Raw genomic sequence first — 85,629 nt, 5'->3', positions numbered from 1 at the left:
TCAGACTCCAACGTTACACGAAAACTTAAGATCAGGCACTTAGTACTTATGACTAGTGCTGCTAAATGGTAAAAGGAAACACTGTGTACGACGCGTGGCGTAACTATGCAAATGCCCCCCAAGAGGGGGCGATTGTTTGCCCTTCTAAACTTATAGAAGAAGGCAATGCACACTGCATGGAAGTTATTAGTAACGATGGTTCTTTCCCCGTCATTGTAACGCGCATAGAGGGTGCAATTTATTGCTACGTCAATGCCTGCCCCCACCAATACTTACCTTTAAATTACCGGTCGGACAGTGTTATTTCGTCAGATAGAAGCCGTTTGCTATGCAGTGCCCATGGCGCAGCGTTTGATATTAAAACAGGCAACTGCTTAGCAGGTGCTTTTGATAACCTTGACGCAATACCGGTGTTTGAAGACCCGCAAGGCAATGTTTGCATTGGCTGATGCTAGATTAAGCCCTGCGATAATGGCCTCAGGCGGCCTATCGCAGGGCTTATCGCTTACAGCGTGAGGCCGAGCAACAGGTAAGCAGCCAAGGAGAGTATGGCAACGGCAAGCGCAAAGGGAATTTGCGTCTTGATATGGTCGATATGGTCAGAAGCAGCCCCTGTGGATGCAAGCACAGAGGTATCCGACAACGGCGAGCAGTGATCCCCGAACACACCGCCACCCGCTACGGCTGCCACCGTGGCATATACCAGCGGTGTCAGCATATCGCTGCTGAAGTTGAATGCGAGCGGCACAGCCAGCGGCATCATGATAGCGAAGGTGCCCCAAGAGGTACCGGTTGAAAAGGCGATAACGGCAGCGATAAGGAATGTCATCGCTGGCAGTAATGCCGGTGTCAGCCAGCCACCGGTGGCTTCAACGATATAGCTGGCCGTGCCCATGTCTTTGGAAAGCTGATTCAACGAGTAGGCTAACGCCAGAATAATAATGGCTGGCATTACTCCCTTCATCCCGGCCATCGAGGTTTTCATAATGTCGTTGAAGGGAATGCCCTGAAGGCGCATAACGATACCGAGAAACACAGAAGCCGCCAGAAACGCTTCCATGGTCTTGGCCGAGTCCATCACGATAAAGGTGCCGACAGCAACGCCGATCACCACCAGTACCGGGGCGAAAAAATTCCAGAATAGGTTGGTACGCGCGCCGTCATAGGGCGGAATTTCGGTCAGCTCCTCGCCCACCAGTGGTTCTGCCCCATCACGCAGCACTTTGCCCTCTTCCTGAGCGCGACGCTCGGCTTCGCGCATCGGTCCAAACAGTGGAATAACACCGACAATGACCAGCCCCACGACCAGCACCGAGAGCCATGCATAGAGGTTAAAGGGAACCGCATGTAGAAACACGCCCATCGCCTGTGCAGCATTTTCGATGGGCCCCATGCCAATCAGTAAGCCAGAAATAAACACTGCCCAGCCAGTGATCGGAACCATCACACTCACCGGGGCGGAAGTGGAGTCCGCGATATACGCCAGCTTTTCCCGCGATACCCGATAGCGATCCGTCAGGCCGCGCATGGTGCTACCGACAAACAAGGGGCTGAAATAGTCGCTGAAGAAAACGAACATGCCCATCACCCAGGCAATCAACTGAACCCGCACTCGCGATAAAGCACGGCGTTCCACCCAGGCGGTAAAGTTCTGAATCGCCCCTGTGCGTTGGAAGAACGCGATCACTGTGCCAATGAAAAGCTCCAACAGCAGTATCCAGGAGAAACTGGTGGTGCCCAGGGTTTCCTTTAACAGCGTGGGAAAGCCCATCAAGCCATTGCCCAGGGTAATCACCCCAACGAAACAGGCGACTGCCAGCGAGAAAACGGTGTTGCGGGTAATAAATGCCAGCACAATGGCTAATGCCGCCGGCATGATGGACAGCAGCCCAATATGATCTTGAGGATCCATTGTCATCTCTCTTTTTTATAATGGTGAGTGGGGATCAAGTTTCTTGTTTTGCCTTACGGCGCTCCATTTCACTGGTCAGGTAGAAACCCAACCGACGCACGGGATCGGGCGGCATCCAACTCGCCTTGCCGAATAACGACGCAATATTTTCGACCGGCTGACCCATGGCATGGCGCGCCAGGGCATCGCCAAGGAAGGTACCCTTGACGATACCGCCGCCATTGCACCCCGCTGATACATACAAACCGGGCTGGATCTCCCCCCACAGTGGCGCACCGTTATAGGTCAGCCCGGTGGTCCCTCCCCAGACCTTATCGAAGCGCACTGGGGTGAGTTCGGGATAGCGCGCCTCAAGGCTCGCTTTCAGTTCAGCCTCAATACGGGCGTTATCGGCTTCGCGTTCATAGCTGTAACGCGAACGAATCATCAAGCGCCCATCGGCGGTGGTGCGCAGCGTACAACCCAAGCGATGTGCGGGTAGCAGTCCCCAGGTCGTCGCAGCAATGCGTTGTCGTTCAAGCCCAGGCAAAGGCTCGGTAATAGCGGCATAGGTATAAATAGCGGTTAGCCGCGAAGGGTCTGCGCCCAAGGCCCTAGAAAACGCGTTATTGGCCAGGATTACCTGTCCAGCCGTTACTTCACCCTCGGGTGTAGTGACACGCCACTTTTTGCCATCAGGCTTGATTTGAGTCGCGGGAGAGTGCTCATGCAGTTCGATTCCGGTTTCCAATGAATCCGCTAAACCAACAATCAATGCTGCAGGCTGAACGAGATAACAGTCCGGTGAATAAATACCCTGTGTGTAGTAGCGCGTGCCAATTCGCTCAGCCAGTTGGCTAGCGCTCAAGGTCTGGTAAGAAAGGCCTGCAGCGTTAAGAAAAGCTTCATACTGGGCCAAGGCGCGCTGGCCTATCGCACTGCGGGCAGCTCGATAAGTGCCGCTACGTTCGAGTTGGCAGTCAATTCCCAGCCGTTCGACCCGCTCGCGCAGTAGCGCCATGGTTTGTCGGCTTAATGCGTTCAGTGTCTCCATGCGCTCAAGTTCTTCGGGGCGAGCATCATTGGCTAAAGCGATTTCCAGCATGAAACCAGAGTTACGCCCAGGGCTACCTTCACCCACTTGGTCGGCTTCAAGAATTTTGATGCGGTCTTCAGGCCGCGCCTGCTGCCAGGCCGTAGCTGCCGCGAAGCCGGTGTAACCGGCCCCGATGATGACGACATCCGCCTCAGTTTGGCCACGCAAGGCGGGGGTCGGCTGGCGCTCTGGAAGCCAGGCGTTCCAGCCGCACAGGCGCTGATGGGATGGATGCGTGGGTTGTGACATGACGATTTAATCCAGATACAGCAGGCCGTGGGCCTGATTAACCATAGCGGCGACTTCCTCTTGCATGCCTTGGAGTACCTCCAACTTATGGGCCGTCGTCATGCGAGATTTGAGCATTGAGCAACTCATGGCTCCCAAGGGGTGGCCACTATGGTCGAGGATGGGAATGGCTAAGCCGCAGTATTCCGGGAGTAGAGAACCTTCAACGCCACGGGCGTAGCCATGTGTTAGTAGATGGTTAATTTCGGCTTCGACATCGGCGGTGGCAATCGCGTAATCATCCCGCAATCGTGTCGCGTTGTGGTCGAGAATCTCGCCTCGCTCATCCGCACCGAGATACGCGAGCAAGGCAATCGACGCTTGGCCGACACCCAGCGGCAAGCGCCCTCCCGTCGCCCTAACGAAACTGCCCACCGGATAAGCACCGTTCTGTACTTCCAGGCAAACCGCGTAGATACCATCGCGGGCGAACAGATAGAAACTGTCTCCCCAGCGTTGTGCCAACGCCAGCAGCCTCGGTCGAGCCAAATCTCGCAATCCAGCGCCATTGCCCGCCTGAGCACCAAGCACTAGCAACTCATAGCCCAGCAGGTAACGCCCACGAATGGGGGAAGAGCGTAAAAACCCTTGCTGCTTGAGACCTTTTAACAACCGATAGAGCGTAGGACGGCTGAAACTCAGCTCATTCAGATAATCGTCGACACTCGCACCGCGGTGGCCACCACGTGCGGTAATTTGCAGTATCTGCATGGCGTGAACGAGCGTGCTGGGGCCTGATGAGGTGATGTTTTCATTTACCGGCATTATGTTTATCGTTATTTGTCTAGGTGAGCTAGAACATAGCAAGACAAATTCGCGAGTTCATCTCACTAAATGAGACACAACCATTTTCACGCGATAAATCAGATGTCGGGCAATTGACTCTGTCGAACAACGCCGATCATTGCCTATCATTTTGCCGGTCTGTGCGTCAGTCTATCCACTGGCGCTTGTTGTCACTGAACAATCACACCGCCAAGGCATAGCATTGGCGCACAAGGAGAATGGCAAACGATGGGGCGCAACCAAACGGCACTCAATGCCTTACTTCTGCTGCTGCCACGGCTGGCTCATTTTGCCTGGCGTGTCGTGTGTCATTTCCTGAAAAATCGCGGCATCCTGCTTGCCGGTGGGGTGGGTTACAACATTTTGCTCTCCATCGTGCCGCTATTTGCAGTATTGGTTGTGCTGTTAACAAAAGTGGTGGATCAACAGCATTTACTCAGCGTTCTTGCTGTACAAGCGCGCCACCTAGCACCGGCCCATGCCGAAGTGTTGATGGATGCTGTCCGCAGCCTGCTGGAGTCTCGCGACGTCATCGGCATTCTTAGCTTACCCATTCTACTGCTCTTCAGCTCCTTCGCCTTTCGCATGCTCGAAGATGCCTTGGCGATTATCTTCCATGCGCCAGAAAGCCCCCATATCAAGCGCAGTGTGTGGGTATCGGTGATGCTGCCGTACGCTTTCATGTTAGTGCTAGGGGCGGGGCTGCTGGCCTTAACGCTGGTAGTCACCCTGGCCAGCTCGCTCAATACGCTGATGATGGCGCTCTTTGAGCGGCAACTGCCGTTTGCAGGGTTTTCCGAACCAGTCCTTAACTTATTCAGTTTTGCTGGGGTTTTCTTATTGTTTAGCGCTATCTATAAGGTGCTACCGGTGGTGCGTATCGCGTTGCGCCGAGCGATCATCGGCGGCTTTATCGCGGCGCTGCTGTGGGAAGGCGTGCGGCTGCTACTGGTTTACTATTTCACTCACCTCTCGTTCGTCAACGCCGTTTACGGATCCCTAGCAACGCTGATCATTGTGCTGATCAGCCTGGAAGTCGGTGCCATCATTTTATTGCTGGGCGCACAAGTCATTGCTGAGCTAGAGCGCAATACACGCCTCGGCCTGCCTTGGCATATTGACCCAGACCGACAACCCATCACCCACCTTGATTAAGACATTACATTGAAATGCCGCCATCTTTTGATGGCGGCATTTATTTGAGCGCTATTTATAAGAGGGCGGCCCCCTTTATACTCGCCTAGTATCAGGCCATTGTATGCGCCACATGGCGGTCACGTCTGGCGCTCCACACCAGCGTCATCAGAAACAGTGCCAAGCCCAAGAAATCCAGCAGTAAGTTTCCATGGGGCCACAGCATTAAAGCACCAATGGGGAACATGGCTAGGCGCAGCCACCAGGGCAACTCGCTTTCCAGATAGCCTTCCAGCCCTGCGATAATGGCGTAAATACCGAACAACGCGAAGGCGAACACCACCAGCATTTCGGTCGGCGTCCCGGTGATCATTGGCGACCACACAAACAGCAAGGGAATGATGTAGAGGCCCTTGGCAATTTTCCAGGCGGTAAAACCAGTACGCATAGGCGGCGTTTTGGCGATAGCCGCCGCAGCGAAGGCGGTAAGGCATACTGGCGGAGTCACATTGGAGTCCTGAGATAGCCAGAAAATCACCATGTGCGCCGCCACCAGCATCATCGATATCGTGTGCGACGAAAGCGCCTGCTCGTAGAGTTGTGAACGGAAATCGTCCGGCACCACGGCCAGTAGTTGTTGGGCACTGGCAGCGTCCATCGGGGCATTCAGCGCTTCCAAGGCATCTGGCGCGGCAAGCATAAAGATCGCCCGTGCCTGCTCGGGCAAATCACCGGCCATAATCAGCTCTAACAGCTGGCTTTCCGCCATCAAACCATACAACGCAGGTGCCGATAGCGTGCCCAATACGATGTAAGCGGCCGTCACCGGCAACCCCATTCCCAGTATAAGAGAGGCCAGCGCGATCAACACAATGGTGATTAACAGGCTGCCGCCCGCCCAGTCTGAGATCATCAACGAAAAGATGTTACCAATGCCGGTCGTCGACACCACATTGACGATCAAACCAACCGTCAGCAGTAGAATGGCGGTGGAAACCATATTGCGGGTGCCCAGCACCAGGGCGTCGATGATTGCCTGAAGCTTCATGGGTGAACGTGATAGCCAGGAAGCAACGACCACCGATACGATAGCGATACCGGCAGCGTAGGTGGGGGTGAAGCCATTGACAAGGGCGACTACCAGTATCACAAGTGGCAGCAGGTAGTGCCAACCGCCCTTCAGTACGTCAATCAGCCTAGGAGCCTGTTCCATCTCTACCTTCTGGGCACCGCTACGCTTGGCTTCAATGCGCACGAACATGGCCACCGAGAGGAAGTACAGCAGAGCAGGAAGCGCAGCGACACCAATGATGGTGAGATACGAGACCTGGGTGTAAGAGGCCATGATAAAGGCACCCGCTCCCATGACGGGGGGCATAAGCTGGCCCCCAGTTGAAGCTGCGGCTTCAACGCCAGCCGCAAAACGCGGTGGAAAACCGGCCTTACGCATTAGGGGAATAGTGATCACACCGGTGGAGACTGTATTGGCCACGCTGGAGCCAGAGACCGACCCCATAAGCCCTGAAGCGAATACCGCTACAAACCCCGGGCCACCAACAAAGCGACCCGCGGCACAACGTGCCAGCTCGATGATGAACTCTCCAGCACCCGAACGTACCAGGAAGGCGCCAAAGAGAATGAACATGAAAACGTAAGACCAGGAAATCCGGGCAATCGAGCCCAGCATGCCGTCACCGCCGAGGAAGCTGCGAAACAGCACGGTTTCCCAGTTCAGCCCGGGGAAATTGAACACCCCGCCGACATAGCGCCCCCACCAGGCAACGTACGTCAGCGCAATGATACATAGCAGCGGGATAAACCAGCCGGTAGTCCGGCGGGCGAACTCAAGTACCAACCCTAAGGCAGTAATCGACACGATCCAGTCAGCCAGGGAAAAGCGTACCCCACGGGCATAAAGCGCATCCTCGAAACCGATTAAATAGAACGCACAGCCTAGGGCGGCTAGACCAAGACACACATCAACGGCGAGTAATAGGCGCTGACCACTAGCCGAGCGCGCTTTGAACATAGGCACGGAAAGCGCACACAACAGGCCGAACATACCGAAGTGTAATGCACTAACCCAAATCTCTGAGACAGTGCCCAGGGTATTGAAATAGATATGTGAGAAAGCAACGACGATGGCGAGCAAGCTCAGAATCCGCCCAAGCCAGGGGTGCTCAAGGCGCTCTGCAGCGCTGCTTGCGGATTCATCGCGCACCGTATCAGGTGTCGAATGACTCATGGTGTACCTCATAAAACTAAGTAAGGCATAGGGAGGCCATCCGCCCGGCTTATGCCAGGCAGATGCAGGACGATAGGCCTTCAGCCTTCGAGAAGATGTTCCGGAATTTCAATGCCTTGTTCTTGGAAATAGCGCGCGGCACCGGCATGCAGTGGCATCGGCAGACCGTCGAGCGCTTTCTCCAGAGCCATGTCACGCGTTGCAGGGTGAATGTTATTCAGAAACGGCAGGTTCTCGAACATGGCTTTGGTTATTTGATACACATGCTCTTCAGGAACATCGGCGTTAACCACCAGAATGTTGGGCTGGGAAATGGTATTGATCGGGGAGTCCTGACCAGGGTAAGTGTCGGCGGGAATTTCGAAAGCACTCCACACTGGGTACTGGCTGTTAATGCGTTCAAGTTGCTCAGCGGTCACGTCCAGGGTAGTAATGTCATCGCCCATATTGGCATAGGCACTGGTCACGGCGGAGGCCGGAACGCCTGCCGGTATGTTCATACCGTCTATATTGCCGTTCTGCATGGAATCAGCGCTGGCACTGTAGCCCAGGTAGGCAATATCCATCTGCTCCGGATCAATATCCAGACCGGCAAGAATTTGCCGACCAGAGCCTTCGGTACCGGAATTACGCGCACCAATGGAGAAACCGCGCCCGTATAGCTGGGCCAAGTCATCGATGGTGCCAGTATCGACAAGAGCGTCGCGCATCACAAAGTGCTCCACGTTCTGCCACAACATGGAAACTGAGCGTACGTTGTCATAGGCTTTGGGCACCGGCCCCTCACCGGACCATGCCCAGGCGCCGTAGAGCGCTTGCAGAATGCCGAATTGAGCCTGATCATCATCCATCAGGCGCAAGTTTTCCGCTGAACCCGCCGAGCTGATGGCGGAAACGGAGATGCCGTGAGTAGGCTCGAGCTTGACACGTATCAGTGTAGAAAGTGCGACGCCTACCGGATAGAACGTGCCACCGGTGGTGGCGGTGCCCATGATGTATTGTCCGTCCTGGGGAGAGTCCTGGGCGGTAACAGCGGAGACACTGACGCCGAATGCAGCGGCGGTAGCGAGACAAAGAGCGGTTTTAAGAAATTGGCGTTTCAGCATGGTGTTGCTCCCAGCTTATTGGAATTGTTGGAGTAATCACTACTCCTTCCCCAATAGAGCGAGAAGCTAGCCAACTTTAAACAAAGCCATAAAAATCAATAAATTATGATTTCACCTCTACGACAAAAGGCGAAGGCGCCTGAACGACCATCGGCCATTTTTCGCCGATGGTTTTTGCCCTCATCGGCAAAAAATGGCCGATGAATCAGCCCTAGCGCATTAACTCTTGAATCAATCGTTTAGGTCGCGAGAAAGTCTTCGCGGCGTAACTGGTGACGCTGCATTTTCTGATTGAGTGTACGGCGAGGCAGGTCGAGTTCATCGAGTACCGCTTGAATATTGCCATTATGGCGCTGTAGCGCTTCTTTCAAGACGGTAGCCTCAAATACTTCCATACGCACAGAGAGTGCAGACGCTTGATTTGGCGGCATAGGCGAGCTTTGCCAGGGCAGATCCAGCCCAAGAATAAAGCGCGTGGCAATATTGCGCAGCTCGCGGAGGTTTCCAGGCCACCGATGATTGCCGAGGGCAGTCAGCAGTTCTGTGGTGGGTTCGCGTAGCGGCCTTTCGTGAACATCAGCGGCTTGATGGCAGAAGTGACGAAACAGTAAGGGAATATCTTCGCGGCGCTCACGCAAGGGAGGAATCGCCAGCTCAGCAATCGCCAGACGATAATAAAGATCCTCGCGAAAATCTCCTTGCGAGACCATTTCCAGCAAGTTCTCTTTACTGGCCGCCACGACCCGAAGATGGAGGTGAATAACCTGGTTGCTGCCTAGCCGGGTAATTTCACCTTCCTGCAGTGCGCGCAATAGCTTAACCTGGGCAGACAGTGGCAGTGACTCTATTTCATCCAAAAAGAGGGTGCCGTGGCTAGCGGTTTCCAGCAGGCCTATACGTCGCTCTCCCGCCCCGGTAAAGGCACCTTTTTCATGCCCGAACAGCTCTGATTCAATTAATTCACTGTTCATGGCGCCACAGTTCAACGCCACAAAAGCGCCTTGGCTACCGCTGCCAAAGTCATGCAAGGCGCGAGCCACGACTTCCTTGCCGCTGCCCGTTTCACCATTGATAACCACGTTGGCGCGGCTAGCAGCTAAGTTTTCCACTTGGCGCCGCAGTAGTTGCATCAGTGCAGAATCGCCAAGCAGGCGCGTGCTTAAATAGTTATTCCGTAATGCCTGCTGTAACTGCAAGTTTTCCAGCGCCAGGGCCCGATGCTCTAGTGCTCGTCGTACACACTCCTCAAGGCGTTCAGGATCGAAGGGCTTTTGCACAAAGTCCCAGGCCCCCTGCTGAATCGCAGCAACCGCCATGGGGACATCACCGTGGCCCGTGATCAGAATCACCGGGGGCGGCGTATCGAGTGCTTGCACGGCGGCAAACAAGGCCAAGCCATCCATCTCGGGCATCTTGATATCACTGACGACGACACCGCACGGCTGGCCGTTTTGAAGTGCATTCAGCGCCTTACCGGCGCGTGAAAACGTGTGAACCTCTAATCCCGACACCTCCAACCATTGGCTAAGAGAGTCACGGACATCGGCTTCATCGTCCACTAGCCAGACGGGCAGAGAAGCAGCCGGTAGCCGAGCTAAGGTGCTAGAAGGTGCGTGCGTCATGAAGGTGTCTCCTCACCATGCGGTAATGTCAGACAAAACCAAGCGCCCCCAGCAGGGTGATTACCAGCGCTGAGTTTACCGCCAAGATCCTGAGCAATGCCGTAGCTAATAAACAGCCCCAGCCCTAAGCCTTCCCCAACCGGTTTAGTCGTAAAGAATGGGTCGAACATCTGCTCGATCACCTCTTGAGGCAAGCCAGGGCCATTGTCATGGACCGTCAACCGCACTTGCTCCGTCGTTACCTCAACATGAAGACGAATGACGCCATTGGGTATCTCATTCAAAGCATCCAGCGCATTACGCAGCAGGTTGGTGAGCAACTGCTCCAGGCGAACGTCATCGCCGCGCACCCAGAGCGACTGCTGCCAATCACCGTCACGCTCCAAACGCACTTTTTGCTGCTGGAAACGCTCCTCCAGTAGTTCTAGTACGAAGTTCAGGCTGGCCGGAAGATCCACACCCTCCTGGCTCTCGCCCTTGCGAGCAAACAGCTTTAGCTGCTCGATTAACCGAGCGAGACGTTTGCTCAATACCTGAATACGCTGGAAGTTGTCGCCTGCCATTTCCTGACGGCCGAGCGCCAACAACCGCTCACCGTTGGCAGCATAAGTGCGTATGCCTGAAAGAGGTTGATTAAGCTCATGGGCAATGCCTGCTGCCATGGTCCCCAAGGCGGCCAACTTACCCGCTTGGACCAGTTCAGCTTGCGCATCCTCTAAAGCCTGGGTGCGTTCCTGGACACGTTCTTCCAAGCGAATATTGGTTTGTTGGATGATTTTCGCCTGAGCATCACGCATGTGTTGGCGTTTTTGGCGTTCACGCAACCACAAGCCAAACAACAAAAGAGCGGAAAGCGTGACTAAGCCCGCCAGGAGTACGTTGCGAGCACTGATATAAAGTGGGCGCACTGGGCTAAGATAATGCATCGACCAACCCAGGGTAGAAAGCGGCAGGGAAGCGACCAGAAAACGCTCGCCTCCTCCTTGTGCTTGGTTGCCTATTACCAGTGTATCGTCATGCAGGCGCTGGCCGAGAGGGGAAAGCGGTTTATCGAGAAATTGACGTTGGGCACTAATCTGCGCCAATGCATCATCAGGAAGCCCATCAATGTGCTGAAACCGCCACTGCTCGCGGCTAGAAAGTATCACAACGCCATTGGCATCCGACAAAATGACGTTTTCTTGTGCTCGACGCCAATCCTCTTGAAGCGCTTCCAGTGAGACCTTAACCACCAGGACACCCGCAGAGACAGTATCGTCGCCAAAAGTAACGACATAAGAGGTGAAATAACCCGGCTGTCCGGTTGTATCACCGATCGCAAAGAATTCACCGCTACCACTCTGCATGGCATCGTAAAAATAGGGGCGGAAGTGATAATCGTGGCCAATGAAACTTTGCTCGAGTTCATAGTTGCTGCTGGCCAGGGTGACGCCTTGCTCATTCATCAGAAAAATGGCGTCAGCGCCCGAACGCTCAGCGACCTCAGCCAAGTGCTGATTAACAGGAGATAGCAATAGCTCACTGGGTTCGCGCAGGGCAGCCTGGACTAAAGGCTGCTGGGCCAGTAAGTCAGGCAGATAGGTAAAGCGCTCAAGCGCGCCTTGCAGACTACTGGTGTAGAGCGCTAGACGAGTATTCGCGTGACGTTGGGCATCCGCTTCGGCGTGGCTGTATTGCCAATGCCATAACCACCATAACCCCAAAAGGCTCAGCACGATTAAAGAGGCCAGAACCAGCGCATACAGCCAAATCTTTCTGCTCACTGTGAGTTTGCCTCAACGGTCGAATTGATCAGGCCCAAGAGCTTATCATCCAGGTGTAAGCACGCCCATTGTCGGAGGTATCTCTAACGCCCTCCAGCACAGCGGCAAACTTATCACTATGCGGTTGCCACTGGTGTCACCGGCGAGCCAATGGCACCTGGCAGCCGAAGTGGTGGCGCCGTTAGCAAGAACCGGTTGCGCTGACGGCTATGCAACCATTCTGCTAAATCTTTCAGATACCATAACTCCGCCAGCGGCAATCCGAGTTTGAACAGGCAATGATGGTGCAATGGAAGTTTAGAGCAACAGCTCGGCGCCAACTCACGATCCAAGTTTTCTACCGCATAATTATCCGCACAGATCGCCGCAATGCCGCTGTCAGTGATCCACTCCAGCAAGGCCGAATCACTGCCATCAAGCACTGCCCCGGTATTTTTCAATACCTCGGGCTGCGGCGTCCCTTGCATATCCAACAACGCCTCGGCGAACCCTGTGCGCAATACCAGCATATCGCCGCGCTCCACCACCACGTTTAGCTGTTTTAGCGCATCCATCAACTCCAGGTGCCCTACTAACGTTCTTCCTGCACCGAAAACTCTCACCAGATCGACTAATACGGCTCGGCCCTGCATGCCATGTGCCGCCAGTGTCTCGATTCCCAGTCGTCTAGCATAGGAGTCGTGCCATTGGGCCGACTCTCCGCTCAGATCGAGCACATCCTGCTCGGCCAGGTAGCCGTTGTAGTAGCGGCGTTCCGGCGTGCCATCACCATCGCCATCGAACAAAGCGCCCACATGAGCCAGGGAGTCCCACTGCGTAGAGTACTGCAACGATAGCTGAACTTGATCATCACTGATAACGTCATGCAGCGCGGGGCTATGAGTCGCCAGAGGGAAGTTGATGTACTGGTCATCACCCAAGGCTGTCGGAGTTAGCTTCGGAGGCGAGCGACGGGGGTTCAATACCTTTCCACCGGGGATATCCAGAGGTAACGACAAGCAGAATGTCACCCCTTCGTGAACTTCCTTAACACCTTTGAGCACCTGCTCGGTATCGATCAGATTGACTCGCCCCAGTTGATCGTCAGGGCCAAACTCGCCCCAATTGCTACCTTCAGGACGTTTCTTCCAGCGAGGCTGATTCATAACTTGTCTCCACCGGCATGTTGGGTAGCGATTTCAATGATACGTTGCAGGTTTTCCCGCTCCCGGGCCTGGTGCTGGGTCCGCGTCTCATCACTCCACTGGTAGAAACCTTGCCCAGCCTTGGCACCTAGACGACCTTGGGCAACGTACTCTTCAAGCAGAGCGGCAGGTTGCTGACGTGCTTCGAGATCCGCATAGAGGTAATGGGCGATATTCAGATGGGTGTCCAACCCGTTAAGGTCGCGCTGACATAATGGGCCGTTCAACGCCATACGCACACCGATAGAGTACTGCACGATATCATCCAGCGCTTCGGCCTCCACTACCCCTTTTTCCAACAGGGAGAGGCATTCACGCATCACCGCATGCTGGATCCGGTTAGCGACGAAGCCAGGTACACAGGTATTCAGTACCGCGGGGCGTTTCCCCCAACGCTTTAGCCAACCGCATACCTTTTTCACTACTGCCGCCTCGGTATGGCTGCCTGGCACCACTTCCACGGCAGGTATGATATCCGCCGGATTAAAGAAGTGCGTCCCCAGGAACCGTTGCGGCACCCGCATGGCACTTCCGATGTCATCAATCGGAATACCCGATGTATTGGTCACGATGATACAAGTATCGGCTACTTCAGACTCGATTTGCGCCACGACCTTTCGCTTAATCGCGACGTCTTCTGTCACGCTCTCGATGACAAAATCGGCACTCTTCGCCACCTCCAAATTCGTGGTAAAGCAAATAACTGCAGCACTCTCCCCCACACTCAAGCGACTGGCTTCCAATACTTGCGGGTTGGTATCAACCACAGTGACCTTGACACCATGCGTCGCCATTAACTTGGCCAGCGTAGTGCCCATGGTTCCCGCACCTACCACAGCAGCTTGCAATGAACCGTCCTGCATCAGTATTTCCTCCTTCGCCTAGCTTGAGACCATACAAGTGCTAGACAAATGTCGCATTGAATAAAGTTGGTCTTAGGTCAAAGATCACTCACGAAAAACGAACTTATGTACGCTATGCGTACACAATAGCCAATGACAGACACGCCGACAATAAGAGGGCTTCCTATGAATGCGCTGGCAAATTTCTTCACCCGGCTCGTTAACCGCTATATGCCCGATCCTCTCGTCATCGCTATCCTTCTAACCATGCTCACAATGCTCCTGGCAGTGCTAATGCAGGGCACCAGTCCCTTGAATGCAGTGCGATATTGGGGCGATGGTTTCTGGGACTTGCTGGCCTTCAGCATGCAAATGACGGTCATCCTCCTAGCGGGCTACATCCTGGCCAAAACGCCCTTAGTTGACGGCGCACTCAACCGCGTCGCAGCACGCGTTACAACGCCCTTCGTCGCGATTGTTGTTGCCACTCTGGTGGGAGGTATCGGTAGCTGGCTCAACTGGGGCTTCGGCTTGGTCATCGGCGGTATAGTCGCCCAGAAATTGGCGCTTAACGTAAAGGGCTTACATTACCCATTAGTGATCGCTGCGGCGTATTCTGGCTTTGCTCTTTATGGTATCGGCCTGTCTGGCAGCGTGCCGCTACTGATCGCCACCGAAGGACACTTTCTTCAGGATACGATTGGATTAATCCCACTGAGCGAAACAATTTTCTCGCCCATTCTTTTGATCACCAGCGCCCTTATTCTTCTCACTCTTCCGTTCTTCAATGCCTGGCTGCATCCCAAGCAAGCCAAAGATATCGTCGAAATCGACCCAACCACGGTAGCCAAGCCCTCCGTCGCTCCGCTTCCCAACGACACAAAAACCACCATCGCCGAACGCTTGAATCGCAGCAAATTAGTGGGCATTGGCATTGGCGCGCTAGGCATGCTGTATATTGCACTGTATGCATTAGATGGCGGTTCGCTGAACCTCAATACCGTCAATTTCGCCTTCTTGTTTTTGGGGATATTGCTATTTGCCTCGCCTGCCAACTACCTAGCCGCTTTGACGGATGGGATTCGTATCGTCTCTGGCATCATCGTGCAATACCCTTTCTACGCGGGGATCATGGGAATTCTCGTGGGGTCGGGGCTGGTGGTTTCGTTCGCCAATACCTTTGTTGATATCTCCAGTGCGCAAACCTTGCCTATCTGGTCATTCATCAGCGGCGCCATCATCAACCTGCTGGCACCATCCGGTGGCGGCCAATGGGCTGTCCAAGGTCCTGTTATGGTTCAAGCCGCCACAGAACTTGGTGCTTCCCAGGCAGCCACGGCGCTGGCCGTCCAAATTGGTGACCAATGGAGCAACATGGTTCAGCCGTTCTGGATCCTGCCGGTGTTAGCCATCTCCGGCTTGAAGTTACGTGATGTGATGGGCTACATGGTGCTGATCCTAATCTACCTCGGGGTCATCTACGCCAGCGCGATGCTGATTTGGGGCTACCTCGGCGCCTAACGGCTCTTATCTACGCTTAACGACTCTTGACTTACGGGACTGCCCCATGCCTTTTTTGATCGAAACCTTCGACAAGCCCAGCCGTCAGGCCCTACGCCTGGAGGTACGCCAAGCCCACCTGGAGTATCTGGATGCCAACGTAGTGACCTTATTGGCCTGTGGCGCCAAGCTTTCCGATGATGGCGAAACGGCGTCTGGCGGTATCTACCTAGTCGACTTGGATAGCCGCGAGGAGGCCGAGCACTTCATCGAGTCCGACCCATTCCACCAGACGGGGCTATTTGCCGAGGTTAAAATCGTGCGCTGGCGACAAGCCTATTTAAATCGAAAAAACACTCTGTAGCGCGAATACCTGTAGCACAACTACCCATGGAGAAGTGCAATGCTGTTTCATGTAGAAATGGTCGTAAAACTGCCGTCGGATATGCCCGCCGAGCAAGTGGCTGACATCAAAGCAAAGGAGAAAGCCTACTCTCAGGAGCTACAACGGCAAGGCAAATGGCGCCACCTATGGCGGATCGCTGGCAGTTACGCCAACGTCAGCATCTTCGACGTCAGTGACAATGCTGAACTCCACGATCTGATTAGCGGTTTGCCGCTGTTTCCTTATATGGATATCCATGTAAAGCCATTATGCCGTCATCCCTCTTCTGTACACCAAGGTGACGCGTAATAGCTAACGAGCGCGGCAGATCGTCGAATCTACAGAAGCGCTAACGCCATGCCCACCAACCGCTAGAGCATCGTAGTGTGTCTCTAGCGGTTGGTGGGCATGAGGGGTATGTGGTTATAGGAGTGCTTCTCTCTGCCTATACCTACTTGCGAGCCTCCAGTCCGAAGGCTTACGCCACACTGTGGTTCGAGGCGGTTAAAAGCACAGCCATAAGTTTTTGCGCAAACAGCACCGGAGCCTCTACCGACGGCACATGACCCACACCGTCAAATATCTCCAACGGTGCGCCGTCGAGTTCCGCAGCCAGAGCTTCCAGCGTCGCGGGCGGCGTGGCCATATCTTCGCTGCCGCCAAACAGCTGTATCCTGACCTTATGAGAGGCGCTCTTACCAGAAAGCTTTCCAGAAAACGTATCACGACCAAGCATTTCGCACAGTTGGGCGTAAGATTCATCGTCGCCACGGCCCATCTGTGTGCACCAGCCCGCTTTCAACGCAGGGCTTGCTTCAAACGCCTGAGGTGCAAACCAGCGCGGCACGATCTCTTCAGACATCGCTGCCAAGCCTTCTTGGCGCACCCGCCCTGCGCGGGTGTTCCAGAGATTAGGATTACCGATCACTGCGCCGGTATTGGTCAACGTGGCAGAGAGCAGCCGATCGCTATGCTCAGCAATCAACTGCTGGCCAACCACACCCCCAATGGACGTACCGGCAAAGTGAAAGCGCTGCGCGCCCGCAAGCTCTACCAGCGCCAATGCCTCCGCCGCTAGGTCAGCAGGGGTGATTTGTGCACCGCTGACCGCTTGGCTGGCACCGTGGCCGGGGAGATCCCAGGTCAGCACCCGATAGCGAGCCAGCAGTGCGGGAATCACGTCATCCCATACTGCCTGGCTCATGCCCAAAGGATGCGCCAGTACGACCAGCGGGTTCACTTCTGCGCCAAGCAGGCGATAAGCCACACTGCGGCCATTGATAGTATGAAAGGCCATGCTACCTCCGTTAAACGCGTTCAATCAGCGTGGCGATACCCTGGCCCACGCCTACACACATGGTGCACAATGCATAGCGCTTGCCGCTGTTTTGCAGCTCGTGAGCAGCGGTCATTAACAAGCGCGCACCGGACATACCCAGCGGGTGACCCAGGGCAATCGCGCCGCCGTTGGGGTTGACGCGAGGGTCGTCGTCTTTAAGGCCCAAGTCGCGCATACAGGCCAGCGCCTGGGCGGCAAACGCTTCGTTGAACTCAAACACATCAATATCGTTCATGGTGATACCGGTACGTTTGAGCAGTTTTTGCACAGCGGGTACCGGGCCATAGCCCATGATGCGCGGCTCAACGCCAGCGGTGGCCATGCCGATGATTTTCGCCATCGGCTTAAGACCGTGTTGCTTAACCGCGGCCTCGCTGGCTACCAGCATGGCGGCAGCGCCATCGTTAACTCCCGAGGCGTTGCCAGCGGTGACGCTACCACCTTCACGGAACGGCGTAGGCAACCCTGCCAGTTTTTCCAGGGAGGTTTCCCGCAGGTGCTCATCCTGATCAAAGATTAGCGGCGCCTGCTTGCGGCGGGGAATCTCGATGGCGGTGATCTCTTGGGCAAAGCGCCCCGCTTTTTGGGCGGCAGCGGCTTTCTGCTGAGAGCGTAGGGCAAAGGCATCCTGATCTTCCCGAGAGATAGTGAACTGCTCGGCGACGTTTTCCGCCGTTTCTGGCATCGAATCAACACCGTAGGCTTTCTTCATCAGCGGGTTGATAAAGCGCCAGCCGATGGTGGTATCTTCGATCTTTTGCCCGCGCGCAAAAGCGCCTTCAGCCTTTCCCATCACGTAGGGCGCTCGCGACATGGACTCCACGCCGCCTGCCAGTGCCAGCTCCATTTCGCCCGCTTTAATCGCGCGAAACGCGGTACCGACCGCGTCCATGCCCGAGCCGCACAGGCGGTTCATGGTCGTGCCGGGCACCGAAGTCGGGATGCCCGCCAGCAGCGACGACATACGCGCCACATTGCGGTTATCTTCACCGGCCTGGTTGGCGCAGCCCATAAACACTTCGTCAATGGCAGCAGGGTCGAGATCCGGCGCTTCCGCCAGTACGGCTTTAAAGATCGTCGCGGCGAAATCATCGGGGCGCACGCTGGCCAAGGTACCAGCGAAGCGGCCAATGGCAGTGCGGCGCGGGTGGCATAAATAGACATCACTCATACAAAGCTCCTTATTCGCCCGCGTGGGCCCGCTCGGTGCGTGCTTTCAGTTCGCGCAATATTTTAAGCTCGTTGGAATTCGGTTCCGGCGTGCTCTCTAACTGTTCGGCAAAGCGTATATCCCAGCCGGTCGCATCAGTCACTTGTTCACGGGTGACGCCAGGATGCAGCGATACCACTACCAGCTCTTTGGTATCCGGATCGGGCTTCATCACGCACAGGTCAGTAATGACACGGGTAGGGCCTTTGCCAATATTAGGCACGTTATCGCGCCCCTTGCCGTCACGTCCAAAGCCTAGCGTGGTGACGAAATCGACATCTTTCACAAACGCGCGCTTTGAGTGCTTCAAGGTAATAAACACTTCACCTGCATTGGTGGCGATTTCCGGTGCACCGCCGCCGCCTGGCAAACGAACCTTGGGCGCTTTGTAATCACCGATCAGCGTGGTGTTAAGGTTGGCAAAGCGGTCGATTTGCGCAGTGCCTAAAAAGCCCACATTGACTTTGCCACCCTGTAACCAGTAACGGAACATTTCTGGCACGGCCACCGTGGTCAACGCTGATTCGCACAGCTCACCGTCACCAATAGAGAGCGGCAGAATCTCAGGCTTGGTTTGCAGGGTGCCGGACTCATAAATCAGCACTACCTCAGGCGCATGGGTTAGGCGTGCCAGGTTGGCGGCTTCAGAAGGTAGACCAATACCCACAAAGCAGGTCATGCCATTTTCTAACGCACGGGCAGCGGTCACAGTCATCATTTCAGAAGAGGTGTATTCCTGACTCATTTGGCTTGCTCCTCTGCACCGTAGATATTCTTGTCGATCCATTGCGTAAAGGTATCGCGGTCACGAGCAATGGCATCCCACTCTTTATAGAAGCGGTTGCTGCGACCGTAGTAGCCATGGGTATACGAAGGCAGTGCGCCCTTTTCTGCCACGGCAACAGCACTAATCGCCCAGCCAGGAATCACGCAAGCATTGGGATGAGCGTTCAGGTCATCGACAATCTCTTCCACGGTGACAATGCTGTGCTTAGCAGCCAACACCGCCTCTTTCTGTACGCCAACAATACCTTCCACCAGCACATTACCTTGTCGATCTGCCCGTTGAGCGTGAATGATCGACACATCCGGCCGCACAGCAGGAACCGCTGCTAGGCGTTCACCGGTAAATGGGCACTCAATAAATTTGATTTGGTCATTCACGCTCGGCAGCTCGCTACCGACATAGCCACGCAGCACAGCCATCGGCAGGCCAGCAGCCCCGGCCTCAAAGGCGCAGGCCATCGCGGCATGACTGTGCTCAAGAATCTCAATTTTGCGCGGCCAGCCTTTCTCAACCGCATCGCGCAGTCGATGCAGCGAGCCCACGCCGGGGTTACCGCCCCAGGAGAAGATCACCTTTTTAGCACAGCCCGCGCCAATCAACTGGTCGTAGATGATATCGGGGGTCATGCGGATCAGCGTCAGGTCGCGCTTTTTCTGACGGATCACTTCGTGGCCCGCGGCAAACGGAATCAGGTGGGTAAAGCCCTCCATGGCAACGGTGGCGCCATCTTCGACGTAGCGCGCTACCGCGTCATGCAAGCTCAAGAACTCAGCCATAGGTCTCCTCCTGGCAGTGACTCTCGACAAGTTCGAATAACGAACTTTGATTTGTAGTGCGAGCAATTTACTCCCGTCATATTCACTCGTCAAACCCCACCAAGCACGCATACAAAAGGGGAGGCTAAGCCTCCCCTTTCGTCAACATAGGTAAAAACCCTGTCATTTCAGATAATTATTCATTCTTCAGACAAGCAGCCGCACGCGCTACTTGGCGTAAGCTACTACCAAGGTATAGCGTCGGGTCACAGGCGTTACGCAGCTCTTCATGAAGGAGGTATCTTTATGGTCTTTCTACTGCTTTTTGCCCTCGTACTGCTTCGCGTACCGTTTAAACGCAGGATTTTATGATGGCGTTTAAAGCGGCCTGGTAACCCTCCGTCCCAAGCCCCGCAATGACCCCATCTGCCCGCTGCGAGACATAGGAGTGATGACGAAAGCTTTCGCGTTTATGAACATTTGAGATATGCACCTCAATGACCCTACCTTCAAAGGCATTGAGCGCATCCAGGATAGCGACAGACGTATGGGTATAGGCGGCTGGGTTTATGATGATAGCTAGCGTGCCATCGAGACGCGCCGCATGGATGGCGTCAATTAATTCGCCCTCGTGATTGCTTTGAAAACAGCTGATATCCCAGCCCTGTCTCTCAGCTGTTTCAGCCAAAGCATTATTAACATCGTCCAGCGTCTCATAACCGTAAACGTCTGGTTGGCGAACACCTAAAAGATTTAAGTTAGGTCCGTGAAGAACCGTTACTTTTGGTTGTCCCACTGCTCATCTCCTTTCGTCGCATTACGTCACCCCACCTATTGCTGCCCGGTGGTGGAGCAAAGGATACTCCGCAGCATATCAAGGAAAGGGAATTGTTTGGACAATGCCGCTATGTAGAGTTTTTTTCGGCACCCTGAAGACCGAATACTTCGAACTGAACCGATTCTTCACCATTGAGCAGTTGAAACGAGGCATTGCCGAAACCATCCATCAAACCTAAAAGGTCAGTGTGCAGTAACTTTTCCCACACCTTCTAGTTAACGTTCCAGTGCTAAGCGGGCACAGGGAACGTCGACTGTAATAGCTCGATTGAAGGCGGGGAGATTTACTGTAGTATCGTCGAACGCAGCGGACCTACGGCGTCTCAGTCAGTGCGGGTCTGGGGCAACAAGTTCGCAATGCATTAACCCCGAAGGACACGGCTTTCCTTTCAAGAAGGGAAAAGCATGTTTGATAAGCCTAAAAGCTCAGGAAAGCGTCTCAAGCCTTTAGGCTACTTGAGTTACTTCAGCTCAACTTCAACAAAAGAAAAAGCGTTCTCGCCAATATTGATGACATTATGTTCGGTGCCTTCTAATTTAAAGAGAAATTTTATTGAGTAGTGAACCGCTATTATGGGGTTAGTTTTTATTGTCCCGTGAGAAAGCGCTGATGCACCTAAACAATAGCTTCTACAACCGATAAGTGTTTGGCCTGCGGTGTACTGTCAATTAACCTGACGTGCACCACAGGCTTCTCTGGGAACAAATCGCCGTCGTTAAGGCATCTGCCTCAATTGATCCAAAGCTTTTTTATAGTGGGCTCGCGCTGCTAACGCCTCTTCAAGCGTGACTTTTAAGAAGCGTACTTTCTGATGAGCTTCTGATGTGACCGAATTGATGCCATTTACTGGCAGCCTGAGCGTGAAAAGCAGTGTCACCGATAGGCTCTGTGCACAACACATATTAGCTGTACATTTCGAACCCAGTTATTGTGGCCTGCCTGGCTTCGGAGGATTGCCATGATTATCGATCAAAAAAACCTTAAACGCTTGCCACAACGGGCTCCGATAACGCTCTGGATGCCACACCAATGAAAAAATCCTGGTTAGCTTTAACCCACTGTTCAGCGAAACCAATTCTCCTCTTTCAAGCTCCCCTTCCACACTGCGATGAGAGAGGCAGCCCAAACCGAGGCCAGCTTTCACTGCTTGCTTGATGGCTTCATGCTGGCTGAGCTCCATACGCACCTGCAATCGTTCGACATGATGTAACACAGCGGCTTCAAATACTTCGCGCGTGCCTGATCCAGGTTCGCGCAGTATCCAGGCGGCAGCTCTGATATCAGCGTCATCAAGCCACTCCTTCCTGGCAAGGGGATGCTGTGGGAAACAGACAATCACAAGCTGGTCTTCGCACCATGTTTCACTCTTCAGGCGCGATTCGTGGCACTGCCCTTCGATCAGCCCCAAATCAGCATCAAAACGCAGCAGATCTGTAATCACCTCTCCCGTGTTACGCAATCGTAGCCGAAGATCCACCCTCGGGTTCTGATTGCTGAAGTATCCAGCCAGAGGGGGGAGCAGATAGGTACCTGTGGTAGCGCTGGCCGATATATTAAGCGTGCCCTGCAATTGGCTTTCAGGATCCTCAGCGACAGCAACAAAATCGGCCATACCTTCCAGAAGGCGCTCAGCACGGGGTAACAGGTAGCTTCCCATACTATTGAGCTGTAAGCGTCGGCCAAGCCGCTCGAAGAGCTCGACACCCAGATGACGCTCAAGATCTGAGAGCGATTGGCTAATAGTCGATTGAGACAGCTTCAAGTGATCAGCAGCAGCAATAACAGTGCCGTCACGAGCAACAGCGACAAAAACCTGTAACTGGCGAAAAGTCACATGAGGGGTCATATATCGTTTTTACCGAACAGCCATATGGTTATATGCTGATAACCATAAAGTATTTTTGTCCCTATGCTAGCCACGTATGCACCAACAAGAGAAAGCATCATGTGGCAAGGTCTGATTCTGTGTAGCACATTAACATTGGCAGGTTTTGGCTTGGCTAACCTCCCCGGACTCGCTTCCAAAGGTATTAGTCCATTGGTATTCGCCTTACTGTTAGGCTTGGTTGTGGGTAACCTACCTCTTGCACACCGCCTTCCAAGTACTCAACCTGGGCTAACATTCGCCACTCGCTGGCTGCTGCGGGGTGGCATTGTACTGTTTGGCCTGTCATTAACCCTGCAACAAGTCTTCGCCCTTGGCTTTAAGGTGTTGCTGTTGGATCTGGTGGTGATCTGCAGTGTTCTCATCATCGGCTATCAAATCGGCACCCGCATACTGGGTATGGATCGTGAAACAACACTATTAACAAGTGCAGGCAGTGCCATCTGCGGTGCCGCGGCGGTGCTCGCCACCGAAACGGTCATTCGTTCACGGCCCGCGGCCTCCTCCATAGCAGTCGCCACTGTCGTGCTGTTCGGCACAATGGGAATGCTTGTCTACCCTCTTTTATACCCGCTTGCAGGAATGAACGAAGGTCTCTTTGGTGTCTATATCGGTGCGACTGTCCACGAAGTCGCCCAGGTCGTGGCCGCTGCTGATGCGGTGGGCCCCGAGGCATTGGCCAGTGCGGTCATTGTCAAAATGGTTCGCGTGATACTGCTGCTGCCCTTCCTATTGATCGTCGGGCAATGGTGGCTTCGTCAGCAGGCCAGTGAATCAGGGTCAGCAGCGGGCAAGCCGGTGATCCCCTGGTTTGCCTTCGGCTTCATCGCCATGATTGTGTTCAACAGTATTATCCACTTGCCTAGCGGCCTCCATCAGATACTCGTTCTGGCGGGTCAGATTGCGTTGACCATGGCCATGGCCGCACTGGGGTTTGAAACCCGAATCGAAAAGCTCAAGGAGTTGGGTATCCGCCCTTTTATACTGGGGTTCATCCTGTTTGGCTTACTTCTGGTAGGGGGTGGCCTAGCCAGTCAGCTTCTGATGGGCTGAACAACCTGCGCGATATCACGCTCTTATCCGACTATGCCGATAAACACCGCGCGACCGGCAAGCCAATTCACTTAGTAGGCGTGGAGTTTTCAAGCGCTCGACGGCAGATAGCAGCGTTTGCGGTAGAGATGCTATAACACATTTCTGCTTAGCGCCCGAATAACACAAACTGCCAGCACCTGATCGGAGAACATCATGTCATCCCCCCTCGTGACGACCCAATGGCTGCAAGACAACCTAGATAATGAACGGTTAGTGCTGATCGATGCGAGCATGGCGACGGTGATTGGTAAAGAGCCTATCGTCTATGATCGCCCGGTGTGGATACCGGGTAGCCGCCAGATCGATCTTGAAGGCGTGCTTTGTGACACCGGCTCTTCTATGACCCACGCCTTTCCAACAGAGGAACAAGTCACTAGGGAAGCTCAACGGCTAGGCATTACGACCGAAAGCCTAGTCGTATTATACGATAATCAAGGCATCTATTCGGCGCCTCGGGCCTGGTGGATTTTCCGGTCAATGGGCGTTAAACACGTTTTTGTTCTGGATGGAGGATTGCCACAGTGGCTAGCCGAACAGCGGGACGTTGTTTCTACCATCACGGAAACGACAACCAAGCCAGGCAACTTCGTCGCCAACCTTGATCACAGTCGAGTGCGAAACTCAGCGTACGTTTTGCACCATCTGGACGATAGCCGAGTAACCGTTGTTGATGCCCGATCACGTTCACGTTTCCTGGCACAGGTGCCTGAACCCCGCCCTGGGGTGCGCAGTGGCCATATCCCCAATTCTCATAATCTGCCGTTTACAGAGGTGCTAGAGGGAAATTGTTTTAAACCTGTTAGCGAGCTGAAGGCAATCTTCATAACGCTTGCTCCGTCTCTCCAATCTAACAATGAACCCCAACTGGTGTTTTCCTGTGGCTCGGGCATCACCGCCTGTATCCTTCTGCTGGCTGCCGAACTAGCGGGATACCATCAGCTATCGTTGTACGACGGTTCTTGGGCAGACTGGGGGAGCGATGAATCACTCCCAGTGGCTTAGGCTTTGTATGAATGGCTCTGACCAATAGCAATGGACGCTTCACAAACCTCTACGCAAGCAGCAAGCGTCGGGCTTGAATTCGCTACACTCCAAGCACACAGAGGCTATGGGTCTCAACACGATGGCGAACGCTACGAAGTGCATAAAGGAACCAAAGGTGGGAAAACAGGGTGCCAACAAAAAAGCCCACGATTTCTCGTGGGCTTTTTCATTAATTTGGCGCGCCCGGTAGGAATTGAACCTACGACCTTCGGCTTCGGAGGCCGACACTCTATCCAACTGAGCTACGGGCGCTTTGGGTGCGTATCGTACCCGTGTGGGCGCGCTGTGTCCAGCTAGTCAGCGGTTTTACAGGCGCTTTGATTGACCGTTTTCCGCAGTGTGGTGCATGCTTTGGGAGCACTTCCTATCTTTAGTGAAACTGGGAACACACTATAATGAAAACTTTTGCACGTAACACGCTGGCACTGGGCATTTCACTGACGCTAGTAAGCGCCGCGAATGCCGCTGATTTTGCTGATATGGACCCCGTTACCCTGCGTTTGGCCCACGTGGTCAACGAGCAAGATGGTTTCCATATCGCCGCGACCAAGTTTGAAGAACTGGTGGAAGAACGCACCGATGGCAAGGTCAACATCGAGATCTACCCTAATGCTTCCCTAGGCGACGAGCGCACGCTACTGGAAGGCATGCAGATCGGCACCGTGGATATGGGGCTGATTACCAACGGTCCGGTGGCCAACTTTGTGGAAGAGATGGCGGTGTTTGAACTGCCGTTCCTATTTCCTTCACCAGAAGCCGCTTATGGCGTGCTAGATGGCCCGATCGGCCAGGAGCTGCTAGATAAGCTGTCTGATGTAAACCTGAAAGGCTTGGCCTACGCAGAGCGCGGCTTCCGCAACCTGACCAACAGCGAACGCGCGGTGAATTCACCGGAAGATTTGGATGGGCTACGCATTCGTGTGATGGAAAACCCGGTGTACACCGACACCTTCCGCGAGCTGGGTGCCAACGCTATTCCCATGGCATGGACAGAAGCGCTGACCGCCATGCAGCAGGGCACTATCGACGGCCAGGAAAACCCGGTGAACGTTATCCATTCGTTCAAGCTGGATGAAACCCAGAACTACATGACCCTTTCCCGCCATACGTATGCCCCGGCCATTTTTGTAATGGGCATGCCCGTTTGGAACCAACTGCCTGAACAGGCACAAGCCGTACTGAAAGAAACCGCCCAAGAAGCCGCCGAACACGAGCGCCAAGTGAATGCAGATATGGAAGCCGAGCAACTGGCGGCGCTGCGCGAAGCCGGTATGGAAATCAACGAAACGCCGGATATGGAAGCCTTCCAAGCTGCCGTGGCGCCTGTATATGAGAAGTACGGCGAGCAGTTTGGTGACTACCTGCCGCGCATTCAGGAGGCACTTAAGTAAACGGTCTTTGCTACCTGCCCGACTTCCCGTAGCGTGAGGTTGGTTTTATTGAAGTGACCGATAGCTGTTTGCGCAGTGTCAACGTACTGCGTGAACAGCCTTTGCCAATTAGAGACGCCTGATGACTGAACTAACCAATATAAAGTTGGCAACGAGACTACATAAGATAAATCTCAATTTATTATTGGTTTTTCATACGCTTTATTGGAAAAGGAGCTTAACCCTTACCGCAGAAGCGCTCTGCCTAAGCCAGCCAGCCGTCAGCCATTCGCTAAAGAAGTTACGCCTGCTGATGGATGACCCGCTATTTATTAAAACGCTGGATGGCATGCAGCCAACTCCGCTTGCCCGGCAGATGGATGCCGCTGTGGCCAAAGGGGTGTTTTACTTCGATCAGGCGGTGTATAGCAACAGCGAGTTCTCACCGGCCACATCGAAACGCGAGTTTCGTGTCAGCCTGGTGGACTATGTAAGCCAGCAGTTACAACCTAAGCTTATTCAGCACTGTTTAACCCATGCGCCCGACTTATGCTTCAATATGTTGTCTACCCGCATAGCCAGTGCCGAAGATGCTCAGCACGCCATACAAGCCCACGATATCGACCTCGCCATGGTGCAGTTGGAAAGCTTGCCACTCACCTCTTATCACGAATACCTGTTTGATGATGTGATTGGCTGTGTTGGTGATGCTTCCCTATACGGAGACAACAACACGATCACGCTTGACGCTTTTTTAAACGCCCCACAAATCGCATTATCTCACCGCGAAGACAGCCCATTGTTAATCAATGAGAAGCTGAGAATACTGGGGTTAGAACGCAAAATCGTCGCCAAAACACCCTATATCACTCCTCTCCAAGAGATACTGGTCTCGACGAATTTACTCTGTGTGGTGACTGAGAGTGCCGCCAAGGTGATTTGTCGCAACAATAGCCTGAAGTTCTACGCCCTGCCCCTAGATGTAGCGCCCTTTAAAGTATGCCTATGCTGGGATGAAAGGAAGGATCACGACTCAGGCATACACTGGTTAAGATCGCTAATTAGGGAGCTGATAACACCCGCTCCCTAAGGCTGGCGATACTTACTGACCATTCAGGCAAACGCTAGTCCAGCGCTATCACTTTGCCGGGGTTCAATAGACCTTTGGGATCCAGCGCGGTTTTCAGGCGTTTCATTAAGGCAATCTCCTCACTGGTACGAGAAACTGACAGATAGTCCTTTTTCTCAAGACCAATGCCGTGTTCTGCAGAAATGGAACCGCCAAACGCTTTCAGAGACGAATAGACAAGCTGTTCAACCTGGCGTCGGCTGTCCGGGCTATCGTCACGTACCGTGATCATAATGTGTAAGTTGCCATCACCAAGGTGACCAAATACCACCATTTTGCCTGATTGAGGCCACTGGGCTTCAAGGTTCTCTTCTAAAATATCGACATACGCTTGCATACTGGGAATCGGCAGGCTGACATCGTAGGAGAACATCGGTTTCAGCTCGTTCACCAGCACTTCGATATCTTCTCTTATGGCCCAGATCGCCTGACGCTGGGCTTGGGAGCTCGCCAAGGCCGCATCGGTGATCAAATCGACCTCTAGTGCCTTTTGCAGCACTTGGGAAAAACGCTCGGCGTCCTCGGCCTCATCCAGCCCCAACGTTTCAATAATGGCGTAGAAAGGTGAGTTATCCGCTAGTACAGGCGCATTCTTACCGCTTTCGGTGGTCATCAGTTTATAGTGATTATTCCACAGCGCTTCAAAGGCACTGAGGCTATTGGCTAGCTCACGAGAGACAAGATTCAGCAGTTGAGTCAACGCATCGAAAGAGGGCACCGCCACTAATGCCGTTTGCTCGCTGGGCATGTCGGGTTGTAACCGTAGTACTGCACGGGTCACGATTCCCAACGTACCTTCACTGCCAATAAACAGCTGCTTCAGATCGTATCCTGCATTGTTTTTCAGCATTTTATTCAATGAGCTCACTACGGTGCCGTCGCTAAGTACAGCCTCTAGTCCCAGTACCTGCTGGCGCATCATGCCGTAGCGTATTACCCGTATACCACCCGCATTGGTGGCGATGTTGCCACCAATGGTGCAAGAGCCTCTTGCCCCCAAGTCAAGTGGGAACTGCATATCGATCTCTTGCGCTGCTTCCTGTACGCGCTGCAGGGTCACCCCAGCCTGAGCTAGAACTGTGGAACCAACCGGGTCGATCTCCTCTATTTGATTCATCAACTCCAGTGACACGACGATTTCGCCCGGGCTTGCCACCCCGCCATGCACAATGCCGGTCATGCCCCCGTGTGTCACCACAGGCTGGTCAGCCTGATAACACAAAGCCATAACACGGCTCAGCTGTTCTGTGCTGCGCGGCCTAACAATCGCCTTAGCGCGACAAGGCGCCCCTGTAAACCAATCTACGCTGCGCTGCGAGACATCATCACCAAGCAGTACCCCCGAAGGACCGACGATTGCAACAAGGTCGTTCAGCAACTTATCCATTTCTTATTCCTGATTTAGCTGACCACACCATTGGTTTAAGCACTTGGCGTTTAAAACCCTGTAGTGCTTCATTCAAAAGTGCGCAATTAAAAGTAACCTCTTGCAGGTTATCGCCAACCTAAAAATCACTCAAGTACAAGTTATATAAAGTTTTTTCGGATTAGCAGAACGAATAGTGGAATAAAAATAAGTAATTTGCCCCCTATAATCAATGTGATATAGATGAGCATTAAGAAGATAATAAAACCACGCCTCAATATAATTAAAACCACTAATTCTTAGGAGATAATGTGAGTAACCTTGCCTGCTTTACGCTGAACGCTGTGACTAAATCGGCACGCCAACTTAAACAGCTAACTCTTCCCCTTATTGGTGTAGGTCTACTCAGCTTGCCCCTCGCTGGACAAGCGGAAGAGATAGCCCCTACTACGCTGCGCCTAGCCCATGTAGTGAATACGGAAGATACTTACCATATTGCTGCTGAGCGCTTCCAACAGCTGATTAGCGAACGTACCGATGGCGCGGTTAGCGTGGATATTTATCCGAATGCCTCGCTGGGCGATGAGCGCACTTTATTAGAAGGTATGCAAATCGGCACTGTGGATATGGGCATTATCACCAACGGGCCGGTGGCTAACTTCGTTGATGAGTTCTCCGTTTTCGAGCTCCCGTTTCTCTTTCCTAGCTCCGAAGCGGCCTATACTGTGCTGGATGGTGAAATCGGCCAGGAAATCCTAGGCAAATTACAGGATGTGAACCTGAAAGGATTGGCATACGCTGAACGTGGCTTTCGGAATATCACTAATAGCCAGCATGCAATCAATGCCCCTGAAGACCTTCAAGGCCTAAGGCTGCGGGTCATCGAAAATGAGGTTTATGTTGATACATTCCGCGGGCTCGGTGCCAACGCTGTACCCATGGCCTGGACAGAGGCATTAACCGCCTTGCAGCAAGGCACTATTGATGGCCAAGAGAACCCCGTTAACGCTATTCATGCCTTCAACCTTGCGGAAACCCAGGACTACCTAACGATGACTCGGCATATTTATGCGCCAGCAACGTTTATTATGAGCCTTCCCGCCTGGAACGGCCTCCAGGTAGAGCTTCAGCCCATTGTTCTGGATGTCGCCAAGCAAGCATCTGCATACGCAAGAGAGCAGAATGCTATCATGGAAGCTGAACAACTGGCTGAGCTTCGCGAGGCGGGCATGGAGATCAACGAAACTCCAGATATTGAAGCCTTCCAGACCGCCGTGGCGCCAGTGTATGAGAAGTATGGCGAGCAGTTTGGTGATTACCTACCGCGCATTCAGGAGGCGCTAAATCAGTGATGGCGTTTGCACAGCCACTTTTAACACTATTGAAACGTAGCGAACGCGGGCTGGATGCCATCATCCAGCCCGTGGTCTTTGCAGGCATGGCAGCATTAATTGGTGTGATCACTCTGCAGATTGTGTCGCGGGTGCTGTTCAGCGCCGTTGGCTGGACGGAAGAAGTCGCGCGCTTTCTACTGGTGTGGATTACGTTTTTAGCCAGCAGCTTAGCCTTCCAGCGCGGGCGGCATATCGCCGTGACCTTTGCCGTGGATGCGCTTCCCCTGCCCTTGCGCAAGCTGGCGCGCTTGGCTGCACTGGCGGTGGTGCTGGCGTTTATGATCGCGCTAATCGTGATTGGCTACCGCTATATGCAGGTGCAAAGCTTTCAGAAATCCGCCTCACTGCGGCTTTCGATGACCTACATCTATGCAGTCATTCCACTTTCTGCCGCCATCATGGCGTGGTACGCCCTGGTGGATATGATCGACGTACTGGTGAACGGTGAGCCGACGGTCGCCGCGCCGGAGGAGCCACTATGACTCTGGTGCTGTTCGGGCTGTTCTTCCTGTTTATGCTACTGGGAGTGCCGATTGCCTTTGCGATTGGCGCAAGCACGCTTTATGCGCTGTACCAGTCGGGCGTGCCACTCATGGTGGTCACCCAGCAGATGTTCCAGGGCATTAACTCGTTTGCTCTGGTCGCTATCCCGATGTTTATTCTGGCCGGTGACTTAATGGCCCAGGGTAAGGTTAGCGAGCGGCTGGTGAGCTTTGCCGATTCGTTAGTCGGCTTTATGCGCGGCGGGCTTTCGGTGGTATCGGTAATGGCAGGCATGTTCTTCGCAGCTATCTCCGGCTCTGGTGCGGCCACCACCGCCGCAGTGGGTTCAAGCCTAGTGCCAGAGCTTAAGCGTAAAGGCTACGATCCTGCCTCAGCGGCGAGCTTAATTGCTGCCAGCGGTACGATTGGCGTTGTGATTCCCCCTTCGGTGCCGATGATTATCTACGCGGTGATTGCTCAGCAGTCGGTATCAAAGCTGTTTTTGAACGGCTTTTTGCCGGGGCTGGCAATGGGGCTGGGGCTGATGGCCATTGCGATCACTCAGGCCTATAAGCGCCAGTACCCCAAAGGCACACCGCTGTCGCTGCCGACCATTTGGCGCACGCTGAAAGCGGCTAGCTGGGGGCTGATGACGCCGGTGATTATTCTGGGCGGTATCTTCTCGGGCATTTTCACGCCTTCAGAAGCGGCCGTGGTCGCAGTCAACTATGCGCTGCTGGTGTCGCTGTTTGTGTATCGGGATTTAACCCTGCCCCAGGTGTATAAGCTGCTGATTCGCTCGGCGATGACCACCGCGGTGATTATGCTGGTGATTGCCATGTCGGCAGTACTCAGCTGGACACTTTCAAGCTGGCAGGTACCCGGCGCCATCGCCCAGGCAGTGCTGTCGCTTTCCACCAACCCCTACGTGATTATGCTGCTGGTCGTGGCCGTGATTCTGCTCACGGGGGTGTTTATCGAGACCGCTAGCGCTTTGATTATTCTTACCCCGGTGTTGCTGCCGCTGGTACTGCAATTGGGCATCGACCCGATCCACTTTGGTTTGATTATTGTGGTGGGGCTATCGATTGGCATGATTACCCCGCCGGTTGCGATCAACCTCTATGTGGCTTCGTCAGTCACTCAGCTACCGCTGGAGCGCATCACTCGGGCAATTATCCCGTATCTTTTAGGCTTGATTGGGGTGCTGCTATTGGTGGTTTATGTACCGATCCTGCTGGGCTGGTCGGGAAGTCTACTACGTTCTTTCTACTACGTTCTTTCTACTACGTTCTTTCTACTACGTTCTTTCTACTACGTTCTTTCTACTACGTTCTTTCTACTACGTTCTTTCTACTACGTTCTTTCTACTACGTTCTTTCTACTACGTTCTTTCTACTACGTTCTTTCTACTACGTTCTTTCTACTACGTTCTTTCTACTACGTTTTTTGCGACGACGTTTCGTCTACTGGGCGTGTTTGCTACTGCTGGCTGTTTAACAAGGCGTATTTTCAGCCAGCAGGAGCATAGCGTTAGGCTTAAAACTCTTCCCAGTCGTCTTCGCCAGCGTTAACCGGAGCAGGCTTAGAAGAGAGCACGGGGCGCTTGAGCGCCTGTTGCGCACTTGGTGTGCTAGAAGGCAGAGACTGACGCGGTTGGTTTAACGCTGGCCGTGTCGATGAAGCTTGTGGCTCATCGTCGCCAAGCACAAAGGTGTTGATCAGCTCATTAAGGTGCTCGGCATGACGGCGCATGTTGCTAGCAGCTGTAGTGGATTCCTGCACCATGGCAGCGTTTTGCTGGGTCATGGTATCCATTTCCGCGACGGCGGTGTTGATCTGGCCAATACCGCTACTTTGCTCCTTGGCACCCGCCGTAATCTCGCCGATCACATCAGTTACCTTGGAGACACTTTCCACAATGTCATGCATCGTCGCACCCGCCTTACGCACTAGCTCGGCACCGGTGTGGGTGTGCTTAACAGAGCTATCAATCAGCGTACGAATCTCTTTTGACGCATTGCTAGAGCGGCTAGCCAGTGTGCGTACTTCTTGCGCGACGACCGCAAAGCCACGGCCATGCTCACCCGCCCGTGCGGCTTCCACCGAGGCGTTAAGCGCCAGAATGTTGGTTTGGAAAGCGATGGCGTCAATCATGGTGATGATTTCGCTGATACGCGTCGCCGAGTCGTTGATATCGTGCATCGTCCGCTCGACCTGTCCCATGGCTTCTTCACCATGTTGGGCTACTTCAGCAGTGGACTGCACCAGCTGATTGGCCTGCTGGGCATTATCTGCACTGTGATTCACAGTCGAGGTAATTTCTTCCATGGAAGCCGACGTTTCCTGCAGGTTGGCAGCAGCCTGCTCGGTACGGGTGGCCAGTTCCTCGGAACTATGGGAGATTTCTCCCGCCGAATGATAAACACTCATGGTGCTACGGCGCACATCACGCAGGGTTTCCTGCATGCGCTCGACAAAGGCATTGAACTGAACCGCTAGGTTACCCACCTCGTCATTGCTTTCTACCGCTAGGCGGCGAGTAAGGTCGCCACGGCCTTGAGCGATATCGTGCATAGCGCTGGCGGTGCGTTTAATCGGCCCGACGGTGCGACGCACAAAGCCAAATGCGAGCAGCGCCACTGCTAGAAACAAGGCGGCACCCAACAAAATAGCGAACAGGATAGACTGGCGTAGATCCGCGTTAGCGGTCGCCTCAAGTTCTGCAACAACCGCATCAACATCGGTGACGTAAACCCCGGCACCGATCATCCAGCCCCACTTTTCTAGACTCTCTACATACGAGTGCTTCGGCTCAATCTCGCGGGTGCTTGGGTACTCCCATAAGTAACTATGGAAACCGCCACCGTTCTTGGCAACCTGCAGAATATCGCGAATAAGGTAATTTCCGTCTGGGGTTCTTACGTCCATCATGTTGGTACCTTCACGCTCTGGCGCAGGGGCCGTCACGATATTGTTACCATCGAAGTCGTAGATAAAAACGTAGTTATTACCTTCAAAGCGCATGGCGCGCACGATCTCGGCTACCTGCTGTTTGGCTTCCTCATCATTGGCACCTGCTTGCTCATAAATAGGGGAAATAGCGGACGTCGCCATTTGCACAATATCGCGCACTGCATTGCGGCGCTCTTCAATCAGCACCTCACGCTGATTCGCCAGCGTCTCATGGGTGTTTTGAATGCGTCCGTAGGCGTCAAACGCGACTAACCCTGCGGTCACTATGAAAAGCGGCAGTAGGACAAGCATCAGCACCTTAGCCTGTAAGCTAAGGTTCCGTTTTGGCAAGGTCGAAGCAGGAGGAGGAGTAGCCATAAAGTGTTTCTCAGTAGGTCAACGGAAGAATTTTTAATAGTTTTATGTGTTTTTTATCGACCTAACCTGTGTCAACTTTAACCACTTCGCGTACTTTTTGTTTATGAACAGCAAATTAACGCGCAAAATTGCGCTTTCATAACCTACGTTAAGGTTATCTTCGGCCTACCCGTCCACTGTAGGGGTGTGGTGGCCAAGGATGGCCCGTTTTAGCAAGCCGCTAGCCACCTATTTTTGACTGCGCTGCCCCCTATTGGGGCAGCGCAGTTTTTTATGGTGGGCACGATTGCCATCATCAGCCGCTGCCAGCCCCCGCCTCTAAACACTGGGTGATAAACGTCGAACCGCCTTCCCCAACGTCATAAGAAATCAGGAATTTCAATAACACTACCGCATTGATGGGGACTATAGCCCGGCAAACGATGCACCGCTTCTTGAAAGGAATCGCTACGTAACGCCTGCAAGAAGTCATCGAACTTCGGCTCCTTTAAGGAGTGATAGTGACAGGCCAATACGTAGTCCTCAGTGGCTAACGGCACAAAATCAAGCCCAAACCGTTGCGCGGCAGCCGCTACACCAAAGCCGGTATCCGCCATTCCCGCAGCGACATAGGCCGCCACCGCTGAGTGGGTATACTCCTCAATTTCGTAACCATCCACGTTGGTTGCTGAAATGCCGGCTTCGGCCAGCAGGTTGTCTAACAGCTCCCGGGTACCCGACGATGCCTGACGGTTTATAAACCGTACCGGCCTGTTGGCCAGAGCGGCAACGCCATCAATTTCCAGTGGGTTACCCGGCGCCACCATTAACCCCTGTTGACGTGCGATAAATCCCATTAGTCGATGATTGCGGGGCTTGAGCAGACGACGGTATTTGCGTCGCGCCTTCTCACCCACGTTACCCCGGGGTAGGTGGCAGCCCGCCAGATCACAGCTATTGCGGTTAAGCGCGGCTAGCGCTTCCAAAGGGCTGCAGTACTGCAGGTCTAGCTGGAGCTCACCCAGATGTTGTGGCAATAGCTCTATCGCAAAACCATGGCTGGCATGCAGGCGCAGAACGGGTTGAATACCTTCCTGGTGCTGTTGGATAGCAAGATTAAGCTCAGATCCCAGGCTATCAAGCTGTGGGCTTAACCGAGCAGTGGCTCGCTGTTCGGCCCATAGCAACTTTTCCCCCAGCGGCGATAACCGCGCCCCGCGCCCACGCTCAAGTTCAACAAGCGAGACACCAAAAAACTCCCCGCCCTGGCGCAGTAAATTCCACGCGTGACGATAGGAAATCCCTGCTTCCTCGGCGGCAAGAGTCAACTTGCCATGACGATGCACTGCCCCCAGCAGGCGCAAAAGGTTGGTATCGAGCCGATGCCCATCGTCATCGCTAAAGCACCAGGTGGGCGTTACCTTGATTCTTTTCATAGGCACACTATTTCATATTTTTAAGTCGATAACTTGATGCTAGCTTTGTCTTAACCGTGATGCACGCCTTTTTAAATATGAAAAGTAGTGCATATTTAAAACATAATAAGCAGTCGCGAGGCAGGCACCATGAACCATTCTCAGGAGTGGGCACCACAGGCTATTCAGGCCGAAGTCGACGCCCTGAAGCACAAGCCCGGCGCCCTACTGCCGATCCTCCATGCCCTCCAAAATCGTTTCGGGTTTATCCCCGAGGCAGCAGTCCCCATCATCGCTGAAGCGCTAAATCAAACCCGCGCCGAAGTACACGGTGTCATCAGCTTCTATCACCACTTTCGCACCGCGCCGCCAGGCCGCCACGTGGTTCAGATCTGCCGCGCCGAGGCCTGCCAGGCGGTGGGCGCACGCCAGCTCGAAGCCCATGCTAAGACGCGCCTAGGGGTCGATTACCATCAGACGACCGGCGACCGTGAGATCACCCTTGAAGCGGTGTACTGCCTGGGCAACTGCGCCTGCGGCCCGTCCATCCGTGTAGACGACAGCGTGCGCGGGCGGGTAACCCCTGAGGCCTTTGATGCACTGTTGGATGAGCTGCAAACCCGGCCGCTGGAGATAATGGCATGAGCATCCGCATATTCGTTCCTCGCGATACCACCGCACTGTCCCTGGGCGCTGATGCCGTCGCCAACCGATTGGAAAAAGAGCTAGCCGCCCGAGGCCAATCGATTTCCCTGGTGCGTAATGGCTCCCGCGGGCTTGCTTGGCTTGAGCCGCTGGTGGAAGTTGAGACGCCTATTGGGCGGTTCGCCTATGGTCCCGTCACCGTCAACGACGTCGCGGCGCTGCTCGACAGCGGCCTGTTAGAGGGTAACGTCAGCCATCCCCTGGCGCTGGGGCCCACAGAGGAGATTGACTACCTCGCCCGTCAGCAGCGCCTGACCTTCGCGCGTATCGGTATTACTGACCCGCTGTCGATTGAGGATTATCGCGCCCACAGCGGTTTTTGCGGCCTGGAGGCAGCGCTGCAGCGCGAACCGCAGGATATTGTCGAGGAAGTCAAAGCCTCCGGCCTGCGCGGGCGCGGCGGGGCCGCCTTCCCCACCGGTATCAAGTGGCAGACCGTGCTCGACACCCCTGCCGATCAGAAATATATCGTCTGCAATGCCGACGAGGGCGATTCCGGTACCTTCGCCGACCGGCTGGTAATGGAATGCGACCCTTACATGCTGATCGAGGGCATGGCGATTGCCGGGCTCGCGGTGCAAGCGACTCAGGGCTATATCTACCTGCGTTCTGAATATCCGCTTGCTAAGGAGGTGCTTGACGAGGCGATTGCCCGCGCCGAACAAGCTGGCTATCTGGGTGATAACCTGCGGGGCAGCGGTCGCGACTTTCACTTGGAAGTGCGTCTGGGCGCTGGCGCGTATATCTGCGGTGAAGAGACCTCCCTGCTCGAAAGCCTAGAAGGTAAGCGCGGCCTGGTGCGCTTCAAGCCACCACTGCCCGCCATTGAAGGACTATTTGGCCGTCCCACCGTGGTCAACAACGTGCTCTCGCTGGCTGCCGTACCCTTCATTCTTGCCGAAGGCGCCGAGGCCTACGCCACCCACGGCATGGGGCGCTCGCGAGGCACGCTGGCACTGCAACTGGCGGGCAACGTGAAGCACGGCGGGCTGGTAGAGCTGGCGTTCGGTACCACCCTGCGCACCCTGATGGAGACATTCGGCGGCGGCACGCTAAGCGGCAAACCACTACGCGCCGTGCAGGTGGGCGGCCCGCTAGGCGCTTACCTGCCGGAATCTCAGTGGGACTTGCCGCTGGACTACGAAGCCTTTGCTGCTGACAGCGCCGTACTGGGCCACGGTGGCGTAGTGATGTTTGACGAAAGCGTCGACATGGCTGAACAGGCGCGCTTCTCGATGGAGTTCTGCAAGGTGGAGTCCTGCGGTAAGTGTACACCTTGCCGTATTGGCTCAACCCGTGGCGTGGAAGTAATTGACCGTATCCGCGCCAACCAAAACCGCGAGGCCAACCTCGCCCTGCTCCATGACCTCTGCGAAACGATGGTGGATGGCTCGCTCTGTGCCATGGGTGGTATGACGCCCTTTCCAGTGCAAAGCGCCCTCGCGCATTTTCCTGATGATTTTCAGCGGACGGCGAACGGAGATAACTCATGATCAACCATTTCGACCCCCGTCAGCACTCTAGCAACGTCGAGTACAACAAAGACCTCGGTACGCCTTTCCCAGCCTCGGCTGCTGACGCTGCTTTGGTGAGCCTCAATATCGACGGTGTGACCATCAGCGTGCCAGAGGGCACCTCGGTACTCCGCGCCGCGGCACTGGCGGATATTAATATCCCCAAGCTCTGCGCTACTGACAGCCTGGAGCCTTTCGGCTCCTGCCGGTTGTGCGCGGTACAAGTAGAGGGACGACGAGGCATGCCCGCGGCCTGCACCACACCGGTGGCTGAAGGTATGAAGGTGACCACCCAAAACGAACGTCTGGCCAAGCTGCGGCGTAATGTGATGGAGCTATACATCTCGGACCACCCGCTGGACTGCCTGACCTGTCCCGCCAACGGCGACTGCGAACTGCAGGACATGGCCGGTAGTGTGGGGCTGCGCGAAGTGCGCTACGGGTTCGAAGGCGAGAACCATCTTGAAGCCGTCAAAGACGAAACCAACCCCTACTTCAGTTTCGATCCTAGCAAATGCATCGTCTGCTCACGCTGTGTGCGCGCCTGCGAAGAGGTGCAGGGCACCTTTGCCTTGACCATCGATGGCCGCGGATTTGAATCCAAGGTGTCAGCGGGGCAGGCCGACTCGTTCATGGATTCAGACTGTGTTTCCTGCGGTGCCTGCGTTCAGGCCTGCCCAACAGCCACGCTGATGGAAAAGAGCGTCATCGACCACGGTGTTCCCGAGCACAGCGTCGTGACCACTTGTGCTTACTGCGGTGTGGGCTGCTCGTTCGAAGCGCAAATGAAAGGCGACCAGTTGGTACGCATGGTGCCCTACAAGGGCGGCGATGCTAACCATGGCCACTCTTGTGTCAAGGGCCGCTTCGCCTTTGGCTACGCCACCCACCCGGATCGCCTGACCACACCGATGATCCGCGACAGCATCGACCAACCCTGGCGCGAGGCCAGCTGGGAAGAGGCGATCCGCTTTGCCGCTAGCCGCTTGAAAGCGATTCAGGCCGAGCACGGCCGCGAGAGCATCGGCGGTATCACCTCATCGCGCTGTACCAACGAAGAGACCTATTTGGTGCAGAAGCTGATTCGCGCCGCGTTCGGCAACAACAACACCGACACCTGCGCGCGGGTCTGCCACTCGCCCACTGGCTACGGCTTGAAGACCACGCTGGGCGAATCCGCCGGTACCCAAACCTTTGACTCAGTCATGCAGGCCGATGCGATTATCGTGATTGGCGCCAACCCCACCGACGCCCACCCAGTGTTTGGTTCGCTGATGCGCAAACGCTTGCGCCAGGGGGCGAAGCTGATCGCCGCCGACCCTCGCCGCATCGACCTTCTAAAGACCCCGCACATGAGCGAGGCCCAACATCTGCCGCTGCGCCCGGGCACCAATGTGGCGTTGATCAACGCCCTCGGCCACGTGGTGGTCACCGAAGGTCTTGAAGACCAGACATTCGTGGCCAAGCGCTGCGATACCGAGGCCTATCACAGCTGGCGCACCTTTATCAGTGAGCCACGCCACTCCCCGGAAGCCAGCGAAGCGATTACCGGCGTGCCCGCCGAAGCCGTACGCCAAGCGGCGCGCACCTATGCTAAAGCAGCTAATGGCGCCATCTACTACGGCTTGGGTGTGACCGAACACAGTCAGGGCTCCACCATGGTGATGGGAATCGCCAACTTAGCCATGGCTACCGGCAATATTGGCCGGGAAGGTGTCGGTGTGAATCCGCTGCGCGGTCAAAACAATGTGCAGGGCTCCTGCGACATGGGCTCCTTCCCCCACGAGTTGCCGGGCTACCAGCACGTGGCCGACCCCATCGCCCGCGGCCGCTTTGAGTCCGTGTGGGGCGTGAAACTCGACGACGAGCCGGGGCTGCGCATTCCCAATATGTTCGACGCCGCCATCGAAGGTACCTTTAAAGCGCTCTACGTGCAGGGCGAGGACATCGCCCAATCCGACCCCAACACCCAACACGTTGAGGCGGCACTACGCTCGCTGGACTGCCTGATCGTGCAAGATATTTTCCTCAACGAAACGGCCAAGTTCGCCCACGTGCTGCTGCCCGGTTCAAGCTTTCTGGAAAAAAACGGCACTTTCACCAACGCCGAACGGCGCATCAACCGGGTGCGCAAAGTGATGCCAGCGCTTGCTGGTAAGGAAGACTGGGAAATCACTCAGGACCTGGCCAATGCGCTGGGCTACCCGATGCACTACGCCCATCCGTCCGAGATCATGGACGAGATCGCCCAGTTAACGCCAAGCTTTGCGGGCGTCAGCTACGCCAAGCTGGAGGAGCGCGGCAGTCTGCAGTGGCCCTGCAACGCCGAGTACCCGTTGGGCATGCCAACCATGCACGAGGTTGACTTCCCCATTGGCCTGGGGCGCTTTGCGATTACCGAGTACGTGGCCACTGAAGAGCGCGCTAACCGCCGCTTCCCACTACTGCTCACCACCGGGCGGATTCTCAGCCAATACAACGTGGGCGCCCAGACCCGGCGTACCGACAACCAGCGCTGGCACGACGAGGATGTATTGGAACTGCATCCCTCTGATGCGGAACTGCGCGGCGTGCGTGACGGCGACTGGTTGGGCATTACCAGCCGCTCGGGCCAGACGGTGCTACGCGCAAGGCTCAGCGAACGCATGCAGCCGGGGGTGGTTTACACCACCTTCCACCACCCCGGCAGCGGCGCTAACGTTATCACAACGGATAACTCGGACTGGGCTACCAACTGTCCGGAATATAAAGTCACTGCGGTACAGGTGGAAAAAGTCAGCCAACCCTCTGCCTGGCAGCAGCGCTTTAACACTTTCGACCTGATCCAGCGTGACCATCTGGCCAACGCTCATCAGGAGGCGCCATGAGCACCCACCACACACGCGACGCGGTAGCGCGCCAGCCGGTGGAGGTGCGTCGGGGCGCTAACGGCTGGTACACCGATACTCAGGAGGACCTACTGGCCTTAGAAAGGCCAGTAGCACTGGTCTACAACGGCATCTCCCATGCGGTGATGATGGCAAGCCCCGCCGACCTTGAGGATTTTGCCCTCGGCTTTAGCCTTTCCGAAGGTATCCTGGCCAATATCACCGAGTGCTATGACCTCGATATCCACGAAGCGCCTCAGGGCCTCACCGTTCACCTCACCATTGCCAGCCAACGGATAGCTGAGCTCAAGCAGCGGCGGCGCAGCCTAACAGGGCGTACCGGCTGCGGCCTGTGCGGCACCGAAGCCCTGGAACAAGCCATTCGTCCGATCCCCTCTGTCGTGGCACCGTCGCTTAGCGATGCTGCCATTCAGCGCTCCCTGCAGCAATTGGCCACCCACCAGCCGCTGCAAGCAGCCACTGGCGCTAGCCACGGTGCCGCCTGGTGCGATACCCAGGGTCGCCTCCTACGGCTACGCGAGGATATCGGCCGCCACAACGCGTTGGACAAACTGATCGGCGCCCTCGCCCGCGAAGCTGTTCCCCTCGAAGAAGGGTTCGCGCTAGTCACCAGCCGCGCCAGCTACGAGATGGTGCACAAGTGCGCTAGCGCGGGCATCGGCGCACTGGTGGCTGTCTCGGCGGCCACCGCGCTGGCCGTGGAACAGGCCCAAGCGTCAGGCCTACTACTGGCAGGCTTTGCGCGGCCTGGTCGCCACTTGATTTACCACCGCCCCATTACAACGGCTCTTGCCCACGGCTGAGGAGACACTCAATGTCGACGCATAACGATAAAAACCTGATTCACATGATTAACCAAATCGCCGTGAACTTGCGCAGCGGCCACGACGAAGAAACGGCGGCAACAGCCATCTGTCGACACCTGGAAACCTTCTGGGCAAGACCAATGAAACAGCGCCTGGTGGCCTCACTGGAACGTGAGGATGATGAACTGTCACCGTTGGCACGGCGCGCTGCGTTGTTGTTGGCTGAGCGACAAACCCGCTCGACATAGTGGCTTGCCACTTGGCAAGCCACTGCTAGCGAGTACTTGTTATTTTATTGCAGCAACTTTTTCTACCGATTATGCCGTTGCCGCCTGGGGCCGACGCTCATCCAGCATGCCTTTGTCGAGAATAAAGCGGATGATCTCTTCAAGGCCTACCCCATCGTAGAGGTTGGTAAACACAAAGGGACGCTCGCCGCGCATTTTCTTCGAATCCCGCTCCATCACCTCAAGAGAGGCATGTACTTGCTCGGCAATATCAATCTTGTTGATAATCAGCAGGTCTGACTTGGTAATACCTGGCCCGCCTTTACGGGGGATCTTATCGCCTGCGGAAACGTCAATCACGTAAAGCGTGAGATCAGAAAGCTCGGGGCTGAACGTCGCAGAGAGGTTGTCACCGCCGGACTCCACCAGCACCAGCTCTAGTTTTGGATGGCGAGCGTGTAGCTCGTCGATGGCCGCCAGGTTCATCGAGGCATCTTCGCGAATGGCGGTATGCGGGCAGCCACCGGTTTCCACACCTAAGATGCGGTCAGCAGGCAGCGCATCATGCTTGAGCAGAAAGTCGGCGTCTTCGCGGGTGTATATGTCGTTGGTTACGACGGCGATATCGTAGTAATCCCGTAGTGCCGAACAAAGCTGCTTAAGCAGTGCCGTTTTGCCGGAACCCACCGGGCCACCCACACCTACACGTAAACAGTGCGTCATTGTTATCTCCTACTCATAAGCGTTTGAAATAGCTAAGCGTTTAACTTCTAAACAAGCGTGAATATTGTGTTTCGTGCAGAGCGCTGGCCAGCGCCACGCCGGGCAGTATCGGGCCAAGATCATCATCTTCCAGCAACAGTGCTTGGTCGACGGCCTCCACCAGTTCCCCGCGCAGCTGTTCAATCACCCGCTGGGCGGCGGTATGGCCCAGGGGAAGTGCTTTGCAGGCCACTGCCAGTTGGTTTTCCAGCCACGCCCAGCCAAACCCTAATAGCGCTTGGCGCGGGGGCACACGGCGCATAAAAGCGGCGTAGCTAAATAGCGTCACATAGCCTGCATGGGCAGGTAGTAAAGGCGGCAGACAGCCTTCACTTCGCTCATCCTGGCGGGGTAATAAGTCCAGACTGCCCAGCAGACGTTTGAGTGAAGCGCCCAAGCGGCTATCCTCAGCGGCTAATTCAGCGGTTTCGCGGGTAGCCGCCAACCACTCGTCCCACTGGGCGATTGCATCGCTGTCCTGCTGCTCAAGGGCGGTGTAAAAGCGCGCGATCAGCGGCAGTTCACAGCGGGTTAGGCCATCTTCCAGTACGCCAGAAAGCCACTCAGAAAGGCTTTGTTCATCACTTACCCAGCCCAGTTCAAAGGCACTTTCCAGCCCTTGGGAAAACGCAAAGGCACCGATGGGTAGCGCGGGGCTGACCAGTTGCATTAGCCCTAGCAGGGCTAAGTCATGGCTTTCTAGCGCGGCACGTTCAGTGGGCATGGTGGTGCTCATGCGCATGGTCGTGGTCGTGGTCGTGGTCGTGGTCGTGGTCGTGGTCGTGGGAATGAGCATGCCCGTGGCTATGCGAATGCCCACCGCCCACTTGGTTGTACGCGCCGGGTTCGGGGTCGAAAGTAGCGTTGTGGTGCTCGAGCGTCGCGCCCAAAAGCTCGGCCAGCTCTTCGAGCACGTGGTCGGGGGGGAAGCGCACCCAGCCGCCCTGCTCATCTTCACCCAGCGCGAGCTGCACATGGCGATTGCCAAGATGATACGCCAGCCGCGCCAGGGGTAAGCCAGTGCTCACTCGCGCGGTGACGACCGGTTCGATAGCGGCACACACGCGGACGACCTCGCCACTCTCGGCCTTCAGGCCCTCACCATCGCGCAGCACCGGACCACGGTCTAGAAACAGCCCCAGCTCGCGGCCGCTATCGCTTTGGGCTTTTAGGCGCCCGCGAATGCGCAGCTCAAAGGGCAGCGTCAGCGTGTCGCTGGCGGTGCTTTCGTCTATCGGCCCTAAACGTTCTATCAGTTTCAACATGACTACCGTCCTTTCGCTATCTATGCGGCTGTGGCGGGGGTAGGCCTACGAGAGGGCGCTGTGAATACCTCCCTATACGCTACTTTTGCCATCTGACCTCCATGGACGGAGGGAATGCCGGAAATGTAGGGAACATTTTCCGGCCATGGCAAAAGACCCTCTCTACGGCCTACCCCCGCCACCTCTACCTCAACTAAATAGCCTTAATCAAAACAAATGATACCGCTGCGCCAGTGGTAGCTCGGTCGCTGGCTCGCAGGTGAGTAGCTCGCCATCGCAGCGCACTTCATAGGTTTGTGGGTCAACGGTTAGCTTTGGGCAGGCGTCGTTGAGCTTCATATCTTTTTTGCGCACGCCGCGTACGTTTTTACAGGCGGAAAGCGTGCTCTGCAGGCCCAGACGCTCTTTAATGCCTGCGTCAATCGCCGCTTGGCTCACGAAGTTGAGCCGCGTTTGGCTGGCGGCCTTTCCAAACGCCCCAAACATAAAGCGATAATGCACCGGCTGAGGGGTAGGAATAGACGCATTGGGGTCGCCCATGGGCGCCGCCGCAATCATGCCGCCTTTTAAAATCAGCGAGGGCTTTACACCGAAAAATGCCGGTTTCCAGAGCACTAAATCAGCCAGTTTGCCAACTTCGATGGAGCCCACCTCATGGGCAATGCCATGGGTAATCGCAGGGTTAATAGTGTATTTGGCGATATAGCGCTTGGCGCGCAGGTTATCAGCACCCAATGCTTCATCTTCGGGCAATAAACCGCGCTGCACTCTCATTTTATGGGCCGTTTGCCAGGTACGGCAGACCACTTCGCCCACTCGCCCCATGGCTTGGGAATCCGAGGCAATCATCGAGATCACGCCCAAGTCGTGGAGAATATCTTCGGCGGCGATCGTTTCACGGCGAATACGTGAGTCGGCAAAGGCCACATCTTCGGGAATGTTGGGGTCCAAGTGGTGGCAAACCATCAACATATCCAGGTGTTCGTCGATGGTGTTAACCGTATAAGGCCGCGTCGGGTTAGTGGAAGACGGCAGCACATACTCTTTTGAGCAGGCGGTCAGGATATCCGGCGCGTGACCGCCGCCCGCCCCTTCGGTGTGATAGGTATGAATGCCACGCTCTTTAAACGCCGCCAGGGTGTCTTCCACAAAGCCGGATTCGTTGAGTGTGTCGGTGTGGATCGCGATCTGCACATCATACTTCTCTGCCACACTGAGGCAGTTATCAATGGAAGCAGGCGTGGTGCCCCAGTCTTCGTGGAGTTTAAGCCCCATGGCCCCGGCTTCCAGCTGCGCTTCCAACGCTTCCGGCAAGCTGGCGTTGCCTTTGCCCAACAGGCCAATATTCATCGGCAGGTCGTCCACGGCTTGCAGCATTCTGCCAATATGCCAAGCACCGGGAGTGCATGTGGTGGCGTTGGAGCCAGTCGCCGGACCAGTGCCGCCGCCCAGCATGGTGGTCACGCCGCTCATCAGCGCTTCTTCTACCTGTTGGGGGCAAATAAAGTGAATATGCGCGTCGATGCCTCCAGCGGTAAGAATCTTGCCTTCGCCTGAGATAATTTCAGTGCCGGGGCCAATCACTATATCTACATCGGGCTGGGTGTCGGGGTTGCCTGCCTTGCCAATCGCTGCAATGCGCCCGTTTTGCAGGCCGACATCGGCTTTCACAATGCCCCACCAGTCTAAAATCAGCGCATTGGTAATCACCGTATCCATCACCGTGGCGTCGTTACGCTGGCTTTGGCCCATACCATCGCGGATGACCTTACCGCCGCCGAACTTCACCTCATCGCCGTAGTGGGTAGCGTCTTGCTCCACTTCGATCCACAGTTCGGTATCGCCCAGGCGCACGCGGTCGCCCACGGTGGGGCCATACATATCGGCGTAGGCTTGCCGACTGATTTTGTTAACCGGCTTCATTGTTTATCTCCATCGAGCGCACCCATCACATCGCCACGGAAGCCGTAAATTTCGCGCTTACCGACGAAGGGAATTAGCGTGACCTCGCGGGTCTGGCCTGGCTCAAAGCGAATCGCGGTGCCCGCTGCCACGTCTAAGCGAAAACCTCGAGTTTTCGTGCGATCAAACACCAGCGCGGGGTTGGCTTCCGCGAAGTGGTAGTGGGAACCGATCTGAATGGGGCGGTCGCCGGTATTGGCCACTTCGACGCTAATCCGCTCGCGGCCCACGCATAGCTCAATATCACCGTCTTTTAACTGGTACTGTCCTGGAATCATTGGGCCGGAAATCATGGCAGCCTCCTGGTTGCTGACGACTAGTTGATTGGCGTGTGAACGGTCACAAGCTTGGTGCCGTCCGGAAAGGTGGCTTCTACCTGCACCTCATCCACCATTTCCGCCACGCCATCCATGACGTCATCACGGCTAAGGATTTCACGGCCGTAGCTCATTAAGTCGGCGACACTTCTGCCGTCACGGGCACCTTCGATAATTTCAAAGCTGATCAGCGCGACGGCCTCGGGGTAGTTAAGCTTTAGGCCGCGTGCTTTGCGGCGCTCGGCAAGCTGGGCAGCAGAAAACAGCAGCAGCTTATCTTTGTCTCGCGGGGTCAGTTCCATGGGGGCTCCATTGGCTCGATCAGTGGCAGCGCTCAACAGAAACGACGGTGTAGGATTTGGAACAACGCTCCCAGACTATCGAAACCGAGCACGCCTATTTGAAGCAATGCAGCGCAACCGCCGTACCAAAATGGTGAATAGAAAAAATAGTTATTATTATTCAATAGCTTGAAAAATATCGACTTTCTCTTATTCGCACCAAAATTGCACCATGCTAATTAACCAGCCCCTTCTTCGCACCAAAGAAGTGCAATTAAAAAGCCTCACTTAGCATTAACTATCAAATAATAATAAAACACATTACTATTTGCGCGCGTCTTTTAAATAAGGCTTTTTTTGGGCCTCTATTTCTACACCAGGTTGAGACACACCACGTGACCATCAGCACCCGCTATACCGTTGATCATTTTTTAGGCTACGGACGCCGATACAGTATCGATTACTGCTTTCCCATTACTTCCAACGCTGCCTGCACGCCGAAAACATCGATCGCCCAAGGGCGCGTAGAAGAAGTTAGCCTAGCGGCGGGTGTGGAGCTTTTTATTTCCGATTTGGATGTGCTGCGACCTTATCAATCGTTCTCTAAGGACAATACCGACCTGCTGATTGTGGTGATGTTAGAGGGCTGCGCACATTTCGATATTGATGGCCAAAAGCGTTGGATAACGGCAGGGGAAGCTTGCTGGCTAAGGCTGGACACAGGTTTAACGCTAAGCGCTTTTCATCCTGCTAATCAACGGCTTCGCACGCTATGCCTATCGCTCGACGCATCAGCGATGCACGCTTGGTATGGTGCTCACATCTCATCAGCGTCCCCCCATGTCTGGCAACTCAGCCCTGGGTTACAGCTAACCATCGATGAAGCATGCGGTACTTCCAGTAGCGCAGAGTCACAGCGCATGCGCTTTCAAGGATTAGCACTGCAAATCATCGCCCAGGGGCTGGACGGCCGTTCGCCATATACGGCTGACAGTGGCGCACTGTACCGACAGCGCTTGGCGCTGATACGCCGCTGGCTGGATGAAGAGCCGTCGTTTGACCACACGCTGCAACGCTTAGCGGAACGCGCGGCCATGAGCCCAAGTACGCTAATGCGGCATTTCAAGCTGGCTTACGGCCTAGCGCCCATCGACTATTTGCGCAAGCGTCGGCTTGCGTTAGCCCGCGAGCTGCTGCTGAGCGGCCACAGCGTTCAACAAGCGGCACATTTAAGTGGCTACCGTCATGCCAGCAACTTTATTACTGCATTCAAGAAAAACTACGGTATCTCGCCGGGTGCTTTGACGGAAAGTTCCCTGAAACGCTCCTAAAACGATACGGCTGACGTTTGCGCATAATCAATTGCGCGGCGGGCATAACCGCCCGCCCATCATAAGTGGAATAATTCTCATTATGAAATATTAACTACTAGCAACATCCACTTTGGAAAACCGCTCCATGCCATTGTTATATCGATCAACATGCACTGCACTTATTCTTGCCTACCCTTTGCTTGCCTTTGCTGAAGCTCCTGACGAAACATTGGACAATTTGCTAGTGACCGGTGAGCGCCTCAGCACCAGCAGTGAAGGCACTCAGCGCTACACAGTTCCCGCTAGCCGCAGTGCGGTCGGGCTGTCATTAACACCACGCGAGACGCCCCAATCAACAAGTGTTATTACTCGCCAGCACATCGACGACCGTGCGGCACAGACAGGCGGTGATGTGTTAGCCCAAGTACCCGGTGTTTCGCCAAGCCGAGCTGACAGTAACCGGATTAGCTATGCCGCACGTGGTTTCTCGATACGTAGCGTACAGTTTGACGGACTCAGCATTCCGCTCAGCGGTTTCTGGAATTTTGGCGATACCGACTGGGATGCGGCGATTTATGATCGTGTTGAAGTAGTGCGCGGAGCAACCGGTTTATTGACCGGCGCTGGCGAACCATCGGCAAGCGTTAACTTTATTCGCAAACGCCCGTTGTCCGAAGCGGCTGCCTCTGTTTCCGCAGGCCTCGGCCGTTGGGACCGGCGCCGCATCACGGCGGATGTGTCTGTCCCATTAAGCAGCAATGGCACGACAGGGGCCCGCTTTGTCGTAGCCAAAGGCCAGAACGATAGCTTTATCTCTCATCTCGAAGATGACCATGAGACGCTTTACGGTGTTATCAGTAGCGAGCTTACCCCCGCTACTCAATTAACCGTAGGGGTTGAATATCAGCACAACGAGACGCTCGGCGCGGGGGCCAGTGTCCCGGCTTTTTATGCTGACGGCAGCCGCACGGACTTTGACCGCAGCGCATCTAACAACACCGACTGGTCAACGTTTTACAACGAGACCACTCGCGTGTTCGCTGATCTTAGCCACCAACTGGATAACGGCTGGACGTTACGCGCCGCGGTCAGCCATAACGATGGTAACTATGGCCTAGAGTACCTTTATCGCGGCGGTTTCCCAGACAGGGAGACAGGCCTTGGTATGTCCAGCTCCTTCTTAAATTACCGCGGCAACCGCACTCAACAAACCGTTAACGTAACGGCCGAAGGTGATTTCAGCTTATTTGGCCGCCAACACGAGCTGGGCTTTGGCTGGATGCATAACGAAGATGACTTTGAGATAAAACTGGCCACCCCGGTTGGCACGCCGCCTTCCGCGGGTAGTTACCTTAATTGGCGAGACAGTGTGGTGGCCAAGCCTCAGTGGGGGCAATTCAACAGCTCAGATAATATGCAGGTAACGCAAAGCGGCGGCTTTATGGTGTCGCGCTTTTCGTTGAGTGATCCGCTTAATCTTATTCTTGGTGCACGCCTGAGCGACTGGGAATTAGATCAGACTTACTATGGGTCTGAGCGGCAATACCGATACAGCAATGAAATAACGCCTTATGCAGGCATTATCTACGATATTAATGACTATACCTCTGTTTACGCGAGTTATACCGAGATTTTTCAGTCTCAGAATGCCCGCCGTGAGAATGGCTCTCTGCTGGACCCTATTCAGGGTCGCAGCTATGAACTGGGGGCTAAGGCAACCCTTCTGAACGGCCACTTGGATAGCAGTATTGCACTGTTTAGAACAGAGCAAAACGGTGTGGCCGAAGCCATTCCTGGCGTTGATGTGATCGGCCAGCCGGGTACGTCCGCCCATCGCAGTGTTGATGGTAATCAGGTCAATGGCGTTGAAGTCGAATTGATTGGTGAAGTGGCCTCTGGCTGGAATGTGAGCGCCAGCTACGCGCTAGCCAATGCAGAAAATTCCGACGGCGAGCGGACCAATACGACCCATCCGCGCCAACAGGTCAAACTGTTTACCACTTACCAACTACCGGGTGCATGGAGTGGCTTAACACTGGGCGGCGGGGCTCGTTGGCAAAGCGATATTTGGCGGAACACATCTAGCCCCAATGGACAGGTTAAGGTTGGGCAAGACGCTTACGCCGTTGCTGACCTGATGGCACGCTACCGTTTCAACGATCAATTAAGCGCGCAGTTGAACATCAACAACGTGTTTGACCAGGACTACTACGAGCAAATTGGTTTCTACAGCCAGTACTGGCTTGGCGAACCGCGTAGTGCCGCTATGTCAATCAACTGGGATTGGATCGGGTCGGAGGGGAGCTAGTCCCCGTCCGCCCACACCACCTGGCATACGGATCCGTACCACGGCGGTTGGTCAAGTGTTGGCAAACCGCTCCATATAAAAGCGCACACCACGGAAGCCTCGCTTGTGCCACCAGCGGTTATTCATCGCGAACCGCGTATGATGGAGTTGGGCCAGAAACCACCAGCGTTTGTGCTGACAGTATCCTTTCGCCTCATCCACAGGGAGCCCGAGTTCGATCATTTTCCTCACTCGGGTTCTCGGTTTAAACCACTGTTTCATCAGGTACATGCGTAGTCGGCTTCGTATCCAGCTGTCGATATCAGCAAATAAGCGGCGTGTCTCTGCCAACCGAAAGTAGCTTGTCCAGCCTCGAATATATCGATCGAGACGGGCAAGCTTCACCTCAATGGCTTCGCGATCATGCCCGCGGGTCAGTTGCCTGATCCGTTTCTTGAAGCGTTTGATCGTCTCATTACTGCAGCGGATGCGCGGATTAGCCTTTCCAACAAAGCTGTACCCGAGAAAATTGCTGCGTGAGACAGAGACGACGCGGCTCTTCTCCCGATTTACCGGGAGTTTGAGTCGTGTTTCGAGAAAGGCGGTCACGTTGTCCTTGACTCGGTGGCCCGCTCGACGGCTTTGGACGTAGATCTGGCAGTCATCGGCATATCGGCAGAACCGGTGGCCTCTGGCATCCAGTTTCTTGTCCAGATCGTCAAGTAGGATATTACTAAGCAACGGACTCAAGGGCGATCCTTGCGGTGTGCCTTTCTCTCGCTGACTAACGAAACCCCCCATCATCATTCCGGCCTGAAGGTAGCGACGGATCACACCAAGCAAACGCTTGTCGTGAATACGTTTTGCTAGCCTGGCCATCAAAAGATCGTGGTTGACCTGGTCAAAGAATTTCTCCAAATCAATATCGACCACTATCGTGTAACCCTGTTTGGCGTAGTCATGAGCCTGCTCAATTGCTTGCCAGGCATTACGGCCTGGTCTGAAGCCAAAGCTTGAGTCAGAGAAATCCTTCTCGTAGTGAGGGCTGAGCACTTGATGGATGGCTTGCTGGATTAAGCGGTCTAACACGTTAGGGATGCCCAGCATACGGTGCTTGCCATTGCCCTTCGGAATGTAGACCGTTCTCACCGAACCTGGCTGATAAGCGCCTGATTGAAGGGTTTCCTTGACCCCCGGCCACGCCTCCTTCAAATAGGATTCGGTGTCCTCAATGGTGCGTGCATCGGGGCCAGCGGCCCCTTTATTGCGCTGCACCCGGTTCCATGCCGCCGCCATATTGGCACTTTCAAGCACATCGTCCATGGAGACCGGGTAGCAGGGTTCGCAAGGGTTCCGGCCCGTAACCGGTCTGCCGCTGCTACTAAACTGCGGTCGGTTGTCATCGCGTTGGTCAGAGATCACGGAGAAACCCTTTCACTTGCCTTTGGCCCTTCGGTGGAATGTGGCCACCTACTATGGCCGCTGCTGACTTCCCTCACAGCCTTGCCGCCCCTCCCGCTGTGCGGTTGGCTTGGCTCTAGCGGTTGCAAGGGACCTCCCGGGGTAAGACGCACATCTTTCTCGCCAGGTAGCCGCCTCATATACGTACTGCGCTGCCGTGTTGGGATGAGCTTCGTGTTGTTCAGCACACTTACTCCACGCAGCCCGCCTCGTATGAGATTCGTGTTCCTCGGCTCAGCGATTTGCCGCAGGCTTCCTTCAGATTCCACCTTGCGATGGACACCCTTGCCATATTGGCTAACAGCTACTCCCAACGTCACTGCTCGGGACTTTCACCCTATAGATGTGCGCCATGCCCGGCGCACTGACCTCCTCACCGCCCAATTGAGCGAGGTTTCCAACTTTTCAAGCAGCAAACGGTGCGCGGCTTGATTGATACAAGTCTCTATTGAAAGAACCCGACTGACCTTTGGTCCGTCATAATGGCGTACTTTGCTAGTGAATATTGATCGCGGCCTTGTTGTCGCGGTCATTCAGCTACATAAGCAGGACACGTCCATTCGCTTACTGTCAATAGCAGAGAGTCTACCACCAGGCTGTTTTTTTGTAGCTAAATAATAAACTTGGAACGTCGAAGTAAGCGATGACATCTAACTTCTACTTCATGTAATTGCGGATAAACCGTTTGATTTTTGGTGCTACTTTTGGGGAGTGATCGAAACCTTCTAACACCCTTTGATAATTAATTTCATCTACAGGATCTCGAGCTGAAAATTCACCAGTTGAAACGAACTGGCTGATGTCATCAGCACTTTTCACCACCGCGTCACCATAGACGACATAGCTTTGATGTCGGATGAAAGGGTGTTCACCGGCCTCAATGAGGCATGTTCTGTCGTATCGACGACCTGGCCTTACAGATGAAATATTTACTAGAAGAACCCCGTAGTAGTCGCGCTCTGGATAATAAACGGGATCGTTCATGATGATGTGAAGATGGTTTACAGGCCCAGAGAGGATTAGCAGGGTTCCCTTGCGAAAAGGACAATACTCTGTCACGCCAAACGTCCCATCACCTGTCTGAGTTCACGGCGCTGAAAAATTTCGGCAGAGAGTTCGTCTGCTTCTTCCGGTGTTCTACCAATTGCCTGAAACATATCTTGAGGCCGGATAGGACGCATTGAGCCATGTGGATCATGCCATTCGGGGCAGTGCAGATGAGTGTATTCAACCAACTCCCAGCGAGTCATGGCTCCAAATCGTTGCCAAACCTCGTCAAGGATTTCAACATCCGCATCTGATAACTCATCAAAGCTATCTCGATCACTATCACGACAAGCTAGAGAAACTTCATAAGGAACAGGCCCGCCAGCGATCCAACTGTTCCATTCTCCACTACGACTAGCACCTTGCATTAGCTCCAAAACAGTCGATAACACTGGGCCCTTATCCATTGAGACCCAAGCATCATCTGTCATCGGCTCGTCAAATCGTTCCATAGAGGTACGATCTGCAAGGTACAAGAGCTTCATCAGTTTCAGATATGACATCTGGCCACCACGCTGCCCTAGCAGGTAAGCCGCCATCTGAGCCACTTTTTCTTCGTTAAACATACTTGCAACCTCCTGGGCCATGCTGTATGACCACCCCTAATTAATGGGGGATGCGCAGCTTAAATGCAAGTACCAACCCTTGCAAGTACATAGTTATCTAATCGATTTAACGGGCTATATTCAGCTCTTAGACAACAACCATTACTAAATAACAGATTGAAATCTTGGTCGTGGGGTAACGCCAGCGGCGGGGGTAATTACGGCTGCTGGCGGAAGCGCTCAAACATCGCCAGACCAAGAAATACCACTCCCGCCGAGATGCTTAGACAGCCCAGCCATAGCGTTATTGCCAGCCCTGTGCTCCAGGTTTCCATTGCCAACCAAAGCGGCCAACCGAGTATCGCACTGCCCGCCCAGAACCAAGGTTTTTGTTGAGCAGGCTTAAGACCACAACGGCGTCGATGGCGACTATCCGATAGCGCAATTAATGCAAAGCCCAGCGTACCGAGTGCCAGAATCGTGATAAGCATCATGACGCCACCTGAATGGGCTGCACACGGGTGCTCGCTTTTTTAGCAGCTCGTTTCATCTGCCAGACGATGGTCAGCGCGCCGACCAAACACATCAGGTCAACGCTAACACGCTGCCAATTACCTGCGGCAAGCTCACCTAGAACACGATAGGAAGGCACCAAGAGATTCAGCATTGGTAGGCACAGTAACAAGATAACGATCAGAGCTAACTGCTCCCGCCACGCCTGCGAGGCCGAGCGTCTTAAAACAGCGTGTAGCAACGCGAGCAGCCAGGCGGCAAAGAAGCAATGGATTTCCCATGGGGCACGCCCACTAAGCGCCACCGGTAAAAGTCGGTTGCTGGCTAAAAAGGCCAATACGGCAATCGGCATGCCGGCCAACGTGGCTATATTAAGCCGCTCGACACACCACATCCCCACCACGCCGCCCTTCTTATGCTTACGCTTTGACGTCCACAGCAGTAGCCCAGTTGCCACCATGCCACACCCAGCAGCCCCTAATGCAAAATAGATCCAGCGCATGCCCCAGTCGGCAAAACGGCCGGCATGTAACCCCACCATAATGCCGTGTGCTTGTTCATCAATGCGTTGCGGCTGAGTCTCTGCTAACAAGGCGCCCGAACTGGCCTCATAGATACGTTGTGGGCGGTGCGCAGATAACGCCTCGTGGGTACTTTGCCAAACCACGGCACGCGCACCTGCATCGCCAGGGTGGCTTACCCTCAGGGACTGCACCGGCTTCTGCCAATGCGCTTCAGCATCACCGACCAGTTCGCTAAGGGCATATAACGCTGCAGGCTGCCCCGTGGCTGAGTCAGAGAGGGGAAAGGCATGCAGTTCACTGGTCGCTTGGCGACGCGCGTCAGCATCGGGAAACGCGCGCTCTACTCCCCAAGGCATATAGAGCGACATGAGCGTTATCAAGCCGGTGTAGGTAATCATTAGCTGAAAAGGCAGCGTTAACACAGAAAATGCATTGTGCGCATCTAGCCAGCTACGCGCGCCCTTCTGGGGCCGAAAAGCAAAAAAGTCGCGCAGGATTTTTTTATGGGTTATCACGCCGCTGATGATTGCCACGAACATCATCATGGTGGCGATACCAATGAGCCAGCGGCCATAGACGGCGGGGAGGTGATGCAATTGAAAATGGAATCGGTAGAAAAAATCCCCCCCACGCGTTTCTCGCGGGGTAACCAACGTCAGAGTGGTTGGGTCAAGTACCGACTGCTCTCTCCCATCCTGCCCAAACCAGACGGCTGTCGAGACCGACTCGCGCTCATTAGGAAAAGTGATCTGCCAATTTCTCGCTGAGGAGGCATGTTCAGTAAGATAGTGCTGCCAGTAATCCGCCAGGCGCCGATTGTCCCACTCAGCGTTCGCGGCGACACTCGGAAGTTCGGGCTGCATCCACAACGAGATACTCTCTTTGAAGTAACTCAGAGTGCCCGTCAGAAAAACGGCAAATAGCAGCCAAGCAGCCAACAAGCCGCACCATGTGTGCAGCTGGGCCATATTACGCCTCACGCTGCGCTTAGTGGACGCCATAGTTAGCCACCACTAGAAGGCCGCCAATGGCTAGACCGATAGCTCCCCAAAGACGTATCAAACTCGGCGTGATAAACGACCAGATCGCCACGCCCGCCCAAATAATAAAGCTTCCCATCATGCCGATACGCAGAGACATCATGGTATCAAACGGTAAGCCAAGCGCTGCCACCGAAAACAGTGCAGCAACGATATAGCCGCCAAGCGTCGCGGCCAGGATGCGTAAGATCAGCAGCCAATAGGAAGAGGATAAGACGTTGAGCAGCATGGTGCATCTCGGTGCAGGTCACAGACCACCATTTTAATGCAAAAGGTTTTCATTTGCATTAGTACAAATAACTTATTTAGCACCTGCTGCACAACGTTTAGGTTAACCAAATGCGCGGTGTGTGGGCGACACGCGCGATCCAGTGCGGGCGCAGAACATGCCACGCCTGCTCACACAGCGTCCAGGCTTCATTGCGTGAGTTTCCGAGATAACGTAATAACAGCACGCCCTGGCGAACGGTAACCGCCCAACGCGGGTTGTCCGGCAGCGCTTCGCGTAGCTCATCAATCGCCACACCGGCATCTTCTAAGCCCACCGCCCATAGCGTGGCTTGCACCGTGGCGCCCCCCTGCCCCCAGCGCCCGTTAAAACGCGGATGTGCAGGATCCAACGGTTGGCGTTCAAGCCACAGCGGCTTGCCATCTAGGGTTAAACGAAAGTGCTGCTCAATGCGACCTGTTACATAGGGAAGTTCACTGGCGGGGCGGCCCAGCGCCATGATTTCCCAGCCCAAGCAACGGGCACTGCCATGCAACGCAATATGCGTTCGCTGAGCGCCTTTGGAGCCATCAAAGGCGATCGTTTCTTGAGGAAGCCACTCAAGGATGCCGCCATCTTCCACGTTAAGCTCAGTCTGTTGGTTCCAGGCAACGCCCTGACTGTCAGCTTTATAAAGCTTGTTAGCCGCAGGCGTGGTGAGCAGCGCATGAGCATCACCCTCGATGTGGGCGCGAATCGTCAGGGCATCGCCACTGACTAAACCACCGGGTGGATGCAGCACGTACACATGGCAAGCTTCCGTGCTGCCTTCTGGGTAAAACGGCCGCTGTACTCGTAGCGGCCCTTGGTGACGAGCCTGCACCAATCGGGTTGTGCCCTCACGGTTAGCAAAACGCAGCGCCAGCGATGCCGCCCAGTGGCGCTCGCCATCAAAGCGATGGCCTGAGCTAGCGGCAGGTGTCGCAAGTTCACACAGAGTCATGGCGCTATCGCTTCCAGTTGGTCAATATTTCAACTTGAAATGCAAGGAGTGCGCCAAAATGGTGAAAAACCACGTTTCTTTGTCGACACAATAACTTAAGCTTTGAGATTGTTAGCTACCAACGGCTTTAAGCACCAAAAGAGAACACAAAAACGGATAAGCGCACCAAATCTGAGCAACCTTCAACGCCGTTAGAAGAAGGCCCAAGCCTCGTTAAGCTAAGCTGCGCACTCTTCTTTGCTAACCACTAAATGGTAAGCGTTGGGGGCTATATCGTTGCTAAACTGATACGCACATAGTCATCAGCAGAGTTCAACAATGACACGCACCCATCACCCTTCCCCTACCTTCCAGCTGCGCTTAGCGTTAAACCACGATGTGGTGATTGGCCCTGGCAAGGCTGACCTGTTGGAAATGATTGATCAAACCGGCTCAATTTCCGCGGCGGGCCGCGCGCTGAACATGAGTTATAAAAAAGCCTGGCAACTGCTCGAAACTATGAACGGCTACTTTTTATCACCGCTGGTGGTAACAAGTTCCGGTGGAAATGCACGGGGTGGAGCACACCTAACAGAGATTGGCAAACAAGTACTTACCCACTATCGAGCACTGGAAAAGCAGTTTGTGATGGCAACGCCTGACGATGCCAAAGCACTGCTAGCGCTTCTGTCACCTTCTGATGGTGCCGAGCGCGACAATGATTGATCGCCATCCAGCCACGCGTTATTTGTCATTGAACACGCGCTGAGTATTCGCTAATCTCCGCTATATCCATGTGGAAATAGCGGAATAAAACGATGCTTAACTTCGGTGTGAACAATCGCCTGCTTGCCAGCGTTATTCTATTTAGCCTTCCGACAGCATCAGCGCTCGCGAGCGACAATGTGCACGTTGCAGCCGCTGCGTCGCTGACCGATGCACTAAACGATGCCATTGCGGTTTATGAAACGCATAATGACGTTGATGTGACCGCGATTTATGCTTCGTCGTCTACCCTTGCTCGACAAATCGCCAGCGGCAGTCCCGCGCAGCTATTTCTTTCCGCAAATGTGACGTGGATGGATTGGCTTGAAGATCAGCATATCAATGTGCAGCAACGTAGAGATTTACTGCAAAATCGATTGGCGCTTGTTAGTGCCAGCGATAGCGTGCCAATGCAGTTCACCCCAGGGGAAGGCATCGCTATTGAAACGCTATTAGGCGAGCGCGACCGACTGTCCGTGGGAGACCCAGACCATGTACCGGCCGGTATCTATACCCAGCAAGCACTGGAGACACTGGGCGAATGGGAAGCTCTAGCGCCGCGCCTAGCCCGTGGCAATGATGTGCGCGCTGCATTAGCGCTGGTAGAGCGTGAAGAAACACCCATCGGTGTGGTGTATCAAACGGATGCTTTTGCCAGCAAGGCCGTCAGGGTACTTGGGTTATTCCCAGCCGCCAGCCACGACCCCATTACGTACCCCATCGCCCTGATTGATGCAGAGCAAAACGCTGCTGCCGTGGCGCTACAGGCGTGGTTAACCAGTGAAGAAGCCCTCGCTATCTTTGCCGAGCATGGCTTTGACACAAGCATCAGTGCACCGTGACGCTTTCTCCAGCGGAGTGGGAGGCTATTCGCCTAAGCTTACTGATCGGCTTAGCGGCGGTTGCATGGATATTGCCCCCAGGCATTGCCGTCGCTTGGTGGCTAGCCCGCTATCATTTTCGCGGGAAAGCATTGGTCAATGGTTTGATACACTTGCCACTGGTTCTGCCGCCCGTGGTTGTGGGGTATCTACTGTTAATTGGCTTGGGCAGGCAAGGGGTGTTTGGTCAATGGCTTTACAGCAACTTAGGCGTATCATTGCCATTTACTTGGCAAGGGGCAGCCGTTGCTAGCGGCGTAATGGCGTTTCCATTACTGGTGAGGGCCCTGCGTTTATCCCTTGAGGCCGTTGACCCCAAACTCGAAGCGGCTGCCAGCACGCTAGGCGCTAGTCGCTGGCGGGTATTCACCACCATCACATTGCCGCTGGCGATCCCCGGCCTGCTAACAGGTACCGTGCTGGCTTTTGCTCGCGCGCTTTCCGAGTTCGGTGCCACTATCACTTTCGCCTCTAATATCCCTGGCGAAACGCGCACCTTACCCCTAGCACTCTATACGCTAATTCAGACACCCGGTCAGGAAGCCGCTGCGGCAAGGCTATGTTTTCTCGCCATCATTATTGCCCTGCTCTCGTTAATTGCCTCTGAATGGCTAGCGCGCCGCACCCAACAGCGTTTACAGGAACGTGATGCCTACTAACCCAACGTCTCCCGACGCCTCTGCCCATTCATCGCTATCGCTCTCTGTTGAACAACGCCTTGGCAACTTCCAGCTGCAAGCATCGCTCACGCTGCCCGCTAGCGGTGTGACCGGTATTTTTGGCATATCAGGAAGCGGCAAAACCAGCCTACTGCGCATTATTGCAGGCTTGGACACACCCGACGTAGGCAAACTGCAGCTCGGCGACCAGGTGCTACTAGACACCCAACAGCGCCAGAATGTACCCGCCCATCAACGGCGCATTGGCGTTGTGTTCCAGGAGGCGCGTCTTTTTCCTCATTACCGAGTGCGAGGCAACCTCACCTACGGCATGCCTAAACGAGCAACTCACCGCTTCGATGAGATTGTCGAATTGCTTGGCATCGGACATTTACTTGAGCGGATACCGGGTACCCTTTCGGGCGGCGAAGCACGCCGAGTCGCCATAGGCAGGGCACTACTGAGCGATCCTCAGCTACTGCTAATGGATGAGCCACTCTCCGGATTGGATGGGCCACGTAAGCAAGAGCTGTTGCGCTTCATTGCGCGACTGACTCGCCAGGTTCAAATCCCGGTGATTTACGTCAGCCACGACCCCGAAGAGATCTCGGCAATTGCTGATCATCTCGTACTGATGAAAGAGGGGCGCGTTATTGCTAGCGATCCATTACATGGTCTTTTGCAGCGCTTTGATTTAACCGAGGAGCTGGGAGGGTTCGATGCCGCCTCGATTATCGAAGGTCGAGTTGTCGAACATGACGATGTATACCAGCTAACCCATCTTGCGCTTGATAAGTGTCACCAATTAATAATACCGGGTATATCAGCGCCTGTCGGCAGCCGTTTGCGCGTACGTATCTTTGCACGGGATATTGCCTTGGCACTCTCACCGACAAAGGACACCAGCTACCGTAATCAGCTCGCGGCTACTATTAAAAAAATGGAAACGTTGCCCACCAGCCCACACTCGGTGGAGCTGCTGTTGAGCCTTGGTTCTATTCACCTTAGATCACGCTTAACTCGCAAGTCCTCAGATGAAATGAAACTCGCTGTAGGTAAGCAGGTGACAGCGCTAGTGCGCAGTGTATCGATCTTGCATTACTAATACACAACGTCGGAGCTATGAATTGATTTAGCACTCGTTTTATCCGACGCCAATAGCCCCTACGTGTCAATTGACCGCACCGCCCTCACATTTTCATAAGGAAATTTCAGCTAAAATTGCCAAGCACTCTATATGAAACAACATAACACGGCCCAAATAGCGTATCGAGCAAATGCACTTATCACGTTCAGTAGGGACTCTTTGGTATCGCATAGCGCTTTATATGGCGTTTGTGGCGATGCATCTCCTACTGGGCGGGCCGCTAATTTCGCAGTATCAAGCGGGTGGGCAACATCACGCTAACCACGGCACTGACCACTCCTCTAGCCATTCATCAAGTCACCAGAATGGAAACCATCATCAGCACGCGGCCCCGCAAGCAAGTCAACATCACCACTCTTCAGGCCATGCTGAAGCGGTAGAGCCGATATTTAACTGGTTTCACCAATGTGGCTACTGCGCCGTCTGGCAACAGTTTCCAACGACACCAACCGTTCTTCCCGCGATCAGCCAGCAAGCGTTTATCACGCATGGGCAACTGCTGACGCAACCGACACAGGCGATGCGCTCCTGTGATAACTACCCCCACGCGCTAACGCGAGCTCCGCCCTTTTTGCGACGTGTATAACGCCACATCGTCAGCCCTTTCAGCCTGAAGCTCGCTTCAGGCGAGTGGCTGTCTACATCAAAAAAAGGGATCATCATGTCGCATCTAGCTACTGGGCATGGCGTCGTTACGCCTGCCCGTTTAAAAAACCGTTTTCAACGACACGCACTAACATTAAGCATCGCCGCGGCATCGAGCGTGGCTGTTCAAAGCACATGGGCACAGTCGCCTGCCGCTCACCACGACCATCATCATGCGCTCAACACCATGGTCGTCACCGCTGTACCGCTAAGCTCGCCACTTACGGTGGAAACTGACCCACGCATACCGCGCCAACCGGCCCCTGCCAGCGACGGTGCCGACTACCTTCAGACCATTCCGGGGTTCTCTGCCATTCGTAACGGCGGCACCAACGGTGACCCGGTTTTCCGTGGCATGTTTGGCTCGCGTCTACGGGTGCTGACCAATGGCAGCCAAATGCTAGGCGCTTGCCCGGCGCGCATGGATGCGCCGACGTCTTATATCTCACCTGAAAATTACGATAGCCTCACCGTCACCAAAGGGCCACAGTCGGTGCTATGGGGGCCAGGTGCCTCAGCGGCAACGGTGCGCTTTGACCGCGGCCCAGAAGAGTTCGATGAAGCGGGCGTACGTGTAGATGGCAGCGTCATGCTGGGCACCTATGGTCGCTTTGATCGCCGCATTGATGCCGCAGTGGGTAATCAAGCGGGCTATCTGCGCATTACTGGCAACCAATCAGAGGCCAACGACTATAAAGATGGCGACGGCAACGCTGTGCCCTCTCAGTGGGATAAATGGAACGGCGACGTGGCCATAGGCTGGACACCCGACGACGACACTTGGCTTGAAGTCACCGCTGGCCGAGGAGACGGTGAAGCGCGCTATGCCGGACGGGGCATGGATGGCAGTAAGTTTCTGCGCGAAACCGTGGGCATACGTTTTCAGCGCGAGAATTTAGGCGAGCACTGGAAACGTCTGGAAATGCAGGCCAACTATGCCTACGCCGACCATATTATGGATAACTTTACCCTTCGTTCACCGGGCAGCATGAGCATGGGTGGCGGCATGGATATGGGCAGCGGCATGGACATGGGCGGTGGCATGGACATGGGCGGCGGCATGGATATGAGTAACGGCATGGCCATGCGGGTTGATCGCCGTACTCGAAGTGCGCGCGCTGCGTCCACCTGGGAGTGGGAAAACACCACCTGGATCGCTGGCGTCGACGTTGAACATCAGGTACACCGCAACCTGGATGGAGAGCGCTGGCAACCCGATTACGAGCAGACCCAGTTCGGCGCCTTCAGCGAGGTCACCCGGTATATAGGTGAACGTGACCGCCTGATTGGTGGTGCCCGGGTAGACCGCTATCGCGTCAGTGACGAGAGCCTGGATACGGCTACCGCAGGCCTTACCCGCCGTGACACTCTGCCCAGTGCCTTTGTCCGCTACGAGCAAGATTTAGCCTCAGCACCAATCACTTGGTATGCCGGTGTTGGGCATGTGGAACGCTTTCCTGACTATTGGGAGCTAAGTTCCAACAAAGCAGGCCCGGCCGGCAGCTTGAATGCCTTCGATGGCGTTCAAGCCGAAAAAACCACCCAGTTGGATATCGGTGCTCAGTACAACGACCAGCGCTTGAGCGCGTGGGTGTCCGGATATGCAGGATATGTAAACGATTTTATTCTGTTTGATTACAACACAGCGGGCATGGGCACTACTCAAATCGATAACATTGATGCCCAGATTGCAGGTGCCGAAGTGGGTGCCAGCTATCAAATAACCGACAACTGGGTGGGCAATGCCTCCCTGGCCTATGCCTGGGGACGTAATGCCGACGACAATGAAGCCTTACCTCAAATCCCACCGCTGGAAGCTAATGTTGGCTTGACCTATGCACGCGACGCTTACTCCGTGGGCGGCCTATGGCGTGGCGTCGCGGCACAAAACCGCACTGCGCTCGAAAAAGGCAATGTCGTCGGCCAAGACCTGGAATCATCCTCAGGTTTCGGGGTGTTCTCGCTTAATGGCGCGTATCACGCAAGCAACCACCTAACCTTGAGTGTGGGTGTGGATAACGTTTTCGACACCACTTACACCGAGCACCTGAACCTAGCCGGTAACGCCGCTTTTGGCTACCCCGCTGATCTGGATCGCGGTATTAACGAGCCTGGCCGGATGGTGTGGGCACGGGCCGACTTCAGCTTCTGATTCACTCAGGTGCTCAGTAGAGCACCTGTTTCCCCTGACTCATTAAACCAGCAGGCTCGTTGCCTGGTGGTCTGGAGACACTACATGACGATCGCGTCCTCCTCACAAGAAGGTAAACGCAAAACCTTCGATCTTTATCGCGCCGTTTGGCGCTGGCATTTTTACGCTGGCCTTTTGGTGCTGCCGTTTATGATTAGTCTGGCGATCACTGGCGGGCTGTATTTATTCAAAGACGAGCTGGACGCGCTGATACACGCTGATGTTGAGCGCGTGGCCGTTCAAGAGGCCACGCTGCCTCCCTCTGCGCTGGTAAGTGCAGCGCTGACGGCTCATCCCGGCACCGCCGTAAAATTCACCGACCCCGCGACGCCGGATAGCTCCGCGGAGATCACGATTAACACAGCGGAGGGCGAGCGATTAGCGGTTTACGTTAACCCTTACACGGCTAATGTACTGGGAGCACTGGATGACCGTGGCACCGTGATGTGGACCGTTCGCTATTTACACAGCTTGAAATACTTTGGCCCGACGGCGCGCAAACTGATTGAAATAGCTGGCGGCTGGTCAATTCTACTGGTGCTCACCGGCATCTACCTGTGGTGGCCACGGCGTAAAGGCGCAGGCGGCGTGGTTAGCGTACGTGGCAAGCCGAAAAGCCGGGTATTCTGGCGCGATTTGCATGCGGTTACCGGGCTATTTGTCGGCGCCTTTATCGTCTTTCTGGCAATCACGGGCATGCCCTGGTCGGGCGTATGGGGCGGGCAGGTTAACCAGTGGGCCAACGGTAACAATTTTGGCTACCCCGCCGGGGTGCGCGTTGAAGTGCCCATGTCGGAGGCACGTTTAAACGAACAAAGCCCAACCAATTGGTCACTCGAACAGGCACAACTCCCAGAATCCTCACAGCAGCCAGGTCAGGCAGAGAGCATCGGCCTTGACGGTGCTGTCGCCATTTTCAATGAACTGGGATTACATAATGGCTATGCTGTCAGCCTGCCGACTACGGCAACCGGTGTGTACACCGGCTCGGTCTATCCCAATGACCTTAGCCAACAGCGCGTGGTGCACCTTGATCAGTACACTGGCGAGCGCTTGATCGACATGAGCTATGCCGACTATGGACCCTTGGGCCGCTGGTTGGAATTTGGTATTAACGTGCATATGGGTCAGCAGTTTGGATTATTCAATCAACTCTTGTTCTTGACGGTCTGCCTCGCCATTATTCTGCTGGCAGTGTCAGCGGCGGTGATGTGGTGGAAACGACGCCCCTCGGGCGCGATGGGAGTCCCACCACTACCGAGCGATAAACGGGTGTTTCGTGGCCTGACTGTCATGCTGGTGATCGGGGGAGTTATTTTTCCGCTCGTCGGCGCTTCCTTGATCTTTATGCTTATCGTTGACTGGTTTGTCGTTCAACGCTTACAGGAACGGCGTTTAGCTAGTCAAACTGCCTAAGCCTTGCTCAACAAATCGTTCCTTATCATCAATTCTATGCGCTAATTAATGAGGAGCTGGGAAAATGGTGCTTTTCCACCAATGCACCATTTTCCCATGCGCCTGATGTTTATTCCCGCCATCATCCAAGCTCACCTCTCAGCTCATTTCAACGCCGTTTATCCGCTTGACATTGGGTTAATTGCGCCACAAACTTAGCCAAGGCTATACTTTTTTCCCAAAAGAAATAAACTTGCACGAAGCAACGCTGCTTTAATCATCCTCTATCCCATGTAGAGTCTGGAGCTAAATAATGGCAACAAAGCATGCAGTGATCCTATTAACAACGCTGCCTTTAAGTGCGCTGGCAACTGCCGATACCCCCCCCTTAAACGTGGTGGCAACGATTGGTATGATCGCCGATGTGGCGCAGGAAGTAGGCGGCGAATGCGTTAATGTGGAAGCCATGATGGGCCCAGGCGTAGACCCTCATTTGTATCAGGCAAGCGCTAGCGATGTGGCAACGCTGCGAAACGCAGAACAGATTTTCTACTCGGGCTATTCGCTGGAAGGTCAGCTAGGCGACGTACTGGAAAGGTTCTCCGAGCGCACACCTACGCTTGCCGTCGCCCCTGCCTCGATTGACCCTGCATCATTGATTACCTCACAGGATGTGTACGGCATTGATCCTCATCTGTGGATGGACGTTTCTTTATGGGCACAAACACTGCCCACGCTCAATGCCGCGCTGAGTGAAGCACGCCCCGACTGCGCCGCGACGTTTGATGCCAATACCGAGCGCTATCAGACTCAACTGCTTGCCCTACACGAATGGGTGACAGACAGTATCGCCAGCATTCCCGATGAGCAACGCATTCTGGTCACCGCTCACGATGCCTTTGGTTACTTTGGCCGCGCCTACGATATCGACGTGGAAGGCATACAGGGCATTAGCACAGAAACGGAAACGGGTATTGCTGATATTCGCAACATGACAGATATTGTGGTGGATCGCGCGGTTCCGGCCCTTTTCATCGAGAGCACTATTAATCCGCGCACGGTTCAAGCCGTTATTGATGCCGCCCAACAGCGGGGCCAGGTTGTCGAAATTGGCGGTGAACTCTACTCCGATGCCATGGGCGACCCAGACACGGTCGATGGCACTTATATGGGCATGATCTACCGCAACACCCAGCATATCGTCGAAGCGCTTGGCGGTACCCTGGCACCGCTTCCCGAAGCAATGAACGATTGGGCTACCGAGTGGAAGCTCGCTCACTAATCATTCAATAAGGCACTGCAACAATGGCGACACCCGCAACAACCGACACGGCGCTCAGCATTCAGAACCTGACCGTCAGCTATCATAATCAGCCCGTTCTCTGGGATATTAACCTAGAGATTCCTACCGGCGTGATGGCAGGCATTGTCGGCCCTAACGGGGCGGGTAAGAGCACGCTGATCAAGAGCCTGCTGGAGCTTGTACCATCACTTTCTGGCGAGGTCATGGTGCATGGCCGCCCCTACGCCTCACAGCGCAGGCGCGTTGGCTATGTGCCGCAGCGCTCCAGCGTCGACTGGGACTTCCCGACCACCGCGCTGGATGTGGTCACCATGGGGCTTTACGGTCGCCTGGGCTGGCTCCGGCGCCCAGGGCGTAAAGAGCGTAACGAGTCACTGGAAGCCCTGGAGATGGTGGGAATGAGCGCCTACGCCGACCGCCAGATCAGTCAGCTTTCCGGCGGCCAACAGCAGCGAGTGTTTCTGGCCCGCGCACTGGTGCAACAGGCCGATGTGTACTTTCTCGATGAGCCCATGGCCGGGGTTGATGCCACCACCGAGCGAGCCATCATCGACATTCTGCGCCGTTTGCGTGATGCGGGTAAAACGCTGATTGTTGTCCACCATGACCTGCAAACCGTACGTAATTACTTCGACTGGCTGTTGCTGCTTAACGTCCGTGTGATTGCCAGCGGCAAGGCTGACGACGTGTTTAATATTGATTATCTACGTCAGGCGTATGGTGGCCAGATTGCCCTGCTGAACGATAGCGACGCCCTGATGTTCACTGCTTCGAAGGTAAAATAACCCATGCAGTGGCTTGATCTTCTTTCTGACTACACCTTTCAAAACGTGGTGATTGGTGCCTCGCTACTGGGTCTGATCAGCGGCCCACTGGGCTGCTTTGCGGTGTTACGCCGCCAGAGCTTGCTCGGTGACGCCATCTCCCACGCGGCGCTGCCCGGCGTGTGTTTAAGCTTTATCATCACCGGCAGTCGGGATATGGGCGGCGTTATCATTGGCTCACTGGCCACTGGCTCGTTAGCCGCGCTGACGATGCTGCTGCTGACCCGCAAAAGCCGCTTGAAAACCGATGCCGCTCTCGGCATTTGCCTAAGCATTTTCTTTGCCATTGGCATCGTGCTGCTGACCTATATCCAGGGTACCAATAACGCCTCCCAAGGGGGGCTAGAAGCCTTTCTGTTCGGCCAGGCCGCTGCTACGCTACGCTCGGATCTGTGGGTAATGGGCAGCATCACCCTCTTCACACTCACGCTGCTCGCCATCTTCTGGAAACAAGCCAAGCTGGTCACTTTTGATGGGCAGTACGCCCGCTCGCTCGGCATGCCCGTCAACGCCATCGAAGCCGCGCTTACCGCTATGGTGGCGCTCGCCGTGGTGGTCGGCTTGCAAATGGTTGGCGTGATATTAATGGCCGCCATGATCGTGGCGCCAGCCGCTGCGGCCCGGCAGTGGAGCCGTCATCTGGGGGGGATGCTGGTTATTGCCGCTGGCATCGGTATTGTCAGTGGGGTCTCGGGGGCAACCATTAGTACCCTATCCCGTGGTCTGGCGACCGGCCCGCTGGTGATTCTCACCGCAACGGCTATTGTCATCATCTCGCTGGCGCTTGCTCCCGGCCGAGGCCTGCTGTGGGGCTTCATCAAGCATTACCGCCAAAAAGAAGCGCTGCAGAAGCAGCAGTTACTCTACACGCTTTACAAGCATCCCAGCGCCTCCCGACACTACCGCGCAACATTTGGCGCGCGCATGGTGCTGAGTAAACTTAAGCGCCAAGGCTACCTTATACGCTCCTCTGACGGCGGCGCCGGATGGGCGCTAACATCGCGGGGAGAAAAGGCAGCCAAACAGGTGGTCGCCACCTTCGAAGAGGTCGTGACATGATTGCTGAATTACTAACCAACACGGCGCTGCCCATTATTCTGGTAGGTGCCATGGTTGGCATTGCCTCCTCGGCGGTGGGTACCTTCCTTGTGCTGCGCGGCAATAGCATGCTCACTGATGCGATTAGTCACTCAATTGTATTTGGCATTGTGATTGTCTGGCTGCTGACCAAACAGCAGAGTGGGCCTGTACAGCTAATAGGCGCCGCATTAACCGGGCTATTAACCGTATTACTTACCGAGGCACTGGCCAACACCAAGCGGGTAAAGCAGGATGCCGCTATCGGTCTGGTTTTCCCCGCGCTCTTCTCCATCGGTGTGCTGTTACTCAATGTCTACGCCAACGATGTGCATATCGACACGCATACTGTGCTGCTCGGTGAAATCGGCTTTGTCTGGTTGGATACTCTCGACATCTTCGGTCTGCCCATCCCCAAGGCGCTGGTATCGATGAGCGTGATGACACTGCTCAACTACGCGTTTATCGGGCTCTTTTATAAGGAGCTGAAACTAGCCACCTTCGATCCAGCGCTGGCCAAAACGTTCGGCTTTATGCCTTCGATTCTTTTCTATGTGCTGCTAATGCTAACTAGCTCAACCGCCGTAGCGGCCTTTGATGCCGTGGGGGCAGTACTGTTTATCGCCTTTGCCATTGTGCCCGCTTCCGCCGCCTATTTGCTGACCGATCGGCTATGGATGATGTTTATCATCGGTGCGCTAATTTCGATCGCTTCAAGCATTTCTGGCTACTACCTCGCCGTGTATTTCAACGTCTCCATTGGCGGCATGATGGCGATAATGACCGGCGTTTTCCTAATCCTCGCCTTCCTCGCTGGCCCCCGCTACGGCGTGATCACCCAGACCATGAAACGCCGCCGCGCCCGCGAAACACCAGAAGCGCCAAGTTCGTTGCGCTAAAGAGATTAGAGGCGATGCCTTCCATCTCACTTGACGTCTGGGCAGGCGAGGCGTATACCATTTGATAGTTCATTGAAATATCAAATGAGAAATACCATGGATATGCACTTCACTCAATACCAGCCACCCAAAGCCTTGGCATCAGGTTTCTGGCACCAGATCGGCCTGCCTGCCAGAGGCCGCAAGCTGCATGAGCTTTTGCATCAAGGCGTTGAGTATAGGGTCTACCCCAGACTGGCTAAGGCGTCAGGTATCGAACAGAAGGCGCTGGCAGGCTACGTCGATATTCCCCCGGCCACGCTGAGCCGCCGTGCTAAGTCGGGGCGCTTTAAGATGGCGGAAAGCGACCGGCTATATCGCTTTGCCGAACTCTTCAAGGCGGCGCTAGACCTGTTTGAAGGCGACGTCGAGGGTGCCCGCACCTGGCTGCTCAAACCCAATACTGGCCTGGGCGGGCGCAGGCCCATCGAAATGAGCGCAACCTCTGCCGAGTATCAAACGGTGCTGAACCTGATTGGGCGACTGGAGCATGGGGTTGCTACGTGAATGAGGTCAACGCTTACCGCTTGATCAAGCGCAAGTATCAGGACAACGCTTTCGATGGCGAAGGCGCACGCCTTTATGGCGGGCGCTGGAACAGCCCGGGTAAGGCCTGTGTGTATGTGGCAAGCGCTGAGTCGCTGGCGCTGCTTGAAATCATGGTGCATCTGGAAAGCTATCAGTTGCTCAATGCCTATGCGCTACTGCGCCTGACACTACCGACCGATAGCATTCTGGGTGTTGGAGAAGCCGATCTCCCGGATAACTGGCGGGAAGCGCCTGCGCCAGCAGAAACTGCCGAGCTTGGCGACGGCTGGTTGGACTCCGGCCACAGTTTAGCCCTGGCAATTCCTAGCGTGGTCGTGCCAAGAGAGTTCAACTACATGCTCAACCCTGGGCACCCCCTGTTTGATCAAGTCATCACGACGGCAAAGGCGCTGCCCTTCCAGCCCGACCCACGACTTTGAACCGGGTGTGGATAACTTAAACGGTCAAATGCTGTTTGATCAGTTCGTTGGAAAGCTCAGCGATCTCGCCTTTGGCCACCGGACGGCCACGATTCACGCTGGCGAAGGCCAGGAGATCATTCACTCCTGCCCCTGCGGATGATCATCCAGCATGGCGATAGCTCCAGCAATGAGCGCCTGAATACCTTGCTCCAGTTCGGCCTCCAGTTCGGCCTCTTCTACGGCATGATCTATTGCCTCAACAGGCTCCTGCCCCATCACCGAGTAAATCGTGTCCGCTACGGCAAAGCAGTGAAAGGCTACCGTCGCCAGAAGCCAACGCGCTTGTAACTGGGAAATCTCATAGACCTCGGCAATATGCGCTTGGTGCTCATGGATTTTTTCAATCATCGGCTGGGTCGCCGCCAGACGACGGATCACGTAGGGCGTCAGCCCTGGGTGTACTTTGACAAACTCAGCTATCGACATAGCAAAAGTGAACAGATACGCCTGCAGCTCTTCGGGCTCATCTCGACGAGCACGCGGAATTCTCCAGCGCCGAAAGATCTCTTCGGCTACCACCACCTTCAGCGCTTTAAGATTAGCGACGTGCTTGTAAAGCGCCATATGGCTAACGCCCAACGCGGCGGCTACTCCCACAAAGGTGATATTGGGTAGGCCAATCTCGACACCCGCATTCGCAATACGCTCACGCGTAATGGTGGGTGGCCGCCCGCGTACTTTAGATGCTGGTCGCGCTGCCATAACACACTCCTTTTAATAGCGTCCTTTATCAAGCCATGCCCCTTCCGCTAGGGTCAATTAGTTTATCAGCATGCAACTATTTTAATTAGTTTATAGACGCTAAACTAATTTTCAATTAATCTCACAAACGCGATTAATTCGCGTTTATATCCAGTGGCAATTCCGGTTCTTTCGACTTGATAGCTCTGAGAGTAATCACTTAAACGCCCCATGACCGAGTAGCAACGATTCATGAACACGCAAACCACGCCGACTGGCCAAGGTCCCATCAGCCGAATACTGGCCCCCATCCGCACACGGCTCTTAATAGCCGCCACCCTGGCGGGCATCGGCACAATCTTCACGATGATACCGCTAGCCGGCATGGCGCACATCGCGCAGATCCTCGCCACCGCTTCAGACCAAGCCTGGGAGTTATCTGCGAGCAGCAAACGCGACATCGCGTGGGTGGTAACAGCCAGTATCGTCAGCGTCTTCATCGGCATGGGAAGCATGTTCCTCGGCGAGCTGATCGCGCATCTGGCGGATAACCGTCTGACACATCATCTACGTCAGGCCGTGCTCAGCCGCTTGGCCCAGGCACCGCTTGGCTGGTTTACCGGCCAAACCTCCGGGCAGGTCAAGCAAGCGATGCAGGATGACATTGCGACGCTGCACAGCCTAACCGCGCACTTCTATACCGCCGTCGGGCGCGCGCTTGGGGCTCTGTCGATCTCAGTGATTTATCTGCTTGCGATGGATTGGCGAATCGCGGTGATAACCCTGTTGCCCCTGCCCGGCTTCTTTCTGTTTCTGCATCGGCTCATGCAATCCAGCAAAGCCAACATGGGAGAATTCGTGATACGGCTTGAGCACATGAACAGTGCCATCAATGAGTTCATTAGCGGCATCCCCGACGTGAAAGCGTTCGGCACCACCGGACAGGCCTATCGCGGTTATCAGGACGCAGTGAATAGCTTTGCCGATGCATTTGATCGCTTTACCCGCCCGTTGGTCGCCTCCATGGCTCATGTTCATGCGATGGTAACGCCGGTGACGATATTGGGACTGACTCTGCTGTGCGGAACAATTTCTGTCGTCAACGGCTGGACGACTCCCGTCGACTTGGTGCCGTTCATTCTGGTGGCGCCAGGGATCTGTGCTCCTTTGCTGCTTCTGCATACCCTGCTGCACGACCTGGGCAGTGCAACCGGCGCTGCGCAACGCGTCATGGCGCTACTTGAAACGCCTATCTTGCAAGCGCCTCTCTCTGACCAGCAGCCACTGCCAGCAAACAACGAAATTCGTTTCGACAACGTGAGTTACGCCTATGATAACGGACATCGTGGGCTCTCGAATCTCGACGTCACCTTTGCCGCAGGAAGTGTCACTGCGATTGTCGGGCCATCTGGAGCGGGCAAGTCGACTTTGGCACGACTGCTATTGCGCTTCTTTGATCCCACCCAGGGGCGCATCACCTTAGGCGGTGTGGATCTGCGCCAGCTCTCAACGGCGACACTTTACCAATATATCGGTTTTGTCCTGCAGGACGTCCGCCTTATCCATGCCAGCATCCGCGACAACATTGCCTTGGGCCGTCCTTCCGCCAGCCAGCAAGAGATTGAGGACGCGGCTCGCGCGGCGAATATTCACGAGCGCATCCTCGCATTACCCGGTGGCTATGACGCTGTCGTTGACGACGCCACCCAACTGTCTGGTGGTGAACAGCAGCGTGTGAGCATTGCCCGCGCCATTTTGCTTGATCCTCCTCTACTGGTGCTGGATGAGGCAACGGCGGCAGTCGACGCGAGTAGCGAACTGGTCATTCAGGAAGCGCTAGCTCGGCTAACCCGCGGACGCACGCTGATCGTCATCTCCCATCGACTCGATACGATCCGATACGCCGATCAGATCCTGGTACTCGATGACGGCATGATCGTCGAGCAGGGCAACCACGATCACCTTCTCACTCAACATGGCCTATATGCCCGCCTTTGGGCCTTGAGCAACGCCACCTCAACGCTGGAATCAGAGGTATCAACGTGCTGAAAATACTGACTCATCTGCTCGGCGAGAACGTCGTGCTCTTACGTCGTTATCTCGGGCTAGCTATTGGCTATGGTTTGCTTAGCGGCCTCACAATCCTGACATTTATCCCCATCATCACCTATTTGATGTCCGGAGATTCGTCCAACGCCAGTGTATGGTTGGCCATACTGCTGCTGGGTATTCTCGCGTGCTGGTTAGTGCGATCACATGTAGAGAAGGCGGGCGTTCGTGTGGGCGTCGCCGTCCTACAGTCTGGGCGTCACCGTCTAGGCAGCCATGTAGCTCGCCTGCCCGTTGGCTGGTTTACCAGCACCAATACTGCGCGTCTTAACCATGTAGTGACTCAAGGTATAATGGCGGTAGCCCAGCTTCCCGCCCACGTTTTCACACCGGTGATCACCGGCCTGGTCGTGCCACTGGTCATCCTAATCGCTCTGTTAGCGCTGCACACGCCGCTCGGTATCGCAGCACTGATAGCATTAGCGCCACTGGTGAGCGTGTTATGGCTCACTTCCAAGCTCACCCGTCACGCCGACCGGGCCTTCCAGCAGAACTTCTCCGAAACCAGCCAGCGGGTAGTCGAATTCGCCAATGCGCAGGCGGTATTACGCGCCTTCAGCGGCGAAGGCCAGAGTACGCGCTTTCTGGAGAACGCACTGGAGAAGCAGCACCATTCCGGCACAAGGCTAGCCTGCCTTTCGGCTTTATCGGCGCTACTCAATACATGGGCAGTGCAGGCGGTATTTGCTGCCCTGCTGATCACCATCATGGTGTGGATCAATACGCTGCTGGGTGAGCCGCTGAAGGCACCTGACGTCACCAGTGTTATTGTGGCGCTGTTGCTGATCAGCCGGTTTATCGAGCCGTTGCTTGATGTGGCCCAGCATAGCGACGTTCTACGCAGCGCCAAAGGGCAGTTGGAGACAATAAAAACTGTTTTCGACGCATCGCCCTTACCCGAGACAACCACGCCTCAGCCGCCGCGTGATACCTCTATCGAACTTCACGCAGTACATTTTCGCTATGCCGCAGATGCGCCCAATGTGCTCAACGGAGTGAGTCTGTCGGTCAAGCCCGGCAGCATGACGGCATTGATCGGCGAATCGGGCTCGGGCAAGACCACTATCGCACGCCTTGTGGCACGTTTTTTCGATGTCGACCAGGGCCGCGTTTTCATTGGCGGTGTCGACGTGCGCGACATGTCCAGTGCTCAGTTGGCAGGCTATGTTAGCCAGATCCTCCAGGAGAGCCATCTGTTTGCTGGCAGCATAGCCGACAACATACGCTTTGGCCGCCCCGAAGCCAGCGATGCCGAGCTAATGGAAGCGGCAAATCTTGCGGGCGTCACAGAGATACTCGAACGCTTACCCCAGGGGCTAAACACGCCGGTGGGCGAAGCAGGTGTCCGCCTTTCCGGTGGAGAACGTCAGCGCATCGCGATCGCTCGAGCACTGATCAAAGATGCTCCCATCTTGCTGGTAGACGAAGCGACGGCCGCACTGGATCCACAGCACCAGGCCATCATTACTCAGACACTGGCACGGCTGCGTGGTCAACGTACGCTATTAGTGATCGCTCATCAGCTATCTACCGTGGCCATGGCCGACCAGATCATCGTACTGGATAACGGTCGCGTCGTGGAGCAGGGTACACCCGCTGAACTACTCGTCCACAAAGGGCATTACGCCACCTTTCTTGGCCAGCGCCAGGCCGCTAAAACATGGCGCATTACACCGAATGCAGAAGGGAGAGAAGACACCTGATGCGTGGGTATCTGCCTTGTCTGTTTGTATTGCTTTGCGGAGTATCGTTACTGATAGGCGCGCAGCAGTTGAGCTGGCACCAACTAATCACTCTGTCGGATGATGCCTGGTTGACGCTCACAGCCAGCCGACTGCCGCGTCTCATCACCGTTATTTTGACTGGTGTAGGTCTGTCGATTTGCGGCGTGATTCTGCAGCACATCGTGCGTAACAAGTTCGTGGAGCCAGCCACCTCGGGCGGGCTTGATGCAGCTAAACTGGGCATTCTCGTATCGCTAACCCTAATGCCTGCAGCTGGCGCTGGATTACGAATGCTTGCCGCGCTGCTCTTTTGCTTCGCTGCAAATGTCGTATTTATCACTATCGTTCGCCGCATCAAGTTCACCAACAGCGTGCTGATTCCCGTCATCGGTTTGATGTACGGCGGCATGCTAAGCGCCCTTACCGAGTTCTACGCCTACCGCCATAACATCTTGCAAAGCATGCAGGGCTGGTTACTGGGCGACTTTTCAAAGATCGTGCAAGGCCATTACGAAATCATCTACCTCATTCTGCCGGTCGTGATGCTTACCTACCTCTACGCCCATCGCTTCACGGTACTGGGCATGGGTGAGGCGGCGGCGGTGAGCCTAGGCATGAATTATCTTGCCATCGCCATACTAGGATTGATGCTGGTGGCCATCACGGTCTCGGTCACGGTCATCGCTGTGGGCGCCATTCCCTTTGTCGGCTTAGTGATTCCCAATTTGGTGGCGCTCTACTACGGCGATAACCTGACTCGCACACTGCCAGTAGTAGCACTGTCGGGGGCAACCTTGCTGCTGGCCTGCGACATTGTGAGTCGGCTGCTGATTTACCCCTTTGAAGTGCCCATCGGCTTAACAACGGCTTGCGTCGGGGGAGTGCTGTTTCTGATCTTGATTATCGGGAGAGCACAACGATGACAGCCAAGACTCTCCACACCGTTTGGGCAGCCGTGATCGTTCTAGCGCTCGCTTTTATCTTCGTGCGCTCAGGACTCGACTTCGACTATGTCATTCCGAAACGACTGGAACGCTTGGCCACTATGGTGATCGGCGGCATCTGCGTCGCTTGGTCGTCCATTGCGTTTCAAAGTCTTACCGGCAACCGGATATTAACGCCCGCCATCATGGGCTACGAGTCCATCTATCTGCTGTTTCAGGCTCTGTTGATGCTGATGCTGGGCACCCGCAGTCTGGTGGTACTCGGCGAGCACGGCAACGTCATACTCTCTATGCTGCTGATGCTTGGCTACTCCTGGGTGCTGCATCGCTGGCTGTTTCGCGATGGTAGAGACAACGTCTATTTCCTGCTGCTAGTCGGACTGGTGCTGACAATGGTCATTACCACCCTTACGCAGTTCATTCAGCTCAAGATGAGCCCGGGCGAATTTTCCATTCTGCTGGGGTACAGCCAAGCCACTTTCGGCAAAGCCAGCGCTGCACAACTGCTCTACGCTACCCCCATCGTGGTCACGATCTGTCTGGTGGGCTACAAGGCCCTTCCGGTGCTCGACGTGCTGTTGCTAGGCCGGGAGCAGGCCATCTCGCTCGGCATCGACTATCGACGTCGCGTACAACGCCAGCTTTTCTTGATTGCCGCGCTGGTAGCCATCTCGACTAGCCTGCTTGGCCCCACGGCATTCATGGGCATTTTCGTGGCCAATACTGCCTACGCGCTGGCAGGCACCTACCGGCATCGAGTCACACTGCCTTTAGGATGCGCCATCGCCATCGCCACTTTCCTCCTCGCCCAACTGCTGGTCGAACATCTCTTTAACTACAAAACCACCGTCAGCATTCTCGTCAACCTCGTATGTGGGGCTTACTTCCTGTCGCTGATGGTGCGGACGCGGGGCACGGCATGATTACGGTTCAAGACCTTCATAAAACCTATGCTAGCCGCACAGTGCTATCGGCTATCAATCTCCGCTTCCCGACGGGTCAATTGACGTCACTGGTGGGCCCAAACGGGGCAGGCAAAACGACCCTGCTGATGATGATCGCAAGACTGCTAAAGCCTTCTCAAGGAGTCATTCGGCTTGACGGCTCCCCGGTAGAGAACATTCGCATCGGCGAGTATGCCAAACGGGTGGCCACGCTGAGACAAACGCCTGAATTCAACTTGCGCCTGACCGTCGAGGAGTTGGTCGCCTTTGGTCGCTTTCCTTACACCCACGGCACACTCACTCAGCACGATCATCAAGTGATCGATGATGCCCTGTCGTTTCTATCGCTGACGGCTCTACGCGGAGCTTATCTGAATGAGCTCAGCGGCGGCCAGCGTCAGATGGCGTTCCTGGCCATGACCATTGCACAGCAAACCGATTACCTGCTGCTCGACGAGCCTCTGAACAACCTCGATATCAAGCATGCCGTTCAGATCATGCAGGCCCTTCGCCGACTCTGCGACGAATATGGACGAACGGTCATTCTGGTCGTCCATGACATCAACTTTGCCGCCAACTACTCCGATTACATTGTCGCCATGAAGGGTGGGGCAGTGCATTGCGATGGCAACGTCACCGACGTCATCACCGAGCAGCGCTTGAGTGAGCTTTATGGACTGAACTTCGACGTCGCCCGTGACGAGCGCGGCTATCTATGCAATTACTTCAAGCCCTCAGGAAACCTGGTATGACGCGATATCTCAACAGTAGCCGCCTGGCACACCTTCTCCTTCTCGCTACGATGGCATTGATGCAAGGGTGCGATCAGGCCAACGACATGCCCACACAGGAGGCCATGACACCGCTAACGATTCAGCACGCGCTGGGAAGCACTGTGATCGACCACCGCCCACATCGAGTCGCAGCGCTCGACATGAATGAAGTCGACTTTTTGGATCAGTTGGACGTTCCAGTGGTGGGCATGCCGAAGGACTTTATTCCCCATTTTCTCAAGGAGTATCGACACAATCCGGCGGTTGAAGATCTGGGCTCTATCGTGCGCCCCAACCTTGAGCGGGTGCATCGAGCCAACCCTGATCTAATTCTCATGACATCGTTACAGGCCAACCATTATCACGAATTAACTCAAATCGCGCCGACGCTCCACTTCGACGTGGATTACCGTAACAGCCAGAGCAACCACATTGACGTTATCAAAGACCATCTCATCGATCTTGGGGAGATCTTTGGCAAGGAGGCGCTGGCCCGTCAACGCACGGCCGAGCTGGACAATACAGTCGAGAAAGTTAGGCGTGTTACTCAGGGCCGACCAGAGAGAGCACTTATCCTGCTGCATAACAATGGCGCTTTCAACTCCTTCGGAGTGCAGTCGCGCTACGGTTTCATCTTCACCGAGCTAGGCGTTGAACCTGCGGCTCCCGGCATCGATACCAGCATGCACGGCCAGCCTGTCTCCAGTGAATTCATTCAACAGGCCGACCCCGACATCATTTATGTCGTGGATCGTACTGCCGTAATGGAGCACCGGCCCGCCATGGATGCCAGTAGCATGGCAAATCCCCTGATACGCCAAACCAGCGCTTGGCGAAATAACCGGGTGATCTATGTCGACCCCGAAGCTTGGTATGTCACCGCCGCCAGCGTGAGCGCCCTAGAGATCATCGCGGATGACATTATCGATGGGTATCGCGACTAGCGACTTAACCAACCAAAGTACTTCAAAAAAGATTTAGCCGACTGCTGTATCGAGCGTTCCAACGACGGCTCGACTGGAGCGGCGTAGCTCCGCCTGTCTGATATAAAAGGAGACCGACATGGCCTTACTTCACCACCCTAAAGCACAACTGGAATGGGCGAGAACACCACTGCGTCTCGCTGCCTGTTTAAGCCCTCCACTGCTCGTCAGGAGCACATTTCCGTTAGCCCTGAGTGCGAGCGCTCTTATGCTGCTTTCTTCACAGGCACTTGCACAGACTGCCGAGGCCACCGAGCAGAGCGAGACGCGTAATGCCGTGGCCTTGGCGCCGGTCACCGTACACGGTGAAGCAACGTCAGTAAACGATACGTACGCAGGTGGCCAGGTGACCTATAGCAATCGAGCCGGTTTTCTGGGCAACAGGGACTTTATGGAAACGCCGTTCAATGCCATCAGCTATACGGATCGCTTTATCCAGGATCAACAAGCCCAAAATATTGCCGATGTCATTGCGGCTACCGATCCGAGCGTATTCAGCAACGGCGTCACCAGTGCCTGGAGCGAGAATTACTCGATCCGCGGATTCAATTCCAGCACCACTGATACGACATTTGATAGCCTTGCCGGGATGGCTCCCTACTACCGCACGTCCCCCGAGATGTTCGAGCGTATTGAAGTGCTCAAAGGGCCTTCGGCGCTACTCAACGGGATGCCACCAGGTGGTTCCGTTGGTGGTGCCATTAATCTGGTTCCTAAGCGAGCTGGCGATGAGCCGCTGACGCGCTTCACCACCACGTACATGTCCGACGCGCAGTTTGGCGGACACCTTGATGTTGGCCGACGTGTGGGAGACAACCAGCAGTTTGGCATTCGCTTTAACGGTGTATACCGCGACGGCGAGGGTGCTGTGAATAACCAGAAGCCAAGCGTTCAAATGGGGGCTCTGGGACTGGACTGGCGCGGTGAGCGAGCACGCCTATCAGCTGACTTGTACAGTGCGGACGACCACATCGATGGGCCAACACGAGGGGTCAACCTGACGCCAGGCCTGGCAGTACCGACACCTCCCGACTCCGATACACTGATCAACCCTGACTGGGCCTTTGCCAACACGCGCGACAAGGGAGCCATCGTGCGTGGCGAATTCGACTTTACCGATGAAATCATGGGGTACGCATCAGTGGGTCGAAGCGAAACGAACTACACCTACAATGGCGCCATGTCATCCTTGGTGCTTGATGATCAAGGTAACTATCGTACAAGCATTGGTCAGCTCGCCTTCGATGTCGAAAAAACATCAGCGGAAGTTGGGGTTCGCGGTCATTTCCAAACCGGCGCCGTCAGCCATGCCATTAGCGTCAATGCCACTCATTACGAGCATGAGCAACATGACTACGGGCGCAGAACCGTTCCCGGTGCAGACTGGGTCACTAATCTATACGATCCGCAGTGGGGCGCCGCTGCCGAATTTATCACCCCACATATCATGCATACAGAGCTACGCTTGAACAGCTATGGTCTGGCGGACACGATTTCATTTGCCGATGATCGCCTACAACTGACCCTCGGCGCCCGACGCCAAGAGGTAGTGAGCGACGCCTACAGCGTGACGAGCGGCGCACGCATCTCCCGCTATGATGAAAGCGCGGTCACCCCCGCTGCAGCGCTACTTTTCAGAGCAACCGACCAGGTATCACTCTACGCCAACTATATCGAGGGGCTCAGTCAGGGGGCCACGGCACCTATGAGTGCTGCCAATGCTGGTGAGGTATTTGAACCTTATAAGACCAAACAAAACGAGATTGGGGTGAAGTTTGACCTAGGCGATTTCTCACACACACTTAGCCTTTATGAAATCAAGCGGCCCAGCAGTTACACCGACCTGGAAACTAATATCTTCTCGTTTGGCGGTGAGCAGCGCAACCGAGGAGCGGAGTGGAACTTCTTCGGCAGCCCGCTTAGCAACCTCCGCTTAATGGGTGGGATTGCCTATGTAGACCCTAAAGTCACCCGCGCCGCTAGCGATGAAAACCAGGGTAGTCAGGCCACTGGCGTGCCCGACCTTCAAGCCAAGCTAGGCGCTGAATGGGATCTATCCGCAGCACCAGGGCTGACACTGACCGCTAATGCCACCGCAATGTCAGAGCAGTATATTAATAGTGACAATTCCTTGTCGGTTCCTGGACACACCATTTACGACGTTGGTGCACGCTACACTACTCACCTTTCCGGCTACCCGTTGACGCTGCGCGCCACTATCGACAATGTAACCGATAAGGCGTACTGGGCCATGCCACAACTCTCAAGCCTTGCACTAGGAGCCCCCCGCACCTTTATGTTTTCGGCCTCTTTAGACTTCTAGATGGCTGAAACAAGCGATGCGCTTGTCCTGGCACCCGTTGTTTTTTCACAACTAGGCTTGTCAATATGCACACCCCACCTGCGCCAGCCAAACGGGCGTAGGTGTGGATAACTTAAACGGTCAGGTGCTGCTTGATCAGTTCGTTAGAAAGCTCGGCGATCTCGCCTTTGGCCACCGGACGGCCACGATCCATAATCACAAAGCGGTCGGCGTATTTGCGGGCAAAAGGTAGCTTCTGCTCAACCAGCAGTACCGTTAAGCCATCCTCTTTAATCAACTGGCGAATCACCTGGCCGATTTGCGCCACAATATTGGGCTGAATGCCCTCCCCGGGTTCATCCAAAATCAGCAGCTTGGGCTCTATTACCAGCGCGCGACCGATGGCGAGCTGCTGCTGTTGCCCACCGGATAAGTCACCGCCACGGCGGTGCTTCATCTCTTTTAAAACAGGGAACAGTTCATAGATACGCTCGGGGATTTTTTTCAGCCCATCACTGCGCGCTGCCAAGCCGGTGCGTAGATTCTCTTCCACGGTGAGCAGCGGAAAAATCTGCCGTCCCTGGGGGACAAAGCCAATACCCAAGCGAGAGCGCGCTTCCACCGCTTTTTTGGTCAGCTCAATGTCGCTACCCTCCCCCTGATAGCGCAGTTGGCCGCTCTTTACGGCCACTTCGCCCATAATGGCTTTCATTAAGGTGGTTTTACCCACCCCGTTGCGGCCCATCACGCAAGTGCACTGGCCTTCAGGCACGTCGAGGTCTAAATCCCACAAGGTGTGGCTTTCCCCGTAGAACTGGTTAAGTTTTTCAATCGCCAGCATTAGGCAGCCTCCTCGTCGTCCGCACCCAGATACACCTCAACCACGTTAGGGTCGCTTGAAACTTGATCCATACTGCCTTCCGCCAGCACGCTGCCTTGGTGCAATACGGTCACTTTACGGGCAATGGAGCGTACAAAGCCCATGTCATGCTCGACCACAACCACCGACTGCTTACCCGCCAGGCCCGTCAGCAGCTCAGCGGTGCGCTCCATCTCCTGTTCCGTCATCCCGGCAACGGGTTCATCTACCAGCAGTAAACGCGGGCGCTGCATTAGCAGCATGCCAATTTCCAGCCACTGCTTTTGGCCGTGGGAAAGAATCCCTGCTGGCTGGTAACGCAGCTCGGTCAGGCCAATCGTTTCAAGCACCTCATTGATACGGTCTTTAATTTCACCGCTCATGCGGGCAGTCAGCGTGGGGAAAATACGCTTGTCGGCGGCCATCGCCAACTCCAGGTTTTCAAACACGCTCAGCGCTTCAAATACCGTGGGCTTTTGGAACTTACGACCAATCCCTAAGCTGGCGATATCCGGCTCATTCATTTGCAGCAGGTTATGACGGCTACCAAACCACACGCTGCCTGCGTTGGGGCGCGTTTTGCCAGTAATGATGTCCATCATGGTGGTTTTACCGGCCCCGTTGGGGCCGATAATGCAGCGCAGTTCACCGTCATCAATAGTCAGGTTTAAGTTATTGATAGCCTTGAAGCCATCGAAGCTCACCGTGACATCTTCCATATACAGAATCGGGCCATGACGCACATCTACCGGTGATGCCTGAGGAGCCATAAAATCAAATACCCGATCCCGCGTGGTTAGCGATTGCAACAAGCTCATGCGGTAGCCTCCTTCGGCAAGGTAGCGGATTTTTTGCGGCGTTTTAGGTGGAGCAATAATCCCGCCACGCCTTTAGGTAGCAACACCGTGACCAAGACAAACATCGCGCCCAGGGCAAACAGCCATGCATCCGGCATCACACCCGTGAAGATGGTTTTGGCGTAGTTGACTAAGATCGCCCCGATAACCGCTCCATAAAGCGTGGCGCGGCCACCCAGTGCCACCCACAGCACAATTTCAATCGAGAAAATCGGTGAGAACTCACTGGGGTTGATAATCCCTACCTGAGGGACATAAAGCGCGCCAGCCAAGCCTGCCAGCATGGCGGAAACCACGAATACAAATAGCTGGAAGCGCTCGACCCGGTAGCCAATAAACCGCGTGCGGGCCTCGGCGTCCCGGGTTGCCACACATACCCGGCCTAGTTTGCTGGTAACAATCGCCCGACACAGGATGTAACCCAGCGCCAGCGCAACCCCGGTGGCAATAAACAGCCCTAAGCGGGTGTCGTTGCTGCGTAGGTTGTAGCCCAGCAGCTCACGAAAATCGGTCAGCCCGTTGTTGCCACCAAAGCCCATCTCATTGCGGAAGAATGCCAGCATCAGGGCAAAAGTCAGCGCCTGGGTAATAATCGACAGATACACCCCAGTGACCCGCGAGCGAAACGCTAAAAAGCCGAAGACCAGGGCCAATAGCCCAGGGGCTAACAGCACCATGGCAAACGCAAACCAGGCCATATCAAAACCGAGCCAGTACCAGGGCAAGCTGTCCCAGTTGAGAAACACCATAAAATCCGGCAGTACCGGGTCACCATAAGTACCGCGATCACCGATTTGGCGCATCAGGTACATGCCCATGGCGTAACCGCCAATGGCAAAAAACGCCCCGTGGCCCAGGCTCAGAATGCCCAAATAGCCCCATACCAAATCCACCGCCACTGCCAGCAGCGCGTAGCTTAAGTACTTACCGAACAGATTCACGGTATAAGCATTAACGTGCAGCGGGTGGCCTTGGGGCAGCGCTAAATGGAGCACCGTAACCAGCAACAGGGCGGCAAACAGCACGCCAAGAAAAATCTGCGTGGCCCGTTCGCTAAACGGGCGGGTTAGCCAAAACTGGCGTGAAGATGATTGCGTCATTAATGAGATCGTTGATGACATCGCTTAGCCCTCCGCAGCCCGGCCCTTCTGCGGGAAGAGTCCACGCGGGCGTTTTTGAATAAACAGAATGATGAACACCAGGACAATAATCTTGGCCAGCACGGCGCCCGCCCAGGGTTCCAACACCTGGTTGATAATGCCCAGGGAAAGCCCAGCCACCAGAGTGCCCCATAGATTTCCCACGCCGCCGAAAACGACGACCATAAAGGAATCAATAATGTAGTTCTGGCCCAGATTGGGGCCAACGTTGGTCAGCTGTGATAACGCAACGCCTGCCAAACCAGCGACGCCAGACCCTAATGCGAAGGTCATAATATCGACCCGCGTGGCACGGATACCCATGGAGCGTGCCATGGCGCGGTTTTGGGTCACTGCACGCACTTCAAGCCCTAGTCGCGTGCGGCGCATAATCAGCATCAGCGCGGCAAACACCACCAGTGCAAAACCGAGTACAAACATACGATTAAGAGTCAGCGACAGCGCATCGTTAATCACTAATGAACCGCTCATCCATTCGGGCGTTATGACCGTACGGTTTAGCGGTGAAATCACCGTTCTCACCAGCTGCTGTAAAATCAGGCTGATACCGAACGTCGCCAGCAACGTTTCCAGCGGACGCCCCTTCAGGAACTGAATAACGCCCCGCTCAATGGCAATGCCCACCAGCGCGGCCACCATAAAGCCCGCAGGGATCGACAGAATTAGCGCCAATCCTGGCTGGCCGGGCAACAGCTGCTGCATCATCCAGGTGGTATAAGCGCCGAGCATGATTAGCTCACCATGAGCCATATTGATAACGCCCATCACGCCAAAGGTAATGGCCAGGCCAATCGCCGCCAACACCAGTACCGAGCCAAGCGAAAGCCCGAAGTAGAGTGTTTCCAGGCCACGGTTAATTTTGAGATTCTGCTCGATGCTGCTCAGCGCTTCATTGGCGGCATCGGCAATCATGGGGTCATCGCTATTCGCCGCGCGACTAAGCGCTACTCGAACACGTGGATGCAAACTGCCTCGCAGCGTTTCAACGCCTTCAAGCTCGCCGCTTTCAACTTGGTAAATCGCCAGCGCCTGGGTCAGCCTGCGCACTACCTCAGCGTCTTCTTCGTCAGCAATCAGTTGACTGAGCGGTTCGGCCAGCTCCTCATCGACCTCGCCCAGTAAGCGGCTGGCGGAAGTACGCCGGCGCTCAACGTTTGGCGAATACAAGTCCACTACGGCAATAGCGCTGCGTAGCTGATTGCGTAGATTGTTATTAATGCCTATACGATCCAGGTCGCGGCGGGACATCTCCCCCAGCGGTTCATTGGTCAGCGCATCTGCAACTGGCCAATCGCGACCTTGATTGTCGAGCACCACCACAAAACGACCGTCGTCAGTGCGCTGCAAGCGACCGTCCAACAAGGACTGCAGCCAATCACGCGCGCGCTCATCATCGCTTTGCAAAATAGCGTTGATCGCTTCGCCTTTGGCGGAATAGGAACGCACGTCCAGCGCGTTTAGTAGCTCAAGCGCCGCTGCGTCATCAGCCTCAACGGTGGCGCTTGTTTGTGCCTGGGCGGTGACTGTGACGCTTAACAACAGCAGACACAGCAACCCTAAGGAAAAGAAACGCCTCATGGGGTTCTTCCTTTGGTTAACAAAAAGGGGGGAACTGAAGATAACGGTGCCAAGAACAAGTTTCCGCGAGGGCGCTGTGAACCCATCCATGGGCGCTACTTTCGCCATCTGACCGCCATGGATGGCGGAAATGCCGGAATAGCCAGGAGCATTTTCCGGCCATGGCGAAAGCCCCTCGCTTCAACCTGTCCTTACACCACAGCGTTAACAGCGGTCATTTCCCTGCTATATATCGCTTTACTTACTCAGCGAGAGCCGCTTCGGCTTCTTCTGCTGCGGTGCTGCCACCACACGAGCCGTTCACCACGTTGAAGTTGCCGCACTCCATGGGCTTGCGCCAATCGGCAATCAAATCACGTGAGCCAGGCAGGTAGTCAGACCAGGCATCGCCCGCTACGGTAGAAGGCGTTTGCCAGACAATATCGAACTGGCCATTGTCTTGAACTTCACCAATCAGTACCGGTTTAGTGATGTGATGGTTGGGCATCATCGCCGCATAGCCACCGGAAAGGTTAGGCACGGCAACACCGATAATCGCGTCTTTCACCGCATCCACGTCGGTAGTGCCTGCTTTACGCACCGCTTCGGCCCACATGTTGAAGCCAATGTAGTGCGCTTCCATGGGGTCGTTAGTGACGGCCTCTTCGTCGCCGGTGTAGTCGATCCAGGCGTCGATAAAGTCGTAGTTGTCATCAGTATCGACGCTCATAAAGTAGTTCCAGGCCGCCAAGTGGCCGACTAGCGGCCCCGTATCGATGCCGGTGAGCTCTTGCTCGCCCACAGAGAAGGCGATGACCGGAATATCGGCAGCATCGATGCCTTGGTTAGAAAGTTCGGTGTAAAACGGCACATTGGCATCGCCGTTAATCGTCGAGATAACCGCCGTGGGTTTACCCTCTTCACCAAAGCGGCGTATTTCTGACACGATATTCTGCCAGTCTGAATGGCCGAACGGCGTGTAGTTGATCATGATGTCCTCATCAGCGATGCCATGCTCATCTTTGAGGAACGCTTCGAGAATACGGTTGGTGGTGCGCGGATAGACGTAGTCGGTGCCGACCAGCGCAAAGCGTTCGATGCCGACTTCGTTAATCAGATACTCAACCGCAGGAATCGCCTGCTGATTGGGGGCGGCACCGGTATAAAAGACGTTTTCCGAGGACTCCTCACCTTCATACTGCACCGGGTAGAACAACAGGCCGTTAAGCTCTTCCACTACCGGTAGTACTGCCTTACGGGAAACGGAGGTCCAGTTGCCGAAGATCACGTCGACCTCTTCTTGCGCCAATAGCTCTCTTGCACGCTCAGCAAATAGCGGCCAGTTAGAGGCAGGGTCGACAACCACTGCTTCAAGCTGGCGACCCAGCAAGCCACCCGCGTCGTTTTGCTGTTCAATAAGCATCTCAACGGTATCTTTAAGCACCGTCTCACTGATCGCCATGGTGCCGGAGAGTGAGTGAAGGATACCGACCTTGATTGGATCATCATCCTGGGCAATGGCCTGTGTACTGGCCCCCATAACGGCGGCGGCCATTAAGGCAGTAGCGAAACGGCCAACGGTACGAGGGTGTGTCTTGCGCTGCAATGTGGTCACTTGAACCTCCTTGCGCCCCTTATGACGGGGCTCGTTATTTGAGCTTCGCGGCCAAGGACTCCCGTTATGTAACGCGGGAACAATTATTACGGGGCTTGGTGCATCCACTAGCTCCTAGCTTTTGCAAGGTTTGCGCCACACGACAAAAAGAAACACTAAAAATATTAAAATCAAAAAGTTAGTTATAGAAAAAGTAGTCCCGTTTTCACCGACCGCACTACCGTGGCGCGCCAACATCCAAAAAATGCACGCTGTTTATGCACCACAACGACACCTCGCACCAATAGTGCGCTTTGCGTTGCATACGGCGATTAATCCCGCCCCATTGCTTGATCGAGTAGGAAGGGGAGTCGCCTCCCCTGTCCTCTCACACCA

General features: G+C 55.0%; 75 protein-coding genes, 1 tRNA gene and 1 pseudogene. 39 read left to right on the top strand and 38 right to left on the bottom strand.

What is annotated here, in order from left to right:
• Nucleotides 1–83: 83 nt before the first annotated feature.
• Nucleotides 84–449, top strand: a complete 366-nt coding sequence (locus tag INT21_RS07560; RefSeq protein ID WP_193068599.1) for a Rieske (2Fe-2S) protein — start codon at nt 84–86, stop codon at nt 447–449.
• A 56-nt stretch (nt 450–505) separates the two neighbouring features.
• On the opposite strand, the gene INT21_RS07555 is transcribed toward INT21_RS07560, so the two are convergent.
• The 3 genes from INT21_RS07555 to INT21_RS07545 are packed head-to-tail and all read right to left on the bottom strand — an operon-like array spanning nt 506 to nt 4,040.
• A complete protein-coding gene (locus INT21_RS07555) occupies nt 506–1,912 on the bottom strand; it encodes a Na+/H+ antiporter NhaC family protein (RefSeq protein WP_120386155.1) in 1,407 nt (468 codons plus the stop codon).
• A 34-nt stretch (nt 1,913–1,946) separates the two neighbouring features.
• Nucleotides 1,947–3,236, bottom strand: a complete 1,290-nt coding sequence (locus INT21_RS07550) for an NAD(P)/FAD-dependent oxidoreductase (RefSeq protein ID WP_193085027.1) — start codon at nt 3,234–3,236, stop codon at nt 1,947–1,949.
• 6 nt (nt 3,237–3,242) lie between these two features.
• Complete coding sequence (locus tag INT21_RS07545) at nt 3,243–4,040, bottom strand: IclR family transcriptional regulator (protein WP_226912830.1); 798 nt, start codon at nt 4,038–4,040, stop codon at nt 3,243–3,245.
• A 249-nt stretch (nt 4,041–4,289) separates the two neighbouring features.
• Here INT21_RS07545 and INT21_RS07540 point away from each other — a divergent pair, with 249 nt between their 5' ends.
• Nucleotides 4,290–5,216 (top strand): YihY/virulence factor BrkB family protein, encoded by a 927-nt coding sequence (locus INT21_RS07540; protein ID WP_193061089.1) that lies wholly within the window; start codon nt 4,290–4,292, stop codon nt 5,214–5,216.
• A 91-nt stretch (nt 5,217–5,307) separates the two neighbouring features.
• Here the strand turns inward: INT21_RS07540 and INT21_RS07535 are convergent, their stop codons facing one another.
• The 6 genes from INT21_RS07535 to INT21_RS07510 form a co-directional block, all read right to left on the bottom strand.
• On the bottom strand, nt 5,308–7,440 hold the full coding sequence (locus INT21_RS07535; protein ID WP_193061090.1) for a TRAP transporter permease: 2,133 nt from the start codon (nt 7,438–7,440) through the stop codon (nt 5,308–5,310).
• Between the two features lie 80 nt (nt 7,441–7,520).
• Complete coding sequence (locus INT21_RS07530; RefSeq protein ID WP_193061091.1) at nt 7,521–8,546, bottom strand: TAXI family TRAP transporter solute-binding subunit; 1,026 nt, start codon at nt 8,544–8,546, stop codon at nt 7,521–7,523.
• A 239-nt stretch (nt 8,547–8,785) separates the two neighbouring features.
• Nucleotides 8,786–10,168, bottom strand: a complete 1,383-nt coding sequence (locus INT21_RS07525) for a sigma-54-dependent transcriptional regulator (RefSeq protein WP_193061092.1) — start codon at nt 10,166–10,168, stop codon at nt 8,786–8,788.
• A complete protein-coding gene (locus INT21_RS07520; protein WP_193061093.1) occupies nt 10,165–11,931 on the bottom strand; it encodes a sensor histidine kinase in 1,767 nt (588 codons plus the stop codon). The genes INT21_RS07525 and INT21_RS07520 overlap by 4 nt, the downstream gene beginning before the upstream one ends.
• 116 nt (nt 11,932–12,047) lie before the next feature.
• Nucleotides 12,048–13,076: a cyclase family protein gene (locus INT21_RS07515; protein WP_193061094.1), complete on the bottom strand. Its 1,029-nt coding sequence runs from the start codon at nt 13,074–13,076 to the stop codon at nt 12,048–12,050.
• A complete protein-coding gene (locus INT21_RS07510) occupies nt 13,073–13,978 on the bottom strand; it encodes a 3-hydroxyacyl-CoA dehydrogenase NAD-binding domain-containing protein (RefSeq protein WP_193061095.1) in 906 nt (301 codons plus the stop codon). The genes INT21_RS07515 and INT21_RS07510 overlap by 4 nt, the downstream gene beginning before the upstream one ends.
• Before the next feature lie 165 nt (nt 13,979–14,143).
• Between INT21_RS07510 and INT21_RS07505 the strand changes: the two genes are divergently transcribed.
• From INT21_RS07505 to catC, 3 genes are read left to right on the top strand one after another with little or no spacing between them, the layout of a single operon-like run.
• Nucleotides 14,144–15,478: a short-chain fatty acid transporter gene (locus tag INT21_RS07505; RefSeq protein WP_193061096.1), complete on the top strand. Its 1,335-nt coding sequence runs from the start codon at nt 14,144–14,146 to the stop codon at nt 15,476–15,478.
• Nucleotides 15,479–15,524: 46 nt separating this feature from the next.
• Entirely contained in the window at nt 15,525–15,821 is a 297-nt protein-coding gene (locus INT21_RS07500; protein WP_193068602.1) for a YciI family protein, read from the top strand.
• A gap of 39 nt (nt 15,822–15,860) precedes the next feature.
• Nucleotides 15,861–16,151 (top strand): muconolactone Delta-isomerase, encoded by a 291-nt coding sequence (gene catC / locus INT21_RS07495; RefSeq protein ID WP_125752521.1) that lies wholly within the window; start codon nt 15,861–15,863, stop codon nt 16,149–16,151.
• A 169-nt stretch (nt 16,152–16,320) separates the two neighbouring features.
• Here catC and INT21_RS07490 read toward each other — a convergent pair whose 3' ends face one another.
• The 6 genes from INT21_RS07490 to INT21_RS07465 form a co-directional block, all read right to left on the bottom strand.
• Entirely contained in the window at nt 16,321–17,139 is an 819-nt protein-coding gene (locus INT21_RS07490) for an alpha/beta fold hydrolase (RefSeq protein WP_193061098.1), read from the bottom strand.
• A gap of 10 nt (nt 17,140–17,149) precedes the next feature.
• Nucleotides 17,150–18,352, bottom strand: coding sequence for a 3-oxoadipyl-CoA thiolase (pcaF, locus tag INT21_RS07485; protein ID WP_193061099.1), 1,203 nt, complete (start codon nt 18,350–18,352; stop codon nt 17,150–17,152).
• Between the two features lie 10 nt (nt 18,353–18,362).
• The gene (locus tag INT21_RS07480; RefSeq protein WP_193061100.1) at nt 18,363–19,136 is read right to left on the bottom strand and encodes a CoA-transferase subunit beta; all 774 of its coding nucleotides are present in this window, start codon (nt 19,134–19,136) and stop codon (nt 18,363–18,365) included.
• Complete coding sequence (locus INT21_RS07475) at nt 19,133–19,954, bottom strand: CoA transferase subunit A (RefSeq protein ID WP_193061101.1); 822 nt, start codon at nt 19,952–19,954, stop codon at nt 19,133–19,135. The genes INT21_RS07480 and INT21_RS07475 overlap by 4 nt, the downstream gene beginning before the upstream one ends.
• 331 nt (nt 19,955–20,285) lie before the next feature.
• The gene (aroQ, locus tag INT21_RS07470; RefSeq protein WP_089040415.1) at nt 20,286–20,729 is read right to left on the bottom strand and encodes a type II 3-dehydroquinate dehydratase; all 444 of its coding nucleotides are present in this window, start codon (nt 20,727–20,729) and stop codon (nt 20,286–20,288) included.
• 967 nt (nt 20,730–21,696) lie between these two features.
• Nucleotides 21,697–22,605, bottom strand: a complete 909-nt coding sequence (locus INT21_RS07465) for a LysR substrate-binding domain-containing protein (RefSeq protein ID WP_319022098.1) — start codon at nt 22,603–22,605, stop codon at nt 21,697–21,699.
• Between the two features lie 111 nt (nt 22,606–22,716).
• Here INT21_RS07465 and INT21_RS07460 point away from each other — a divergent pair, with 111 nt between their 5' ends.
• Entirely contained in the window at nt 22,717–23,709 is a 993-nt protein-coding gene (locus tag INT21_RS07460) for a YeiH family protein (protein WP_193061103.1), read from the top strand.
• Nucleotides 23,710–23,904: 195 nt separating this feature from the next.
• Nucleotides 23,905–24,753, top strand: coding sequence for a sulfurtransferase (locus INT21_RS07455; RefSeq protein ID WP_193061104.1), 849 nt, complete (start codon nt 23,905–23,907; stop codon nt 24,751–24,753).
• Between the two features lie 217 nt (nt 24,754–24,970).
• On the opposite strand, the gene INT21_RS07450 is transcribed toward INT21_RS07455, so the two are convergent.
• Nucleotides 24,971–25,047, bottom strand: a tRNA-Arg gene (locus INT21_RS07450).
• 143 nt (nt 25,048–25,190) lie between these two features.
• On the opposite strand from INT21_RS07450, the gene INT21_RS07445 reads away from it, so the two are divergent.
• Together INT21_RS07445 and INT21_RS07440 are read left to right on the top strand one after the other, a co-directional pair.
• On the top strand, nt 25,191–26,186 hold the full coding sequence (locus INT21_RS07445; RefSeq protein WP_193068604.1) for a TRAP transporter substrate-binding protein: 996 nt from the start codon (nt 25,191–25,193) through the stop codon (nt 26,184–26,186).
• Nucleotides 26,187–26,307: 121 nt separating this feature from the next.
• Complete coding sequence (locus tag INT21_RS07440) at nt 26,308–27,255, top strand: LysR family transcriptional regulator (protein ID WP_193061106.1); 948 nt, start codon at nt 26,308–26,310, stop codon at nt 27,253–27,255.
• A gap of 34 nt (nt 27,256–27,289) precedes the next feature.
• On the opposite strand, the gene INT21_RS07435 is transcribed toward INT21_RS07440, so the two are convergent.
• Complete coding sequence (locus tag INT21_RS07435) at nt 27,290–28,681, bottom strand: FAD-binding oxidoreductase (protein ID WP_193061107.1); 1,392 nt, start codon at nt 28,679–28,681, stop codon at nt 27,290–27,292.
• 290 nt (nt 28,682–28,971) lie between these two features.
• Here INT21_RS07435 and INT21_RS07430 point away from each other — a divergent pair, with 290 nt between their 5' ends.
• The 3 genes and pseudogenes from INT21_RS07430 to INT21_RS07420 all read left to right on the top strand — a co-directional run.
• Nucleotides 28,972–30,012, top strand: coding sequence for a TRAP transporter substrate-binding protein (locus INT21_RS07430; RefSeq protein WP_193061108.1), 1,041 nt, complete (start codon nt 28,972–28,974; stop codon nt 30,010–30,012).
• Nucleotides 30,012–30,536, top strand: coding sequence for a TRAP transporter small permease (locus tag INT21_RS07425; protein WP_038479280.1), 525 nt, complete (start codon nt 30,012–30,014; stop codon nt 30,534–30,536). The genes INT21_RS07430 and INT21_RS07425 overlap by 1 nt, the downstream gene beginning before the upstream one ends.
• Nucleotides 30,533–31,792 (top strand): annotated as a pseudogene (locus INT21_RS07420) (TRAP transporter large permease); the annotation flags it as partial. The gene INT21_RS07425 and the pseudogene INT21_RS07420, both read left to right, overlap by 4 nt.
• A 284-nt stretch (nt 31,793–32,076) precedes the next feature.
• Here INT21_RS07420 and INT21_RS07415 read toward each other — a convergent pair.
• Nucleotides 32,077–33,870 carry a methyl-accepting chemotaxis protein gene (locus tag INT21_RS07415; RefSeq protein ID WP_193061109.1) on the bottom strand — a complete coding sequence of 598 codons (1,794 nt, stop codon included), beginning with the start codon at nt 33,868–33,870 and terminating at the stop codon, nt 32,077–32,079.
• A gap of 359 nt (nt 33,871–34,229) precedes the next feature.
• Nucleotides 34,230–35,285 carry a substrate-binding domain-containing protein gene (locus tag INT21_RS07410; protein WP_193061110.1) on the bottom strand — a complete coding sequence of 352 codons (1,056 nt, stop codon included), beginning with the start codon at nt 35,283–35,285 and terminating at the stop codon, nt 34,230–34,232.
• A 129-nt stretch (nt 35,286–35,414) separates the two neighbouring features.
• Between INT21_RS07410 and INT21_RS07405 the strand changes: the two genes are divergently transcribed.
• Genes INT21_RS07405 through INT21_RS07385 form a run of 5 tightly spaced genes read left to right on the top strand, consistent with a single transcriptional unit; the run spans nt 35,415 to nt 41,425 of the window.
• Nucleotides 35,415–35,909, top strand: coding sequence for a formate dehydrogenase subunit gamma (locus INT21_RS07405; protein ID WP_193061111.1), 495 nt, complete (start codon nt 35,415–35,417; stop codon nt 35,907–35,909).
• The gene (locus tag INT21_RS07400; protein ID WP_193061112.1) at nt 35,906–37,462 is read left to right on the top strand and encodes a formate dehydrogenase beta subunit; all 1,557 of its coding nucleotides are present in this window, start codon (nt 35,906–35,908) and stop codon (nt 37,460–37,462) included. The genes INT21_RS07405 and INT21_RS07400 overlap by 4 nt, the downstream gene beginning before the upstream one ends.
• A complete protein-coding gene (gene fdhF, locus INT21_RS07395; RefSeq protein WP_193061113.1) occupies nt 37,459–40,350 on the top strand; it encodes a formate dehydrogenase subunit alpha in 2,892 nt (963 codons plus the stop codon). Before INT21_RS07400 ends, fdhF begins: the two co-directional genes overlap by 4 nt.
• Nucleotides 40,347–41,174 (top strand): formate dehydrogenase accessory sulfurtransferase FdhD, encoded by an 828-nt coding sequence (gene fdhD, locus INT21_RS07390; protein WP_193061114.1) that lies wholly within the window; start codon nt 40,347–40,349, stop codon nt 41,172–41,174. The genes fdhF and fdhD overlap by 4 nt, the downstream gene beginning before the upstream one ends.
• Nucleotides 41,175–41,185: 11 nt before the next feature.
• Nucleotides 41,186–41,425, top strand: coding sequence for a formate dehydrogenase subunit delta (locus INT21_RS07385; RefSeq protein WP_193061115.1), 240 nt, complete (start codon nt 41,186–41,188; stop codon nt 41,423–41,425).
• A gap of 69 nt (nt 41,426–41,494) precedes the next feature.
• Here the strand turns inward: INT21_RS07385 and ureG are convergent, their stop codons facing one another.
• From ureG to INT21_RS07355, 6 genes are all read right to left on the bottom strand, one after another.
• Complete coding sequence (gene ureG / locus INT21_RS07380; RefSeq protein WP_038479289.1) at nt 41,495–42,127, bottom strand: urease accessory protein UreG; 633 nt, start codon at nt 42,125–42,127, stop codon at nt 41,495–41,497.
• 40 nt (nt 42,128–42,167) lie between these two features.
• Complete coding sequence (locus INT21_RS07375; RefSeq protein ID WP_193061145.1) at nt 42,168–42,890, bottom strand: urease accessory protein UreF; 723 nt, start codon at nt 42,888–42,890, stop codon at nt 42,168–42,170.
• A complete protein-coding gene (gene ureE / locus INT21_RS07370; protein WP_193085026.1) occupies nt 42,880–43,431 on the bottom strand; it encodes an urease accessory protein UreE in 552 nt (183 codons plus the stop codon). The genes INT21_RS07375 and ureE overlap by 11 nt, the downstream gene beginning before the upstream one ends.
• Nucleotides 43,432–43,638: 207 nt before the next feature.
• Complete coding sequence (gene ureC / locus INT21_RS07365) at nt 43,639–45,354, bottom strand: urease subunit alpha (protein ID WP_193061117.1); 1,716 nt, start codon at nt 45,352–45,354, stop codon at nt 43,639–43,641.
• Nucleotides 45,351–45,671, bottom strand: coding sequence for an urease subunit beta (locus INT21_RS07360; protein WP_193061146.1), 321 nt, complete (start codon nt 45,669–45,671; stop codon nt 45,351–45,353). The genes ureC and INT21_RS07360 overlap by 4 nt, the downstream gene beginning before the upstream one ends.
• A gap of 38 nt (nt 45,672–45,709) precedes the next feature.
• Nucleotides 45,710–46,012 (bottom strand): urease subunit gamma, encoded by a 303-nt coding sequence (locus INT21_RS07355; RefSeq protein WP_009723133.1) that lies wholly within the window; start codon nt 46,010–46,012, stop codon nt 45,710–45,712.
• Nucleotides 46,013–46,386: 374 nt separating this feature from the next.
• Here INT21_RS07355 and INT21_RS20655 point away from each other — a divergent pair, with 374 nt between their 5' ends.
• Nucleotides 46,387–47,322 carry a helix-turn-helix transcriptional regulator gene (locus INT21_RS20655; RefSeq protein ID WP_193068234.1) on the top strand — a complete coding sequence of 312 codons (936 nt, stop codon included), beginning with the start codon at nt 46,387–46,389 and terminating at the stop codon, nt 47,320–47,322.
• Nucleotides 47,323–47,449: 127 nt separating this feature from the next.
• A complete protein-coding gene (gene fauA / locus INT21_RS07345; RefSeq protein WP_193060884.1) occupies nt 47,450–49,612 on the top strand; it encodes a TonB-dependent alcaligin siderophore receptor FauA in 2,163 nt (720 codons plus the stop codon).
• Nucleotides 49,613–49,663: 51 nt separating this feature from the next.
• Here fauA and ltrA read toward each other — a convergent pair whose 3' ends face one another.
• The 7 genes from ltrA to INT21_RS07310 all read right to left on the bottom strand — a co-directional run bounded on the left by ltrA (nt 49,664) and on the right by INT21_RS07310 (nt 55,932).
• Complete coding sequence (ltrA, locus tag INT21_RS07340) at nt 49,664–50,914, bottom strand: group II intron reverse transcriptase/maturase (RefSeq protein WP_226930607.1); 1,251 nt, start codon at nt 50,912–50,914, stop codon at nt 49,664–49,666.
• A gap of 795 nt (nt 50,915–51,709) precedes the next feature.
• Nucleotides 51,710–52,111, bottom strand: a complete 402-nt coding sequence (locus tag INT21_RS07335; RefSeq protein WP_193059645.1) for a hypothetical protein — start codon at nt 52,109–52,111, stop codon at nt 51,710–51,712.
• A complete protein-coding gene (locus INT21_RS07330; protein WP_193059646.1) occupies nt 52,108–52,665 on the bottom strand; it encodes a Panacea domain-containing protein in 558 nt (185 codons plus the stop codon). Before INT21_RS07330 ends, INT21_RS07335 begins: the two co-directional genes overlap by 4 nt.
• Nucleotides 52,666–52,862: 197 nt before the next feature.
• Entirely contained in the window at nt 52,863–53,138 is a 276-nt protein-coding gene (locus INT21_RS07325; RefSeq protein ID WP_193059647.1) for a DUF3325 family protein, read from the bottom strand.
• Complete coding sequence (locus INT21_RS07320; RefSeq protein WP_193059648.1) at nt 53,135–54,649, bottom strand: PepSY-associated TM helix domain-containing protein; 1,515 nt, start codon at nt 54,647–54,649, stop codon at nt 53,135–53,137. Before INT21_RS07320 ends, INT21_RS07325 begins: the two co-directional genes overlap by 4 nt.
• Before the next feature lie 19 nt (nt 54,650–54,668).
• Nucleotides 54,669–54,950 carry a DUF3649 domain-containing protein gene (locus INT21_RS07315; protein WP_193059649.1) on the bottom strand — a complete coding sequence of 94 codons (282 nt, stop codon included), beginning with the start codon at nt 54,948–54,950 and terminating at the stop codon, nt 54,669–54,671.
• Nucleotides 54,951–55,047: 97 nt separating this feature from the next.
• Nucleotides 55,048–55,932: an urease accessory protein UreD gene (locus INT21_RS07310; protein WP_193059650.1), complete on the bottom strand. Its 885-nt coding sequence runs from the start codon at nt 55,930–55,932 to the stop codon at nt 55,048–55,050.
• A 318-nt stretch (nt 55,933–56,250) separates the two neighbouring features.
• Between INT21_RS07310 and INT21_RS07305 the strand changes: the two genes are divergently transcribed.
• The 13 genes from INT21_RS07305 to INT21_RS07245 all read left to right on the top strand — a co-directional run bounded on the left by INT21_RS07305 (nt 56,251) and on the right by INT21_RS07245 (nt 68,704).
• Nucleotides 56,251–56,637 carry a winged helix-turn-helix domain-containing protein gene (locus tag INT21_RS07305; protein WP_193059651.1) on the top strand — a complete coding sequence of 129 codons (387 nt, stop codon included), beginning with the start codon at nt 56,251–56,253 and terminating at the stop codon, nt 56,635–56,637.
• 92 nt (nt 56,638–56,729) lie between these two features.
• Nucleotides 56,730–57,518: a molybdate ABC transporter substrate-binding protein gene (gene modA / locus INT21_RS07300; protein WP_193059652.1), complete on the top strand. Its 789-nt coding sequence runs from the start codon at nt 56,730–56,732 to the stop codon at nt 57,516–57,518.
• On the top strand, nt 57,515–58,216 hold the full coding sequence (gene modB, locus INT21_RS07295; RefSeq protein ID WP_125752723.1) for a molybdate ABC transporter permease subunit: 702 nt from the start codon (nt 57,515–57,517) through the stop codon (nt 58,214–58,216). The genes modA and modB overlap by 4 nt, the downstream gene beginning before the upstream one ends.
• Entirely contained in the window at nt 58,206–59,321 is a 1,116-nt protein-coding gene (gene modC, locus INT21_RS07290; protein WP_193085025.1) for a molybdenum ABC transporter ATP-binding protein, read from the top strand. The genes modB and modC overlap by 11 nt, the downstream gene beginning before the upstream one ends.
• A gap of 238 nt (nt 59,322–59,559) precedes the next feature.
• Entirely contained in the window at nt 59,560–59,949 is a 390-nt protein-coding gene (locus INT21_RS07285) for a DUF2946 domain-containing protein (protein ID WP_193059654.1), read from the top strand.
• Between the two features lie 75 nt (nt 59,950–60,024).
• Complete coding sequence (locus INT21_RS07280; protein ID WP_193059655.1) at nt 60,025–62,160, top strand: TonB-dependent copper receptor; 2,136 nt, start codon at nt 60,025–60,027, stop codon at nt 62,158–62,160.
• A gap of 84 nt (nt 62,161–62,244) precedes the next feature.
• Nucleotides 62,245–63,615: a PepSY-associated TM helix domain-containing protein gene (locus INT21_RS07275; protein WP_193059656.1), complete on the top strand. Its 1,371-nt coding sequence runs from the start codon at nt 62,245–62,247 to the stop codon at nt 63,613–63,615.
• 292 nt (nt 63,616–63,907) lie between these two features.
• A complete protein-coding gene (locus tag INT21_RS07270) occupies nt 63,908–64,876 on the top strand; it encodes a metal ABC transporter solute-binding protein, Zn/Mn family (RefSeq protein ID WP_193059657.1) in 969 nt (322 codons plus the stop codon).
• 23 nt (nt 64,877–64,899) lie between these two features.
• Entirely contained in the window at nt 64,900–65,682 is a 783-nt protein-coding gene (locus INT21_RS07265) for a metal ABC transporter ATP-binding protein (RefSeq protein ID WP_193059658.1), read from the top strand.
• A gap of 3 nt (nt 65,683–65,685) precedes the next feature.
• Nucleotides 65,686–66,780: a metal ABC transporter permease gene (locus tag INT21_RS07260; protein WP_193059659.1), complete on the top strand. Its 1,095-nt coding sequence runs from the start codon at nt 65,686–65,688 to the stop codon at nt 66,778–66,780.
• On the top strand, nt 66,777–67,697 hold the full coding sequence (locus tag INT21_RS07255) for a metal ABC transporter permease (RefSeq protein WP_193059660.1): 921 nt from the start codon (nt 66,777–66,779) through the stop codon (nt 67,695–67,697). The genes INT21_RS07260 and INT21_RS07255 overlap by 4 nt, the downstream gene beginning before the upstream one ends.
• Nucleotides 67,698–67,793: 96 nt before the next feature.
• Nucleotides 67,794–68,243, top strand: a complete 450-nt coding sequence (gene parS / locus INT21_RS07250) for a type II RES/Xre toxin-antitoxin system antitoxin (protein ID WP_038479340.1) — start codon at nt 67,794–67,796, stop codon at nt 68,241–68,243.
• Entirely contained in the window at nt 68,240–68,704 is a 465-nt protein-coding gene (locus tag INT21_RS07245) for an RES family NAD+ phosphorylase (protein WP_193059661.1), read from the top strand. The genes parS and INT21_RS07245 overlap by 4 nt, the downstream gene beginning before the upstream one ends.
• Before the next feature lie 120 nt (nt 68,705–68,824).
• Here INT21_RS07245 and INT21_RS07235 read toward each other — a convergent pair whose 3' ends face one another.
• Complete coding sequence (locus tag INT21_RS07235) at nt 68,825–69,448, bottom strand: TetR/AcrR family transcriptional regulator (protein WP_193068474.1); 624 nt, start codon at nt 69,446–69,448, stop codon at nt 68,825–68,827.
• A 231-nt stretch (nt 69,449–69,679) separates the two neighbouring features.
• On the opposite strand from INT21_RS07235, the gene INT21_RS07230 reads away from it, so the two are divergent.
• The 7 genes from INT21_RS07230 (at nt 69,680) to INT21_RS07200 (ending at nt 79,227) form a co-directional block, all read left to right on the top strand.
• Nucleotides 69,680–71,476, top strand: coding sequence for an ABC transporter ATP-binding protein (locus INT21_RS07230; protein WP_193059663.1), 1,797 nt, complete (start codon nt 69,680–69,682; stop codon nt 71,474–71,476).
• Nucleotides 71,470–73,239: an ABC transporter ATP-binding protein gene (locus tag INT21_RS07225; RefSeq protein ID WP_193059664.1), complete on the top strand. Its 1,770-nt coding sequence runs from the start codon at nt 71,470–71,472 to the stop codon at nt 73,237–73,239. Before INT21_RS07230 ends, INT21_RS07225 begins: the two co-directional genes overlap by 7 nt.
• Nucleotides 73,197–74,183 carry an ABC transporter permease gene (locus INT21_RS07220; RefSeq protein WP_446719046.1) on the top strand — a complete coding sequence of 329 codons (987 nt, stop codon included), beginning with the start codon at nt 73,197–73,199 and terminating at the stop codon, nt 74,181–74,183. The genes INT21_RS07225 and INT21_RS07220 overlap by 43 nt, the downstream gene beginning before the upstream one ends.
• Nucleotides 74,180–75,127: an iron chelate uptake ABC transporter family permease subunit gene (locus INT21_RS07215; protein ID WP_193059666.1), complete on the top strand. Its 948-nt coding sequence runs from the start codon at nt 74,180–74,182 to the stop codon at nt 75,125–75,127. The genes INT21_RS07220 and INT21_RS07215 overlap by 4 nt, the downstream gene beginning before the upstream one ends.
• Nucleotides 75,124–75,900 carry an iron ABC transporter ATP-binding protein gene (locus INT21_RS07210; RefSeq protein WP_193059667.1) on the top strand — a complete coding sequence of 259 codons (777 nt, stop codon included), beginning with the start codon at nt 75,124–75,126 and terminating at the stop codon, nt 75,898–75,900. The genes INT21_RS07215 and INT21_RS07210 overlap by 4 nt, the downstream gene beginning before the upstream one ends.
• Nucleotides 75,897–76,865, top strand: coding sequence for a siderophore ABC transporter substrate-binding protein (locus tag INT21_RS07205; protein ID WP_226912765.1), 969 nt, complete (start codon nt 75,897–75,899; stop codon nt 76,863–76,865). Before INT21_RS07210 ends, INT21_RS07205 begins: the two co-directional genes overlap by 4 nt.
• Before the next feature lie 118 nt (nt 76,866–76,983).
• Nucleotides 76,984–79,227 carry a TonB-dependent receptor gene (locus INT21_RS07200; protein WP_193059669.1) on the top strand — a complete coding sequence of 748 codons (2,244 nt, stop codon included), beginning with the start codon at nt 76,984–76,986 and terminating at the stop codon, nt 79,225–79,227.
• A gap of 112 nt (nt 79,228–79,339) precedes the next feature.
• Here INT21_RS07200 and urtE read toward each other — a convergent pair whose 3' ends face one another.
• The 5 genes from urtE to urtA all read right to left on the bottom strand — a co-directional run bounded on the left by urtE (nt 79,340) and on the right by urtA (nt 85,254).
• Nucleotides 79,340–80,047: an urea ABC transporter ATP-binding subunit UrtE gene (gene urtE / locus INT21_RS07195; RefSeq protein ID WP_193059670.1), complete on the bottom strand. Its 708-nt coding sequence runs from the start codon at nt 80,045–80,047 to the stop codon at nt 79,340–79,342.
• A complete protein-coding gene (urtD, locus tag INT21_RS07190; protein ID WP_193059671.1) occupies nt 80,047–80,883 on the bottom strand; it encodes an urea ABC transporter ATP-binding protein UrtD in 837 nt (278 codons plus the stop codon). The genes urtE and urtD overlap by 1 nt, the downstream gene beginning before the upstream one ends.
• Complete coding sequence (gene urtC / locus INT21_RS07185) at nt 80,880–82,022, bottom strand: urea ABC transporter permease subunit UrtC (protein ID WP_226916741.1); 1,143 nt, start codon at nt 82,020–82,022, stop codon at nt 80,880–80,882. Before urtC ends, urtD begins: the two co-directional genes overlap by 4 nt.
• 24 nt (nt 82,023–82,046) lie before the next feature.
• The gene (urtB, locus tag INT21_RS07180; RefSeq protein ID WP_146942377.1) at nt 82,047–83,660 is read right to left on the bottom strand and encodes an urea ABC transporter permease subunit UrtB; all 1,614 of its coding nucleotides are present in this window, start codon (nt 83,658–83,660) and stop codon (nt 82,047–82,049) included.
• A 241-nt stretch (nt 83,661–83,901) separates the two neighbouring features.
• Nucleotides 83,902–85,254, bottom strand: coding sequence for an urea ABC transporter substrate-binding protein (gene urtA, locus INT21_RS07175; RefSeq protein ID WP_038479358.1), 1,353 nt, complete (start codon nt 85,252–85,254; stop codon nt 83,902–83,904).
• Between the last annotated feature and the right edge of the window lie 375 nt (nt 85,255–85,629).

The organism is Halomonas sp. 3F2F (genome assembly GCF_014897805.1).
GTDB lineage: Bacteria > Pseudomonadota > Gammaproteobacteria > Pseudomonadales > Halomonadaceae > Vreelandella.
The sequence above is the reverse complement of the archived record's forward strand: the minus strand, read 5'-3'. Positions and strand labels throughout refer to the sequence as shown.

Bases quoted from the DNA above. Each gene is read 5' to 3' on its own strand.
- INT21_RS07555 (WP_120386155.1), bottom strand. From the start codon at position 1,912: ATGGATCCTCAAGATCATATTGGGCTGCTGTCCATCATGCCGGCGGCA.
- INT21_RS07550 (WP_193085027.1), bottom strand. From the start codon at position 3,236: ATGTCACAACCCACGCATCCATCCCATCAGCGCCTGTGCGGCTGGAAC.
- INT21_RS07545 (WP_226912830.1), bottom strand. From the start codon at position 4,040: ATGCCGGTAAATGAAAACATCACCTCATCAGGCCCCAGCACGCTCGTT.
- INT21_RS07540 (WP_193061089.1), top strand. From the start codon at position 4,290: ATGGGGCGCAACCAAACGGCACTCAATGCCTTACTTCTGCTGCTGCCA.
- INT21_RS07535 (WP_193061090.1), bottom strand. From the start codon at position 7,440: ATGAGTCATTCGACACCTGATACGGTGCGCGATGAATCCGCAAGCAGC.
- INT21_RS07530 (WP_193061091.1), bottom strand. From the start codon at position 8,546: ATGCTGAAACGCCAATTTCTTAAAACCGCTCTTTGTCTCGCTACCGCC.
- INT21_RS07525 (WP_193061092.1), bottom strand. From the start codon at position 10,168: ATGACGCACGCACCTTCTAGCACCTTAGCTCGGCTACCGGCTGCTTCT.
- INT21_RS07515 (WP_193061094.1), bottom strand. From the start codon at position 13,076: ATGAATCAGCCTCGCTGGAAGAAACGTCCTGAAGGTAGCAATTGGGGC.
- INT21_RS07510 (WP_193061095.1), bottom strand. From the start codon at position 13,978: ATGCAGGACGGTTCATTGCAAGCTGCTGTGGTAGGTGCGGGAACCATG.
- INT21_RS07505 (WP_193061096.1), top strand. From the start codon at position 14,144: ATGAATGCGCTGGCAAATTTCTTCACCCGGCTCGTTAACCGCTATATG.
- INT21_RS07500 (WP_193068602.1), top strand. From the start codon at position 15,525: ATGCCTTTTTTGATCGAAACCTTCGACAAGCCCAGCCGTCAGGCCCTA.
- catC (WP_125752521.1), top strand. From the start codon at position 15,861: ATGCTGTTTCATGTAGAAATGGTCGTAAAACTGCCGTCGGATATGCCC.
- INT21_RS07490 (WP_193061098.1), bottom strand. From the start codon at position 17,139: ATGGCCTTTCATACTATCAATGGCCGCAGTGTGGCTTATCGCCTGCTT.
- pcaF (WP_193061099.1), bottom strand. From the start codon at position 18,352: ATGAGTGATGTCTATTTATGCCACCCGCGCCGCACTGCCATTGGCCGC.
- INT21_RS07480 (WP_193061100.1), bottom strand. From the start codon at position 19,136: ATGAGTCAGGAATACACCTCTTCTGAAATGATGACTGTGACCGCTGCC.
- INT21_RS07475 (WP_193061101.1), bottom strand. From the start codon at position 19,954: ATGGCTGAGTTCTTGAGCTTGCATGACGCGGTAGCGCGCTACGTCGAA.
- INT21_RS07460 (WP_193061103.1), top strand. From the start codon at position 22,717: ATGTGGCAAGGTCTGATTCTGTGTAGCACATTAACATTGGCAGGTTTT.
- INT21_RS07455 (WP_193061104.1), top strand. From the start codon at position 23,905: ATGTCATCCCCCCTCGTGACGACCCAATGGCTGCAAGACAACCTAGAT.
- INT21_RS07445 (WP_193068604.1), top strand. From the start codon at position 25,191: ATGAAAACTTTTGCACGTAACACGCTGGCACTGGGCATTTCACTGACG.
- INT21_RS07440 (WP_193061106.1), top strand. From the start codon at position 26,308: ATGACTGAACTAACCAATATAAAGTTGGCAACGAGACTACATAAGATA.
- INT21_RS07435 (WP_193061107.1), bottom strand. From the start codon at position 28,681: ATGGATAAGTTGCTGAACGACCTTGTTGCAATCGTCGGTCCTTCGGGG.
- INT21_RS07425 (WP_038479280.1), top strand. From the start codon at position 30,012: ATGGCGTTTGCACAGCCACTTTTAACACTATTGAAACGTAGCGAACGC.
- INT21_RS07415 (WP_193061109.1), bottom strand. From the start codon at position 33,870: ATGGCTACTCCTCCTCCTGCTTCGACCTTGCCAAAACGGAACCTTAGC.
- INT21_RS07410 (WP_193061110.1), bottom strand. From the start codon at position 35,285: ATGAAAAGAATCAAGGTAACGCCCACCTGGTGCTTTAGCGATGACGAT.
- INT21_RS07405 (WP_193061111.1), top strand. From the start codon at position 35,415: ATGAACCATTCTCAGGAGTGGGCACCACAGGCTATTCAGGCCGAAGTC.
- INT21_RS07400 (WP_193061112.1), top strand. From the start codon at position 35,906: ATGAGCATCCGCATATTCGTTCCTCGCGATACCACCGCACTGTCCCTG.
- fdhF (WP_193061113.1), top strand. From the start codon at position 37,459: ATGATCAACCATTTCGACCCCCGTCAGCACTCTAGCAACGTCGAGTAC.
- fdhD (WP_193061114.1), top strand. From the start codon at position 40,347: ATGAGCACCCACCACACACGCGACGCGGTAGCGCGCCAGCCGGTGGAG.
- INT21_RS07385 (WP_193061115.1), top strand. From the start codon at position 41,186: ATGTCGACGCATAACGATAAAAACCTGATTCACATGATTAACCAAATC.
- ureG (WP_038479289.1), bottom strand. From the start codon at position 42,127: ATGACGCACTGTTTACGTGTAGGTGTGGGTGGCCCGGTGGGTTCCGGC.
- INT21_RS07375 (WP_193061145.1), bottom strand. From the start codon at position 42,890: ATGCCCACTGAACGTGCCGCGCTAGAAAGCCATGACTTAGCCCTGCTA.
- ureE (WP_193085026.1), bottom strand. From the start codon at position 43,431: ATGTTGAAACTGATAGAACGTTTAGGGCCGATAGACGAAAGCACCGCC.
- ureC (WP_193061117.1), bottom strand. From the start codon at position 45,354: ATGAAGCCGGTTAACAAAATCAGTCGGCAAGCCTACGCCGATATGTAT.
- INT21_RS07360 (WP_193061146.1), bottom strand. From the start codon at position 45,671: ATGATTCCAGGACAGTACCAGTTAAAAGACGGTGATATTGAGCTATGC.
- INT21_RS07355 (WP_009723133.1), bottom strand. From the start codon at position 46,012: ATGGAACTGACCCCGCGAGACAAAGATAAGCTGCTGCTGTTTTCTGCT.
- fauA (WP_193060884.1), top strand. From the start codon at position 47,450: ATGCCATTGTTATATCGATCAACATGCACTGCACTTATTCTTGCCTAC.
- ltrA (WP_226930607.1), bottom strand. From the start codon at position 50,914: ATGGACGATGTGCTTGAAAGTGCCAATATGGCGGCGGCATGGAACCGG.
- INT21_RS07330 (WP_193059646.1), bottom strand. From the start codon at position 52,665: ATGTTTAACGAAGAAAAAGTGGCTCAGATGGCGGCTTACCTGCTAGGG.
- INT21_RS07325 (WP_193059647.1), bottom strand. From the start codon at position 53,138: ATGATGCTTATCACGATTCTGGCACTCGGTACGCTGGGCTTTGCATTA.
- INT21_RS07320 (WP_193059648.1), bottom strand. From the start codon at position 54,649: ATGGCCCAGCTGCACACATGGTGCGGCTTGTTGGCTGCTTGGCTGCTA.
- INT21_RS07315 (WP_193059649.1), bottom strand. From the start codon at position 54,950: ATGCTGCTCAACGTCTTATCCTCTTCCTATTGGCTGCTGATCTTACGC.
- INT21_RS07310 (WP_193059650.1), bottom strand. From the start codon at position 55,932: ATGACTCTGTGTGAACTTGCGACACCTGCCGCTAGCTCAGGCCATCGC.
- INT21_RS07305 (WP_193059651.1), top strand. From the start codon at position 56,251: ATGACACGCACCCATCACCCTTCCCCTACCTTCCAGCTGCGCTTAGCG.
- modA (WP_193059652.1), top strand. From the start codon at position 56,730: ATGCTTAACTTCGGTGTGAACAATCGCCTGCTTGCCAGCGTTATTCTA.
- modC (WP_193085025.1), top strand. From the start codon at position 58,206: ATGCCTACTAACCCAACGTCTCCCGACGCCTCTGCCCATTCATCGCTA.
- INT21_RS07285 (WP_193059654.1), top strand. From the start codon at position 59,560: ATGCATCTCCTACTGGGCGGGCCGCTAATTTCGCAGTATCAAGCGGGT.
- INT21_RS07280 (WP_193059655.1), top strand. From the start codon at position 60,025: ATGTCGCATCTAGCTACTGGGCATGGCGTCGTTACGCCTGCCCGTTTA.
- INT21_RS07275 (WP_193059656.1), top strand. From the start codon at position 62,245: ATGACGATCGCGTCCTCCTCACAAGAAGGTAAACGCAAAACCTTCGAT.
- INT21_RS07270 (WP_193059657.1), top strand. From the start codon at position 63,908: ATGGCAACAAAGCATGCAGTGATCCTATTAACAACGCTGCCTTTAAGT.
- INT21_RS07265 (WP_193059658.1), top strand. From the start codon at position 64,900: ATGGCGACACCCGCAACAACCGACACGGCGCTCAGCATTCAGAACCTG.
- INT21_RS07260 (WP_193059659.1), top strand. From the start codon at position 65,686: ATGCAGTGGCTTGATCTTCTTTCTGACTACACCTTTCAAAACGTGGTG.
- INT21_RS07255 (WP_193059660.1), top strand. From the start codon at position 66,777: ATGATTGCTGAATTACTAACCAACACGGCGCTGCCCATTATTCTGGTA.
- parS (WP_038479340.1), top strand. From the start codon at position 67,794: ATGGATATGCACTTCACTCAATACCAGCCACCCAAAGCCTTGGCATCA.
- INT21_RS07235 (WP_193068474.1), bottom strand. From the start codon at position 69,448: ATGGCAGCGCGACCAGCATCTAAAGTACGCGGGCGGCCACCCACCATT.
- INT21_RS07230 (WP_193059663.1), top strand. From the start codon at position 69,680: ATGAACACGCAAACCACGCCGACTGGCCAAGGTCCCATCAGCCGAATA.
- INT21_RS07220 (WP_446719046.1), top strand. From the start codon at position 73,197: ATGGCGCATTACACCGAATGCAGAAGGGAGAGAAGACACCTGATGCGT.
- INT21_RS07215 (WP_193059666.1), top strand. From the start codon at position 74,180: ATGACAGCCAAGACTCTCCACACCGTTTGGGCAGCCGTGATCGTTCTA.
- INT21_RS07210 (WP_193059667.1), top strand. From the start codon at position 75,124: ATGATTACGGTTCAAGACCTTCATAAAACCTATGCTAGCCGCACAGTG.
- INT21_RS07205 (WP_226912765.1), top strand. From the start codon at position 75,897: ATGACGCGATATCTCAACAGTAGCCGCCTGGCACACCTTCTCCTTCTC.
- INT21_RS07200 (WP_193059669.1), top strand. From the start codon at position 76,984: ATGGCCTTACTTCACCACCCTAAAGCACAACTGGAATGGGCGAGAACA.
- urtE (WP_193059670.1), bottom strand. From the start codon at position 80,047: ATGCTGGCGATTGAAAAACTTAACCAGTTCTACGGGGAAAGCCACACC.
- urtD (WP_193059671.1), bottom strand. From the start codon at position 80,883: ATGAGCTTGTTGCAATCGCTAACCACGCGGGATCGGGTATTTGATTTT.
- urtC (WP_226916741.1), bottom strand. From the start codon at position 82,022: ATGACGCAATCATCTTCACGCCAGTTTTGGCTAACCCGCCCGTTTAGC.
- urtB (WP_146942377.1), bottom strand. From the start codon at position 83,660: ATGAGGCGTTTCTTTTCCTTAGGGTTGCTGTGTCTGCTGTTGTTAAGC.